At 71.9% G+C, this 91,114-nt stretch carries 90 protein-coding genes and 2 pseudogenes; 68 read left to right on the top strand and 24 right to left on the bottom strand.

Annotation, left to right across the window (positions count from 1 at the left end; all coding sequences use genetic code 11):
- Positions 1-211, top strand: a pseudogene (locus H576_RS0109535) (IS5/IS1182 family transposase); the annotation flags it as partial.
- On the opposite strand, the gene H576_RS0109530 reads toward H576_RS0109535, so the two are convergent.
- Complete coding sequence (locus H576_RS0109530) at positions 208-651, bottom strand: GNAT family N-acetyltransferase (RefSeq protein WP_029150755.1); 444 nt, start codon at positions 649-651, stop codon at positions 208-210. The pseudogene H576_RS0109535 and the gene H576_RS0109530 sit on opposite strands and share 4 nt — an antisense overlap.
- 23 nt (positions 652-674) lie before the next feature.
- Here H576_RS0109530 and truB point away from each other — a divergent pair, with 23 nt between their 5' ends.
- From truB to H576_RS0109510, 4 genes are read left to right on the top strand one after another with little or no spacing between them, the layout of a single operon-like run.
- Positions 675-1,556 carry a tRNA pseudouridine(55) synthase TruB gene (truB, locus tag H576_RS0109525; RefSeq protein WP_029150754.1) on the top strand — a complete coding sequence of 294 codons (882 nt, stop codon included), beginning with the start codon at positions 675-677 and terminating at the stop codon, positions 1,554-1,556.
- Positions 1,553-1,921 (top strand): hypothetical protein, encoded by a 369-nt coding sequence (locus H576_RS0109520; protein ID WP_029150753.1) that lies wholly within the window; start codon positions 1,553-1,555, stop codon positions 1,919-1,921. The genes truB and H576_RS0109520 overlap by 4 nt, the downstream gene beginning before the upstream one ends.
- 19 nt (positions 1,922-1,940) lie before the next feature.
- Positions 1,941-2,408, top strand: coding sequence for a hypothetical protein (locus H576_RS0109515; RefSeq protein ID WP_029150752.1), 468 nt, complete (start codon positions 1,941-1,943; stop codon positions 2,406-2,408).
- Positions 2,405-3,379: a bifunctional riboflavin kinase/FAD synthetase gene (locus H576_RS0109510; RefSeq protein WP_029150751.1), complete on the top strand. Its 975-nt coding sequence runs from the start codon at positions 2,405-2,407 to the stop codon at positions 3,377-3,379. The genes H576_RS0109515 and H576_RS0109510 overlap by 4 nt, the downstream gene beginning before the upstream one ends.
- Before the next feature lie 3 nt (positions 3,380-3,382).
- Here the strand turns inward: H576_RS0109510 and deoC are convergent, their stop codons facing one another.
- Positions 3,383-4,099 (bottom strand): deoxyribose-phosphate aldolase, encoded by a 717-nt coding sequence (gene deoC, locus H576_RS0109505; protein ID WP_029150750.1) that lies wholly within the window; start codon positions 4,097-4,099, stop codon positions 3,383-3,385.
- A 179-nt stretch (positions 4,100-4,278) separates the two neighbouring features.
- Between deoC and H576_RS0109500 the strand changes: the two genes are divergently transcribed.
- A complete protein-coding gene (locus H576_RS0109500) occupies positions 4,279-6,423 on the top strand; it encodes a DEAD/DEAH box helicase (protein WP_029150749.1) in 2,145 nt (714 codons plus the stop codon).
- A gap of 54 nt (positions 6,424-6,477) precedes the next feature.
- Positions 6,478-7,506 (top strand): ATP-dependent 6-phosphofructokinase, encoded by a 1,029-nt coding sequence (locus H576_RS0109495; RefSeq protein ID WP_029150748.1) that lies wholly within the window; start codon positions 6,478-6,480, stop codon positions 7,504-7,506.
- Positions 7,507-7,576: 70 nt separating this feature from the next.
- On the opposite strand, the gene H576_RS0109490 is transcribed toward H576_RS0109495, so the two are convergent.
- The gene (locus tag H576_RS0109490) at positions 7,577-9,700 is read right to left on the bottom strand and encodes a S9 family peptidase (protein WP_036320233.1); all 2,124 of its coding nucleotides are present in this window, start codon (positions 9,698-9,700) and stop codon (positions 7,577-7,579) included.
- 36 nt (positions 9,701-9,736) lie between these two features.
- Between H576_RS0109490 and H576_RS0109485 the strand changes: the two genes are divergently transcribed.
- On the top strand, positions 9,737-10,624 hold the full coding sequence (locus H576_RS0109485; RefSeq protein ID WP_029150746.1) for a phosphodiesterase: 888 nt from the start codon (positions 9,737-9,739) through the stop codon (positions 10,622-10,624).
- Here the strand turns inward: H576_RS0109485 and H576_RS15165 are convergent.
- From H576_RS15165 to H576_RS16740, 7 genes are read right to left on the bottom strand one after another with little or no spacing between them, the layout of a single operon-like run.
- A complete protein-coding gene (locus H576_RS15165; protein ID WP_051172541.1) occupies positions 10,603-11,550 on the bottom strand; it encodes a COG1361 family protein in 948 nt (315 codons plus the stop codon). The genes H576_RS0109485 and H576_RS15165 overlap by 22 nt on opposite strands.
- A 10-nt stretch (positions 11,551-11,560) precedes the next feature.
- Positions 11,561-12,712 (bottom strand): HtaA domain-containing protein, encoded by a 1,152-nt coding sequence (locus H576_RS0109475; RefSeq protein ID WP_029150745.1) that lies wholly within the window; start codon positions 12,710-12,712, stop codon positions 11,561-11,563.
- 42 nt (positions 12,713-12,754) lie between these two features.
- Positions 12,755-14,002: a hypothetical protein gene (locus H576_RS0109470; protein WP_029150744.1), complete on the bottom strand. Its 1,248-nt coding sequence runs from the start codon at positions 14,000-14,002 to the stop codon at positions 12,755-12,757.
- A complete protein-coding gene (locus tag H576_RS0109465; RefSeq protein ID WP_036320264.1) occupies positions 13,999-15,096 on the bottom strand; it encodes a hypothetical protein in 1,098 nt (365 codons plus the stop codon). The genes H576_RS0109470 and H576_RS0109465 overlap by 4 nt, the downstream gene beginning before the upstream one ends.
- On the bottom strand, positions 15,096-15,944 hold the full coding sequence (locus tag H576_RS15160) for a heme ABC transporter ATP-binding protein (RefSeq protein WP_084502636.1): 849 nt from the start codon (positions 15,942-15,944) through the stop codon (positions 15,096-15,098). The genes H576_RS0109465 and H576_RS15160 overlap by 1 nt, the downstream gene beginning before the upstream one ends.
- Positions 15,941-17,005, bottom strand: a complete 1,065-nt coding sequence (locus H576_RS0109455) for a FecCD family ABC transporter permease (RefSeq protein WP_029150742.1) — start codon at positions 17,003-17,005, stop codon at positions 15,941-15,943. Before H576_RS0109455 ends, H576_RS15160 begins: the two co-directional genes overlap by 4 nt.
- A complete protein-coding gene (locus H576_RS16740) occupies positions 17,002-18,102 on the bottom strand; it encodes a heme/hemin ABC transporter substrate-binding protein (RefSeq protein WP_029150741.1) in 1,101 nt (366 codons plus the stop codon). Before H576_RS16740 ends, H576_RS0109455 begins: the two co-directional genes overlap by 4 nt.
- 82 nt (positions 18,103-18,184) lie before the next feature.
- Here H576_RS16740 and H576_RS0109445 point away from each other — a divergent pair, with 82 nt between their 5' ends.
- From H576_RS0109445 to H576_RS0109435, 3 genes are read left to right on the top strand one after another with little or no spacing between them, the layout of a single operon-like run.
- The gene (locus tag H576_RS0109445; protein WP_029150740.1) at positions 18,185-18,496 is read left to right on the top strand and encodes a DUF2470 domain-containing protein; all 312 of its coding nucleotides are present in this window, start codon (positions 18,185-18,187) and stop codon (positions 18,494-18,496) included.
- 23 nt (positions 18,497-18,519) lie between these two features.
- Entirely contained in the window at positions 18,520-19,179 is a 660-nt protein-coding gene (locus H576_RS0109440; protein ID WP_029150739.1) for a biliverdin-producing heme oxygenase, read from the top strand.
- Between the two features lie 9 nt (positions 19,180-19,188).
- Positions 19,189-20,634, top strand: coding sequence for an aspartate ammonia-lyase (locus H576_RS0109435; protein ID WP_029150738.1), 1,446 nt, complete (start codon positions 19,189-19,191; stop codon positions 20,632-20,634).
- Positions 20,635-20,667: 33 nt separating this feature from the next.
- Here H576_RS0109435 and H576_RS15155 read toward each other — a convergent pair.
- Positions 20,668-21,536, bottom strand: a pseudogene (locus tag H576_RS15155) (fumarylacetoacetate hydrolase family protein).
- 124 nt (positions 21,537-21,660) lie between these two features.
- Between H576_RS15155 and H576_RS0109425 the strand changes: the two are divergent.
- Positions 21,661-22,032: an FKBP-type peptidyl-prolyl cis-trans isomerase gene (locus H576_RS0109425; protein ID WP_029150737.1), complete on the top strand. Its 372-nt coding sequence runs from the start codon at positions 21,661-21,663 to the stop codon at positions 22,030-22,032.
- Positions 22,033-22,060: 28 nt separating this feature from the next.
- On the opposite strand, the gene H576_RS0109420 is transcribed toward H576_RS0109425, so the two are convergent.
- Positions 22,061-23,335, bottom strand: coding sequence for an MFS transporter (locus H576_RS0109420; RefSeq protein ID WP_245559157.1), 1,275 nt, complete (start codon positions 23,333-23,335; stop codon positions 22,061-22,063).
- A gap of 112 nt (positions 23,336-23,447) precedes the next feature.
- Here H576_RS0109420 and rpsO point away from each other — a divergent pair, with 112 nt between their 5' ends.
- From rpsO to H576_RS0109405, 3 genes are all read left to right on the top strand, one after another.
- A complete protein-coding gene (rpsO, locus tag H576_RS0109415; protein WP_029150735.1) occupies positions 23,448-23,717 on the top strand; it encodes a 30S ribosomal protein S15 in 270 nt (89 codons plus the stop codon).
- Between the two features lie 129 nt (positions 23,718-23,846).
- Positions 23,847-25,052: a CE1758 family FMN-dependent luciferase-like monooxygenase gene (locus tag H576_RS0109410; RefSeq protein WP_156888197.1), complete on the top strand. Its 1,206-nt coding sequence runs from the start codon at positions 23,847-23,849 to the stop codon at positions 25,050-25,052.
- Positions 25,049-25,699, top strand: coding sequence for a CE1759 family FMN reductase (locus H576_RS0109405; RefSeq protein ID WP_029150733.1), 651 nt, complete (start codon positions 25,049-25,051; stop codon positions 25,697-25,699). Before H576_RS0109410 ends, H576_RS0109405 begins: the two co-directional genes overlap by 4 nt.
- Positions 25,700-25,726: 27 nt before the next feature.
- Here H576_RS0109405 and H576_RS16735 read toward each other — a convergent pair whose 3' ends face one another.
- The gene (locus H576_RS16735; protein ID WP_169564333.1) at positions 25,727-26,965 is read right to left on the bottom strand and encodes an enterochelin esterase domain-containing protein; all 1,239 of its coding nucleotides are present in this window, start codon (positions 26,963-26,965) and stop codon (positions 25,727-25,729) included.
- Between the two features lie 78 nt (positions 26,966-27,043).
- On the opposite strand from H576_RS16735, the gene fepB reads away from it, so the two are divergent.
- The 12 genes from fepB to H576_RS0109340 all read left to right on the top strand — a co-directional run bounded on the left by fepB (position 27,044) and on the right by H576_RS0109340 (position 40,709).
- A complete protein-coding gene (gene fepB, locus H576_RS15150; RefSeq protein ID WP_036320224.1) occupies positions 27,044-28,045 on the top strand; it encodes a Fe2+-enterobactin ABC transporter substrate-binding protein in 1,002 nt (333 codons plus the stop codon).
- Entirely contained in the window at positions 28,042-29,088 is a 1,047-nt protein-coding gene (locus H576_RS0109390) for a FecCD family ABC transporter permease (protein ID WP_211215796.1), read from the top strand. The genes fepB and H576_RS0109390 overlap by 4 nt, the downstream gene beginning before the upstream one ends.
- On the top strand, positions 29,085-30,137 hold the full coding sequence (locus H576_RS0109385; protein ID WP_029150730.1) for a FecCD family ABC transporter permease: 1,053 nt from the start codon (positions 29,085-29,087) through the stop codon (positions 30,135-30,137). The genes H576_RS0109390 and H576_RS0109385 overlap by 4 nt, the downstream gene beginning before the upstream one ends.
- Positions 30,134-30,949, top strand: coding sequence for an ABC transporter ATP-binding protein (locus H576_RS0109380; RefSeq protein WP_029150729.1), 816 nt, complete (start codon positions 30,134-30,136; stop codon positions 30,947-30,949). The genes H576_RS0109385 and H576_RS0109380 overlap by 4 nt, the downstream gene beginning before the upstream one ends.
- Entirely contained in the window at positions 30,942-32,054 is a 1,113-nt protein-coding gene (locus H576_RS15145) for an LLM class flavin-dependent oxidoreductase (RefSeq protein WP_051172538.1), read from the top strand. The genes H576_RS0109380 and H576_RS15145 overlap by 8 nt, the downstream gene beginning before the upstream one ends.
- Positions 32,055-32,284: 230 nt before the next feature.
- Complete coding sequence (locus H576_RS0109370) at positions 32,285-34,261, top strand: glycosyltransferase (RefSeq protein ID WP_029150728.1); 1,977 nt, start codon at positions 32,285-32,287, stop codon at positions 34,259-34,261.
- Between the two features lie 51 nt (positions 34,262-34,312).
- The gene (locus H576_RS15140) at positions 34,313-35,173 is read left to right on the top strand and encodes an SGNH/GDSL hydrolase family protein (protein WP_051172536.1); all 861 of its coding nucleotides are present in this window, start codon (positions 34,313-34,315) and stop codon (positions 35,171-35,173) included.
- Between the two features lie 155 nt (positions 35,174-35,328).
- Positions 35,329-37,590, top strand: a complete 2,262-nt coding sequence (locus H576_RS0109360; protein ID WP_029150727.1) for a polyribonucleotide nucleotidyltransferase — start codon at positions 35,329-35,331, stop codon at positions 37,588-37,590.
- A gap of 134 nt (positions 37,591-37,724) precedes the next feature.
- Entirely contained in the window at positions 37,725-38,738 is a 1,014-nt protein-coding gene (locus H576_RS0109355) for an aldo/keto reductase (protein ID WP_029150726.1), read from the top strand.
- Positions 38,739-38,823: 85 nt separating this feature from the next.
- The gene (locus H576_RS0109350) at positions 38,824-39,426 is read left to right on the top strand and encodes a histidine phosphatase family protein (RefSeq protein WP_029150725.1); all 603 of its coding nucleotides are present in this window, start codon (positions 38,824-38,826) and stop codon (positions 39,424-39,426) included.
- Positions 39,427-39,459: 33 nt separating this feature from the next.
- Positions 39,460-40,257 (top strand): 4-hydroxy-tetrahydrodipicolinate reductase, encoded by a 798-nt coding sequence (dapB, locus tag H576_RS0109345; protein ID WP_029150724.1) that lies wholly within the window; start codon positions 39,460-39,462, stop codon positions 40,255-40,257.
- On the top strand, positions 40,254-40,709 hold the full coding sequence (locus H576_RS0109340) for a tetratricopeptide repeat protein (RefSeq protein WP_029150723.1): 456 nt from the start codon (positions 40,254-40,256) through the stop codon (positions 40,707-40,709). Before dapB ends, H576_RS0109340 begins: the two co-directional genes overlap by 4 nt.
- Positions 40,710-40,714: 5 nt before the next feature.
- On the opposite strand, the gene H576_RS0109335 is transcribed toward H576_RS0109340, so the two are convergent.
- Positions 40,715-41,137, bottom strand: a complete 423-nt coding sequence (locus H576_RS0109335) for an OsmC family peroxiredoxin (RefSeq protein ID WP_029150722.1) — start codon at positions 41,135-41,137, stop codon at positions 40,715-40,717.
- Positions 41,138-41,225: 88 nt separating this feature from the next.
- On the opposite strand from H576_RS0109335, the gene H576_RS0109330 reads away from it, so the two are divergent.
- The 13 genes from H576_RS0109330 (at position 41,226) to miaA (ending at position 54,409) form a co-directional block, all read left to right on the top strand.
- Complete coding sequence (locus tag H576_RS0109330; protein ID WP_029150721.1) at positions 41,226-42,032, top strand: thymidylate synthase; 807 nt, start codon at positions 41,226-41,228, stop codon at positions 42,030-42,032.
- Between the two features lie 2 nt (positions 42,033-42,034).
- Positions 42,035-42,547, top strand: a complete 513-nt coding sequence (locus tag H576_RS0109325; RefSeq protein WP_029150720.1) for a dihydrofolate reductase — start codon at positions 42,035-42,037, stop codon at positions 42,545-42,547.
- Positions 42,548-42,557: 10 nt separating this feature from the next.
- Entirely contained in the window at positions 42,558-43,535 is a 978-nt protein-coding gene (gene dapA / locus H576_RS0109320) for a 4-hydroxy-tetrahydrodipicolinate synthase (RefSeq protein WP_029150719.1), read from the top strand.
- 33 nt (positions 43,536-43,568) lie between these two features.
- Positions 43,569-45,245 (top strand): ribonuclease J, encoded by a 1,677-nt coding sequence (locus tag H576_RS0109315; RefSeq protein ID WP_029150718.1) that lies wholly within the window; start codon positions 43,569-43,571, stop codon positions 45,243-45,245.
- Between the two features lie 73 nt (positions 45,246-45,318).
- On the top strand, positions 45,319-48,120 hold the full coding sequence (locus H576_RS0109310; RefSeq protein ID WP_029150717.1) for an FtsK/SpoIIIE family DNA translocase: 2,802 nt from the start codon (positions 45,319-45,321) through the stop codon (positions 48,118-48,120).
- A gap of 23 nt (positions 48,121-48,143) precedes the next feature.
- Entirely contained in the window at positions 48,144-48,722 is a 579-nt protein-coding gene (gene pgsA / locus H576_RS0109305; protein ID WP_029150716.1) for a CDP-diacylglycerol--glycerol-3-phosphate 3-phosphatidyltransferase, read from the top strand.
- Positions 48,719-49,231, top strand: a complete 513-nt coding sequence (locus tag H576_RS15135) for a CinA family protein (RefSeq protein ID WP_084502631.1) — start codon at positions 48,719-48,721, stop codon at positions 49,229-49,231. Before pgsA ends, H576_RS15135 begins: the two co-directional genes overlap by 4 nt.
- Positions 49,232-49,342: 111 nt before the next feature.
- A complete protein-coding gene (locus tag H576_RS0109295; RefSeq protein ID WP_029150715.1) occupies positions 49,343-49,654 on the top strand; it encodes a helix-turn-helix domain-containing protein in 312 nt (103 codons plus the stop codon).
- Positions 49,655-49,664: 10 nt separating this feature from the next.
- Positions 49,665-49,883 carry a DUF3046 domain-containing protein gene (locus H576_RS0109290; RefSeq protein ID WP_029150714.1) on the top strand — a complete coding sequence of 73 codons (219 nt, stop codon included), beginning with the start codon at positions 49,665-49,667 and terminating at the stop codon, positions 49,881-49,883.
- Between the two features lie 251 nt (positions 49,884-50,134).
- Positions 50,135-51,193: a recombinase RecA gene (gene recA, locus H576_RS0109285; protein ID WP_029150713.1), complete on the top strand. Its 1,059-nt coding sequence runs from the start codon at positions 50,135-50,137 to the stop codon at positions 51,191-51,193.
- 4 nt (positions 51,194-51,197) lie between these two features.
- Positions 51,198-51,896, top strand: a complete 699-nt coding sequence (locus tag H576_RS0109280; protein WP_029150712.1) for a regulatory protein RecX — start codon at positions 51,198-51,200, stop codon at positions 51,894-51,896.
- 51 nt (positions 51,897-51,947) lie between these two features.
- Entirely contained in the window at positions 51,948-53,501 is a 1,554-nt protein-coding gene (miaB, locus tag H576_RS0109275) for a tRNA (N6-isopentenyl adenosine(37)-C2)-methylthiotransferase MiaB (protein WP_029150711.1), read from the top strand.
- Complete coding sequence (gene miaA / locus H576_RS0109270; RefSeq protein ID WP_245559156.1) at positions 53,498-54,409, top strand: tRNA (adenosine(37)-N6)-dimethylallyltransferase MiaA; 912 nt, start codon at positions 53,498-53,500, stop codon at positions 54,407-54,409. The genes miaB and miaA overlap by 4 nt, the downstream gene beginning before the upstream one ends.
- Before the next feature lies 1 nt (position 54,410).
- Here miaA and H576_RS0109265 read toward each other — a convergent pair whose 3' ends face one another.
- From H576_RS0109265 to H576_RS0109250, 4 genes are read right to left on the bottom strand one after another with little or no spacing between them, the layout of a single operon-like run.
- On the bottom strand, positions 54,411-55,070 hold the full coding sequence (locus H576_RS0109265) for a response regulator (RefSeq protein ID WP_029150709.1): 660 nt from the start codon (positions 55,068-55,070) through the stop codon (positions 54,411-54,413).
- A complete protein-coding gene (locus H576_RS15130; RefSeq protein WP_084502629.1) occupies positions 55,067-56,338 on the bottom strand; it encodes a sensor histidine kinase in 1,272 nt (423 codons plus the stop codon). The genes H576_RS0109265 and H576_RS15130 overlap by 4 nt, the downstream gene beginning before the upstream one ends.
- A 10-nt stretch (positions 56,339-56,348) precedes the next feature.
- Positions 56,349-57,188, bottom strand: a complete 840-nt coding sequence (locus tag H576_RS0109255; protein ID WP_029150708.1) for an ABC-2 transporter permease — start codon at positions 57,186-57,188, stop codon at positions 56,349-56,351.
- 20 nt (positions 57,189-57,208) lie between these two features.
- Positions 57,209-58,123 carry an ABC transporter ATP-binding protein gene (locus tag H576_RS0109250; protein WP_029150707.1) on the bottom strand — a complete coding sequence of 305 codons (915 nt, stop codon included), beginning with the start codon at positions 58,121-58,123 and terminating at the stop codon, positions 57,209-57,211.
- A gap of 110 nt (positions 58,124-58,233) precedes the next feature.
- On the opposite strand from H576_RS0109250, the gene dapF reads away from it, so the two are divergent.
- Positions 58,234-59,112 (top strand): diaminopimelate epimerase, encoded by an 879-nt coding sequence (gene dapF / locus H576_RS0109245; protein WP_029150706.1) that lies wholly within the window; start codon positions 58,234-58,236, stop codon positions 59,110-59,112.
- 35 nt (positions 59,113-59,147) lie between these two features.
- Positions 59,148-60,026 (top strand): aminotransferase class IV, encoded by an 879-nt coding sequence (locus H576_RS0109240; protein ID WP_029150705.1) that lies wholly within the window; start codon positions 59,148-59,150, stop codon positions 60,024-60,026.
- A gap of 8 nt (positions 60,027-60,034) precedes the next feature.
- Here the strand turns inward: H576_RS0109240 and H576_RS0109235 are convergent, their stop codons facing one another.
- Positions 60,035-60,763 carry a LysE family transporter gene (locus H576_RS0109235; RefSeq protein ID WP_029150704.1) on the bottom strand — a complete coding sequence of 243 codons (729 nt, stop codon included), beginning with the start codon at positions 60,761-60,763 and terminating at the stop codon, positions 60,035-60,037.
- Between the two features lie 49 nt (positions 60,764-60,812).
- On the opposite strand from H576_RS0109235, the gene H576_RS0109230 reads away from it, so the two are divergent.
- The gene (locus H576_RS0109230) at positions 60,813-61,718 is read left to right on the top strand and encodes a LysR family transcriptional regulator ArgP (RefSeq protein WP_342664880.1); all 906 of its coding nucleotides are present in this window, start codon (positions 60,813-60,815) and stop codon (positions 61,716-61,718) included.
- A 1-nt stretch (position 61,719) separates the two neighbouring features.
- Here the strand turns inward: H576_RS0109230 and H576_RS16730 are convergent, their stop codons facing one another.
- Positions 61,720-62,358, bottom strand: coding sequence for a class I SAM-dependent methyltransferase (locus H576_RS16730; protein ID WP_029150702.1), 639 nt, complete (start codon positions 62,356-62,358; stop codon positions 61,720-61,722).
- 113 nt (positions 62,359-62,471) lie between these two features.
- Positions 62,472-62,681, bottom strand: a complete 210-nt coding sequence (locus H576_RS17155; protein WP_029150701.1) for a hypothetical protein — start codon at positions 62,679-62,681, stop codon at positions 62,472-62,474.
- Here H576_RS17155 and hflX point away from each other — a divergent pair.
- The gene (gene hflX / locus H576_RS15125) at positions 62,592-64,019 is read left to right on the top strand and encodes a GTPase HflX (protein WP_245559158.1); all 1,428 of its coding nucleotides are present in this window, start codon (positions 62,592-62,594) and stop codon (positions 64,017-64,019) included. The genes H576_RS17155 and hflX overlap by 90 nt on opposite strands.
- On the opposite strand, the gene H576_RS0109210 is transcribed toward hflX, so the two are convergent.
- Positions 64,001-65,959, bottom strand: a complete 1,959-nt coding sequence (locus H576_RS0109210; protein WP_029150700.1) for an alpha/beta hydrolase family protein — start codon at positions 65,957-65,959, stop codon at positions 64,001-64,003. The genes hflX and H576_RS0109210 overlap by 19 nt on opposite strands.
- Before the next feature lie 48 nt (positions 65,960-66,007).
- The gene (gene lexA, locus H576_RS0109205) at positions 66,008-66,691 is read right to left on the bottom strand and encodes a transcriptional repressor LexA (RefSeq protein WP_029150699.1); all 684 of its coding nucleotides are present in this window, start codon (positions 66,689-66,691) and stop codon (positions 66,008-66,010) included.
- Positions 66,692-66,899: 208 nt separating this feature from the next.
- Here lexA and H576_RS0109200 point away from each other — a divergent pair, with 208 nt between their 5' ends.
- The 6 genes from H576_RS0109200 to H576_RS0109175 all read left to right on the top strand — a co-directional run bounded on the left by H576_RS0109200 (position 66,900) and on the right by H576_RS0109175 (position 71,283).
- Complete coding sequence (locus H576_RS0109200; protein ID WP_029150698.1) at positions 66,900-67,256, top strand: LysM peptidoglycan-binding domain-containing protein; 357 nt, start codon at positions 66,900-66,902, stop codon at positions 67,254-67,256.
- Between the two features lie 29 nt (positions 67,257-67,285).
- Positions 67,286-68,383 carry a histidinol-phosphate transaminase gene (locus tag H576_RS0109195; RefSeq protein WP_211215795.1) on the top strand — a complete coding sequence of 366 codons (1,098 nt, stop codon included), beginning with the start codon at positions 67,286-67,288 and terminating at the stop codon, positions 68,381-68,383.
- Positions 68,384-68,391: 8 nt separating this feature from the next.
- Positions 68,392-69,000, top strand: coding sequence for an imidazoleglycerol-phosphate dehydratase HisB (gene hisB, locus H576_RS0109190; RefSeq protein WP_211215797.1), 609 nt, complete (start codon positions 68,392-68,394; stop codon positions 68,998-69,000).
- A complete protein-coding gene (hisH, locus tag H576_RS0109185; RefSeq protein WP_029150695.1) occupies positions 69,000-69,641 on the top strand; it encodes an imidazole glycerol phosphate synthase subunit HisH in 642 nt (213 codons plus the stop codon). Before hisB ends, hisH begins: the two co-directional genes overlap by 1 nt.
- A gap of 96 nt (positions 69,642-69,737) precedes the next feature.
- Positions 69,738-70,484: a bifunctional 1-(5-phosphoribosyl)-5-((5-phosphoribosylamino)methylideneamino)imidazole-4-carboxamide isomerase/phosphoribosylanthranilate isomerase PriA gene (gene priA / locus H576_RS0109180; RefSeq protein ID WP_029150694.1), complete on the top strand. Its 747-nt coding sequence runs from the start codon at positions 69,738-69,740 to the stop codon at positions 70,482-70,484.
- Positions 70,468-71,283 carry an SseB family protein gene (locus H576_RS0109175; RefSeq protein ID WP_029150693.1) on the top strand — a complete coding sequence of 272 codons (816 nt, stop codon included), beginning with the start codon at positions 70,468-70,470 and terminating at the stop codon, positions 71,281-71,283. Before priA ends, H576_RS0109175 begins: the two co-directional genes overlap by 17 nt.
- A 6-nt stretch (positions 71,284-71,289) precedes the next feature.
- Here H576_RS0109175 and H576_RS0109170 read toward each other — a convergent pair whose 3' ends face one another.
- Complete coding sequence (locus tag H576_RS0109170; RefSeq protein WP_029150692.1) at positions 71,290-71,712, bottom strand: DUF1844 domain-containing protein; 423 nt, start codon at positions 71,710-71,712, stop codon at positions 71,290-71,292.
- 244 nt (positions 71,713-71,956) lie between these two features.
- Here H576_RS0109170 and infC point away from each other — a divergent pair, with 244 nt between their 5' ends.
- The 18 genes from infC to tyrS all read left to right on the top strand — a co-directional run bounded on the left by infC (position 71,957) and on the right by tyrS (position 90,527).
- Complete coding sequence (gene infC, locus H576_RS0109165) at positions 71,957-72,616, top strand: translation initiation factor IF-3 (protein WP_084502623.1); 660 nt, start codon at positions 71,957-71,959, stop codon at positions 72,614-72,616.
- A gap of 87 nt (positions 72,617-72,703) precedes the next feature.
- Positions 72,704-72,898, top strand: a complete 195-nt coding sequence (rpmI, locus tag H576_RS0109160; protein WP_029150690.1) for a 50S ribosomal protein L35 — start codon at positions 72,704-72,706, stop codon at positions 72,896-72,898.
- Positions 72,899-72,929: 31 nt separating this feature from the next.
- A complete protein-coding gene (gene rplT, locus H576_RS0109155) occupies positions 72,930-73,313 on the top strand; it encodes a 50S ribosomal protein L20 (protein ID WP_029150689.1) in 384 nt (127 codons plus the stop codon).
- Between the two features lie 73 nt (positions 73,314-73,386).
- A complete protein-coding gene (locus H576_RS0109150) occupies positions 73,387-74,205 on the top strand; it encodes a TrmH family RNA methyltransferase (protein WP_029150688.1) in 819 nt (272 codons plus the stop codon).
- Between the two features lie 77 nt (positions 74,206-74,282).
- On the top strand, positions 74,283-75,023 hold the full coding sequence (locus H576_RS0109145) for an amino acid ABC transporter ATP-binding protein (protein ID WP_029150687.1): 741 nt from the start codon (positions 74,283-74,285) through the stop codon (positions 75,021-75,023).
- Positions 75,024-75,093: 70 nt separating this feature from the next.
- Entirely contained in the window at positions 75,094-76,008 is a 915-nt protein-coding gene (locus H576_RS0109140) for a glutamate ABC transporter substrate-binding protein (protein ID WP_029150686.1), read from the top strand.
- A gap of 68 nt (positions 76,009-76,076) precedes the next feature.
- Positions 76,077-76,724 (top strand): amino acid ABC transporter permease, encoded by a 648-nt coding sequence (locus tag H576_RS0109135; RefSeq protein WP_029150685.1) that lies wholly within the window; start codon positions 76,077-76,079, stop codon positions 76,722-76,724.
- A gap of 28 nt (positions 76,725-76,752) precedes the next feature.
- A complete protein-coding gene (locus tag H576_RS0109130) occupies positions 76,753-77,667 on the top strand; it encodes an amino acid ABC transporter permease (RefSeq protein ID WP_029150684.1) in 915 nt (304 codons plus the stop codon).
- Between the two features lie 11 nt (positions 77,668-77,678).
- Entirely contained in the window at positions 77,679-78,734 is a 1,056-nt protein-coding gene (pheS, locus tag H576_RS0109125; RefSeq protein ID WP_029150683.1) for a phenylalanine--tRNA ligase subunit alpha, read from the top strand.
- Positions 78,734-81,244 carry a phenylalanine--tRNA ligase subunit beta gene (gene pheT, locus H576_RS0109120; RefSeq protein ID WP_029150682.1) on the top strand — a complete coding sequence of 837 codons (2,511 nt, stop codon included), beginning with the start codon at positions 78,734-78,736 and terminating at the stop codon, positions 81,242-81,244. The genes pheS and pheT overlap by 1 nt, the downstream gene beginning before the upstream one ends.
- 213 nt (positions 81,245-81,457) lie before the next feature.
- Positions 81,458-82,501, top strand: a complete 1,044-nt coding sequence (argC, locus tag H576_RS0109115; protein ID WP_029150681.1) for an N-acetyl-gamma-glutamyl-phosphate reductase — start codon at positions 81,458-81,460, stop codon at positions 82,499-82,501.
- On the top strand, positions 82,498-83,655 hold the full coding sequence (argJ, locus tag H576_RS0109110; protein WP_029150680.1) for a bifunctional glutamate N-acetyltransferase/amino-acid acetyltransferase ArgJ: 1,158 nt from the start codon (positions 82,498-82,500) through the stop codon (positions 83,653-83,655). Before argC ends, argJ begins: the two co-directional genes overlap by 4 nt.
- On the top strand, positions 83,652-84,554 hold the full coding sequence (gene argB, locus H576_RS0109105; RefSeq protein WP_029150679.1) for an acetylglutamate kinase: 903 nt from the start codon (positions 83,652-83,654) through the stop codon (positions 84,552-84,554). Before argJ ends, argB begins: the two co-directional genes overlap by 4 nt.
- The gene (locus H576_RS0109100) at positions 84,551-85,756 is read left to right on the top strand and encodes an acetylornithine transaminase (protein ID WP_029150678.1); all 1,206 of its coding nucleotides are present in this window, start codon (positions 84,551-84,553) and stop codon (positions 85,754-85,756) included. The genes argB and H576_RS0109100 overlap by 4 nt, the downstream gene beginning before the upstream one ends.
- Entirely contained in the window at positions 85,753-86,691 is a 939-nt protein-coding gene (gene argF / locus H576_RS0109095; protein ID WP_029150677.1) for an ornithine carbamoyltransferase, read from the top strand. The genes H576_RS0109100 and argF overlap by 4 nt, the downstream gene beginning before the upstream one ends.
- Before the next feature lie 2 nt (positions 86,692-86,693).
- Entirely contained in the window at positions 86,694-87,764 is a 1,071-nt protein-coding gene (locus tag H576_RS0109090; protein WP_051172531.1) for a heparan-alpha-glucosaminide N-acetyltransferase domain-containing protein, read from the top strand.
- A gap of 10 nt (positions 87,765-87,774) precedes the next feature.
- The gene (argH, locus tag H576_RS0109085) at positions 87,775-89,223 is read left to right on the top strand and encodes an argininosuccinate lyase (protein ID WP_029150675.1); all 1,449 of its coding nucleotides are present in this window, start codon (positions 87,775-87,777) and stop codon (positions 89,221-89,223) included.
- An 11-nt stretch (positions 89,224-89,234) separates the two neighbouring features.
- Positions 89,235-90,527: a tyrosine--tRNA ligase gene (gene tyrS, locus H576_RS0109080; RefSeq protein WP_029150674.1), complete on the top strand. Its 1,293-nt coding sequence runs from the start codon at positions 89,235-89,237 to the stop codon at positions 90,525-90,527.
- Positions 90,528-91,114 lie beyond the last annotated feature (587 nt).

The raw sequence follows: 91,114 nt of genomic DNA, 5'->3' as shown, positions 1-91,114 counted from the left end.
CCGCAAACGGCGCGGCTCACGCGGCGGCCGCCCCGTCGGCCTCGATACCGCCGACTACAAGAACCGGAACGTCATCGAGCGCCGCTACTGCCACATCAAGCAATGGCGAGGACTCGCCACCCGCTACGACAAGCACGCGATCATCTACCGCGCCGCCGTGATCCTCAACGCCGTCATCGCCTGGACCAAACAATTGTCAGACACACCCTAGGCCGCGGCGCGGATCATCGGCACGTGGGGGATCCCGTCCTCCAGGAACTGCGGGCCGCTCGCGGCGAAGCCGAACGAGGCGTACCAGCCCTCGAGATGCGCCTGCGCGTCGAGCCGGATCGTGCGGCCGCCGGCCAGGTCGACGGCGCTGCGGATGAGGACGCCCGCGAGCCCGCGACCCCGTGCGCGGGCGGCCGTCGCGACGCGGCCGATCCGCGCGTCGTCGCCGTCGCGCAGGAACCGCGCGGTCGCCGCGACGCCCTCCTCGTCGGCGACCCAGAGCAACCGCGCCTCGGGCTCGACATCGCGCCCGTCGAGCTCGGGATACGCGCATTCCTGCTCGACGACGAACACGTCGACGCGCAGCCGCAGGATGTCGTAGAGCGTCGTCGGCGGCACGTCGGCGAGGGGTGCGACGCGAACCTCTGAGGGAGTGGCCATCGGCCCAGAATAGGCTTGAGCGCATGGTCGAACCCGGGATCCTGCTCGTCGACAAGCCTCAGGGCCTCACGAGCCACGACGTCGTCTCGCGCACCCGCAAGGCGCTCGGCACGCGCAAGGTCGGGCACGCGGGCACCCTCGACCCCATGGCGACGGGGCTCCTCGTCGTCGGCGTCGAGGCGGCGACGCGCCTTCTGACCTATGTCGTCGGCCTCGACAAGACCTACGAGGCCACGATCCGGCTCGGGCAGACGTCGACGACGGACGACGCCGACGGCGAGATCGACGGCGGCTCGAGCGCGGCCGGCGTCTCCGACGAGCGGATCGCGGAGGGCGTCGCCGCGCTCACGGGCCCGATCTCGCAGGTGCCGAGCTCGGTCTCGGCCATCAAGGTCGACGGGCGCCGCGCATACGACCGCGTTCGCGCGGGCGAGGAGGTCGAGCTCGCGGCGCGCGACGTCGTGATCTCGCGGTTCGAGATCGGGGAGACCCGCCGCGCGGGCGACCTCGTCGACCTCGACGTCGTCGTCGACTGCTCCTCGGGCACCTACATCCGGGCCCTCGCGCGCGACCTCGGCGCGGCCCTCGGCACGGGAGGCCACCTCACGCGCCTCCGCCGCACCCGCGTCGGCGGCTTCGCCGTCGACGGCGCCGCCGGCGTCGACGCCCTCGCGGAGGCCGCGCGCCTCACGCCGGCCGAGGCCGCGGGGCGCGTGCTCGGGCGCCTCGACGTCGACGCCGACTCTGCGCGCGACCTGCGCCACGGGAAGCGGATCCCTCTGCCGGACGGGGTCGACGCGCCGCGCGCCGCGGTGGGCCCTGACGGCGAGCTCGTCGGGATCGTCGAGCCGCGAGGCGAGCAGCTCAAGAGCGTCATGAACATGCCGACGGGAACGAAGCGATGATCCTCTGGTTCACGATCACCCAGATCGCCGTCGCCGCGGTCGTGGGCGTCGTCTGCGTCGTCCTCGGCCTCGTGGGGCGCCGCCCCGGCGACGTGTCGGTCATCGGCATGCTCCTCGTGCAGGCGCTGCTCATCGCCCAGATCGTGATCGCGATCGTCGCGCCCCTCGCCGGCAACGACCCGACGGGCAGCCTCCTCGAGTTCTGGACCTACCTCGTCACCGCGGCGCTCCTGCCGATCGCGGGCGTCGCGTGGGCGTTCATCGACCGCGGCAGGTGGAGCGTCGTCGTCATGGGCGTCCTCGCGCTCGCGGTCGCCGTCATGGTCTACCGCATGGACGTGATCTGGACGACCCCGATCGCCTGACGGATAAACTCGGAGCGCTATGTCTGACGCCCCCGCACCCACGCGCTCCCGCCGCATGACCGGCATCGGCACGGTCCTCGTCTTCGCATACGGCGTCATGGCGCTCGCGGCGACCGGGCGATCGTTCGTCTCGATCGCCGAGCACTTCTCGGCGGCCCCCGTGCCGTATCTCCTGAGCGCCCTCGCCGCGGTCGTGTACATCCTCGCGACGATCGCGCTCTTCTGCTCGAAGAGCGTCGTCTGGTACCGGATCGCCTGGGTGTCGGTGATCATCGAGCTCACGGGCGTGCTCGTCGTCGGAACGCTGAGCTGGGCCGTCCCCGAGCTGTTCCACGCCGACAACGCCGTGTGGTCCTGGTACGGCGGGGGAACGGGCGAGGACGGGCACTACGGCTACTTCTGGGTGCCGCTCGTCCTGCCGTTCCTCGGGATCTGGTGGCTCACGAAGCACGACCCGCGCGCCGCCCAGGCGGAGCAGCCCGCATGATCGTCTTCCGGTCGGCCGACGAGGTGCCGGAGGGCTTCGGCCCCTCGGTCGTCGCGATCGGCAAGTTCGACGGCGTCCACGCGGGGCACCGGGCGATCATCGAGCGCGCGCTCGTCGACGCCGCGACGGGCCACGCCCGCACGGTCGCCGTGACCTTCGACCGCAACCCGCTCGCCACGATCGCGCCCGAGCACTGCCCTCCGGTCGTCGTGGGCGTCGATCAGAAGCTCGATCTCCTCGCCGCGACGGGCGTCGACGCGACGCTCATGCTCGCCTTCGACGAGGCGCTCGCCGCCGTCCCCGCCGAGCAGTTCGTCGAGGACTACCTCGTGCGCGCCCTCGGCACGACGCGGGTCCTCGTGGGCGCCGACTTCCGGTTCGGCAACGGCGGCGCGGGCGACGTCGCGTTCCTCCGCGCGGCGGGGGAGAGGCACGGGTTCTCGGTCGAGGTCGTCGCCGACGTCGCGAGCGTCCCGTCGGGCGACGGCGAGGGGCGGCGCGTCTCGTCGACCTGGATCCGCGAGCTCCTCGCGGCGGGCGACGTCGACCGCGCAGCGAAGCTCCTCGGCCACCCGCACGCCATGCGCGGCGAGGTCGTCCACGGGCTGCGGCGCGGCCGCGAGCTGGGCTTCCCGACCGCGAACCTGTCGCGCGACGCGACGGGCTTCGTGCCGGCCGACGGCGTGTACGCCGGGTGGCTCGTGATCAGGCGGCGCGACGGCGAGCTCGGATCGGGGGCCCGCTATCCCGCGGCGATCTCCGTCGGCACGAACCCGACGTTCGACGACGTGCCCGAGCGCGTCGTCGAGGCGCACGTCATCGACCGCACGGGCCTCGATCTCTACGGGCAGACGGTCGACGTCGAGTTCGTGTCGCGGATCCGCGGCATGGTCGCCTTCGAGGGCGTCGAGAAGCTCACGGCCCAGATCGCGGCCGACGTCGACGCCGCCCGCGCCGCCCTCACCCCGTAGGGCTCAGTAGCTCGAGGAGTCCTCGGCGCCCGTCGTCGCCTCGCCGGCCTCGCGCGCGCGGAGCTCGCCGAGGATCGTCGCGCTCGCGCTCGTGCCGAGTCGGGTCGCCCCCGCCGCGATCATGGCGGCGGCCGCCTCGAGGCCGCGCACGCCGCCCGAGGCCTTCACCTGGGTCGTGGTCACGTTGGCCTTCATGAGCTCGACGTGGGGGACGGTCGCGCCGCCTCCCGCGAAGCCCGTCGACGTCTTGACGAACGTCGCTCCGCCCTGCTCCGTGAGCCGCGCGCCGCGCGCGATCTGCTCGTCGTCGAGGAGGCTCGTCTCGAGGATCACCTTCGTGACGGAGCCCTCGGCCGCCGCGACGACCCCGCGGATGTCGGCGAGGACGCGCTCGTCGTCGCCGCCGCGCAGGGCCCCGATGTTCACGACCATGTCGAACTCGACGGCGCCGTCGGCCTTCGCCTGGCGCAGCTCGGCGGCCTTCGCGGCCGTCGACGTGGTGCCGTGCGGGAAGCCGATGACGGTTCCGACGGCGACGCCGGTCCCCGCGAGGCGCTCGACCGCGTGGGCCACATCGCCCGGGCGCACGCACACGCTGAACACGCCCCACTCGGCGGCGACGTCGAGCTCGCGGTCGACGTCGTCCCACGTGAGTTCGGGCTTGAGGATCGCGTGGTCGATCGTGGATGCGACGTACTTCTCGGTGAGCTCAGCTGCCATGCCCCAATCGTACGTTCGAGCGGCCATCCGGATGGCGTAGACTGGCCCCGTCATCCGCGGTGCGACCCGCCGGTCCTCTCAGGCGTGAGCGATCATTCGCCTCGATTCCGTCCCGCGGTTCACGATCTTCACGGCCCGCCGTGCTCCGATGCCGGCGGCGGAACCCGCTCAGGAGGAGCATGCCGACCACGGCACCCGCGCGACAGCGCAAGAAGTCCTCGTCGTCCCGCCGCGACGACGAGGCGCCGATCATCCCGATCCTCGCCCGCAAGGTGCGCGAGGTCGAGGCGAAGGCGCAGAAGAACAAGCTGGGCCCGACCAACAGGGTCAAGTTCCAGGTCATCGCCTTCCTGGTGCGCGAGGAGCGCGCCCGCGTGAAGGTCGACGACCAGGTGACCGACAGCGCTCGCGCCGAGCTGCTCAAGCGGCTCGACGGCGTCGCGACGATCCTCGCGAAGACGGCCGCGCGCGACACGAGCCTCATCCAGCTGCTCGAGGTCGACCACGCGACGACGCCCGTCGCGAAGCGCATGCGCCGCGACTGGCTGCTCGAGGCCGGCGCCGAGCTGCCGCCCGAGGAACTCGTGATCGACGACGCGAAGCCGGTCGTCGCCGAGGCCGCGACGCCCGTCATGGTGTCCGAGCGTGCCGTGCGCCCCGAGCAGGTCGACTTCCGCATCGAGTCGAACCCGTTCCTCGCGCCCGACGCGACGCCCGCCCCGGCCGAGCCGGCCCCGCGTCGTCGCCTCGACAGCTGGGAGCTCATGGGCCCGCTCTACAAGGCCTTCGCGCAGGGCGCGGGCGGCGGATCCGCGGTCATGCCGCTTCCCGAGGTCCCCGAGTTCGACCGGGTCTCGCCCAAGGGCCTCGAGGTCATGCCGCACCAGTCCCGCTTCCTCGAGGCCGTGCGCGACGGCCACCGCGAGTTCCTCCTCGCCGACGAGCCCGGCCTCGGCAAGACCGCTCAGTCGGTCCTCGCGGCGTCGGTCGCCGAGGCGTACCCGCTTCTCGTCGTCGTCCCGAACGTCGTCAAGATGAACTGGGCGCGCGAGGTCGAGCGATGGACGCCGCAGCGCCGCGCGACCGTGATCATGGGCGACGGGGGCGACGTCGACGCCTTCGCCGACATCTTCATCGTCAACTACGAGATCCTCGACCGGCACGTGGGCTGGCTCGCCGAGATCGGCCTCAAGGGCATGGTCGTCGACGAGGCGCACTTCATCAAGAACCTCTCGTCGCAGCGCTCGCAGAACGTGCTGGCCCTCGCGGCCCGCGTGCGCGAGCGGTGCGCCGATCCGCTCATGCTCGCGCTGACGGGAACGCCGCTCATCAACGACGTCGAGGACTTCGACGCGATCTGGCGCTTCCTCGGATGGACCGACGGCACGAAGCCCGGTCCCGAGCTCATGGAGCGGCTCGACGCGACGGGCCTCACGCCCGCCGACAAGGGCTTCTACCCCGAGGCACGCCAGGCCGTCATCGACCTCGGCATCGTGCGCCGCCGCAAGAAGGACGTCGCGAAGGATCTGCCCGACAAGCTCATCGCCGACATGCCGGTGCAGCTCGACGACGAGTTCGGCCGCTCGATCGCGCGCGCCGAGCGGGAGCTCGCGCGACGCCTCACCGAGCGCTACCACCGGATCATCGCGGCGCGCGGCGACCGGGGCCTCGAGCCGGGCGAGATCGACGAGGACATCGTCGACCTCGTGGCCCGCGGCGAGCTCGACGAAGCGAACGCGCAGGGCGAGACCGGCGAGAACGTGTTCTCGATGGTCCGCCGCATCGGCCAGGGCAAGGCTCAGCTCGCGGCCGACTACGCGGCCCAGCTGCAGCGCTCGGTCGGCAAGGTCGTGTTCTTCGCGAAGCACATCGACGTCATGGACACCGCCGAGCGCGTGTTCGCGGACGAGGGCGTCAAGACCGTCGCGATCCGCGGCGACCAGACCGCGGCGGCCCGCCAGCAGGCGATCGACGCGTTCAACGAGGATCCCGAGGTCGGCATCATCGTCTGCTCGCTCACCGCGGCCGGCGTCGGCGTCAACCTGCAGGCGGCGTCGAACGTCGTCCTCGCCGAGCTGAGCTGGACCTCGGCCGAGCAGACGCAGGCGATCGACCGCGTGCACCGCATCGGCCAGGACGAGCCCGTGACGGCGTGGCGCATCATCGGCGCGCACACGATCGACACGAAGATCGCCGAGCTCATCGACGCCAAGGAGGGTCTCGCGTCGCGGGCGCTCGACGGCGAGCGGCTGAACGAGGACGACGCCGAGCCCGTGCAGCTCGCGGCGCTCAAGGCGCTGCTGCGCGAGGCGCTCGCGAACTGACCCGATCGACATGCTCCGGGACCCACGGGTCCCGCGACCCAATAGTCTCGGAGCATGAAGATCGGGATCCTCACCTCCGGCGGCGACTGCCCGGGCCTCAACGCCGTCATCCGCGGCGCCGTGCTCAAGGGACGCCGCAAGTACGACATCGACTTCGTGGGGATCCGCGACGGCTGGAAGGGGCTCGTCGACGCCGACTTCTTCCCGCTGACGACGGGCGACGTGAAGGGCCTCTCGAAGGTCGGCGGCACGATCCTCGGCACGAGCCGGACGAACCCGTACGAGGGCGACCGCGGCGGCGCCGAGAACATCAAGAAGACGCTGTGGGGTCACAAGGTCGACGGCGTCATCGCGATCGGCGGCGAGGGCACGCTCGCGGCGGCGCAGCGGCTGTGGAACGACGGGATCCCCGTCCTCGGGGTGCCGAAGACGATCGACAACGACCTGCGGGCGACCGACTACTCGTTCGGCTTCGACACCGCCGTCAACATCGCGACCGATGCGATGGACCGCCTCCGCACGACGGGCGACTCGCACCAGCGGTGCATGGTCGCCGAGGTCATGGGCCGCCACGTTGGCTGGATCGCCCTGCACTCCGGCATGGCCGCCGGCGCGCACATCATCTGCATCCCCGAGGTGCCGCTGACGCTCGACGACATCACGAAGCAGGTCCTCGCGGCGAACGACCGCGGGCGCGCGCCGCTCGTCGTCGTGGCCGAGGGCTTCAAGCTCGAGGGGCAGGACGAGGCGTACAGCGACCGCGGGCTCGACGCGTTCAACCGCCCGCGTCTCGGCGGCATCGGCGAGGTCCTCGCGCCGCTGATCGAGCACGCGACGGGCATCGAGACCCGCGCGACGGTGCTCGGCCACATCCAGCGCGGCGGGTCCCCGTCGAGCTTCGACCGCGTCCTCGCGACGCGCCTGGGGCTGCACGCCGCCGACATGGTCTACGAGGGCGCCTGGGGCAAGATGGTCGCGATGAAGGGCACCGAGATCGAGCGCGTCTCGTTCGAAGACGCCCTCGGCGAGCTCAACGAGGTCCCGGCCCACCGCTACGAGGAAGCCTCGGCGCTCTTCGGCTGACGAACTCTCCATTTCTCCGTGTTTTCCCCACGCCTCGCGTGGGGAAAACACGGAGAAATGGAGAACTGGGCTAGTCGAGGCCCAGGACGTCGAGCATCCAGGCGAGTTGGAAGGCGCGCTCGCGCCACGCGTTGTAGCGGCCCGAGACGCCTCCGTGGCCCGCGACCATCTCGGTCTTGAGCAGGGCGTCGGCGCCGGCCTCGCGCAGGCGCTGGACCCACTTCGCCGGCTCGACGTAGTAGACCCGCGTGTCGTTGAGCGACGTCATCGCGAGGATCCGCGGGTACGGGGCCCCGTCGCGCACGTTCTCGTACGGCGAGTACGACTTCATGTACCGGTAGAACGACGCGTCGTGGAGCGGATCGCCCCACTCCTCCCACTCGATGACCGTGAGGGGGAGGGACGGATCCAGGATCGTCGTGAGCGCGTCGACGAACGGCACGTCGGCGAGCACCCCCGCGAACCGCTCGGGCGCGAGGTTCGCGACGGCGCCCATGAGCAGGCCGCCCGCCGAGCCGCCCTCGGCGACGACGTGCTGCGCGTCGGTGTACCCCTCGTCCTCGAGGAACCGGGCGACGTCGACGAAGTCGGTGAAGCTGTTGCGCTTGTTCTCGAGCTTGCCGTCCTCGTACCAGTCGCGGCCCATCTCGCCGCCCCCGCGCACGTGGGCGACGGCGAAGACCACGCCGCGGTCGAGCATCGACAGCCGCGGGGTCGAGAAGCCCGGATCGATCGAGTGCTCGTACGCGCCGTATCCGTAGAGGTGCACGGGGCGGATCGCGCCTCCCGGCTCCCCGAACGACCGCTTCCACACGAGCGAGACGGGGATCGCGGTCCCGTCCTCCGCGGGGACCCACAGCCGCTTCTGGCCGTAGTCGGCGGGGTCGTACCCGCCGAGGATCGCCGCACGCTTGAGGAGCGTGAGCCTCTCGGACCCGACGTCGTAGCTGTACACCGATCCGGGGGTCGTGAAGGACCCGTAGCTCAGGCGCAGCGTCGGCGGCGCCCACTCGGGGTTCCCCGATGCGCCGGCCGAGTAGAGGGGCTCGTCGAACGCGATCTCGCGCAGCTCGTTCGTCCGGTAGTCGAGGATCGCGACGCGCGGGATCCCCCCTGACCGGTACTCGACGACGGCGAAGTCGCGGAAGCAGTCGACGTCCTCGAGGCGCGTGCCCGGGGTGTGGGGGAGGACGACCTCGGGCTCGGCGTCCGGATCGCCGAGGGGCATGCGGATCAGCTCGAAGTCGCGCGCGTCCTGGTTGTGCAGGACGTACAGCCAGTCGGCCCCGTCGATGATCGCGTGGTCGACGGAGTACTCGACCTTCTCGTCGCGCGAGAAGACGCCGATCGAGTCGACGCCCTCGTCGCCCGCGTAGAGCCGGTCGATGTCGGAGACCGCGATGAGGTCGACCTCGGTCGTCGTGTTGGAGCCCGACGCGATCTCGAGGAACCGGTCGCTGCGCGTGAAGCCGACGCCCATCCAGAACGCCTCGTCCTCCTCGTGCGCGATCTCGACGTCGCGCTCGCGGGACGCGTCGCCCACGCGGTGCAGCCACACGCGGTCGGGGCGCCACGCGTCGTCGACCGTCGAGTACACGATGTACGCGCCGTCGGGGGTGAACTGCGCCCCGGATCCGATCCCCTCGAGCACGTCGGGCAGCGCCTCGCCCGTCGCGATGTCGCGCACGCGCACGGTGTAGCGCTCGTCGCCCGTGACGTCGGCGCCGAAGAGGAGGCGCGTGCCGTCCTTCGTGACGCTGAACGCGCCGAGCGAGAAGAACTCCTGGCCCTCGGCTTCGACGTTGGCGTCGAGGAGGATCTGCTCGCCGGGCACGGGCGACTCGGCGTCGAGTTTCGGCGGCGTCCAGTCGTCGGGCCCCGCGAGCGGGGCGCGGCACTGCAGGCCGTACTGCTTGTCCTTCACGGAGCGCCCGTAGTACCACCAGTCGCCCTCGCGGACGGGCACCGAGAGGTCGGTCTCCCGGACGCGGCCGCGGATCTCCTCGAAGATCCGATCGCGCAGCGGCCCGAGGTGCGCGAGGCGCTCGTCGGCGTAGGCGTTCTCGGCCTCGAGGTGCGCCGTGACCTCGGGCGACTCCTTGTCGCGCAGCCACTCGTAGGGATCCTCGAACGAGTCTCCGTGGTGCGTGCGGACTGCGGGGGCCTTCTTCGCGACAGGTGCGTCTGAACTCACCCGCTCCACGCTACGCGCTCGCGCTAGCGTGGGCGCATGCAGATGGGTCAGCACGCGCCGGCGCGGCGGACGATCGTCCACATCAGCGACACGCACCTCCTCGCCGGCGGGCGCCCGCTCGGCGGCGCGTACGACACCGCCGCGAACCTCGGCCGCATGCTCGAGAGGGTCGAGCGGATCGAGGGCGCCGACGCGCTCGTCATCACGGGCGACCTCACCGACCTCGGGGAGCCGGACGCGTACCGCGAGCTGCGCGGCCTCGTCGACCCCGTCGCCCGGCGCATGGGCGTCCCCGTCGTGTGGGTCGCGGGCAACCATGACGAGCGCCCCGCGATGCGCCGGGATCTCCTGCGCGGCGAGGCGAGCGAGGATCCGATCCTCGCGGTGCACGACCTCGACGGGCTGCGCCTCATCGCGCTCGACTCGACCGTCCCCGGCTGGCACCACGGCGAGCTCGACGACGCGCAGCTCGCGTGGCTGCGCGCGGAGCTCGCGACGCCCGCCCCGCTCGGCACGATCCTCGCGCTGCACCACCCGCCCCTGCCGAGCCACGTGCCGATGTTCGACGTCCTCGAGCTGCGGAACCAGGCGGCGTTCGCGGAGGCGATCCGCGGGAGCGACGTCCGGGCGATCCTCGCCGGCCACCTGCACTACTCGATGAGCGGGGTGTTCGCGGGGATCCCGACCCACGTGGCGGCGGCGTCCTGCTACACGATGGACGTCGCCCGCCCGCCGCGCACGATCAACGGCATGGACGCGGGGCAGACGTTCCACCTCGTGCACGTGTACGACGACCAGGTCACGAGCACCGTCGTCCCCGTCGAGGCGGCGGATCCGGCGAGCTTCTTCTCGCCCGAGTGGTATGCGCGCCTCGAGGAGATGACCCCCGAGGCGCGGCTCGACTACTTCTCGCGCAAGCGCTGACGGCGCAGCACGAGGACCACGACGGCGGCCGCCGCGACGAGGACGAGCGCCAGGAGTGCGACGAGGCTCCACGAGATCGCGGCGCCCGACACCTCGGCGGTCACGGCGGCGAGCGGCTGGGCGCCGAGCCCGACGGCCGCGGGTGCGATCGTGACGGCGCCCGAGACCCAGCCGAGCGGCGCGATGCCGTCGATCGTGCGCGCGACGGTGATCGAGGATCCGGGCAGGAGCTCGCCCGCGTCCTGGGCGCCGAGCGTCGTCCGGCCCAGGCCCGCGACCCCGGCGAGCGAGACGGCGTCGGTGGCCGTCACGCGGGTGTTGCCCGTGTTCTCGAGCGTGTAGCGGACCGTCGCGGTCGCGCCGGCGAAGGGGTTCCAGCCGGCCGCGACGTCGACCGACGCCCCCGTGACCGAGACCGCGGGTTCGAGGTCGCCCGAGACGCGCAGGTGCACGCGGAGCCCGAGGCGGCGCTCGACCGCGAGCGTCCCGGAGTCGCCGGCCGCGGCGAGGGAGGTGACGACGCCCGCGGGGTGGTCGCCGGGCGCCGCGTCGTCCGGCACCGTGATCGTGAAGGGGATCTCGAGGCTCTGGCCGGGCGCGACGCGGATCTGCGACGCGTCGACCGCGATCCAGGATCCCGAGTCGGCGTTGTCCGCCGGGTCCGCGAGGAGGTCGAGGTTCCCGCTCTCGGTCGTGTACGCGTCCGCGGCGTACACCGCGAGGTCGAGCGCGTCGGCGCCCGTGTTCGCGACGATGATCGAGTCGGCGATCTCGTCGCCCGGGTCGACGTCGTAGGAGTAGTTGGCCCGCGCCTCCGCGCCGCCCGTCGCGACGCGCCACGCCGCGCCGTCGCCGGGTGAGGCGGCGGCGGGGAGCGGGGAGACGACGACGGCCGCGGCGAGCAGCGCGGAGGCGATGGCGTTCATGGTTCTTCCGTCAGCCGATGCTGGAGATGGTCACGGTCGCGCGGTAGTCGCCCGCGGGGGTCGACGTCGGGACCGACAGGGTGAGGTCGGCGCCGAGCTCGGCGCTCACCGCGGCGTTCGCCGTCGCGAGCACGTTGTCGGACGCCGTGCCGCTGAGGTCGGTCGACGCGGTTCCGACGACGATCGACTCGAGCGCGGCGTCGGTCGCGGTCACCTTCGGGGTCCACGCGAGGTGCGAGGCGTCGAACGAGCCGGCCGACGACGTGAAGTCGCTGACCGTGGCGCCGAGCGACCAGCCGTACGAGCCGGTGCCACCCGCGCGCGTGTCGGTGACCGTCACGGGGTTCAGCGTGCCCGTGGCGACGAACGATCCGTCGCCCTGGTCGGTCGCGGTGCCGAGCGTCGTGGGGACGGATCCCCAGGCCCAGCCGAAGCTGCCGGTCTCGGGCTCGGGGGTCGTGTCGTCGGTCTCGGGGACCGTGACGCTGATCTCGTCGTCGCCCGCGGGCTCGGGCTCCGGCTCGGGGGTCGCGGCGCCCTCGAGCGTCGCCGTCAGGGTGAAGTCGTCGAGCGCGGCGCCCGCCTCGTAGAGCGGCGCGGCGCTCACGCCCTCCTCCGTGAGGGTCACGCCCGTGCCCGACACGGTCACGGAGTCGCCGTCGACCGTGACGGCCGCGTCGGCGACGTCGGCGATCGGCACGTCGGCGTTGTCATACGTTCCGGGCGAGACGGATCCGAACGAGGTGCCCGCCCAGAGGTGGACGTCGGCCACGATCTGCGCCGTGCCGCCCTCGACGACGACCGCGATGTCCGAGAGCTGCACGTCGAAGAAGTGCGATTCGATCGCGAACTGGGCGCGGCCCGAGGTCTGGACCGTGAGGTCGTCGGATCCCGTCACGTGGCCCGAGGCCGTGGGGAACGAGAAGCCGGTGTCGGTCTTCGTCGCGCCCTCGGAGGCGACGAGATCGCCCGAGAACATCGAGACGTAGTTCCGGAACGACTGCTTGAAGCCCCACTCGAGCGAGCCGGAGGAGGCGACGACGTCGCCCTCGGCCGCCGAGGCGGGTGCTGCTGCGGCGACGCCGCCGAGGGCGAGCGCCGCGGTCGCGACGACGGCCAGGGCGGCCTTCTTCGCTGTGCGGTGTGTGCGCGTGGTGTTCACGTGCGTCCTTTCGTTGGGGTGGGGTGCTGCAGGGACGACCCGTTACGCCGAAGACCTCTTCGACCACGGGAAGACGGGGATCCCCGCGAGGCGCATCGCGGCGATCGCGGCGATGAGGGCCGCGAGGCCGCCCGCCAGGGCGGGGAGGGGGATCCGGTCGAGCCAGGCGACGGACTCGGGGATGAGGCCCTGCGCGTCGGACCGGACGACGGCGGGCACGACGGCCGCGGCCACGGGGGCCGACCCCGTGACGGTCGACGTCGCGGGGGCCGCCGTGATCGTCGTGAGGGCCGCTGAGGCGGGGGCGCTCGCGAGCGGAGGCAGCGCCGTCTGCGTCACGGCGGATCCGCCGGAGGGCGCCGGCGCCGAGCCCGGGGAGGGCGGGGTCGCGGTGCGCGCGTCGAAGTCGACGTAGAGCGTCGTCGCGGGCTTCGCCTGGTCGCGCTGCCCTCCCGTCGACATCCAGTACCCGGCCTGGCCGAGCCGCTCCTGGAACCCGAGGAAGCTCGCGGGGAAGGCGCCCCAGTACGCGGCGTTCTCGGCGGTCCGCGCCGACTGGCCCGAGATCGCGGCCTCGACGCCGAGGTACTCGGGGACGACCGCGAAGCCATCGGACGCCACGTCGGCCCCGCGGATCTCGGCGAGCACGACGTCGTCCTGCGCGATCGGCGCCCACCGCGACATGTCGTCGCGCGAGCTCGCGTAGCCGCTGAGCCGCGCCGTGAGGACCCCGTCACCCGACGCGTCGAGCGAGAGGTGCGGGTCGGTCGCCGACCAGTACGACATTCCGCCGTAGAACGCGACGGTGAAGGATCCCGACCAGTCGATCTCGACGCCGTCGGCCGTCGCCTCGCCTGCGCCGCCCGTGATGACGAGCTGCGACTCGGTCGAGCTCGCGAGCGACGACGCTGAGACGGCGGATCCCGACCGGTCGAGGCACTTCGCGTCCCAGGACGCCGCCGTCCAGGCACCCGAGGCGTCGGGCTTCTGGATCTCGACGTCGCCGGCGCTCGCCGCATAGAGCCCGTCGGCCTCCGTCCACTCGCGCGCCGACCCGGCGTCGCCCGCGAGGCCGGCGGAGAGGAAGTTGCACCCGCCCGCGAAGGCCCCGGACCCGGACTCGGCGCTGATTCCCCAGCGCAGGACCGCGTCGGTGATCTCGCCGTCGGCGGTCACCTCGCCGCCCCCGGGGATCGTGACGGTGATGTCGCCCTCGTCGGCGAGGGCGCCGCCGCCCGTGCCGATCGCGGCGAGGGCGAGGATCGCCCCGATCGCAGCCGCGCGCCTCACGCCGCGGCCGCCTTCCGCTTCGGGTGCCGGGATCGGCGGACGATCGCGACGATGACGTTGGCCGCGATGAGGAAGATCGCGAGGGTGATCGCGATGAGCATCGCGATCGTGAGCCAGGCGGGAGTCTCGTGGTCGGTCGCGACGGCGGCGGTCGCGACGGCGTTCGCCGCGACCGTGACCTCGGCATCGACGGATCCGCCGGTCGCGGCTCCCGCGACCGTGAGGAGGTGCGTTCCCGCCGCGAGGTCGGCGGGAAGGGGGAGGACGCCCGCGATCTCGCCCGCGGAGCCCGCCGTGAGCGGGCCGACGGCCGCGACGCCCCCGTCGAGGCTCGCGACGACCTGCTCGCCGGCGGCGAAGCCCCCCGCGGTGAACGACATCGCATCGCCCGCAGTGAGCGACGCCGACGACACCCCGACGCGCAGCTCGCCGACGGCGGCCGCCGCGGTCGCGGCGGGCTCCGGTGTCGCCGCGGAATCGTCCGATGCGGCAGGAGCCGCGGTCTCGCCGGCGGACGGCGCCGCGGCGGTCGTCCCCGACGTCACGAAGCTCAGCGGGGTGAAGGTCTCGTTCGTCGCGTTCGCGACGCCGTGCGCCCCGATCGTGATGACGCCGCACTGCACGGCGAGGCAGTCGACCGTCGTGGCGTTCCCGCCGCGATCGAGCGCCGTGAACTCCGGCCCGGGGACGACCATCTCGACTTGCCACGATCCGTCGTCCGACAGGACCGCCTGGGCCGCCGACTCGGTCTCGCCGCCGGGGAACGACACGAAGCGCTGATAGCCCGCGTTCGACTGCGACTCGCTGTCGGGGATGTAGAGGTAGTCGGATCCGACCGAGCCGCCCTCGCTGGGGCGCCAGCCCGACGGGTCGACCCAGCCCAGCAGGACGTAGACGCCGCCGAAGCCGCCCTGGACCGACTGGAAGCCGGATCCCCGCACGCTGATCGTCGTCGAGTGCTCGGCGTCGACGAGGCCCGCGCCGAGCGAGCTCGTGACCGTCACACCCGCGGCGGCGCTCGCCGCGGGGGCGGGTCCGAGGAGGACGGCGGCGAGCGCCATGGCCGCGATCGCGGCGGTTCGTCGGAGGCGCATCATCTGCTCCCTGCTGTCGTGTCGTCGAGCGTCGCGATCCCTGCCGCGGCGCTCCGGGCGATCCGCGCACCGCGTCCCGCGCGCGCGGGGACGACGAGCGGGGGCTCGCCGTCCGGCTGCGAGACGATGCGGATCGGGTGTCGGTAGACCTCGGTGAGGAGGTCGGGGTCGAGCGCGCGCTCGGGCGCGTCGACGGCTCGCACGGATCCTTCGTGCAGGACGGCGATGCGATCGGCGTGCGCGGCGGCGAGGCTCAGGTCGTGGATCACGACGAGGACGGCCCCTCCCGCGTCGGCGTGCGCCCGGGCGCGGGCGAGGACGCGCTCCTGGTGGCGGATGTCGAGCGCCGCCGTCGGCTCGTCGAGCACGAGGACCGGCGTCGTCTGGGCGAGCACGCGGGCGAACGCCGCGCGCGCCATCTCGCCGCCCGAGAGCTCGCTCGTGCGCCGCGCCGCGAACGCGGCCATCTCGGCGTCGTCGAGGGCCTCGGCGATCGCGTCGTCATCGTGCTCCTCGAGCGGGTCGCCCCGCCACGGGGCCCGCCCCATCTCGACGATCTCCGAGACCGCGAACGGGAACGAGACGGCGTTGTGCTGGAGGAGGACCGCGCGCGATCGCGCGAGCGAGATCGGCGATCGGCCGGCGATCGGTTCGCCGCGGAACCGCACCTCGCCGGCGTCGGGCGTGAGGTCGCCGATGAGGACGGAGAGCAGCGTCGACTTGCCCGCGCCGTTGGGCCCGACGAGCGCGAGGACCTCGCCGCGCTCGAGCGCGATGTCGACGCCGCCGAGGAGGGTGCGTCCGCCGCGCGACACCGTGACTCCGCGGGCCGTGAGCAGGGCGGTCATGCCCACCCTCCCGCCGAGCGGCGCTGCCGGCGCAGCAGGACGAAGAAGAACGGGCCGCCCACGAGCGCCGTGAGCATGCCGATGGGGAGCTCGGCGTAGGGGATGAGGGTGCGCGCGGCGAGATCGGCGCCCGTCAGCAGGACGGCGCCGCCGAGGGCGCTCGCCGGCAGGAGCGCGCGGTGTCCGGGGCCGAGGATCATCCGGAACACGTGCGGGACGACGAGGCCGACGAAGGCGATGATGCCGCTCGTCGCGACCCCGACCGCCGTGAGGAGGGCGACGAGGGCGATCGCGACGACGCGGAGGCGCTCGACGTCGACGCCGAGGTGGCGCGCCTGCCGCTCGCCGAGCGCCAGCAGGTCGAGCCTCCGGGAGAGGAGGAGGCAGGCGGCGACGCCCGCGAGGATGAACGAGGCCGTCACGGCGACGTCGTCCCAGCGGGATCCGTTGAAGGATCCCATCTGCCAGAACACGATCTGCTCGCGCTGCTGGGTGTCGCCGAGGAAGACGAGGAGCGACACGACGGCGCCGCCGAGGGCGTTGACCGCGACGCCCGTGAGGACGATCGTGACGACCTCCGTCTTCCCCCGCGAGCGCGCGCCGAGGTAGACGAAGAGGGTCGTGGCGATTCCCGTGACGAAGGCGAGGGCGAGGGCCGTGAGCCCGCCGAGGAACGTCAGGTCGAAGACGATCACGAGGCATGCCCCGATCGAGGCACCGCTCGAGACGCCGACGACGGCGGGCTCGGCGAGGGGGTTGCCGAAGACGCCCTGCATGACGGCGCCCGCGACCGCGAGCCCCGCGCCGACGAGCGCGGCGGTGATGATGCGGGGGAATCGCACGGCCCAGAGCGTCGCGTCGCCCTGCGGGTGCGCGGGCATGGGCGGCTGCGGCAGCGTCAGCGCGCCGAGGCCGGATCCGGCGACGGCGTCGTTCCACTTCGCGACGAGCGACCCGACGACCTCGAGGGGCGGGATCGCGAGCTGACCCGTCCCGGCCGACACGATGAGGAGGACGACGAGCGCGGCGGCGAGGATCGCGAAGGTCGCGGCCCGCCTCACGACCGGGCCTCGTCGGGCGCGTACACCGCCACGGCGAGCGCGTCGAGAGTCTCGGCCGTCGCGGGGCCGAAGCTCAGGATCTGCGTGTCGTCCATGTCGACGAAGCGGCGGTTCTCGCCCGCGGGGGTCTGCGCGAGGGCGGGGAGCTGCTCGAGGAGCCCCTCGACGCCGCCCGCCGACTCGAGGCCGCCCGTCATGAGGAGCACCAGGTCGGGGGCGGCCGAGATGAGGCCCTCGTCCGTGATCGGGCGCATGCCCTCCCAGCCGATCTCGGCCGCGACGTCGACGCCGCCGAGCGCCTCGACGAGCGACTGCGCGCCCGTTCCCTCGCCGAACATGTAGTAGACGCCCGCGTTGCCGCGCACGTAGAGGAACGCCATGCGCGGCCGGGCCGCCGCGTCTTCCGGGATCGCGGCGGCGATCTGCGCGATCTCGTCGTCGATCCTCTGCTGCGTGCGCTCGGCGAGCGCCGCCCCGCGCTCGCTCACGCCGAGCGCGTCGGCCGTCTGCTCGATGAGCGACCCGACGGTCTCGGTCGACCGCGTCGCGTCGAGGACGACGACGGGGATCCCCGCGTCGCGCATCTGCAGCATGACGTCCCACGGGCCGAGGCTCGTGTCGGTGAGGATCACGGTCGGGTCGAGCGCGAGGATCGCCTCGGCGCTGAGGTCGTGCCCGTCCTGCGTGACGAGGGGGAGTTCCGACGCCTCGGGGAACGAGGTCGACACGTCGCGCCCGACGACGCTGTCCCCGAGCCCCAGCTCGAACACGATGCGGCCGAGGGATCCGTAGAGGTCGAGAGCGAGGATCCGGTCGGTGCTCGACACCGTCACCTGAGTGCCCTGGTTGTCGACGACCGACACCGGGAGCGCCTGAGGCGCGTCGTCGACGGGGTCGATCGGCGACGCCGCGGCGACCGCCGTCGAGGGGCCCGTCAGAGCGAGCGGGTCAGCGGCGAGCTCGACGCTCGACAGGGCGGGGGTCGCGTCGGCGTCGGAGGAGGGCGCGGATCCGCTCGCCGTGCAGGCGGAGGCGGTCAGGACGGCGAGGGCGATCGCCGCGGCGGCGGCGATCCGGGCAGGGTGCAGGAAGGGCATCGGGCTCTCATCGGGGAAGGTAGGGTCGCCTCAGTAAGGTGAACCTTAATGAAGACCGTAGCAAAGGATAGGCTTACCTAATATGGCGAACCAGTATCCGTCCGAGATCGTCGACGCGATCCTCGGGCACATGAACGCCGACCATCGCGACGACAACTCCGTGATCGCGCGCGCCCACGTCGCGGCCGACGCGGCGTCGGCGCGCATGACGGGCTTCGACGGCGACGCCGGCGAGTGGTCGGTCGAGCTCGCGTCGGGCGAGACGGTGCCCGCCCGGATCCCGTGGCCGGGCGGCCCCATCGAGGACCGCGCGTCCGTCCGCCGTGAGATCGTGACCCTGTACGACGACGCTCTCGCCCAGCTGGGGCTCCCGCCCCGCAGTCAGACCCACTGACCCGGACCCGACAGGAACCCGACATGCCCGAGCTGATCCCCCTCTCCGCCGCGCTGCGCGAGCGCACCCGGTCCGCCCACTCCGAGAGCGAGGGCGCCGACTTCATGTCGCAGCTGCTCCGCGGCGAGCGCACGCGCGACGACTACGTCGCCCTCGTCGCTCAGCACTTCTTCATCTACTCGGCGCTCGAGGCCGCGACAGAGCGCATGCGGCGCGACCCCGTCGCCGCGCGCTTCATCAGCGACCGCCTGACGCGCCTCCCCGCGCTCGAAGCCGACCTCGCGTTCCTCATCGGCGCGGGCTGGCGCGAGGAGATCGAGCAGCTCCCCGCGACCGCGGCGTACGTCGCGCGGATCGAGCAGGTCGGATCCACGTGGGTCGGCGGCTTCGTCGCGCACCACTACACGCGCTACCTCGGCGACCTGTCGGGCGGGATCCACATCGGCCGCGTCGTGCAGCGGCGCTTCGGCTTCGAGACCAACGGGTCCGGCTTCTACGTGTTCGGCGACATCGCCGACCCCGCGGGGTTCAAGGACGCGTACCGCGCTCAGCTCGACGAGGCGCCGTGGGACGACGTCGAGCGGGAGCGCGTGATCGCCGAGGTCCTCGCCGCCTACGCGTTCAACACGCGGGTCTTCGAGGAGCTGGCGGGCCGCCGGGGAGAGCTGCGCGCCACGGCATAGCCTGGGGGCATGGCAACCGCGACGACGCGTACCGAAACCGATTCGCTCGGCCCCCGGGAGATCCCCGCCGATGCGTACTGGGGAGTGCACACCCTGCGCGCCCAGGAGAACTTCGACATCACGAAGCGACCGATCTCGGTGTATCCCGAGCTCGTGACGGCGCTCGCGATGGTCAAACAGGCGGCCGCGCGGGCGAACCGCGAGCTCGGCGTCCTGGAGCCCCGCAAGGCCGACCTCATCGACCGCGCCGCCCAACGCGTGATCGACGGCGAGTTCCACGACCAGTTCGTCGTGGGGGTGATCCAGGGCGGCGCCGGGACCTCGACGAACATGAACGCCAACGAGGTCATCACGAACATCGCCCTCGAGATGGCCGGCCGCGAGAAGGGCGACTACGCCTACCTGTCGCCCAACGACCACACGAACCGCTCGCAGTCGACGAACGACGTCTACCCGACGGCCGTCAAGATCGCGATCCTCCTCGCGCACGACTCGGCCCTCACCGAGCTCGACGCCCTCCGCACGTCGTTCTCCCGCAAGGCGACCGAGTTCCACGACATCCTCAAGGTCGGGCGCACGCAGCTGCAGGACGCCGTTCCGATGACGCTCGGACAGGAGTTCGGCGGCTTCGCCTCGAGCCTCGGCGCCGACTGGCAGCGCCAGCGCGACAACTCGGCGCTTCTGCTCGAGATCAACATGGGCGCGACGGCGATCGGCACGGGCATCACGGTCGAGCCCGGCTACGCCGAGACGGTCCGGGCACACCTCGTCGAGATCTCGGGGCTCCCGCTCGAGACGGCGCACGACCTCATCGAGGCGACGAGCGACACGGGCGCCTTCATGTCGTTCTCGGGCGCGATCAAGCGCACCGCGATCAAGCTCTCGAAGATCTGCAACGACCTGCGGCTGCTGTCATCAGGCCCGCAGGCGGGGCTCGGCGAGATCAACCTGCCGGCGCGCCAGGCGGGGTCGAGCATCATGCCGGGCAAGGTCAACCCCGTGATCCCCGAGGCCGTGAGCCAGGTCGCGTTCTCGATCGCGGGGGCCGACACGACCGTCACGATGGCGGTCGAGGCGGGGCAGCTGCAGCTCAACGCGTTCGAGCCCGTGATCGCGCACTCGCTGCTGCAGTCGCTCGTGTGGCTGCGCCAGTCGATGAAGATGCTCCGCATCCACTGCATCGACGGCATCACGGCGAACACGGCGCGGCTCGGGGCGATGGTCGGATCCTCGGTCGGCGTCATCACGGCGCTCACGCCGTTCATCGGCTACGCGTCGGCGGCGGCGCTCGCGAAGACGGCGCTGCTCACGAACCGCAACGTCGCCGATCTCGTCGTCGAGGCGGGGCTCATGAGTCGCGCCGAGGTCACGAAGCAGCTGCGCCCCGAGCGGCTGAGCGGGCTCGAGCCGATCACGACCGCGATCCCCGTCATCGCGCCGGAGGACCTGCCCTGATCGACGTGCGGCGCGCCGGTCGCGCGCCGCACGTCAGGCGACGGTGGCGCAGTGCGTCGTGAGCGCGCCGACGCCGTCGATCCCGACCGTGACGACCGAGCCGTCCGCGAGGAGCCGCTGGGGCGTGCGCGAGTACCCGGATCCGCCGGGCGACCCCGTCGAGATGAGCGTGCCCGGGAGCAGCGTGATGCCCTGCGAGAGGTGGGCGATGAGCTTCGCGACGGAGCGGATCATCTGTCCCGTCGACGCGTCCTGCAGCGTCTCGCCGTCGACGGTCGTCCAGATGTGCAGGTCCTGCGGGTCGGGGATCTCGTCGGCCGTCACGACGTAGGGCCCGACGGGGGTGAAGCCGTCGAGCGACTTGCAGCGCGACCACTGCGCCTCGGAGTACTGGATGTTGCGCGCCGAGATGTCGTTGACGACGGTGTACCCGAAGACGTGGTCGAGCGCGTCCTCCTCGCTGACGTTCAGCGCGGGCCGGCCGATGATCACGCCGAGCTCGGCCTCGTAGTCGACCGACTCGCTCTGCGCGCGCGACCACGTCGTGGTCCCGCCGTGCGCCGCGAGCGAGTTGGGCCACAGCGTGAAGACCGTGGGCGTGTCGTCGTGCTTGAGGTTGAGCTCGCCCGAGTGCGCCGCGTAGTTGAGGCCGACGGCCATGATCGACGGCGGCGTGAGGACGCCGGGCGCGAACTCGGCGCCGTCGAGCGGGGTGCGCCGGCCCGTGTGGGCCGCGGCCGCGCGCTCGAGATCCGCGAGCGCCGCGGGGCCCTGCGCGATGAGCGCCTCGAGGGTCCGCGGGCCCCCTCGACGATGTCGGCGACCGCCGCCGCCCCGTCGTCGGCGACCTGGACGAGCGTGGGTGAATCGGATCCGGGAAGGGTCACGTGGGCGAACCGCATGAAGCCAGCCTAGGGGTATTGACACGCGGCGCCGGGGGAGGGACGCTTCTTCCATAGACCAGCGCCCGAAGCGTACTCAGGCATCGCCGAGACCCGGGCGCTGGTTTCTGTTTGGATGGGTGTCATGACCGAAGAACGCACGAAGCCCGAGTTCGACGCCCCCGAGGGTCCCGCTCCCACCGAGCTCGAGATCCGCGACATCATCGTGGGCGACGGCGCCGAGGCCCAGCCCGGCGCGACCGTCACGATCCACTACGCCGGCGTCGAGTACGAGACCGGCGAGGAGTTCGACTCGTCCTGGAACCGCGGCGAGGCCGCGCAGTTCCCGCTCGGCATGCTCATCAAGGGGTGGCAGGTCGGGATCCCCGGCATGAAGACCGGCGGCCGCCGCCAGCTCACGATCCCGCCGGAGCTCGCCTACGGCCCCGCGGGTGCCGGGCACTTCCTCTCGGGCAAGACCCTCATCTTCATCATCGACCTCATCGACGCCGCGTAGCCCGCGCCGCCGTCCGGCCCACCCCGCGCTACGGCTCGGGGTGGGCCGAGTCGTATGCCCGGAAGCGCGGCGCGAGGCGCATGATCGCGGCGATGACGCCGACGATGATCATGCCGCCCGCGACGGGCGGGACCCAGTGCGCGAAGAGCGACGCGAGCGCCCCGTAGTAGAGCGCCCCGAGGCGCGGGCCGCCCGTCACGACGACGATGTTGATCCCCTGCAGCCGCCCCCGATACGCGTCGGGCACGGCCTGCTGGAGCATCGACGAGCGGAAGATCGAGCTGACGTTGTCGGCGCCGCCCATGACGACGAGGAACGCGCACGCCGCGACGGTGAGCGCCGTCGACGCGGGCCGGCCCGTCGCGATCAGCAGGATGACGCCGAACAGCGCCACTGCGACGCCGTAGACCTGGATCGCCCGCGCGATCCCGACGCCCTGGCGTGCGAACGCGACGATCCGGCCCGAGAACAGGCCCGCGACGATCGATCCGACGGCGACCGACGCCGTGAGGAAGCCCGACGTCACCTCGCCGCCGCCGAGGATGAGGACGCCGACCGCGGGGAAGATCGCCTGCGGGTTGCCGAAGGTCATCGCCGTCACGTCCATCACGAACTGCGTGCGGATGTTCGGCGCGCGCCGGAGGAAGGCGATCCCCTCGCGGACCGACTGCAGGCCGGGGGAGTGGCCCTCGCCGTCGGGGCGCAGCTTCGGCAGCGACCACAGCCCGAGGAAGAGCGCGAGCATCAGGACGACGTCGACCGTGTAGGTCAGCGGGTACCCGAGGAAGGCGACGAGGACGCCGCCGAGCGCGGGGCCCGCCATGATCATGAGGCCGAACGCGACGCCCTGCAGCGCGCTCGCCGCGGGGATCAGATCCGCCCCGACGAGCTTCGGCGTCATGGCCGACTTCGTCGCGCCCGCAACGGAGTTCGCCGCCGAGTTGATGATCGAGAGCGCGTAGAGCCACGCGGGGTCGACGTGCCCCGTCCACGCGACGACGGCGAGGAGGGCCGTCGAGGCCCACGTGATCGACGACGCCGTGAGCGCGACGGTGCGGCGGTCGAAGAAGTCGGCGAGCATGCCGCCGTAAAGGCCGGACACGATGAGAGGCGCGAGCCCCGCGACGGCGATCATCGCGACGGCCATGTCGCTCGCCGTCAGCGCGTACATGTGGAGCATGACGGCCATGACCGTCATCTGCGAGCCGAGCCCCGCGATCGTGTTGCCGATCCAGAGCCGCGCGAACGCCGGGTGCTCCGTGAGCGGACGGAGGTCCATGAGGAACGAGCGACGATTCGGCACGACCCGCAATCGTACGGTAAGCTTTTCCGGTTGCCGTTCGATCGGCCGCGGATACAGAGAGCCCCCGCATCAGGCGGTGGGCGCCGCGCAACAAGCTGAAAGGGGATCACCTATGGCACTGGAAGCAGACGTCAAGAAGGCGATCATCGAAGAGTACGCGACGCACCCCGGTGACACCGGATCCCCCGAGGTGCAGGTTGCGATGCTGTCGCGTCGCATCTCCGACCTGACGGAGCACCTCAAGGAGCACAAGCACGACCACCACTCGCGTCGTGGCCTGTTCCTGCTCGTCGGTCAGCGTCGCCGCCTGCTGGGATACCTCCAGCGCGTCGACATCGAGCGCTACCGTGCGCTCATCGCGCGCATCGGCCTGCGCCGATAAGCAGCAGCGCGACCAGCGTTCAATCGCCTTCTCGAGAGCCCGTCCCACGGTGTGGGGTGGGCTCTCTTGCGTTCCCATCCACGTGCATGTATATTCATGTGCATGGAAAGCGCCACGCCCTGGAAGGGCATGCAGTTCGGACTGTTCTCGGTCAGCGACATCACCCGCGACCCCGTCACGGGCGAGACGCCGAGCGAGGCGCAGCGCATCCGCGACGCCGTCGCGATCGCCCGGCACGCCGAGGAGGTCGGGCTCGACGTCTTCGCGATCGGCGAGCACCACAACCCGCCGTTCTTCTCGTCGTCGCCGACGACGACCCTCGCGTACATCGCCGCCGCGACCGAGCGGATCATCCTCTCGACGTCGACGACCCTCATCACGACCAACGACCCCGTGAGGATCGCCGAGGACTACGCGATGCTCCAGGTCCTCTCGGGGGGCCGCGTCGACCTCGTCATGGGCCGCGGCAACACGGGGCCCGTGTACCCGTGGTTCGGCAAGGACATCCGGCAGGGCCTTCCCCTCGCGATCGAGAACTACGCGCTGCTGCGCGAGCTCTGGGAGAAGGACGTCGTCGACTGGGAGGGCAAGTTCCGCACGCCCCTCAACGGCTTCACCTCGACGCCTCGCCCCCTCGACGACGTTCCCCCGTTCGTCTGGCACGGCTCGATCCGCACGCCCGAGATCGCCGAGCAGGCCGCTTACTACGGCGACGGGTTCTTCGCAAACAACATCTTCTGGCCGAAGGAGCACTACCAGCGCCTCATCGACCTGTACCGCCAACGCTACGCCCACTACGGCCACGGCGCCCCCGAGCAGGCGATCGTCGGGCTCGGCGGCCAGGCGTTCATGGCGAAGAAGTCGCAGGACGCGATCGACCAGTTCCGTCCGTACTTCGACGCGGCCCCCGTCTACGGCAACGGCCCGACGATGGAGGACTTCACCGAGATGACCCCGCTGACGGTCGGATCCCCCCAGCAGGTCATCGACCGCTACGCGTCGATGCGCGACACCTTCGGCGACTACCAGCGCCAGCTGTTCCTCATGGATCACGCGGGCCTGCCGCTCAAGATGGTCCTCGAGCAGATCGACTTCCTCGGGCTCGAGGTCGTGCCCGTCCTCCGCAGGGAGCTCGCGCAGAACCGGCCGGCGAACGTGCCAGACGCCCCGACGCACGCGCAGCGCGTCGCCGCGAAGTACGGCGACGGCCCCGTCCGCCAGCCGAAGCCGAACGCGAACCGCGGCGACAACGTCACGGGCGGATCCCCGTACCAGGACACCGACGAGGTCGCCGTGAAGAGCGCCTCGGCCTTCGGGCGGGCGGCCGACAGGTGACCGGCGCCAGGAAGATCGTCGTCGTCGCGGCCGGGCTGTCCGACCCGTCGACGTCGCGGCTCCTCGCCGACCGCCTGACGGAGTCGACGCTCCGCCAGCTCCGCGAGCACGGCGTCGAGGCGGAGGCTCGCACCTTCGAGCTTCGCGACGTGGCGCACGACATCACGAACAGCATGCTCACGGGCTTCGCCCCGAAGCCGCTCGCCGAGATGAACGACGCGGTCGCTGCCGCCGACGCGCTCATCGTCGTGACGCCCGTGTTCTCGACGAGCTACTCGGGCCTGTTCAAGAGCTGGGTCGACGTTCTCGACCGCGACGCGATCGTCGGGACGCCCGTGCTCCTCGCCGCGAACGCCGGCACGGCCCGCCACTCCCTCGCGATCGACTACGCGATGCGCCCGCTGTTCACCTACCTGCACGCCGAGCCCGTCTCGACCGCGGTGTTCGCGGCGAGCGCCGACTGGGGAGACCAGGCGGACGCCGTGGCGCCGCTCCAGAAGCGGGTCGACCGGGGCGCGGGCGAGCTCGCCGATCGCGTCGCGGGGACGTCCGCGAAGACGGTTGCCGACCCCTTCAGCCCCGACACCTACCTCGCGGGCGGCTCCTCCTTCGCAGACCTGCTGAAGGACCTCCCCGACAGGGGCTGATCTCCCCGGCCCCGGGGGATCCCCGCGTCAGCTCCGCCGCACGCCGTCGAGGATCGCGGGGAGCGCCGCCGCCCAGCAGGCGGCGTCGTGCCCTCCGTCGAACGCGTCGGCCGTGAGGGCGGCGGTGCGCGGGGCGAGCGCCAGGCGCAGGCGCTCGGTCGGGTCGAGCAGCACCCATTCGTCGAGCCCGACCGAGAGGTGCACCCGGTCGAACCGCGCGTCGGCGCGCTCGATCGCGTCGGTGAGCCATTCGGCGCTCGCCCCGCTCCGCGCGTTGGGCCACCAGAACGATCCCGACTGGCTGACCGACGCGCCGAACCGATCGGGGTGCAGCGCCTGCGCGTAGATCGCCGTGAGCCCCCCGAGCGAGCTGCCCGCGATCGTCGCCGGCCCGTCTGCCGTCTGCACGGGCGCCGCGTCGAGCATCGCGACGATCCCGTCGACGGTCTCCGGGCTGCAGGCGAGCTCGCGGTCGCGCGACGCCATGTCGCCGTGACCCAGCAGGAGGGCCGCCGTGTCGCGCCGGAGGCAGGCGCGCAGGAGGCCCTCGTCGTCGCGGAGGCGGTCGCCGTCGAGGAGGACGAGGGGGCGCCACCCGCCGTCGGGGGTCGGCGCGTCGGGGTGGACCCACGTGCCCGACTCCGACGGGCCGGCGGCGCGGAGCGGTTCCCCGTCGGCGGAGGGGCGAGGGGGCGCCTCGGGGCCCGACGCGACCGACGACCCCCGGAAACTCTCCCTCGCGAGGGGATCGGGGCGCGCCCCCGCGAGCAGGTCGTACCACGCGCCGACGCTCGCGTGGCGGTCGGGATCGGTCGCCGCGAGGGCGCGGGCGCGGCGCTCCGCGAGCGCGGGCGGGGCGACGCCCGACCCGTCGGCGACAGCCAGGGAGTAGGTCGCGCGCCACCCGGCGCCGAGCTCCAGGGTCAGCGCCCAGACGTCGGAGCCCGCGATCCGCTCGAACATCACGTCGCCCTGCGCCTCGTCGTCGGCGAGCTTGCCCGCGACGAGCGCCACGCGGGTCGCCTCGCCCCGCCACACCCACGTGAAAGCGCGGGTCGGGCCGGACCCCTCGACGAGCGGCGTTCCCACGCGGCGCGCGTGCTCCCAGAGCTCCCTGGCGCCGCGCGGATCGCCCGCGGCCCCGACGAGCGGCGAGCCCCCGCGCCGGACCCGCTCGGGGCGCGGCGTCTGCGGAGGGATGGTCAGGAGGTGCGGCGACGCCGCGGCCGGGCGTTGCCGGAGCGGCGAGGATTTGACGGGAGGCACAGAACCAAGGATAGGCTTACCTAGGTCTGAGGTGCGCGCCGGAAGCGCGCGCCCGTCTCCCGATCGAAGGATCCACCTATGCCCACCATCTCCCACACGCTGCGCCGCGGGCTCGTCGTCGTCGCCGTCGCGGCCGCCGCGAGCGCGTCCCTCGCCGCCTGCTCGTCGGACGCGACGGACGCGTCGGCCGAGACGCCCGCCGCCTCCGCTGGCGCGGGCGACTGGCCCCGTTCGTTCGAGAACGCGGACGGCACGACGACCGAGATCCCGGCGCAGCCCGAGTCGATCCTCTCGACGTCCGTCACGGTCACGGGCACGCTGCTCGCGATCGACGCACCCGTCACGTCGAGCGCCTCGGCGGGCAACGGCGAGTTCTTCGCGCAGTGGGCGGACGTCGCAGACGAGCGCGGCGTCGACAACATCTGGGCCGTGGGATCGCCCGACATCGAGGCGGCGATCGCGGCCGCGCCCGACCTCATCGTCGTGTCGTCGTCCGGCGCCGACTCCATGACCGACCAGGTCTCGGACCTCGAGGAGATCGCGCCCGTCATCATCGTCGACTACGGCGAGCAGACCTGGCAGGACCTCGCCGTCGAGCTCGGCGAGGCGACGGGTCTCGAGGACGCCGCGACGCAGGCGGCCGACGACTTCGACGCGCTCGTCGCCGAGACGGCGGGCGAGATCACCGTGCCGGAGGGCGAGGCGAACATCGTCTCCTACAACGGCGAGGGGCAGAACAACCCCATCGGCCTCTCGACCGGCCCGCAGGGCCAGCTGCTCGAGTCGCTCGGGTTCACGATCGAGGACCCGGACCCGGCCTGGAGCACCCAGGCGGGCGAGCGATCCGACTTCGTGTTCGCCGACTACGAGCACCTCACCGAGCTGACGGCCGACACGACCTTCGTGCTCAGCGCCGACGACGAGGCGGCGAAGAGCGGCTTCGCGGCCGACGCCGTTCTGGCGAACCTGCCCTCGGTCGCGAACGGCCAGGTGTACGGCCTCGGGCTCAACTCCTTCCGCATCGACCTCTACAGCGCGACCGAGATCGTCGAGCACATCGCCGACGACTTCGGCGCGTGACACAGGGAGACCCCACGGCGACCGCCCGCGTCCGCGCGGGCGGTCGCACCCGTCGGTACGCGGCGTGGCTCGTCGCATGCGCGTCGGCGATCGCGGTGTTCGCCTTCGTGAGCGTGTGCGTGGGCCCCGTGACGATCGACGTCTCCGAGACCTGGCGCTCGTTCACGGACTTCGACCCGCAGAACACCCACCACCTGCTGGCCCAGCTCCAGCGCGTGCCCCGCACGATCCTCGCGCTCCTCGTCGGCGTCTGCCTCGGCCTCGCGGGCGCCGTGATGCAGGCGCTGACGCGCAACCCCCTCGCGGAGCCGGGCCTCCTCGGGGTGAACAGCGGCGCCGCGTTCGCGATCACGCTGGGCATCGCCGTGCTCGGCGTCACCGACGTCGTGGGCTACATGTGGCTGGGGCTCGCGGGCGCCGCGGCCGCGGCCGTCGTCGTCTTCCTGCTGGGCGGCGCGCGCCGCGGGACGAACCCCGTGCGGCTCGTGCTCGCTGGCGCCGCGCTCACGGCCGTCCTCGGCGCGGCGTCGCAGCTCGTCCTCCTGAACTCGCCCGACGACGTCTACAACTCCTACCGCCAGTGGATGGTCGGCTCCCTCGCGGGGCGCGGCTACGAGGTTCTGGGTCCCGTCGCCGTCCTCGCGGCGGTCGGAGCCGTCCTGGCGCTCGCGCTCGGCCGGTCGCTCGACTCCGCGGTCCTCGGCGACGACTCGGCGCGCGCCCTCGGGGCGAACCCTGCCGTCGTGTGGACGGCGGCCGGCATCGCCGTCGTGCTCCTGGCGGGCGCGGCGACGGCCGCGGCGGGCCCGCTCGTCTTCCTCGGCCTCGCGGCGCCGCACCTCGCGCGGCTCATCGTCGGGGTCGGGCACAGGCGGCTGCTCCCGATGTCGGCCGTCCTCGGCGCGCTGCTCGCCGTCGCGGCCGACGCGCTCGGCCGGATCGTCGTCCCCGGCCACGAGATCGGGGTCGGCATCATGGTCGCGATCATCGGCGGCCCGTTCTTCGTGTGGATCGTGCGCGGCAGGAGGATCGCGGCGCTGTGACCGAGAAGCTCACCCCTCCCTCCGGTCGGCTCGTCCGGCTCGGCCCCGTCGCGATCGTCATCCGCCCCCGCGCGGCGATCGTCACGGCCGTCCTCGTTTTCGTCGCGCTCGCCGCGGGCTGCGTCGCGATGACCGTCGGCACCATCCGCCTCTCGCCCGCCGACGTGATCGCCGCCGCCTTCGGCCAGGGCGAGGAGACGAGCGCGCGGATCGTGCAGGCGATCCGCCTGCCCCGGGTCGTCACGGCCCTGTTCGCCGGCGCGGCCCTCGGCGTCTCGGGCGCCGTGTTCCAGTCGGTGTCTCGCAACGCCCTCGGCAGCCCCGAGATCATCGGGTTCACGACGGGCGCCGCGACGGGCGCCCTCGCGCAGATCATCCTGTTCGACGGGGACGGGGCGCAGATCGCGCTCGGCGCCGTCGCCGGGGGCCTCCTCACGGCGGTCGTCGTGTACGTCCTCTCCACGCGCGGAGGGGCGTCGGGCGGGTACCGACTGATCCTCGTGGGCATCGGCGTCGGCGCGGTGCTGCAGGCGGTCAACAGCCTGCTGCTCGTCGCGGGCGACCTCGACAGCGCCGTCGAGGCGAACCTGTGGCTCGCCGGATCGCTGAACATGCGCGACTGGGGGAACGCGCTGACGGTGCTCGTCGCCTGCGCCCTCCTGATCCCCGTCGTTGCGGCGCTCGCGCGGCGCACCGAGCTCATGGAGATGGGCGACGACGTCGCGCGGCAGCTGGGCGTGCGTACCGAGCGGACGCGCCTCGCGACGATCCTCGCCGCCGTCCTCCTCGTCGCCGCCGCCACCGCGGCGGCGGGCCCGATCTCCTTCGTCGCCCTCGCGGCCCCGCAGATCGTCTCGCGCCTCGTCGGCGGCTCGGGCCTGAACGTCGCCGGGAGCGCCGCGATGGGCGGCTGCCTCCTCGTCGTGGCCGACGCCGCGGCCCAGCTGCTGCCGGGGCAGCTGACGATCCCGATCGGCCGCATGACGGGCGTGATCGGCGGCGCCTACCTCATCTGGCTGCTCCTTCGGAAAGGCAGGGTGCGCGTATGAGCGACACCGCCGTCGCCCTCGCGGGCGAGAACCTGACGCTCGCCTACGAGTCCCGCACGATCTCGCGCGGCCTCGACGTCGCGATCCCCGCGGGGCGCGTCACCGTGATCGTCGGCCCCAACGGGTGCGGCAAGTCGACGCTCCTCCGCGCGCTGTCGCGCCTCCTGTCGCCGAAGGAGGGTCGCGTCCTGCTCGAGGGAGCGGACGTGCGCCGCCTCGGCGGCAAGCCGTTCGCGCGGCGCCTGGCGCTGCTCCCGCAGTCGTCGCAGGCGCCTTCCGGGATCACGGTCGCCGACCTCGTCGCGCGGGGCCGCTTCCCGCACCAGCGCATGCTGCGGCAGTGGTCGGCGGCCGACCGCGACGCGGTCGAGAGGGCCTACGCCGCGACGGGCGTCGGCGAGCTGGCCGACCGCACGGTGGACGAGCTCTCGGGCGGCCAGCGCCAGCGGGTGTGGATCGCGATGCTCCTCGCGCAGGACGCCCCCACGATGCTGCTCGATGAGCCGACGACCTTCCTCGACATCTCGCACCAGCTCGAGGTGCTCGAGCTCGTGCGGCGGCTGAACGCGGATGAGGGGCGCACGATGGTGCTCGTGCTGCACGACCTCAACCAGGCCGCGCGGTACGCGGATCACCTCGTCGTGATGCGCGACGGCGCCGTCGCAGCGACGGGCGCCCCGGACGAGGTCCTCACCGAGCAGCTGCTGGGCGACGTCTTCGGGCTCGACGCGCGCGTCGTGCCGGACCCGGTCTTCGGGACACCGCACGTCATCCCTGTGGCGAGCCGTTCGCGCGGGGTCGGCGGTGACTGAGCGCCGCCTCACGATCGGCCTGTCGCTCTCGCCCACGTGGCTGCGGGGCGACGCGTGGCGGCGCCAGGACAGCCGGGTCGGTGGCCTCGCCGACGGATCCGCCCTGATCGAGGCGGCCGTCATCGCGGATCGCGCCGGGATCGACGCGGTCTTCAAGCCGGACTCCCTCGCTCTCGACCCGGTGCCGCTCGCCGACTGGCCGGGGCAGACGGGGCCCGATCCGGCGATCCTGCTCGCCGCCGTCGCGCGCGAGACCCGCCGCATCGGACTGATCCCCACGTACTCCGCGACCTTCGCGCCGCCCTATCTCGTCGCGCGCGAGCTCCAGACGCTCGATCAGATCTCGGGCGGTCGGGCGGCGTGGAACGTCGTCACCTCGCTCGCGGGGGCGGAGAACCTCGCCGCCCCCGAGCGGACGCACGAGCAGCGCTACGCCGACGCCGCCGACGTGATCGACGTCGTGCGGGCGCTGCACGCGAGCTACCCGGCCGCGGCGGTTCGCGCCGACCCGAGCGGCGTCTTCGCCGACCCGTCCCTGCTCAGGACGCTCGAGCCGCGTGGGCGGTTCGCGGTGCGCGGGCCGCTCACGATCCCTGCCGCGATCGACGCGCCGATGCCGCTTCTCCACGCGGGCGGCTCGCACGCCTCGATCGAGCTGGCCGCGTCGCGCGCGGACGCGGTGTTCGCGATGACGGCGGCGCCTGGCCCCGGGATCACGATGCGCGCCGAGCTCGCCTCGCGGGCCGAGGCTCACGGCCGCCCCGCGCCCCGCGTGCTGCCCGGGCTGGTCCTGTGCCTCGCCGACGACGAGGCGGAGGCCGCCGCCCTGCGCCGCGCGGCGATGCGGGGCGGGGGAGGTGCGGGCCACTGGACCGTCGTCGGGACGCCGGAGAGCGCCGTCGACGAGATCGCCCGGCGCTGGGAGGCGGGCGCGATCGACGGCTTCATCGCGCTCCCCTTCGGATCCTGGCGCTCGATCGAGCTCCTCGCCGACGCGGTCGTGCCCCGGCTCGTCGACCTCGGCCTGTTCCTGCCGCACGACGGCGACGTGCGCGGCGCGTTCGGCATCGCGGCCGGATCCGGGGTTGCGTCCTCGCGCCAATAGGTTAGGCTTGCCTTACTTGCTCGTTCGGCGCAGTCGTCACGGTCGGCCGCGGGTGAGTACTGGTGTCACGAGGGACGGGCCCGCCGATTCGCAGCCGGCGGGCCCTTTTCGTCCCCGCGAGCGGAACGGATCCTTGCGCTCCGGTGAACCCTCGACCCGGGGGGTGAACATCCGGCGAACCCGGCGCGAAACCGCCGCGTGATCGGGATGTCCGGCGCGATCCTTGAGGCATGCGCGTCGCGATCGTCGCCGAATCCTTCCTCCCGCACATGAACGGGGTCACGAACTCCGTCCTGCACGTCGTGCGCAACCTCCACGCCCTGGGGCACGAGACGCTCGTCGTCGCGCCGAAGGCGCCGGGGCAGCCCTCGGACGTCGCCGCCGTCGACGTCCCGGCCGAGACGATGTGGCTCGCGTCGGTCCCGCTGCCGAGCTATCCCGACGTGCGCGTGGCGCTCGCGCCCGTCGCGCAGCTCCGGCGGATCCTCCAGTTCTTCCGGCCCGACGTCGTGCACCTCGCGTCGCCCGCCGTCCTCGGCTGGCAGGGCGTCGTCGCGGCCGACGGCCTCGGGATCCCGACCGTCGCGATCTATCAGACCGACATCGTCGCCTACATGGCGAAGTACGGCGTGCCGGGCATCGCGGCGGTCGCCGAGTCGCACGTCGCGCGGCTCCACCGCCGCGCGACGATGTCGCTCGTGCCTTCGAGCGCGGCCGAGCGGCAGCTTGACGGGCTGGGGGTCGACCGCATGTGGCGCTGGGGCCGCGGGGTCGACGCCGAGCGCTTCTCGCCCGCCCGCCGCGACGACGCGTGGCGGGAGCGCATCGCCCCCGGCGAGCGGATCATCGGCTACGTCGGCCGCCTCGCGCCCGAGAAGCAGGTCGAGGACCTGCGCGTGCTCCAGGATCTGCCGGACACCCGGCTCGTGATCGTGGGGGACGGCCCCGAGCGCGCGCGGCTTGAGCGCGAGCTTCTCGGCGCCGTGTTCCTCGGGTTCCAGGGCGGCGACGACCTCGGCCGCGCCGTCGCGAGCTTCGACGTCTTCGTCCACCCCGGCGAGGCCGAGACCTTCTGCCAGACGGTGCAGGAGGCGCTCGCGAGCGGCGTCCCCGTCGTCGCGACGGGGTCGGGCGGCCCCGTCGACCTCGTCCGCTCGTCGATCGACGGCTGGCTCTACACGCCCGGCGACCTCGGCGACCTGCGCAGCCGCGTCGCCGACCTCCTCGGCGACGACGCGAAGCGGCGCTCGTTCGGGGTCGCGGCGCGCGAGAGCGTGCGCGAGCGCACCTGGCGCGCCCTGACGGAGCAGCTCGTCGCGCACTACGGCGAGGCCGCGCGCCTGCGGCGCTTCGACGACAACATCGTCTCCCGCGGCGTGACGCGCGCGGTCGCGCCCGTCGCAACCGAGGCGCGCCCCCGGTGGCGGCGGTTCATCGCGCTCGGCGACTCGCTCACCGAGGGGCTCAGCGACTCGTCGCGCATGGCCGCGGGGGAGTACCGCGGCTGGGCCGACCGGCTCGCGACGATGCTCGCCGAGTCGCAGGGCGACGACTTCCGCTACGCGAACCTCGCGGTGCGGAGCCGCCGCGTGCGCGACCTCACATACGACCAGGTCCCGCAGGCGCTCTCGATGTACCCCGACCTCGTGGCGATCTTCATGGGATCGAACGACCTCGTCGGGCATCTCGCCGACCCCGAGCCGATCGCGGCCGAGCTCGAGCGCAACGTCCGCCGGCTCCGCTCCACGGGCGCCGACGTCCTGCTCGTGACGCCGTTCCTGCCGCACCGCCGGATCGTGCGCTTCCTCGCGCCGCGCTTCGCGCGCTTCGCCGACGAGATGCGGCGGATCGCGCGCGAGACGAGTTCGTACCTCGTCGACGTCGACGCGCTGCCGGAGCTGACGGCTCTCGAGATGTTCGCGGACGACAAGGTGCACCTGCACTCGCGCGGGCACCGCCTTCTGTCGTATCGCGCGGCCGAGGTTCTGGGCGTCCCCGACGCCGAGCGGCTCGGCGAGCTCGACGACGCACTGCACGCCGACGGCGACCCCGCCGAGGGGCCGTGGCTCACGACGCACGCGCTGCCGTGGATCTGGCGGCGCATGCACGGCCGCGCCGCGGGCGACGGCATGACGGCGAAGCACGACGACTACGTCGTCGTGCCCGGCAGACGCGGCGGGGCGCGCGCCGACGGCGTCGAGGCCTGAGCCCGGCGGGTCAGCGCGCCGGGCGCTCGGCGGTGGTGGGATGCTCGGATCATGCGCGCTCCCGTGAACCGCCCGCCGCGGTGGCGTCGCGTGGTCGCCCTCGGCGACTCGTACACCGAGGGCATGAGCGACACCGAGGGCATGCCCCCGGGCGAGTTCCTCGGCTGGGCCGACCGGCTCGCGACGATCCTCGCGGCCGCGTCGCCCGAGCGCGAGATCCGCTACGCGAACCTCGGCGTGCGCAGCAGGCGGGTGAGGGACCTGACGACCGAGCAGGTGCCGGCGGCCCTCGCGCTGGATCCCGACCTCGTCGTGATCTTCATGGGCGCGAACGACCTCGTGAAGCGCGGCGCGCGGCCGCGCGACCTCGTCGTCGAGTACGACGCGGACGTCGGGCGGCTGCGGGACGCCGGCATCGACGTGCTCATGATCGCCCCGTACCTGCCGCAGGAGGCGGGGGCGGGCTTCCTCGCGCGCCGCTTCGACGACTTCGCGGACGGACTCCGCGACGTCGCCCGCGGGCGGGGCGCCCTCCTCGTCGAGGTGCGGCGGTTCCCTGATCTCAGCAACCGCGACAACTTCGCCGACGACAGGGTGCACTATCGCTCGTCGGGCCACCGGCGCCTCGCGTTCCGCTGCGCCGAGCTCCTCGGGGTGCCGGACGCCGCGCACCTCGCGGGTCTCGACGACGACCTGCACGAGGATCCCATCACGCCGATGCTCCTGTGGTTCTTCCAGGACGCGATCCCGTGGGCCTGGCGCCGCGTGCGCGGGCGCACGGCCGGGCTCGACAAGCTCGCGAAGCACACGGGCTATGTGCGGGTCACGGCGGCGGGGCTCGAGCCGGGATCGGGGGAGCGGCCTCCCCGGGCCGGAGACGGAGACACTGCTAGGCTGGAGACCAACAACTGAAGAATTCGCGGAGCAGGCTCGCAGGAGCTGGTCTCTGGAAGCGACCTCCCGGCACGGCCGGTGGATCACTCCTGGTGGCCAGCACGTAACTCCTCGCTCCTGCTCCCTTCGTCTGTCCGCGCGCGGCGCGGGCACCACAGAAGGAGAGAGACCTCGTGGAAGGTCCTGAAATCACCGCTGCGGAGACCGTTCTCGACAACGGCCGCTTCGGCACCCGCAAGATCCGCTTCGAGACCGGCCGCCTCGCGCAGCAGTCGCAGGGCGCGGTCGCCGCGTACCTTGACGACGAGACGATGCTGCTCTCGGCCACCTCGGCCGGCAAGCACCCCCGGGAGGGCTTCGACTTCTTCCCGCTGACCGTCGACGTCGAGGAGCGCTCGTACGCCGCCGGCAAGATCCCCGGCTCGTTCTTCCGTCGCGAGGGACGCCCCTCGACCGACGCGATCCTCGTCTGCCGCCTCATCGACCGGCCGCTGCGCCCGTCGTTCGTCTCGGGCCTGCGCAACGAGGTCCAGATCGTCGTCACGGTGCTCTCGATCGCGCCGAACGAGTTCTACGACGCCCTCGCGATCAACGCCGCCTCTGCGTCGACGCAGATCTCGGGTCTGCCCTTCTCGGGCCCCATCGCCGGCGTGCGCCTCGCGCTCATCCCCGGCATGGGCCAGAACGAGGACCAGTGGGTCGCGTTCCCGAACGCCGAGCTCCTCAAGGAGGCGGTGTTCGACCTCATGGTCGCCGGCCGCGTCCTCGACAACGGCGACGTCGCGATCATGATGGTCGAGGCCGAGGCCACGGAGGGCTCGTGGGAGCTCATCCGCGCCGGCGCGACCAAGCCGAGCGAGGAGATCGTCGCGGGCGGCCTCGAGGCCGCGAAGCCCTTCATCAAGCAGCTCGTCGAGGCGCAGGCAGAGATGGCCGCGAACTCGACGAAGGCCCCGCTCGAGTTCCCGACGTTCCCGGCGTACGCGCCCGAGACCTTCGACGTCGTCCGCGCCGCCGCGTTCGAGAAGCTCGGCGAGATCTACAAGATCGCCGACAAGCTCGAGCGCCAGTCGGCCGACGACGCCCTGAAGGACGCCGTCAAGGCCGAGGTCGCCGCCAAGGTCGAGGCGGGCGAGCTGCCCGAGTCGGCGAACGGCGAGGTCTCCGGCGCCTATAAGTCGGTCACCAAGGAGGTCGTGCGCGGCCGCATCCTCACCGAGGGCGCGCGTATCGACGGCCGCGGCGTCGCCGACATCCGCCCGCTCGACGCCGAGGTCCAGGTCATCCCGCGCGTCCACGGCTCGGCGATCTTCCAGCGCGGCGAGACGCAGATCCTGGGCGTCACGACGCTCAACATGCTCAAGATGGAGCAGCAGATCGACTCGCTCTCGCCGCACACGTCGAAGCGCTACATCCACCACTACAACTTCCCGCCCTACTCGACGGGTGAGACGGGCCGCGTCGGCAGCCCCAAGCGCCGCGAGATCGGGCACGGCTTCCTGGCCGAGCGCGCCCTCGTGCCGGTCTTGCCGTCGCGCGAGGAGTTCCCCTACGCGATCCGCCAGGTCTCCGAGGCCCTCGGATCCAACGGCTCGACGTCGATGGGCTCGGTCTGCGCCTCGACGCTGTCGCTGCTCAACGCGGGCGTGCCGCTGCGCGCTCCCGTCGCGGGCATCGCGATGGGCCTCGTCTCCGAGCAGGTCGACGGCGAGACGCGCTACGCGGCTCTGACCGACATCCTCGGCGCCGAGGACGCGCTGGGCGACATGGACTTCAAGGTCGCGGGCACGAGCGAGTTCGTCACGGCGCTCCAGCTCGACACGAAGCTCGACGGCATCCCCTCGCAGGTGCTCGCCGGCGCGCTCACGCAGGCGCGTGAGGCCCGCCTCACTATCCTCGACGTCCTGAACCAGGCGATCGACGCCCCCGACGAGATGGCGCCCACGGCGCCGCGCGTCATCAGCGTCCAGATCCCCGTCGACAAGATCGGCGAGCTCATCGGCCCCAAGGGCAAGACGATCAACGCGATCCAGGACGAGACCGGCGCCACGATCTCGATCGAGGAGGACGGCACCGTCTACATCGGCGCGACCGACGGCCCCGCGGCCGACGCCGCGCGCGCCCAGGTCAACGCGATCGCGAACCCGACGAACCCCGAGGTGGGCGAGCAGTACCTCGGCACCGCCGTGAACCTCGCGAAGTTCGGCGTCTTCGTCTCGCTCCTCCCGGGCAAGGACGGCCTGCTGCACGTCACCGAGCTGCGCAAGCTCAACGGCGGAAAGCGCGTCGAGAACATCGAGGACGTCGTCTCGGTCGGCCAGAAGCTGCTCGTGCGCATCTCGAAGGTCGACGACCGCGGCAAGCTGTCGCTCGAGCTCGTGCAGGACGACGAGGAGAAGGCGGCCGAGCCCGCCGAGGCCCCTGCCGAGGCCTGATCCCGCATCCGCCCCGAGGGCCCGTCGCGTTCGCTGCGACGGGCCCTCGGCCGTTTCCGGAACGTTTATCGGATCGTGAGGATGTCGCGGGACGGTCACGGCCGCCCTCCCTGTTAGATGGGGACGGGGGAAGAATGGATATCGGATTCAGGGCGTCTCAGGGCGCAGAGCAGGATCGACGGCACGACGCGTCGCACGGCATCGTCGCGGAGGGCGGGGCGCACCCGTCGGCCCCGCTGCCCGAGGTCGGCCCGCCGATCGGTCGGGGCGTCCGCGTCGACCTCGGCCGGTCCGGGGCGCGGGTCTTCCCGCTCGTCCTCGGCACGTCGGCGTTCGGGACCGCGGTCGACGAGCGCACGGCGGTGTCGGTCCTCGACCGCTACGCCCAGGCCGGCGGCAACGCGCTCCACGTCTCCGACGACCTCGGTCGCGCGTCGGCCGAGGCGGTCGGATCCTGGATCCGCTCGCGCGGCGTCGCGCGCGACGTGTCGGTCATCGCGCGCATCGGCCAGTCGGGCGGCGCCGCGGGGCTCGACCCGCGCGGAGTGCTCTGCGCCGTCGACCGGCTGCTGCGCGATCTCGGCACCGAGCGCATCGACGTGCTCGTCCTCGACGCGGGGTCGGGGCATGCCGCGCACCTCGAGGACGTGCTCCAGGCGGGGGAGCGGCTCATCGCCCAGGGCTCGGTCGGCGTGCTCGGCGCCGCGGGCTTCGACGCGACCCAGCTGATCGACGCGCGCGTGCTCGCCTCGGGCGGGTACCCGCGGATCGAGGTCCTCGACGTCGCGTACGGGCTCGGCGACCGGCAGACCTTCGACGGCGAGCTGCGCATGGTCGCAGCTCCGCAGGGCATCGCCGTCCTCCCGACGCAGTCGGTCCCGTACGGCGTGCTGGGCCGCCCCGAGGCGCGCCGCCCGCGCCTGTTCGACCGGCGCACCCGTGCGATGCGGATCCTCGACGAGGTGGCGGCCGAGCTGGGTCTGCCGGCGTCGGCGGTCGCGTTCGCGTGGGTGCTCGCCCAGCCCGGCGTCTCCGCGGCGTCGGTCGAGGCCACCGCCCCGCACCAGATCGACGCGCTCGCGCGCGGCGTCGGCGTCGCCCTCACCCGGGCGCAGCTCGCGAAGCTCGACCGCGCTGTCGCGCGATAGGGTGGATGCGCAACGGCGCACCATCCCTCGCGAGATGCTCTGAGCGTCGTCGCGCCCGGAGACACGTACGACGAAGCGAGCCGCTGTGACGCACTACATCTATCTCGTTCGGCACGGAGAGCAGCAGGACGCCGAATACGGGCTCGACGACGGACCCCTCTCGCCTCGCGGCGTGCGCCAGGCCGAGCTCCTCGCCGACCGGCTCTCGGGCGTCCCCTTCGACGCCGTGTGGCACTCGCCGCTCGTCCGCGCGACGGAGACGGCGCGGATCCTCCAGAAGCGCATGCCCGCGATCGACCCGCAGCCCAACGCGCTCCTGTTCGACTGCGTCCCGACGGGCATGACCGAGGAGACCCCCGCGGCCTTCGAGCCGTTCTTCGGCGGCGTGACCGACGACGAGGTCGAGGCGGGCAAAGCGCAGATGGCCGACGCCGTCAACGAGTTCCTCGTCCGCAAGTCGGGCGACGTGCACGAGCTGCTCGTGACGCACAACTTCGTGATCTCGTGGTTCGTCCGCGAGGTCCTGGGCGCCGCCGAGTGGCGGTGGATGACGCTCAACCAGTTCAACTGCGGCCTCACGGTCCTGGCGCAGAAGCACGGGCGGCCCTGGACCGTCGTCAGCCACAACGACGGCGCGCACCTCCCCTTCGAGCTGCGCACGGGCCTCCCCGAAACGCCACTCGTCTGAGCCGCCGCCCGCACCATCCGTAGGATTGACCCCATGACACGAGTCGCGATCGCCGGCGGAACAGGCAAGCTCGGCGGGATCATCCGCGAGGTCGTCGAGGCGCAGCCCGGCTTCGAGGTGCACGCCGTGCTCTCGTCGTCGAGCGACCTCTCCGAGATCGAGGGCGCCGACCTCGTGGTCGACGCGACGACGCCCCAGATCTCGGGCGAGGTCGTGCGCGCCGCGATCGACCGCGGCATCAACGTCCTCGTGGGGTCGAGCGGCTGGTCGATCGACCGCATCGCGACGATCCGCCCGCTCGTCGAGCAGGCGGGCGCGGGCGTCGTGATCATCCCGAACTTCTCGCTCGGCTCGGTCATCGGCTCGGCGATCGCCGCCGCGGCCGCTCCCTTCTTCCCCTTCGCCGAGATCGTCGAGGCGCACCGCGACACCAAGGTCGACTCTCCGAGCGGCACGGCCGTGCGCACGGCAGAGCTCATCGCGGCGTCGCGCGAGACGCCCGTCGAGGCGCCGCACGTCGACCAGCGCGCGCGCGGCCAGCAGGTCTCGAGCGTCCCCGTGCACTCGCTGCGGCGCCCGGGTGTCATCGCCCAGCAGCAGACGATCCTGTCGGGCCCTGGCGAGTCGCTCGCGATCGTCCATGACACGGCCGACGCGGCCGCGGCCTACGCCCCGGGCATCCGCCTCGCGCTCGACGCCGCGGTCGACGCGGCCGGCGTCGTCGTGGGCCTCGAGAACTTCGTCGACATCGGGATCGGCTCTCCGCGCGCGCACGCGACGAAGTCCGTCTCCGACGGCGCGGCGTCGGGCCAGGTGGCGGCGACCGCGTGAGCACGCGCATCGGCGTCGCCGTCATGGCGGTCGTCTTCGCCCTCTACATCTGGCTGCTCGGCGGCCGCGGCGTCGCGCTCATCGGCGCGGGGATCGACACCGGCGAGACCGTCGCCGTCGTCATGGGCGCGGCGATCCTCGTGTTCCCGCTCATCGGGATCTGGGCGCTCGGGCGCGAGCTCTGGTTCGGATGGCGCGCCGACCGGCTCGCGAAGCGGCTCGAGGACGAGGGCGGCATGCCGTCGGACGAGGTCGGCCTCCGCGCGTCGGGTCGAGTCGTCCGCGAGGACGCCGACGCGGCTTTCGGCGCCTATCGCGACGCGGTCGAGGACCGGCCGGGCGACTGGCGCGCGTGGATGCGGCTCAGCGTCGCCTACGGGGCCGCGGGCGACGCGAAGCGCGCCCGCGCCGCGGTGCGTCAGGCGATCCGCCTGGAGCGCACCGCGGCCTGAGCGGGCTACGCGAGCGTCGCCTCGATCGTGATCTCGATGCCCGAGAGGGCCTGCGAGACGGGGCAGCCGGCCTTGGCCTCGGCGGCGATGCGCTGGAAGTCGTCCTCCGAGAGGCCCGGGACGGTCGCCTGCACGTTGAGGTGGCTGCCCGTGATCCCCGTGCCGGGGACGAAGGTCACGGACGCGGTCGTCGAGATCGACTCGGGCGCCGTGCCGTTCTCGGTCAGCGCGTTCGAGAACGCCATCGAGAAGCACGACGAGTGCGCGGCGGCGATGAGCTCCTCGGGCGTCGTCGTCGACGTCGACCCCTCGCTGCGCGCCTTCCAGTTGACGGGGAAGGTGCCGATCCCCGACGCCGCGGCGACGGTTCCCGAGCCCTCGAAGAGGGTCCCGGTCCAGGTGGTGGTGGCTTCGCTGGTGACAGGCATGATGAGCTCCGTTGCGGTGTCGATGGGCGGGGTTCCGGGCCCAGCCTAATCAGCCGCGATGGCGCTCGATAGCCGTAGTCTTGATCGCATGACAGGCGCGATCCCCACCCCCTACGAGGACCTGCTCCGGGAGGTCCTCGAGACGGGGACCCCGAAGTCCGACCGCACGGGGACGGGGACTCGCAGCCTCTTCGGGCGGCAGATCCGCTACGACCTGTCCGCGGGCTTCCCGCTCCTCACGACGAAGCGCGTGCACTTCCGCTCGCTCGCCCTCGAGCTGCTGTGGTTCCTGCGCGGCGACTCGAACGTGCGCTGGTTGCAGGAGCGCGGCGTCTCGATCTGGGACGAGTGGGCCGACGAGAACGGCGACCTCGGTCCCGTCTACGGCGTGCAGTGGCGCTCGTGGCCGACGCCGGACGGCGGGCAGATCGACCAGATCGCGAAGGTCGTCGAGCAGATCCGCAGCAACCCGGACTCGCGTCGCCACATCGTCACGGCCTGGAACCCCGCCGAGGTCGACGACATGGCGCTCCCGCCGTGCCACGCGCTCTTCCAGTTCTACGTCGCCGACGGCCGCCTCAGCTGCCAGCTGTACCAGCGCTCCGCCGACATGTTCCTCGGCGTCCCCTTCAACATCGCGAGCTACGCGCTGCTGACGATGATGATCGCGCAGCAGACGGGCCTCGAGCCCGGCGACTTCGTGTGGACGGGCGGCGACTGCCACATCTACGACAACCACGTCGAGCAGGTCGAACGGCAGCTCGCGCGCGACCCGTTCCCGTACCCGCGGATCGAGATCCGGAAGGCCGACAGCGTCTTCGACTACGACCTCGACGACTTCGAGGTCGTCGGGTACGAGCACCACCCCGGCATCGCGGCGCCGGTCGCGGTCTGATCATGCCGACGATCCGCTCGATCTGGGCCCAGGCGTCGACGCGCGCGCTCGGCGTCGACGGGGGCATGCTCTGGCATCTGCCCGAGGACATGGCGTACTTCAAGCGCGCGACGAGCGGCATGCCCGTCGTCATGGGGCGCCGCACCTGGGAGTCGTTCCCCGACCGGTTCCGTCCGCTGCCCGACCGGCCGAACATCGTCGTGACGCGCGACCCGGACTTCGACGCGCCCGGGGCCGAGACGGCCGCGACGCTCGAGCAGGCGATCGTCCGCGCGGGCGTGCACGACGACGAGATCTGGGTCATCGGGGGCGGGCAGATCTACCGACAGGCCATGGACCTCGCCGACGAGCTCTGGGTGACCGAGGTCGACCTCGCGGTCGAGGGCGACGCCTACGCCCCCGAGATCGACGACGCGTGGGAGGTGCGCCGATCGCTGCCCGAGGCCGCGGGGGAGTGGCTCACGAGCGCCGCCGGCACCCGCTATCGGTTCCTCGTGTACAGCCGCAGGCAGTAGCCTGAGGGGTATGACGACCGCGCCCAATCCCTTCGGCCAGGTTCTCGTCGCGCTCATCACGCCGATGACGCCCGACGGCGAAGTCGACTGGGACGCGACCGAGAAGCACATCGACGACGTCATCTCGTCGGGCGCCGACGGCGTCGTCGTCACGGGCACGACGGGCGAGACCTCGACGCTCACCGACGCCGAGAAGCTGCGCCTCGTCGAGGTCGGCAAGAGCGTCTCCGCGGGCCGCGCGAAGATCATCACGGGCGGCGGCTCGAACGAGACCGCGCACGCGATCGAGCTGTACCGCAAGAGCGAGAAGGCCGGCGCCGACGGCATCATGATCGTCACGCCGTACTACAACAAGCCGACGCAGGCGGGCATCCTCACCCACTTCCGGCTCGTCGCCGACTCGACCGACCTGCCGGTCATCCTCTACGACATCCCCGGTCGCACGGGCGTGCCCATCCGGTACGAGACGCTGCTGCGGCTCGCGAAGCACCCCAACATCCTCGCGGTGAAGGACGCCAAGGGCGACTTCAGCGAGGTCAGCCGCGTGCTGAACCAGACCGACCTCCTGTACTTCTCGGGCGACGACGCGAACGCGCTGCCCCATCTCTCCATCGGCGCCACGGGCCTCATCGGCGTCACGGCGAACATCGCCGCCGGCCCTTATCGCACCATCGTCGACGCGGTCAACCGCGGCGACCTCACCTCCGCCACCGAACAGCACAAGAAGCTCGAGCCCCTCGTGCGCGCCGTCATGACGCACGTGCCGGGAACCGTCAGCGCCAAGTACATCCTCCACGGCCTCGGCCGGATCTCGAGCCCCCGCGTGCGCCTGCCGCTCGTGGGTCCCGAGGAATGGGAGGCCGCCCTCATCGAAGACGAGCTCGCGCTCGTCTCGGGCGTCGACGGCGTCGACTTCTCGAACTTCCGCCCCGACCGCAACGCGGCCGCGGGCGGCGCGCTGCCGAAGGTGCCTGGCACCACTCGGTGACGACCACCCTGCGCACACGCGCGGAAAGGCACAATGTCCACTCCTGTCTTCGATCCGCCTGAACTCGAGCCCGGAACCCTCCGCGTCACGCCCCTCGGCGGGCTCGGCGAGGTCGGCCGCAACATGGCCATGTACGAGTTCGGCGGCAAGATCCTCATCGTCGACTGCGGCGTGCTCTTCCCCGAGGAGACCCAGCCCGGCGTCGACCTGATCCTCCCGGACATGGGCCCGCTGCGGGATCGCCTCAGCGACGTCGTCGGCCTCGTGCTGACGCACGGCCACGAGGACCACATCGGCGCCGTCCCCTACCTCCTCCGTCTGCGCGAGGACATCCCGATCTACGGCTCGAAGCTGACGCTCGCGCTCACGGCGGCCAAGCTCAAGGAGCACCGGATCACGCCGCGCTCGCACGTCGTGCGCGAGGGCGAGCGCGCGCAGGTCGGCCCGTTCGACCTCGAGTTCATCGCCGTGAACCACTCGATCCCCGACGCGCTCGCGGTCGCGATCCGCACCGAGGCGGGCCTCGTGCTCCACACGGGCGACTTCAAGATGGATCAGCTGCCGCTCGACGGCCGCCTGACCGACCTGCGCGCCTTCTCGCGCCTGGGGGAGGAGGGCGTCGACCTCTTCCTGCCCGACTCGACGAACGCCGAGGTCCCGGGCTTCACCCCCACGGAGGCCGAGATCGGCCCCGTCATCGACCAGGTCATGGCGAAGACCACGGGTCGCGTGATCGTCGCGAGCTTCTCGAGCCACGTGCACCGCGTGCAGCAGGTCGTCGAGGCCGCGCACAACAACGGCCGCCGCGTCGCGCTCCTCGGTCGATCGATGGTGCGCAACATGACGATCGCCGAGCAGCTCGGCTACCTCGACGTCCCCGAGGGGGCGCTCGTCGACTACAAGAAGTCCCACGACATCCCCGACGACCAGATCGTCTACATGTCGACGGGCTCCCAGGGCGAGCCCATGGCCGTCCTGAGCCGCATGGCGAACGGCGACCACGACATCCAACCCGGCGAGGGCGACACCGTGATCCTCGCGTCGAGCCTCATCCCCGGCAACGAGAACGGCGTGTACCGCGTCATCAACGGCCTCATCAAGCTGGGCGCGAACGTCGTCCACAAGGCCAACGCGAAGGTGCACGTGTCGGGCCACGCCGCGGCGGGCGAGCTGCTCTACTGCTACAACATCCTCAAGCCGAAGAACGTCTTCCCGGTGCACGGCGAGTGGCGCCACCTCACCGCGAGCGCCAACCTCGCGCAGAAGACGGGCATCCCCGAGCAGAACACGATCGTCGGCGAGAACGGCACGTCGATCGACCTCCGCGACGGAGAGGCCTGGGTGTCGGGCCAGTACGACATCGGGTTCGTCTACGTCGACGGCTCGACCGTCGGCGCGATCACCGACGCCGACCTCAAGGACCGCCGCACCCTCGGCGAGGAGGGCTTCGTCTCGGTCATCGTCGTCGTCGACAAGAAGACGGGCGAGATCGTCTCGGGCCCCGAGATCCACGCCCGCGGCATCGCCGAGGACGACCGCGTCTTCGACAAGATCAAGCCGAAGATCGTCAAGGCCCTCGAGGAGGCGGCCCAGAAGGGCGTGCGCGACAACCACGCGCTCTCGCAGGCCGTGCGCCGCACGATCGGCCGCTGGGTGGGCACGTCGCTGCGCCGCCGCCCGATGATCGTCCCGGTGGTCATCGAGGCCTGACGGGCCGCCCCGGAAACCCCCGACAGAGCGCGCCCTGCGGCCGTTTGTCGGGGGTTCGCCGTAGCGTTAGGGCATGGCTCCATCGTCCTCCGCGCCCCAGAAGTCCGCGCAGAAGGGTCGCGGGGCCTCCGCGAAGGGGGCCCCGCGCTCGTCCGCGCCCGCTCCGAAGTCGTCGATCGACGGCTTCGAGACACCCGCCCTGCCCGTGCGCGCCTGGAACGGTCTCGCGCGCGCCGTCGGCGGGCTGTTCCGCGCCTTCGGCACCGAGGATCTCGAGCGAGCCGATCGGCGCGACGGGTTCCCGCTGCTCCTCGTCCTCCTCGCGATCGCGGGCGCCGTCGTCGAGTGGTTCCTCATCGGCCAGCCCGTCGCGGTGAACCTCAGCGCGTACACGTTCGGCCTCGTCATCGGCCGCGTCGCGTTCGTCTTCCCCGTCCTCCTGATCCTGCTCGCGGGGTGGCTGTTCCGTCATCCGTCGTCGGTCTACAACAACGGGCGGGTCGGCATCGGCTTCGCGCTCCTGATCATCGCGGTCGCGGGCATGTGCCACGTCGCGCTCGGTCGGCCCTCGCCCTCCGAGGGCATGCCGGCGCTGAGCGCGGCTGGCGGCGTCCTGGGCTGGCTCGCGGGCCAGCCGCTCGCGATCGTCCTGACCGACGTCGGGGCCTACGTCGTCCTCGGGGTCGTCGTCGCGCTGAGCCTCATGATCCTCACGAAGACGCCGCCCAACCGCATCGGGCGCCGCCTCGGCGACCTCTACGCGTGGATGTTCGGAGAGGAGCGCCGTGCCGAGGCCGAAGAGGCCGCGGCCGAGGCGCCGACCGAGGTCATCGACGAGCGGCCCCGCCGCGGCCGCAAGGCGCGCGGCAAGAAGGACGAGCTGTTCGACGGCGCAGACGAGCTGCCCTGGTGGCGCCGCAACGCGACGGGGCGCGAAGAGGACCCCGACGCCGTGACCGAGCCGCAGCAGCTCACCGAGCTGCTCGGCGAGCAGCGCGACGGCGGCTACGCCCAGGCGATCATCACGGCTGACCCCGAACCGGTCCCCGAGCCCGCGGTCGACCCCGCGGCGGCCGCGACCGAGGTCCTCGACAGCCCCGCGCTGCGGAGCCTCCGCGACGAGGCGAACGCCGGCGGCGGCCTCGACCTCATGGGCGACGACGACGGCGCATCCGACGACGAGTTCGGCGGCATCTCGGGCTTCGGCACCGACGGCCCCGGCGCGCGCGGGCCGCAGCCGCCCGAGGCCCCCTACGTCCTGCCGTCGCCCGCCGCGCTCTCGGCTGGCCCGCCGTCGATCGTCAAGTCCGAGGCGAACGACCGCATGGTCGCGCAGATCGAGAGCGTCTTCGAGCAGTTCAAGGTCAACGCGGGCGTCACGGGCTTCTCGCGCGGACCGACCGTGACCCAGTACGAGGTCGAGCTCGGCCCCGGCGTCAAGGTCGAGAAGATCACGCAGCTCGCGAACAACATCGCCTACGCCGTCGCGTCGAACGACGTGCGGATCCTCGCGCCCATCCCGGGCAAGAGCGCGATCGGCATCGAGATTCCGAACGTCGACCGCGAGACCGTCGCGCTCGGCGACGTGCTGCGTTCTCCCGCGGCGCAGAAGTCGACACACCCCATGACGATGGGCGTCGGCAAGGACGTCTCGGGCGGCTTCGTCGTCGCGAATCTCGCGAAGATGCCGCACCTCCTCGTCGCCGGTTCGACGGGGTCGGGAAAGTCGAGCTTCGTCAACTCGATGATCACGAGCATCCTCATGCGCGCGAAGCCGAGCGAGGTGCGCATGGTGCTCGTCGACCCCAAGCGCGTCGAGCTCTCGGCCTACGCGGGCGTGCCGCACCTCATCACGCCCATCATCACGAACCCCAAGAAGGCGGCCGAGGCGCTGCAGTGGGTCGTGAAGGAGATGGACATGCGGTACGACGACCTCGCGTCGTTCGGGTACCGCCACGTCGACGACTTCAACCAGGCGCTGCTCGCGGGCGAGATCCAGCTCCCCCCGGGCAGCGAGCGCGTGCTCAAGCCGTACCCCTACCTCCTCGTGGTCGTCGACGAGCTCGCCGACCTCATGATGGTCGCCCCGCGCGACGTCGAGGACTCGATCGTCCGGATCACGCAGCTCGCGCGCGCGGCCGGCATCCACCTGGTCCTCGCGACGCAGCGCCCCTCGGTCAACGTCGTCACGGGCCTCATCAAGGCCAACGTGCCGTCGCGCCTCGCGTTCGCGGTCACGAGCGTCACCGACAGCCGCGTGATCCTCGACGAGGGCGGCGCCGACAAGCTCATCGGCCAGGGCGACGCGCTCTTCTCGCCCATGGGATCGTCCAAGCCGTTCCGCGTGCAGGGCGCGTGGGTCACCGAGGACGAGATCCACTCGGTCGTGCAGCACGTCACGGGGCAGGCGCGCCCCGAGTACCGCTCCGACGTCGCCGAGGCGATCGACGCCCCGAAGAAGGAGATCGACGAGGACATCGGAGATGACCTCGAGGTGCTCATCGCGGCGGCCGAGCTCATCGTGTCGAGCCAGTTCGGGTCGACGTCGATGCTGCAGCGCAAGCTGCGCGTCGGCTTCGCGAAGGCGGGGCGCCTCATGGACCTGCTCGAGTCGCGCGAGGTCGTCGGCCCGTCCGAGGGCTCGAAGGCCCGCGACGTCCTCGTCACCCCCGAGCAGCTGCCCGAGGTCGTGGCCAGGCTCAAGGGCCAGGAGCCCCCGGCCGCGCCCGTGACGGCACCGACCGCGGCGATGCCCGAGCAGGAGCAGGGCGACGCGCGCTACGACTCCGACCCGATCGAGGCGCAGTTCCAGAACCGCCCCGTGATCGACGAGGACGGCGACGAAGACGCGTGGCAGCTCACGGGCCGCGACTGACCGGGCACTGACAGACTGATCCCATGGCGATCCACCCGCAGCTGCCCAACGCGATCACGGTCGCGCGCATCCCGCTCGCGATCGTGTTCTTCGTGCTGCTGCTCGTCGGCGGCATGCACGGCGACGCGTCCCTCGCGATGCGCTGGGTCGCGGCGATCCTCTTCATCGTCGCGATCTCGACCGACTGGGTCGACGGCTATCTCGCGCGCCGCTTCGAGATCGTGAGCGACTTCGGCAAGCTCTGGGACCCGATCGCCGACAAGCTGCTGACGGGCCTCGCCTTCGTGGGCCTCGCGATCCTCGGCGAGATGGCCTGGTGGATGGTCGTCGTGATCCTCGTGCGCGAGTGGGGGATCACGATCCACCGGCTCGTCGTGCGCCGCCAGCACGACGTGTCGGCGGCGTGGATGGGCAAGATCAAGACGGCCTTCCAGGGAGTCGCGCTCGCGTGGGCGCTCCTGCCCCTCCACCTGCTGATCGGCGTCGGCCCGTGGGTGGTCGTCACGACGGTCCTCCTCTGGATCGTGGTCGTCCTCACGATCGCGAGCGGCATCGACTACGTCGCGGCGCAGCTGCGCGGATCCCGCGGGGCGCGGGCGTGACGGCCGCCGACCTCCTCACCGCTCTGCGGGCGAGGGGCTGGTCGGCGGGCACGGCCGAGTCGCTCACGGGAGGCCTCGTCGTCGCGGGTCTCGTCGCGGTCCCCGGGGCGTCGGCGAGCGTACGCGGGGGAGTCGTCGCCTACGACACGAGGGTCAAGCGCGAGCTCCTCGGCGTCGACGGCGGCCTTCTCGACGCGCACGGCCCCGTCCACCCCGAGGTCGCCTGCCAGATGGCCTACGGGGTGCGCACGGCCCTGGCCGTCGACGGATCGCCCTGCGACGTCGGCCTCGCGACGACGGGGATCGCGGGCCCGGCATCGCCCGACGGCCAGCCCGTCGGGACCGTGCACATCGCCGTCGCGACGCCCGAGAGGACGGTCACGCGGCATCTCCGCCTCGGCGGGGACCGCGACGAGATCCGTCGGGCGACGGTCGACGCCGTCATCGCCCTCGCCCTCGACGCGGTGCGCGGGAATATCGAAGCTGTGAACACGGTTTCACCCACGTAACCGTTGGATGCACGCGGCCGACCCGGCCGCTCCAGCACGTACGCTGGTAACCAGCGAACGACTCGGCTCGGCGCCGGGTCGTCGGCCATACGAAGCGAGGGAGGGGCCGCCATGATTCTCATCCGCCAGGAGATCGGCGATGTGCTTCGCGATTTCCGACAGCAGAAGGGCCAGACCCTCCGACAGGTCGCGGGCAAGGCGAGCGTCGCGCTCGGATACCTCAGCGAGGTCGAGCGCGGTCAGAAGGAGGTCTCGAGCGAGATCCTCGCGGCCGTCGCCGAGGCGCTCGAGATCCCGATGTGGGCGATCATGCGCCGCGTGAGCGACCGCATCGCGGTGCTCGAGGGCATCGAGAGCGCGATCCCCGACGTGGTGCCCGACGAGCTCGTCGCCTCCGTGGGGCCCGAGCTGTCGCTCCGGTGATCCGCACCGCATGAGGCGCAGCGAGTTCCATCGCGCCGTCGACCAGGAGTTCGGCGCGCGCGCCAACTGGGTCGTGGCCGACATCGTCCTGACCGCCTACGGCATCACGGCGGCCGAGGCGCTCGACGCCGGCGTCCCGCCGCGCGACATCTGGCTCGCGATCTGCGACGAGACCGAGCTGCCGCCGTCGGCCCGCTACCGGGTCGGAATCCAGGACGCCCGGGCCTGACGGGTTTCGAAATCACTGCGCCCCGTCGGCGCGTCTTCTTCGAAGATGCGTTCGGCGGGGCGTAGTCTCATCCACAACGTGGTTCCGGTCCGGTTCTCCACCGATCCGAGCGATCCGCTTCGTCTGTCGGGGGTCGTCCGTAGCGTGGAGATCGGCACAGGAGGCCACGCGCCCTGTCGAAGAATCCGCCCCTGAGAGGCGGGTCACGACAGCCTACGGGCGGCGGTGAACGAGCGATGAAGGAGAACACCATGGCAGTTGCAGATCGCGAGAAGGCCCTCGACACGGCACTCGCGCACATCGACCGGCAGTTCGGCAAGGGAACGGTCATGCGCCTCGGCAGCGAGGAGCGGGCCCCCGTCGAGGTCATCCCCACGGGCTCGATCGCCCTCGACGTCGCCCTCGGCATCGGCGGGCTCCCCCGTGGCCGCATCGTCGAGATCTACGGCCCCGAGTCCTCGGGAAAGACCACGCTCACGCTCCACGCGATCGCCAACGCGCAGGCCGCGGGCGGCATCGCCGCGTTCATCGACGCCGAGCACGCGCTCGACCCCGAGTACGCGCGCAAGCTGGGCGTCGACATCGACTCCCTCCTCGTCTCGCAGCCCGACACGGGCGAGCAGGCGCTCGAGATCGCCGACATGCTGATCCGCTCCGGCGCGATCGACCTCGTCGTCGTCGACTCCGTCGCGGCGCTCGTGCCCCGCGCCGAGATCGAGGGCGAGATGGGCGACTCGCACGTCGGCCTCCAGGCCCGGCTCATGTCGCAGGCGCTCCGCAAGATCACGGGCGGCCTCAGCCAGACCAAGACGACCGCGATCTTCATCAACCAGCTGCGCGAGAAGATCGGCGTGTTCTTCGGATCGCCCGAGACGACGGCGGGAGGCAAGGCGCTCAAGTTCTACGCGTCGGTGCGTCTCGACATCCGTCGCATCGAGACGATGAAGGACGGCGGCGACGCCGTGGGCAACCGCACGCGCGTCAAGGTCGTCAAGAACAAGATGGCCCCGCCCTTCAAGCAGGCCGAGTTCGACATCCTCTACGGCACGGGGATCTCGCGCGAGGGCTCGCTCATCGACTTCGGCGTCGACCACGGCATCGTCAAGAAGTCGGGGTCGTGGTACACCTACGACGGCGACCAGCTGGGCCAGGGCAAGGAGAACGCGCGTCGCTTCCTCAAGGAGAACGATGACGTGGCGATCGAGATCGAGAACAAGATCAAGATGAAGCTCGGCCTGCTCGAAGACTCGAACGCCCCGGTCGAGGCCGCGCCGACGGGCGGCGAGCTCGACGAGCGCCTCTCGGCTTGACGCGATGAGCGACGGCACAGACGGGGGCGAGCACCTCGCTCCCGTCGTGCCGCTCTTCGGCGGGCCGGTGCCCACGCACCCCGCACCGGCCCGCGACGAGTGGCACACGACGTGGAGCGACGACGCGCGCCGATCCGACGTCCTCGCGCCGGTCGCCGAACCGGTCGGCGCCGCGATCGCCGACGACGAGGAGATCCCCGGCGACGCCGAGGTGGCCGAGCGCGCCGAGGCGCGGCTCGCGAAGGCGCTCGCGACGCGCGACCTCTCGGCTCACGAGGCCCGCGAGCGGCTGCGCCGCGACGAGGTCGCGCCGCACCTCGTCGACGACATCGTCGACCGCCTCGAGCGCGTCGGCGCGATCGACGACGACCGGCTCGCCGAGCAGCTCGTCCACTCGGCGGTGACGCGCCGCAACCAGGGGCGTCGCGCGATCGCACAGGCCCTCGCGGCGCGGGGCGTCGCGCGTGAGGCGATCGACCGCGCGCTCGACGAGCTGCCCGACGACGACCGCGAACGGGCGATCGAGTTCGCGCGGCAGAAGGCGCCCGCGCTCGCGCGCTACGACGACGAGACGGCGCTGCGCCGACTCGTCGGTCAGCTCTCGCGTCGCGGCTTCGGCGGCTCGATGGCCTACGGCGTGGCTCGCGACGCGATCGCCGAGGCGAAGCGCGGGTCCCGCGGCGGCGGGGTCCGCTTCCGGTAAGGGCAGGCTCAGGCGATTTCTGCGGGTCCCGCTCGTAGAATCGGGGGCGTTATGACCACTGTCTCGAACCTTCCGACCGTCATCGAGCCGTCGCCCGTCGCCTTCGACGCGTCGGGCCGCGCACGCACCTACGTCGTGCGCACGTTCGGGTGCCAGATGAACGTGCACGACTCCGAGCGGCTCTCGGGCTCGCTCGAGAGCGCGGGCTACGTCCCGGCACCCGAGGGGGAGGACGCCGACCTCGTCGTTATCAACACCTGCGCGGTCCGCGAGAACGCGTCGGGCAAGCTGTATGGCACGCTCGGCCACCTCAAGTCGCAGAAGGACGGCCACGAGGGCATGCAGATCGCCGTCGGGGGCTGCCTCGCCCAGATGGACAAGCAGGCCGTCGTCGACAAGGCGCCCTGGGTCGACGTCGTCTTCGGAACCCACAACATGGGCTCGCTGCCGCAGCTGCTCGAGCGCTCGCGACACAACGAGCAGGCCGAGCTCGAGATCCTCGAGGCGCTCGAGGTCTTCCCCTCGACGCTGCCGACGAAGCGCGACTCTACGTACGCGGGCTGGGTGTCGATCTCGGTCGGGTGCAACAACACCTGCACCTTCTGCATCGTGCCGAGCCTGCGCGGCAAGGAGCGCGACCGGCGCCCCGGCGACATCCTGAGCGAGATCCGCGCGCTCGTCGCCGACGGCGCGACCGAGGTCACGCTCCTCGGGCAGAACGTGAACACCTACGGCGTCGAGTTCGGCGACCGCGAGGCCTTCGGCAAGCTCCTCCGCGCGTGCGGCGAGATCGAGGGCCTCGAGCGCGTGCGCTTCACGAGCCCGCACCCCGCCGCGTTCACCGACGACGTCATCGACGCGATGGCCGAGACCCCCAACGTCATGCCGCAGCTGCACATGCCCCTTCAGTCGGGCAGCGACAAGGTCCTCAAGGACATGCGGCGCTCGTACCGCTCGAAGAAGTTCCTCGGCATCCTCGACAAGGTGCGCGAGCGGATCCCGCACGCCGCCATCACGACCGACATCATCGTCGGCTTCCCGGGCGAGACCGAGGAGGACTTCGAGGACACCCTGCGCGTCGTCGAGGCCGCCCGCTTCTCGAGCGCCTTCACCTTCCAGTACTCGATCCGCGAGGGCACGCCCGCGGCGACGATGGAGGATCAGATCCCCAAGGAGGTCGTGCAGCGCCGCTACGACCGCCTCATCCGGCTGCAGCAGCGGATCACTCTCGAGGAGAACGAGAAGCAGGTCGGCCGCGCGCTCGAGGTCCTCGTCTCGACGGGCGAGGGCAAGAAGGACGCCGAGACGCACCGTCTCACGGGCCGGGCCGAAGACAACCGCCTCGTGCACTTCGAGGTGCCCGAGGGGTCGGAGATCCCGCGCCCGGGCGACGTCGTCACCGTGACGATCACGCGCGCAGCCCCCTCGCACCTGCTCGCCGACAGCGTCGACGGCGCGCCGCTCGCGATCCGCCGCACCCGCGCGGGCGACGCGTGGGACCGCCAGCAGAACGACCCGCACGCGTCGAACCCGCACACGGGCGGCGCCGTGAACATCGGCGGCTCGGTGTCGATCGGCATGCCCGGGCTGCGCGTGGGAGCGTGATCCGCGCGGTCCCGCTTCCCGACGGCGGCCCGCGGCTGTGGGCCGTCGTCGGCGCGACGGGCACGGGCAAGAGCGATCTCTCGCTCGACCTCGCGGGCCGTCTCGCGGCGCGCGGCGAGGCGGCCGAGGTCGTCAACGCCGACGCGATGCAGCTGTACCGGGGCATGGACATCGGCACCGCGAAGCTGCCCCTCGCCGAGCGGCGGGGCGTCGTGCACCACCTCTTCGACGTCCTCGACATCACCGAGGAGGCCGCGGTCGCGGCGTACCAGCGCGACGCCCGAGCCGCGATCGAGAGCATCCTCGCGCGCGGCCGCCACGCGATCCTCGTCGGCGGATCGGGCCTCTACGTCTCGAGCGTCGTCTACGACTTCCGCTTCCCGCCGCGCGACGACGCGATGCGCGCGGCCCTCGAGGAGCGCCTCGCCGCCGAGGGCGTCGGCGCGCTCTACGACGAGCTCCGCGCGGCGAGCCCCGAGACGGCCGAGCGCGTGGACCCGCGCAACGGGCGGCGCATCGTCCGCGCTCTCGAGGTGCTCGCACAGGGTGACGCCGGGCACGGCGCCGCCCTCCCGGAGGCGCCGCGGCTGTGGCGCGACGACGCGACGATCCTCGGCCTGCGCATGGACCGAGCGGCCCTCATCTCGCGCCTCGACGCGCGCGTCCACCGCATGTGGCGCGACGGCATGGTCGCCGAGACCGAGGCGCTGAAGGCCGCGGGGCTCGAGCGGGGGAAGACCGCGAGCCGCGCGATCGGGTACGCGCAGGCGCTCGCGCAGATCGCCGGCGCGATGACGGAGGCCGAGGCGATCGCCGAGGCGCAGGCCCTCACGCGCCGATACGCGCGTCGCCAGGTGGCCTGGTTCAAGCGCTACGCCGAGGCGCGCTGGTTCGACGTCGCGGTGTGAGTCACCGGGCGAGGCCCCACTCGTAGGCGAGGATCACGAGCTGCACGCGGTCGCGCGCCTCGAGCTTCATGAGCAGCCGGCCGACGTGGGTCTTGACCGTCGACAGCGACACGAAGAAGCGCTCGGCGAGCTCGTCGTTCGTGAGCCCGGCCCCGACGGCCTCGAGGAACTCCCGCTCGCGCGCCGTCAGCGACGCGAGCCGGGGATCCTCCGCGGCGTGCGGCACCCGGACGGGCGCGGACGCCCCCGAGAACTCCTCGATGAGCCGAGCCGTGATGCGCGGCGCGAGGGCCGCGTCGCCGGACGCGACGGCCCGGATCGCGCCGAGGAGCTCGGCGGGCCGCGCGTCCTTCAGGAGGAAGCCGCTCGCCCCCGCGCGCAGCGCCGCGAACGCGTACTCGTCGAGATCGAAGGTCGTCAGCACGAGCACCCGCGGCGAGCCCGCCGCCGCCGTGATCCGCGCCGTCGCCGCTATGCCGTCGGTCCCGGGCATGCGCACGTCCATGAGGAAGACATCGACGCCGCCGCGGGCCGCGATCCCGACGGCCTCGCCGCCGTCGGCCGCCTCGGCCACGACCTCGACGTCGTCCTGGGCGTCGAGCATCATGCGCAGGCCCATGCGGACGAGCTGCTGGTCGTCGGCGATCGCGACGCGGATCATCGGGAGGCTCCCTCGGGGTCGGTGTGCAGGGTGGCGTCGACGCGCCAGCGGCCGTCGGGGCGGGGAGCCGACGCGGCCGTCCCGCCGTGCAGGGCCGCGCGCTCGCGCATGCCGACGATGCCGCGCCCCGAGCCCTCGAGCGAGGGCATCGGGTCGTGCGTCAGGTCGTTGTCCACGACGATGCCGATCCGGTCGCCGTCGACGCGCGTCGTGACGGTCACGCGCGGGGATCCGGGGGCATGGCGCATGACGTTCGTGAGCGATTCCTGCACGATGCGGTAGGCCGTCAGGGCGACGCCGCCCGCCGCCGGGAGGGGCGCGCCGCTGTGGGCCCACGCGACGGGCATGCCCGCCTCGCGGAACTGGTCGACGAGCGAGCCGATGTCGTCGGATCCGGGGAGCGGCGCGAGCTCGGGGGCGTCCTCGGTGCTGCGGAGCACCCCGAGGAGCCGGCGCATCTCGGCGAGCGAGTCGCGCCCCGTGTCGGCGACGCGGCGCATCGCGTCGGGCGCGGCGTCGGAGCCCCGCTCGGCCTGCGCGGCTGCGCCCTCGGAGAGCGTGATCATGACCGTGAGGCTGTGCGAGACGATGTCGTGCATCTCGCGCGCGATGCGCGTGCGCTCCTCGCTGACCGCGAGGCGGGCGCGCTCGTCCTGCGCGCGGGCGAGGTCCTCGGCGCGCGCGATGAGGGCCCGTTCGTAGCGCCGGCGCCCGCCGATCCAGAGCCCGACGAGCGTCGGGATGATCGACGACCCGAGTGAGACGAGGGCCGTGTCGATCCACGGTCCGGTCGGCCAGGCGTAGCCCGCCCCGAGCGCCGCGGGCAGCGTGCTCGCGGCGGTGGCGACGACCGCGAGGGCGTATCCCAGCCACGCGACGCGAGACGAGCGGTGCGCCCCGAGCGCGTAGAGCGCGACCCAGCTCGCGATCCCGCCCATCGTCGACATCGGCGCGGGAAGGAGGAGCGCGGCGAGCGAGCAGACGAGCAGGAGGAAGGGGATCCGGCGGCGGAAGAAGGTCGCGACCCCCAGCACCGCGACGGTGAGGGCGGTGAGGGTGACGCCGAGCCACCCCGAGACGGCCGAGTCGTCCGACCCAGCGACGATGAGGGCTACGGGTGCGAACAGCCCCTGCGTCACCACGAGGACGATGACGTCGACGGCTCGGGGGTGCCGGTCGATCCAGCGGCGGAGGACGCCGGGAGGCCGGGGGAGGTCGAGCGCGACCGAGCCGGCACCCCGCGGGGGCACCGGCTCGGACTGCGACATGGGGTCCAACCTACGCGTCGCGGCGCGTGAGGACGGCCGCGCCGCCGGCGAGGGCGACGCCGGCCCACGCGACGGAGAGCACGAGGTCGGTGAGGTACTCCGAGGTGAACCCGGCGCCCGTGGCCGTCAGGTTCATGACGGTCGTGCCGAAGAGAGCGTCCGAGAGCTGCGCGGCCCACTCCCACGGCATCTGCATGAGGATGATCGGGAGGACGAAGAGGAAGACGAAGGTCAGGGTGACGGCCCAGGTCTCGGACCGCAGGAGCGCGGCGGCGCCGAGGGAGAACAGGCCGACGAGGGTCGTCGCGAGGGCGGCGCCGAGGATCGGGGCCGCGACCTCGAGCCCGAACGAGCCGAACTCGGCGGGGATGCCGAACGCGACGTACAGGCCTGCGACGATCGCGAAGGTGAGGAGGAAGGCGACGAGCGCGGCGACGAAGATCGCGGATCCGACGACGGCGACCTTGGCCGAGAGCATCGCGAGGCGGCGGGGCGAGGCCGCGAGCTGTGTGCGCAGCGAGCCCGTCGCGTGCTCCTTCGCGTAGGCGGCCGCGCCGACGACGACCGCCACGGCGACGGCGCAGATCAGGCCGTTGAGCCCCATCGCGGGCACCGTCGGGACGATGCCGGCTGCGGCGGAGGCGTCGATCCCGGCGTCGCGGAACTGGATGGCGTAGATGAGCGCGAACGCCGCGCCGGGGAGGATCGTGAGGGCGACCCCGATGATGAGGGCCGCGACGTTGCCGCGGACGCTCGAGAGCGAGATCCACTCGGCTCGCAGGAGCGACGGGAACGAGACCCGCGCCCCGGAGCGGGTCGGGGCCTCGGAGACGGTGAGGACGGAGGACATGGTCGTGTGCCTTTCGGATGTCAGACGGCGGCCGCGGCGCTGCGGTACTCGGTGGCGTCGCCCGTGAGGGCGAGGTAGGCCTCCTCGAGCGAGGCCCCGACGGGGGAGAGCTCGAAGAGGTCGAGGTTCTCGAGCGAGGCCGATCGGGCGATGCGCTCGGGCGGGAGTCCCGCGATCTCGAGCGAGCCGGGCGCGGACTGCGTGATCGTGACGCCGTCGGCGGCGAGGATCGACCGCAGGACCTCGGCGTCCGAGACCCGCACGCGGGTGACCTGGCGGTCGGCCCCGGCGAGGAAGGCGCCGAGGGGCGCGTCGGCGAGGACGCGGCCCCGGCCGAGGACGATGATGTGGTCGGCGGTCTGCGCCATCTCGCTCATGAGGTGGCTCGAGATGAACACCGTGCGCCCCTCGGCGGCGCGCGCCTTGGCGAAGCCGCGCACCCAGTGCACGCCCTCGGGGTCGAGGCCGTTGACGGGCTCGTCGAAGATGAGGACCTGGGGATCCCCGAGCATCGTCGCGGCGATGCCGAGGCGCTGGTGCATGCCGAGCGAGAAGCCGCCGACCCGCCGGCGCTGCACGTCGGTCAGGCCCGTGAGCTCGAGGACCTCGTCGACCCGGCGGCGCGGCAAGCCGTTCGTGGCGGCGAGGAGGCGCAGGTGGTCGCGGGCCGAGCGGCTCGGATGGACGGCCTTCGCGTCGAGGAGGGCGCCCGCCTGGTGCATCGGGTCGGCGTGCTCCGCGAACGGCCGGCCGTTGACCGTTGCGGCGCCGCTCGTCGGCCTGTCGAGGCCCATGATCATGCGCATGGTCGTCGACTTGCCGGCGCCGTTGGGGCCGAGGAAACCCGTGACCTTGCCGGGCTGGGCGGTGAACGAGACGTCGTCCACCGCGGTCTTCGCGCCGAAGCGCTTCGTCAGGTGCTCTGCTGTGATCATGCCTCCATTCCACCGGCGGGGGCCGTGTCGCGCGTCGGGCCGCGGGCTGATCCTCGGGTCGTACCGCGGTAGGACCCGGCCGGTGCGCGACGGTCCGTAGACTGGCTCGCATGCCCGAGATCACCTTCACCAAAGGCCACGGCACCGGCAACGACTTCGTGATCGTCGCCGACCCCGACGGGCAGTACGACCTCTCGCCCGAGCAGGTGGCGGCGCTCTGCGACCGGCGGTTCGGGATCGGCGGCGACGGCCTGCTGCGCGTCGTCCGCTCGCGCGCGATCGACGCGGGCGCCGCGGCGCTGGCGGAGGAGCCCGACGCCGAGTGGTTCATGGACTACCGCAACGCCGACGGCTCGATCGCCGAGATGTGCGGCAACGGCGTGCGCGTCTTCGCGCGCTACCTGCTCGACACCGAGCTCGCGACACTCGAGCCCGGGTCCACCCTCCCGATCGGCACGCGCGCGGGCGTCAAGGACGTCACCCGCAGCGAGACCGGCTTCCAGGCCGACCTCGGCCGCTGGACGGCGCCGGCCGCCGAGCCGCTCGTCCGCGCGAAGGGGCTGTCGGTTCCGCGCCCCGGCATGTCGATCGACCTCGGCAACCCGCACGTCGTCGTCGCGCTCGCGAGCGAGGAGGAGCTCGAGGGGCTCGACCTCACGGTCATCCCGATCCTCGATCCGGCGCCCGAGCACGGCGCGAACGTCGAGTTCGTCGTGCCGTCCGAGCCGCTCGTGAAGGACGGGGTGGGGCGGATCCGCATGCGCGTGTTCGAGCGCGGCGTCGGCGAGACGCTGTCGTGCGGCACGGGCACGGTGGCGGCCGCACTCGCCGTGCGCAGCTGGGCGGGCGAGAGCGCGCCGAACAGCTGGCGCGTCGAGGTGCCGGGGGGCACGCTCGGCGTCCGCATGTTCCCCACGGAGGAGGGCGAGCACGTCGCCCTGTCGGGTCCCGCGACCCTCGTCTTCTCGGGAACCGTCGCCCTCGCCTGACGCGTTCGCCTCGGCTCGCGCGCCATGATGGAGCCATGAGCGCCGTCACCTACCTCGTCCCGTTCCCCGCGGCAGGATCTCCGGAGGAGCGGATCGACCTCGTCCCGCTCGCGGTCGACGACCCCGCGATCTCCGTGATGGACGCGGCCGCCGAGCGCGGCGACGGCGCCTTCGAGGCCTGGGGCGTCGCGGACGGCGCCTCGCAGGAGCTCGACGCGCATCTCGCGCGCCTCGCGAAGAGCCTCGCGATGCTCGACCTGCCGGAGGCCGACCTGGGCCGGCTCGCCGAGACGGCGGGCCGGATCGCGCGCACCGCCGACCCCGCGAAGAACATGGTCCTCAAGCTCGTCGTCACGCGCGGCGGAATGGATCGCGCGACCCCGCACGCCTGGTTCGTCCTGTTCGAGGCCGCCGACTTCACGGAGGAGCGCACCGACGGCTTCGCGATCGTCACGGCCGATCGCGGCTTCGACAGCGGGTACGCCGAGCGCGAGCCGTGGTCGCTCATCGGCGCGAAGACGCTCTCCTACGCCCTCAACATGGCGGCGATCCGCGAGGCGAAGCGCCGCGGCGCGAAGGACATGCTGTTCGTCACGAGCGATGGGATCCTCCTCGAGGCGCCGCAGTCGACGCTGATCCTCCGCCGGGACGGGGTGCTCCGCACGCCGGATCCGCGGCTCGGGATCCTCCACGGCACGACGCAGCAGGCCGTCTTCCGCTGGGCGGAGGAGCACGGCATCGGCACCGAGTACGGCCGCTACACGCGCGACGACCTCCTCGGCGCCGACGCCGCCTGGTACGCGTCGAGCGTGCGACTCCTGACGCCGATCACGAGCGTCGACGGTCACGCGCTCCCGGTCGACACCGAGCAGACCGCGGCGATCAACGCCCACCTCCTCGCGCGCCGCGCGTAGCGCGCGGCTCAGGCAGCCGCGAGGGCGCTCGCGAGGGCGAGCATCACGACGGCGATGACGCCGTCGAGCACGCGCCACGAGCGGGGCGAACGCAGCCAGCGCGCCGCGTAGCGGGCGGCGAGCGTGAGGAACGCGAACCAGATCGCACTGCCGATGACGGCGCCGACGGCGAAGAGCGCCCGCGCGTCGCCGTAGTGGGTCGAGATCGACCCGAGCATGAGCACGGTGTCGAGATACGTGTGCGGGTTGAGCCAGGTGATCGCGAGGCACGTGAGGACGGCCGCGAGGAGGGCCGACCGCGTGCGGGTCGTGGCCTGGACCGTCGTGATCGCCCGCGTGCGCACGGCGGTCATCGTCCCGCCGCCCGAGGGGGAGTCCAGGTCCTCGGGCTGCGCGATCGGATCCTCCTCGACGCGGATCGACGACTCCTGCGGCCGCACGACGCGCCACGCGGCCATGAGGCCGTATCCGGCGAGGAAGACGACACCCGCCCAACGCGCCACGTCGAAGAGCCACGGCACGCGCTCGACGACGGCGCCGAAGCCCGCGACGCCGGCCGAGATCAGGATCACGTCGCTCGCGAGGCACACGAGCGCCAGGACGATCGCGTGGCGGCGCCCGTCTCCCGCATGGCGGATCCCCTCGCGCAGCAGGAAGATGTTCTGCGCGCCGGGGGCCACGATGAGCGAGAGCGAGAGGCCGATTCCGGCGAACAGAGCGGTGAGCACGTGCTCCATGGTCACGCGATCCGTGCGATCATCAAAAGCAGATGCGGATACCTGAAAGGTGGTGAAGCGCAGCTTCATGTGGATCGCACCCGACCTCGCCGAGACCGTCGCCGCGGTCGTCGACGAGGGCTCGTTCGACGGAGCCGCGCGGCGCCTCCGGATCTCCCCGTCGGCCGTCAGCCAGCGCCTGCGGACGCTCGAGTCGCAGCTCGGCCGCGTGCTCCTCGTGCGCTCGCGTCCGCCGCGCGCGACGCCGGCCGGGGCCGTCGTCGTGCGCCTCGCGCGGCAGTACGCCGCGATCGGCCACGACGCATCCGTCGGCCTGGGCCTCGAGTCCCGCGGCGGCATGCACGTCCCGATCGCCGTCAACTCCGACTCGCTCGCGACCTGGCTGCTCCCGGCGCTCGAGCGCGTCACGCGGGATCACACCGTCACCTTCGAGCTGCTCCGGGAGGACGAGGACCGCACGGCCGATCTCCTCGAGGAGGGGTCCGCACTCGCCGCGATCACGTCGCGCAGCGCGCCCATCGCGGGCTGCTCCGTGACCCCGCTCGGCGCGACGGCCTACATCGCGGTCGCGACGCCCGGGTACATCGCCCGGTGGCTGCCGGACGGGGTCTCGCGGGCCGCGCTCGCCGCGGCGCCGCTCATCGACTTCGACCGCACCGACGACATCCAGTCGGAGTGGCTGCGCGGGAACGCCGTCGATCCGCTCGACCCCCCGCGGCACTACGTGCCGGCGTCGGAGGACTACGCCGCGGCGGTGCGGCTCGGGATGGGATGGGGGATGCTGCCGCCGGCCCAGGCGGCGCCGTCGATCGAGGCGGGGGTCCTGCGCTCGCTCGGCAACCCGGATCTCGCCGAGCCGCTTTACTGGCAGCAGTGGAACCTCGAGTCGCCGGTGCTCACGGCGATCCGCTCCGAGATCGTCGGGGCGGCGCGGGCGGCGCTGCGGCCGATCTGAGTCAGGGGAGGTTGATCGGCGCCGTCGCCGGGTCGCCGTGGCGGCGCACCTTCAGGACGCGGAAGCCCTTTGACGTCGCGTGGCGGCGCGTCGAGAACGAGTCGGGGAGCGTCTGCTCGATCCACCGCTGGAGCGAATCGCTCCCGAGGTTCTTCTGCACGACGAGGTAGGCGTCGCTGTGCTCGTCGAGCCGGGGCAGCCAGGACTCGAGCAGGCCGTGCAACACGTCCTTGCCGACGCGGATCGGCGGATTCGACCGGATCGTGCGGAAGACGACGTCGTCGGGGATCTGGTCGGCGGTGACGGCGTGGACGTTCTCGAGCCCGAGCGCCTCGGCGTTGCGGCGCACGAGGTCGAGGGCGCGCTCGTTGACGTCGAGCGCCCACACGCGGGCGCGGGGCGCCTGCATCGCGAGGGTCAGCGAGATCGGGCCCCAGCCCGCGCCGATGTCGAGGAAGTCGCCCCCGGCGGGGGCCTCGGGAGAGTTCGACAAGAGCACGTCGGTGCCCTTGTCGAGCCGATCGGGGCTGAAGACCCCAGCCGCCGTCGTGACCTCGACGTCGCGGTCGAAGAGGGTCACGCGCAGGCGCCGGAGCTGCTCCGAGCTCGAGGGTGCCGCACTGAAATAGTGATCCCCCATGACGGGCGACTCTACCCCCTGCGCGCGCGCCCCGAAAAGCTTGATCTTCCGGCCCGGATCCGATAACGGCGCGGTAACCTGGATGTCTGGAAACAACCCCTGATGAGAGGCGATCACCGATCGACACCACCGACACGCGCGACCTCGCGGCCGCGCCCGACGAAGCCGAGCAGCGACACGACGATGCGACCGACCGCATCCTCCGATCCACGGACCAGCACGCGACGACGCGGCTGTTCGGGGCGGCGCAGGCTCTGCAGGACGAGGCGACGGCATACGGAGGCGACTCCGACGGCGACCAGTGGGACCGCGAGGAGCGCCACGCCCTGCGTCGTGTCTCGGGCCTCTCGACCGAGCTCGAGGACGTCACCGAGGTCGAGTACCGCCAGGTCCGCATGGAGAACGTCGTCCTCGTGGGCGTCTACTCCGCGGGCTCGCTCGACGATGCCGAGAACTCGCTGCGCGAGCTGTCGGCCCTCGCCGAGACGGCGGGATCCGTCGTGCTCGACGGTGTGCTCCAGCGCCGCCCGCACCCCGACCCCGCGACGTACGTCGGCCGCGGCAAGGCCGAGGAGCTGAAGGCCATCGTCGAGCAGGTCGGCGCCGACACCGTCATCGCCGACGTCGAGCTGGCCCCGAGCCAGCGGCGCGCGCTCGAGGACGTCATCAAGGTCAAGGTCATCGACCGCACCGCCGTGATCCTCGACATCTTCGCGCAGCACGCGAAGACGCGCGAGGGCAAGGCGCAGGTCGAGCTGGCGCAGCTCGAGTACCTGCTGCCGCGACTGCGCGGCTGGGGCGACTCGATGAGCCGCCAGGCCGGCGGACAGGTCGGCGCCGGCGGCGCGGGCATGGGCTCCCGCGGCCCCGGCGAGACGAAGATCGAGCTCGACCGCCGCCGCATCCGCAACCGCATGGCGCTCCTGCGCAAGCAGATCAAGGGCTTCGCCCCGGCGCGCGACGCGAAGCGCTCGGAGCGCAAGCGCAACGTCATCCCGGCGGTCGCGATCGCGGGGTACACGAACGCCGGCAAGTCGAGCCTCCTCAACCGGCTCACGCACGCGGGGGTGCTCGTCGAGAACGCCCTCTTCGCGACCCTCGACGCGACCGTGCGCCGCACCGAGACGGCCGACGGACGCGTGTTCACGCTCGCCGACACCGTCGGCTTCGTGCGCAGCCTCCCGACGCAGCTCGTCGAGGCGTTCCGCTCGACGCTCGAGGAGGTCGCGGGGTCCGACGTCATCGTCCACGTCGTCGACGGCAGCCACCCCGACCCCGCGGGCCAGCTCGCGACGGTCCACGACGTGCTGGCCGACGTCGGCGCGCGCGAGGTCCGCGAGATCGTCGTCTTCAACAAGATGGATCTCGTCCCCGAGTCCGAGCGGCTCGTGCTGCGCGGCCTCGCGCCCGACGCGGTCTTCGTCTCGTCCCGCACGGGCGAGGGCATCGACGAGCTGCGTCGCGTCGTCGAGGAGGCGCTGCCTCTGCCCGAGGTCGAGGTGCGCGCGCTCGTGCCCTACGACCGCGGAGACCTCATCTCGCGGATCCACGAGACGGGGCAGTTCCTCGAGCAGAACCACGAGGGATCGGGGACCCGCGTGCACGCCCGCGTGAGCGAGCGCCTCGCGGCCGAGCTCGCGCCCTACGCCGTCGCGGCCTGAGCGAGGCCCAGGGGGTCGATCCCCGGGGTCTCGAAGCCGAGGACCTGGCCGAGGAACGACAGCTCGGCCGCGAACGCGCGCTCGATCGTCTCGGCGCCGCGGAAGCCGTGGCTCTCGCCCGGGAACTCGATGTACGCGTGCGGCGCGCCGTTCGCGGCGACGGCGTCGCGCAGCGCGAGCGACTGCGACGGCGGCACGACCGGGTCGTCTGACCCCTGGAGGATGAGGAGCGGCGTCGTGAGGGCCTCGGGCCGCGACAGCGGCGAGCGGTCGATGTAGGTCTGCTCCGCTTCGGGGAGCGGCCCGACGAGGCTGTCGAAGTAGCGCGACTCGAAGTCGTGCGTCTCGGCGAGCAGCAGCCGCAGGTCGGCGACGCCGTAGCGGCTGATCCCGGCGGCGAAGACGTCGGTGTCGGCAAGCGCGCACAGCACGGTCCAGCCGCCCGCGGATCCACCGCGGATCGCGACGCGGTCGGGGTCGGCGAGCCCGACGTCGACGAGCCCGCGGACCGCCGCGGCCGTGTCCTCGACGTCGGCGATGCCCCACCTGTGGCGCAGCCGGTCGCGGTAGGCGCGGCCGTACCCCGACGACCCGCCGTAGTTGACGTCGAGCACGCCGATCCCGCGGCTCGTGTAGAAGCGGGTGCTCGCCGAGAGGTCGCCCGTCGAATGCCCCGTCGGGCCGCCGTGCACGAGCACGAGGACGGGCGGAAGCTCCGACTCGGGGGCCTCGTATCCGTCGCTCTCGGGCGCCGAGTAGAACGCGTGCACGGGGCCGTTCGGCCCGGGGAAGGTCATGGGGATCGCCGGCTGGGCGTCTCCCGGGATCCCGCCGCGCAGCGCCTCGAGCGAGCGCGAGTCGACGGACAGCTGCCAGAGGCCGCCCGACACCGTCGCCCCGGCACCGGTCAGGAGCAGTCGATCGGCGCGCGCGTCGTGCAGCAGCACGTCGCCCGTGAGCGGGGTCTCGAGCTCGGTGACCGCGCCGCCCGGGTCGATGACGACGAGGCGCGAGCGGCCGTTCGTCACGACCGCGACGACGCGGCCGTCGTCGAGCGGCGCGTACCAGCGCGTGCCGAGGTTCCACAGCGGGCCGCCCGTGTCGCCGTCGACGGCGTAGAGCGGCGCGGGATCCGCGTGCCCGAGCCCCGCGCCGAACCGGGTCCGGAACAGGTTCCAGCGCGCGGGACCGCCCGGCGCGATCGGCGGGTCCTGCACGAAGAGGAGCTCGTCGTCGCCCGTCCACTCGGGCTCGAGCGCCGAGACGTTCGACGCGAACGTCTCGGCGCGGCCTCCCGCTATGGTGGTCCACTCCGTGACGCGGAGCGCGTCGTCGAGGACACCGACGCGCAGCTCGGCGGCGTCCCAGGGCATGTCGGGGTGGTCCCAGGCGATCCAGGCGAGGCGCCCGCCCCGCGGCGCGGGCGACGCGACGAAGTCGCTGCCGGAGACGACGCGGACGATGCGGTCGGGGTCGGTCCCGGAACCGTCGACGGGGATCGCGACGATGTCGCGCACCGGCGTCTCGTGCGGCGCGTCGTGCGTCTCGCGCACGGCCCAGAGCACGCCCTCCGCCCATACGAGGTCGCCGAAGACGAAGCGATGGTCGTCGGGCGTCAGCGGCACGGGAGCGGCGCCGGGCGCGGCGAGGCGGACCCGCTGGTCGCGCTGCTCGACGAACACGAAGCGCTCGTCCCCGAGCGACTCCCATGCGCCGCCGCCGTACTCGTGGACGCGCGAGCGCGCGCTCCACGGCGCGGGGAGCACGGGGTCCGAATCGCCCGAGCGGAGGATCGCGGTGCGCCCGCGCTCCGCGGGGACCGACTCGGCCCACCAGACCTCGTCGCCCACGTATCGCGCTCGTCCGAGCCGGAGGGATCCGCCCGGCATGTCGGCCGGCGAGATCGGAGACGGCCACGATCCGTAGAGGAGCTGCTCCATGGCGCCCACGCTATTGCACCGCGCGGGGGAGCGCGCCGGGGCGCCCCGTCAGACTGCGCGCAGGACCGCGACGACCTTGCCGAGGATCACGGACTCGTCGCCGGGGATCGGCTCGAAGGCCGAGTTCCGCGGGAGGAGCCAGACGTGCCCGTCGCGCTGACGGAAGGTCTTGACCGTCGCCTCGCCGTCGAGCATCGCCGCGACGATCTCGCCGTTCTCGGCGGTGTTCTGCGCACGGATCACGACCCAGTCCTGGTCGCAGATCGCGGCGTCGATCATGGAATCGCCCGAGACGCGGAGCATGAAGAGCTCGCCGCCGCCGACGAGCTGGCGTGGGAGGGGGAAGATCTCCTCGACCTGCTGCTCGGCCGTGATCGGCACGCCCGCCGCGATCCGCCCGACGAGGGGGATCATCGCGGCGTCGCCGACGGGCGTCTGCGCGTCGGCGGGGTTCTCGGTCGAGGTGCCGGGGAGGTCGATGAGGACCTCCATGGCGCGGGTCTTGCCGGGATCGCGGCGGAGGTAGCCGCTGAGCTCGAGCTGGCCGAGCTGGTGCGTGACGCTCGAGAGCGACTTGAGGCCGACGGCGTCGCCGATCTCGCGCATGCTCGGCGGGTAGCCGTTGGTCTGGATCGAGCGCTGGATGACCTCGAGGATCGCCAGCTGCTTCTCGCTGAGGTTCTTGCGGCGGCGCGTACGGGTGGCTGTCTGCGGCTTGTCGGCGGCGCTCATCCGCTTCTCCTTCAGGCTCGAGTTCGGATGTCGGAGGTTCCGTGTGGACTCTCCGTATCGAGGACGACGCTACCCGAGGGAATGCGATCTTCGACAGATTTGTTCGAGTGTGTCGCACCCGATTCTCCGGAGAAGTTCGAAGAAGAGGTTGACAGCTTCGAAAGATCGAAGATAGATTCGGAACATCGATACGAGAGAAGGTTGCACCATGAGCACCATCGCACTCGCCGCACCTGCCCCGCAGCGCACCCGCCTGCGGCTCACCGTCCGCGGCCGCCGCGTCCTCGCGGGCCTGGCCGCGCTCCCGCTCGCCGCGGGGGCCTTCGTCGCGATCCTCGGCGGGGGCAGCGCGCTCGGCTCCGGCGAGCAGGGCGCGGGGGCGGGCTCGTTCGAGACCGTCACGGCCCAGGCCGGCGACTCGCTCTGGTCGATCGCCGAGCGCGTCGCGCCCGAGGCCGACCCGCGCGACGTCGTCGACTCGATCACCTCGCTCAACCAGCTGGGCGGCTCGGGCATCGAGGCCGGTCAGAGCATCGCCATCCCGACCGCGTACTCGGCCGGCTGATCGGCGGCGGGGCGCGGGTCGGCTCTAGCATGGGGAGGGTGACCGTTTCTCTTGACGACCTCCCGTTGCGCGACGACCTGCGCGGACAGAAGCCTTATGGCGCCCCGCAGGCCCCGCTCCCCATCGCCCTCAACGTCAACGAGAACACCCATCCGGTGCCCGACGACGTCGCGGCCGACATCGTCGACTCCGTCGCCAAGGCCGTCACGGGCCTGAACCGGTACCCCGACCGCGAGTTCAGCGAGCTGCGCGAGGCGCTCGCCGACTATCTGGGACACGGCCTCGACGCCGACCAGATCTGGGCGGCCAACGGATCCAACGAGGTCCTCCAGCACATCCTGCAGGCGTTCGCCGGCCCCGGCCGCACCGCGATGGGCTTCGCGCCGACCTACTCGATGTACTCGCTGCTCACGCGCGGCGTGGGATCCGAGTGGATCGCGGCCACGCGCGGATCGCGCTTCGAGATCACGGCCGACGACGCGGCCCGCCAGGTGCGCGAGGCCGACCCCGACGTGGTCTTCCTCTGCGCGCCCAACAACCCGACGGGCACGCCGCTTGCGCTCGAGGTCGTCGAAGCCGTCTACGAGGCGTCCCACGGCATCGTGATCGTCGACGAGGCGTATCACGAGTTCGCGCCGGCCGACACTCCATCGGCGCTCTCGCTGCTCCCGGGGCGCGAGCGGCTCGTCGTGTCGCGCACCATGAGCAAGGCGTTCGCGTTCGCGGGCGCCCGCGTGGGGTACCTCGCCGCCGACCCGGCGTTCGTCGACGCCCTGCGGCTCGTGCGCCTGCCGTACCACCTCAGCGCGATCACCCAGGCGGCCGCGACCGCCGCGCTGCGCCACAGCGCCGAGATGCTGCGCACCGTCTCCGACATCGTCGAGCAGCGCGACCGCATCTCGGGCACGCTCGACGCCCTGGGATACGACCCGTACCCGTCGGGCAGCAACTTCGTCCTGTTCGGCGGCGTCGACGACCCCCACGACACGTGGAAGCGCCTGTACGACCGCGGCGTCCTCGTGCGCGACATCGGGATCCCCGGCCACCTGCGCGTCTCGGCCGGCACGGCCGAGGAGACGACCGCATTCCTCGACGCCCTCGCGGCGATCCGCTCCGAACGCTCCTGAGAGGTCAGATCATGACGACCCCCCGCACCGCCTCCCGCACCCGGTCGACGAGCGAGTCGACGATCGAGCTGTCGCTCGACCTCGACGGCACGGGACAGAGCTCGATCGACACCTCCGTGCCGTTCTTCGACCACATGCTGACCGCCTTCGCGAAGCACTCGCTGACGGACCTCACGGTGAAGGCCACGGGCGACACCCACATCGACGTCCACCACACGGTCGAGGACACCGCGATCGTCCTGGGCGAGGCGATCCGCGAGGCGCTCGGCGACAAGGCGGGCATCTCGCGCTACGGCGACGCCCTCGTGCCCCTCGACGAGGCGCTCGCGCAGGCGGTCGTCGACATCTCGGGCCGCCCGTTCCTCGTGCACGAGGGCGAGCCGGCCGGCTTCGAGATGCACCTCATCGGCGGCCACTTCACCGGCTCGATGGTGCGCCACACGCTCGAGGCGATCGCGTTCCACGCGGGGCTGACGATGCACGTCCGCGTCGTGAGCGGCCGCGACCCGCACCACATCGCCGAGGCCGAGTACAAGGCGCTCGCGCGCGCGTTCCGTCAGGCGAAGGCGCTCGACCCGCTCGTGAAGGGCGTCCCGTCGACGAAGGGGTCCCTCTGATGGCCGACGGCCCCCTCGTCGCCGTCCTCGACTACGGGTCGGGCAACGTCCACTCGGCCGTCAAGGCGCTCGCCGAGGCCGGAGCCGACGTCCGGCTGACCCGCGACCGCGGACTGGTCATGGACGCGGCCGGCCTCGTCGTCCCCGGCGTCGGAGCGTTCAGCGCCGTCATGGAGCAGCTGAACGCGATCCGCGGCGGCGAGCTCGTGGGGCGCCGCCTCGCGGGCGGGCTCCCCGTGCTCGGGATCTGCGTCGGCATGCAGGTGATGTACGAGCGCGGGATCGAGCGCGGCGCCGAGGCCGAGGGCCTCGGCGAGTGGCCGGGCGAGGTCACGAAGCTCGACGCGCCGGTCGTCCCGCACATGGGGTGGAGCACCGTCGAGGCCGCGGAGGGGTCGCGGCTCTTCGCGGGGCTCGAGGATGAGCGCTTCTACTTCGTGCACTCGTACGCCGCGCAGGCGTGGCACATCGACCCGCATCCGCGGATCGCGCCGCCGGCGGTCACCTGGGCTCAGCACGGGTCGCGGTTCATCGCGGCGGTGGAGAACGGTCCGCTGTCGGCGACCCAGTTCCACCCCGAGAAGTCCGGCCCCGCGGGCATCGCGCTGCTCCGCAACTGGATCGGCACCCTGCCCGCTTGAGAAACACCGAGTCGCAGGATTGGATCCATCTGGGCGCGGGGCCTATCGTTGACCCTTGTGCGTGATGCGGGAAGGTCCCGTGCGCCGCGAGGAGAGATGAACGATTTCGCGTCCACACCCGGACTTGTGCTTCTTCCCGCAGTCGATGTCGCCGGGGGCAAGGCCGTTCGCCTGACCCAGGGCGCGGCTGGATCCGAGCAGAGCTTCGGCGACCCGATCGAGGCCGCCGAGCAGTGGCGCGACTCGGGCGCCGAGTGGCTCCACCTCGTCGATCTCGACGCGGCCTTCGGGCGCGGCAGCAACGTCGCGATCCTGCGCAAGGTCATCAAGCACATGAAAGGCGTCAAGGTCGAGCTCTCGGGCGGCATCCGCGACGACGCCTCGCTCGAGGCGGCGCTCGCCTCCGGCTGCGAGCGCGTCAACCTCGGCACCGCGGCCCTCGAGAACCCCGACTGGACCGAGGCCGTCATCGCGCGCTACGGCGAGTCGATCGCGGTGGGCCTCGACGTGCGCGGCACGACTCTCGCGGCGCGCGGCTGGACCGAGGACGGCGGCGACCTCTGGGAGGTCCTCGAGCGCCTCGAGAAGGCGGGCTGCGCGCGCTACGTCGTCACCGACGTCACGAAGGACGGTACGCTGCGCGGGCCGAACCTCGACCTGCTCCGCGAGATGACCGAGCACACCGACAGGCCCATCGTGGCGTCGGGCGGCGTCTCGAACCTCGACGACATCGCCGCGCTCCGCGAGCTCGTGCCGCTCGGCGTCGAGGGTGCGATCGTCGGCAAGGCGCTCTACACGGGGGCGTTCACGCTCGCCGAGGCCCTGGATGTCGCGACCGTCTGACGACGGCGATCGGGCGCTGCCCGACCACCTCGCGCACCTGGCGAACACGGCCGACTCCGCCGGCCAGGCGTGGGAGGGCCGCACCTTCCGGCCGAATCCCGCGGCGGGCGACGACGGAACCGCCGACCCGGTGCTCCTCGCGGCCCTCGAGGCGTTCCGTGCGGGGGAGGGAACCGAGGAGGCCGTGATCGACGGCCTGCGCCAGGCGCGGGTCCTCGTCCCGCTCGTCGCGGAGAAGGGCGAGGACGGGGTCGGGCCCACGGGGCTCCATGTCGACAAGACCCAGGAGCTGTCGATCGTCACGGTCGCGTCGCCCGACGGGCGCAGGGTCCTCCCGGCGTTCACGAGCGTCGACACGATGCGGGCCTGGAACCCGTCGGCGCGCCCGATCCCCGTCGCGGGTCCGCGCGCGGCGCTCGCGGCGGCGGGGGAGGACACCGACCTCGTCGTGCTCGATCCGACGAGCGACACCGAGTTCGTCGTCCGCCGCCCCGCTGTGTGGGCGATCGCGCAGGATCAGCCGTGGACGGCGCCGTGGCGCAGCCCCGAGGTGGCGCGCGCGTTCCACGAGTCGATCGGCTCCGAGCTCGCGGTCCACGATCTGCGGGTCGAGGCGGGCGATCCGACGGGGCGTCTGCGCGGCCCCGAGGTCACGGTCGTGCTCGCGCTCATGCGGGGGCTCGACCGCGACGAGCTCGACGCGATCACGCAGCGACTCGCGCGCCGATGGGCCGCCGACGACCGCATCGCGGTCCTCGTCGACTCGATGCAGGTGCGCCTGGCGGCCTCGCCCGACTGACGCGGGTCAGATCACCGAGCCCGTGTGCTTCTCGCCCGGGCCCTTGCCCGGGGCGTCGGGGATCGTCGAGATCTCGCGGAAGCGCAGCTGCAGCGAGCGCAGGCCGTCGCGGATCGGTCGCGCGTGCGAGTCGCTGATCTCCGGGGCCGCGGCCGTCACGAGGCCCGCGAGGGCGTTGATGAGCTTGCGCGCCTCGTCCAGGTCGACGAGGCGCTCGGCCCCCGGTTCCTCGCCGAGGCCGAGCTTCACGGCGGCGGCGCTCATGAGGTGGATGCAGGCGGTCGAGACGACCTCGACGGCGGGGACGTCGGCGATGTCGCGCGCCGCTCCCGCGGCCTCCGCCGCGGCCTCCTTCTCGTCCCATTCGGCCACACGGGAGGCGTCGAACGAGTGGGCGTGGGCGGCGCTGCCGGCCGGGCTGGTGCTCATGTGGTTCTCTCTGCTAGACTGCTCCGGGCTCCGAATGTGAATTCGGACGAAAGAGGATCTCCATCCCACCCGCGCTTGCCGTTCCAGGCTACCGGGTTCTGCCGACACTCCGTCCGCCGCGAGGCGGGCTGGGGCACTCCTCGCAGGGGCGCCCACCGGGTGTGACTGTGTGCGAGCGATTCGTCGCGCGTCCATGGGCGGATGCTGATCTCTCTCCCGCCCGCGACGCGACCCTCGCACCGCGGTGGCTCGACACCACACACTCAAGGAGTTCCGCATCAGCGATCCCCGCATCAACGAGCGCATTCGCGTTCCCGAGGTCCGTCTCATCGGCCCGGGTGGCGAACAGATCGGCGTCGTCCGCAGCGAGGTGGCGCTCCGCCTCGCACAGGAGGCCGACCTCGACCTCGTCGAGGTGGCCCCCGATTCGCGTCCGCCCGTGGCCAAGATCATGGACTACGGCAAGTTCAAGTACGAGACTGCGCAGAAGGACAAGCAGGCTCGTCGGAACCAGGCGAACACGGTCCTCAAGGAAGTCCGCTTCCGCCTGAAGATCGAAGACCACGACTACGACACCAAGCGCAAGCGTGCGGAGGGCTTCCTCCAGGCCGGCGACAAGGTCAAAGCCATGATCCTGTTCCGCGGCCGCGAGCAGCAGCGCCCCGAGATGGGCGTCCGGCTGCTCATGAAGTTCGCCGAGGAGATCTCCGAGTACGGCACGGTCGAGTCGCGGCCCAAGGTCGACGGACGCAACATGGTCATGATCATCGCGCCCGTCAAGAACAAGTCCGACGTGAAGGCCGAGCAGAACGCCCAGCGTGCGGCGAACAAGCAGGCGGCGCGCGAGGCCAGGAACGCCCAGCGCGACGGCCAGGACGCCCCCGCCGCAGAGGAATCCGAGTAACTCGGATCTCCCACAGCTTCCCGCCCGCAGGGTGGGCAGAACCACATGTCGCCCGCAGGGCGAACACCACACGGAAAGTCACGGAATATGCCGAAGCAGAAGACCCACTCGGGTGCCAAGAAGCGCTTCAAGATCACCGGCAGCGGCAAGCTGAAGAAGCAGCAGGCCGGCATGCGCCACAACCTCGAGCACAAGTCGAGCCGTCGCACCCGTCGCCTGAACCAGGATCAGGTCATCTCGGGCAACGACGTCAAGACCGTCAAGAAGCTCCTCGGTCGCTGAACAGCGCGATAGTTCGTAAGGAAGAAAACTCATGGCACGTGTCAAGCGCGCAGTAAACGCACAGAAGAAGCGCCGGGTCATCCTCGAGCGCGCGTCGGGCTACCGCGGACAGCGTTCGCGTCTGTACCGCAAGGCCAAGGAGCAGGTCACCCACTCGCTCGTCTACGCCTACCGCGACCGCCGCAAGCGCAAGGGCGACTTCCGTCGTCTGTGGATCCAGCGCATCAACGCCGGCGCCCGCGCGAACGGTCTCACCTACAACCGCTTCATCCAGGGCCTGAACCTGGCCGGCGTGGGCGTCGACCGCCGCATGCTCGCCGAGCTCGCGGTCAACGAGCCCGCGACGTTCCAGACGCTCGTCGAGGTCGCGAAGGGCGCTCTGCCCGGCGACGTCAACGCGCCGAAGGCCGCGTAAGCAGCTGTCTCAGAAGAGGGGCACCCCACGGGGTGCCCCTCTTCTCGCATGTTCGGATCCGTAGACTCGTCACGTGCTTGAGAACCCCCGCGCCGCCCGAGTCCGCACGATCCGCAAGCTGTCGCAGCGCTCGGAGCGCCGCGACACCGGGCGGTTCCTCCTCGAGGGGCCGCAGGCGGTGCGCGAGGCGCTGACCTTCCGCCCGGACCTCGTCGAGCAGCTCTACGTGACGCCCACGGGCCTCGAGAAGCATGGCGACATCCGCGCGCTGATCGACGACGCGCAGGCCGAGAACCCGGATCTCGAGTGGGAGTACGCCGACGAGGCCGTCATCGACGCGATGAGCGACACCGTCACCCCGCAGGGCTTCGTCGCGGTCGCGCGCCAGAACCCCACGGCGCTCAAGGAGATCTTCGCCGACGGCGCCGAGCCGCGCCTCGTCGTGATCTGCGAGGAGGTCCGCGACCCCGGCAACCTCGGCACGATCCTCCGGGCGGCCGACGCCGTGGGGGCGGACGCCGTGATCCTGACGGGGCGCACCGTCGACGCCTTCAACCCGAAGGTGGTCCGCTCCACGACGGGCTCGCTCTTCCACGTCCCGTTCGCGCTCGACGCCGACCTCGCCGACGTCGTGGGCCGCGCCCGCGGGGCCGGCATGCGGGTCGTCGCGGCCGACGTCAAGGGCGACGACCTGCTCGCGGAGCGGGCCCTCCTGACGGAGCCGACGGCATGGGTGTTCGGCAACGAGGCGCGCGGCCTCACCGACGAGGCGCTCGCGCTCTGCGACCGCGCGCTGCGGCTCCCGATCTACGGTCAGGCCGAGTCGCTCAACCTCGCGACGGCCGCCAGCGTGTGCCTCTACGAGTCGGCCTTCGCGCAGCGCGCCGTCTGACCGGCGGCTGTATGACAAGCGTGTAACACCGGCGGGGGAGCTGGCCGAAAGCTGAACGAGACGCGTACGGTGGCTCCATGGCTGAGCCCCTCGTCGTCATCTCGGACGTCCAGAAGCACTACGGCGACTTCCACGCACTCAAGAGCATCGACCTCACCGTCGACCGCGGCGAGGTCGTCGTCGTCATCGGCCCGTCGGGCTCCGGCAAGTCGACGCTGTGTCGCACGATCAACCGCCTCGAGACGATCACGAGCGGGTCGATCACGATCGACGGCAAGGAGCTTCCCAAGGAGGGGAAGGCGCTCGCGCAGCTCCGGGCCGAGGTCGGCATGGTCTTCCAGTCGTTCAACCTCTTCAGCCACCTGACGATCCTCGACAACGTCACTCTCGGCCCCATCAAGGTCCTCGGCCGCAAGAAGGCCGACGCCGAGAAGGAGGCGCGCGAGCTCCTCGACCGCGTCGGCGTCGGACACCAGGCCGACAAGCTCCCGGCCCAGCTTTCGGGCGGTCAGCAGCAGCGCGTCGCGATCGCCCGCTCGCTCGCGATGCACCCCAAGGTCATGCTCTTCGACGAGCCGACGAGCGCGCTCGACCCCGAGATGATCAACGAGGTCCTCGACGTCATGGTCGGCCTCGCGAAGGAGGGCATGACGATGATCGTCGTGACCCACGAGATGGGCTTCGCCCGCAAGGCCGCCGACAGGGTCGTCTTTATGGCGGACGGCGAGATCGTCGAACAGGCCGCGCCCGCCGAGTTCTTCTCGAACCCGAAGTCGGATCGCGCCAAGGACTTCCTCTCGAAGCTCATCACGGCCTGACACAACGCTCCCTCACCGGCGCCGAACCCAACAGCACACCGGCGCCATCGACAACACCAGGAGGAACCCCATGCGAAAGCTCCGCACGATCGCCGCGGCGGGAATCGCGGCAACCGCGCTCTTCGCCCTGACCGCCTGCAACAGCGGATCGCCGACCGACACCGGTTCGTCGAGCGGCTCGGAGGGCGACGCCACGGCAGAGGCCCCCACGTTCGACCTCGGATCGCCCGACCTCGCCGACAGCCCCACCTTCGAGGCCGCGACGGCGCGGGGATCGATCAACATCGGCGTCAAGAGCGACCAGCCGGGCCTCGGGTACGTCGACCCCGTGTCGGGCGACCGCACGGGCTTCGACATCGACATCGCCCGCTGGATGGCCGCGTCGCTCGGCTTCTCGGACGACCAGATCACCTACGAGGAGATCGAGTCGGCCAACCGCGAGCAGGCGCTCGTCAACGGCGACATCGACCTCTACGTCGGCACCTACTCGATGACCGAGGACCGCGCCAAGCAGATCAACTTCGCGGGACCGTACTTCATCACGGGCCAGGGCCTGCTGGTCGCGGCCGACAACGACACGATCACGTCCGACGCCGACCTGACGAGCGACGTCACGGTCTGCTCGGCGACGGGCTCGACCCCGATCCAGAACATCCGCGACAACTACGACGCGAAGACCGTGGAGTTCGGCTCCTACTCCGAGTGCGTGCAGGCCCTGACCCAGGGTTCGGTCGACGCCGTGACGACCGACGAGGCGATCCTCATCGGCTACGCGGCCGCGCAGCCCGACGAGCTCAAGGTCGTCGGCGAGCCCTTCACTGAGGAGCGCTACGGCATCGGCCTGCCGAACGACGACCAGGCGCTCCAGGACTACCTGAACAGCGTCCTCGACGACGGCGGCGACACCTGGCAGGCGATCTTCGACTACGACCTCGGCGCCGCGGGCGTCGACGCGACGCAGCCGCAGACCGAGCCCATCGAGTAAGACGCACCATCGCTCGGGGCGGCGGGAACGCCGCCCCGAGCCTCCATCTGACGCGGAAGGATCGCCACGTGGGGATCATCACCGACAACCTCGACCTGTGGGGCGAGGCGCTGTGGGGAACCATCCTGCTGTTCCTGGCCGGCGGCGCCATCGCGCTCGTCGTCGGGTTCGTGGTGGGCGCCATGCGCGTCTCTCCCGTGCCGATCGCCCGCGGCGTCGGCTGGGCGTACGTCAACATCGTGCGCAACACCCCGCTGACGCTGATCTTCTTCTTCTTCGCCTTCGGGCTCCCGCTCCTGCTGCCCGGAGACCCGGACTTCCTCGTCCTCGCGATCTGGGCGCTCGGCCTCTACACGGCCACGTACATCGCCGAGGTCATCCGGTCCGGCATCAACGTGGTCCCGGTGGGGCAGGCCGAGGCGGCTCGCGCGCTGGGCCTCACCTTCGGCCAGGTCATGACGCAGGTGGTCCTGCCGCAGGCGGGGCGCTCGATGGTGCCTCCCCTCATGAGCGTGCTCATCGCCCTGCTCAAGAACACGACGGTCGCCGCCGGCTTCTCCGTCGTCAATCTCGGCTCGCTCCGCGCGTACATGTCCGAGCGCGGTGAGAACGCCCTCGGCGTGCTGCTCTGGGTCGCCGCCCTCTTCGTCGCGCTCGTTCTGCTGCTCTCGTGGCTGCAGAACTACCTCGAGCGCCGTCTGCGGATCGCGCGATGATCGCCCGTCACCACTCGGAGGAGATCCGATGAGCTCCGTTCTCTACGACGTACCCGGGCCCCGCGCCGTCGCGCGCAACCGCGTGCTCGGCATCGTGACGGTCGTCGTCATCGTCGCGCTCCTCGCGTTCGTGATCTGGCGCTTCGCCGAGGCGGGTCAGTTCACGGCCCGCAAGTGGGAGCTGCTCAGCTACACCGCCGTCTGGGCGCAGATCGGCGAGGGCCTCCTCGCGACGCTCCGTGCGTTCGCGCTCGCGGCCGTCGGATCGCTCGTCCTCGGATTCGCCCTCGCGATCGGGCGCCTGTCCGACCACGCCTGGGTGCGCCTGCCGGTCGCGTGGATCACCGAGATCCTCCGCGCGATCCCGGTCCTCGTGGCGATGATGCTGCTCTACTACGGGCTGCCCGTCCTCGGCATGCGGGTCTCGCCGTACTGGGCCGTCGTCATCGGGCTCGTCATCTACAACGGCTCGGTCATCGCCGAGGCGATCCGCGCGGGCGTCGCGTCGCTGCCCCGCGGCCAGAGCGAGGCCGGCTACGCGGTCGGCCTGCGCAAGAGCGGCGTCATGCGCCTCGTCCTGCTGCCGCAGGCGATCCGCGCCATGATGCCCGTGATCATCGCGCAGCTCGTCGTGACGCTGAAGGACACGGCGCTCGGCTTCATCATCACCTACCCCGAGCTGCTCTACATCGCCCGCCAGCTGGGCCGCAACATCCTCTACGAGGCCCCGATCATCCCGTTCACCCTCGTGACGGGCGCGATCTACATCCTGATCTGCATGGCGCTGTCCTACGTCGCGTACCGCGTCGAGCGCGGCCTCAAGCGCTCGCCCAAGGTCCAGACCGCGAACGCGGCGATGGCGCCGGGCCGCGTGCACGAGGAGGGGACCGATACGCAGATCCTCGCGCAGCAGGTCGACGTGGACGGGTCCGACCGCAAGTAGACTCGGGACTCGTGTCTGACGTACCCGAGATCTCACCCGAGGCGGTGGATGCCGCGGTCGCCGACGCGCTCGCCGCGGTCGCCGCGGCCTCCGATACCGCGGCGCTGAAGCAGGCCCGCTCCGCCCATCAGGGCGAGGGCAGCCCGCTCGCGACGTTCAACGCGCAGATGCGCAGCGTGGCGAAGGAGCGCAAGGCCGAGTTCGGCAAGCTCATCGGCCAGGCGCGCGGGCGCGTGAACCAGGCGTTCGCGGCGCGCGAGGCCGAGCTGCAGGAGGCCGAGGTCGCCGCGCAGCTCGAGGCAGAGCGCGTCGACATCACCGCCGTCGCGAGCCGCACCCGCCAGGGCGCCCGTCACCCGATGGGGCTCATGCAGGAGACCATCACCGACATCTTCGTCGGCCTCGGGTGGGAGATCGAGGAGGGGCCCGAGCTCGAGCACGAGTGGTTCAACTTCGACTCGCTCAACCTCGACGAGGACCACCCCGCGCGCCAGATGCAGGACACGTTCTTCGTGGATCCGATCGAGCGGCACCTCGTGCTGCGCACGCAGACGAGTCCCGTGCAGATGCGCACGATGCTCGAGCGGCGAGGCACGCTCGACGAGCGACCGATCTACATGCTCTCGCCCGGCCGCGTCGCCCGCACCGACGAGTTCGACGCGACGCACCTTCCGGTCTTCACGCAGGCCGAGGGGCTCGTGATCGACAAGGGCATCACGATGGCGCACCTCAAGGGCACGCTCGATCACCTCGCGCGCCAGCTCTTCGGCGCCGAGGCGAAGACGCGCCTGCGCACCAACCACTTCCCGTTCACCGAGCCGTCGGCCGAGTTCGACCTGTGGCACCCGACGTTCACGGGCGGTGCGCGGTGGATCGAGTGGGGCGGCTGCGGCATGGTGAACCCCAACGTGCTGCGCGCCGCGGGCATCGACCCCGAGGTGTACTCGGGCTTCGCCTTCGGCCTCGGCATCGAGCGGGCGCTCATGTTCCGCTCCGACGTACAGGACATGCGCGACATGGCAGAGGGCGATGTGCGCTTCAGCGAGCAGTTCGGGATGGTGGTCTGATGCGCGTCCCGCTTTCGTGGCTGCGTGAGTACGCGGCGCTTCCGGAGGGTGCGACGCCCGACGACGTGTTCGCGTCGCTCGTGTCGGTCGGCTTCGAGGAGGAGGAGGTATTCGCGTTCGACGTGACGGGCCCCGTCGTCGTCGGCCAGGTCCTCTCCTTCGAGGTCGAGCCGCAGAAGAACGGCAAGAACATCCGCTGGTGCCAGGTCGACGTCGGCGAGGCGAACGGCGGCGTGCGCGGGATCATCTGCGGCGCGCAGAACTTCGTCCCCGGCGACAAGGTCGTCGTGACGCTGCCGGGCGCCGTGCTGCCCGGCCCGTTCCCGATCGCGGCGCGCAAGACGTACGGCCACACCTCCGACGGCATGATCGCGGCGGCGGGCGAGCTGGGGCTCACCGACGACGCCGACGGAATCATCCGCCTCGTGGAGTGGGGCCTCGGCGACGTCGAGGTCGGCACCGACGCGATCGGCCTCCTGGGGCTCGATGACGTCGCGGTCGACGTCAACGTCACCCCCGACCGCGGCTACGCGCTCTCGATGCGCGGCCTCGCCCGCGAGTACGCTCTCGCGACGGGCGTCGCCTTCACGGATCCCGCCGACCGTCCCGCCTCGGAGACCGAGCCCGGCACGGGCTTCGAGCTCACGGTGGCCGACGACGCACCGATCCGCGGCAGGCAGGGCGTGAAGCAGTTCGTCGTCCGCACCGTGAACGGCGTGGATCCCTCGGCGCCCACGCCGACGTGGATGCGCTCGCGCCTGCAGCTCGCGGGCATGCGCTCGCTGGGCCTGCTCGTCGACATCACGAACTACGTCATGCTCGAGCTCGGAAACCCGATCCACGGGTACGACGCCGACAGGCTCACGGGAGGCATCGCTGTGCGCCGCGCGGCTGCGGGCGAGAAGCTCACGACGCTCGACGGCGTCGAGCGCGCGCTCTCCCCGGAGGACCTGCTCATCACCGACGGCTCGGGCCCCATCGGACTGGCCGGCGTCATGGGCGGCGCGACGACCGAGCTCGGGCCCGAGACGACGAACGTCGTCGTCGAGGCGGCCTGCTTCGAGCAGGTGTCGATCGCGCGCACGGCCCGCCGCCACCGGCTGCCGAGCGAGGCGTCCAAGCGCTTCGAGCGCGGCGTGGATCCGCTCATCGCCCGCCAGGCGGCGCAGCGCGTCGTCGACCTCATGGTGTCGCTCGCGGGCGGCACGGCGGGGGAGCGGGGCGCCGAGCTCGGGGCCGTCTACGAGCCCGAGATGATCGCGCTCCCCGCGGGCTTCGCCGCGGGCCTCGTGGGCGTCGACTACGCCCCCGAGCGCGTGCGCGAGATCCTCGAGCTGATCGGCTGCGCCGTGACACCCACCGCCGACGGCTTCGACGTCGAGGCGCCCTCGTGGCGCCCCGATATCGAGGACAAGTGGTCGCTCACGGAGGAGATCGCGCGCGTCGACGGCCTCGAGAAGGTCCCGTCGATCCTCCCGGCCCCGCCGGCCGGATCCCGCGGCTACACCCGCGAGCAGCATGCGCGCCGCCAGGTCGCGGACGCGCTCGCCGCCTCGGGCCTCGTCGAGGTGCAGGCGTTCCCGTTCGTGAACGAGGAGGAGAACACCCTCCACGCGACCGCGTCGGGGGAGAAGGTCCCCGCGATCCGCCTGCAGAACGCCCTCGACCAGACGGTGCCGTTCCTGCGCCGCTCGCTGATCCCGGGCCTCGTGCGCACGGCGCACCGCAACCTCGCGCGCGGCGCGACGAACCTCTCGCTCTTCGAGATCGGGAACGTGTTCCTCCCGGAGCCGGGCGTCGCGTACGGCACGGACTTCAACCTGCCGCGGGCCGTCCACCCGACGCCCGAGCAGCTCGAGGCGCTCTACGCGTCGATCCCGCCGCAGCCGCGCCACGTCGCGCTGCTGTTCGCGGGCGACGTCGTCGAGAAGCAGCCGGGCCGTGCGGCTGAGGCCGCCGGGCTCGGGGTCGCGCTCGACGCCGTGCGCGTGATCGCCGAGGGTGCGGGCGTCGCGATCGACGTCGCGCAGGGCGAGCGCGCCGCGCTGCACCCGGGCCGCACGGGCGTGCTTTCCGTCGCGGGCGAGACCGTGGGCTACGTCGGCGAGCTGCGCCCCGACGTCGCGAAGGACGCCGACCTCGTCGGGCGCGTGACGGTCGCCGAGCTCGACCTCGACCGCGTCATCGCCCTCGCAGGTACGCGCGTCACGGCGTCGTCGCTCTCGACGTATCCCGCCGCGACGCAGGACGTCTCGCTCGTCGTCGACGCCGCGCTTCCCGCCGCCGACCTGCGCGCGGCGCTCGAGGAGGGCGCGGGCGATCTGCTCGAGCACGTCCGGCTCGTCGACGACTACCGCGGAACCGGCATCGGAGACGGGAGGAAGTCGCTGACGTTCGCTCTGCGCTTCCGCGCGCCCGACCGCACGCTGACGGCCGCCGAGGCGACCGAGGCCAAGACGGCGGGCGTCGCCGTCGCCGAGGCGCGCTTCGGCGCGCACATCCGCGACTGATCGCGGAGCCGCTCGAGGGGCGGGGGTCTTCGGATCCCCGCCCCTCTGCTACGCTCGCCCCATGACTTCGCGCGCGATCCCCACGGCTCTCTCCGCCGTGTCGCGCCGACGCGCTCGCCGAATCTCGGCGGGTCGCTGCAGCCTGCGTGCGTGATGGCACGTGAGCGGCCCGCCGTCAGGGAAGCCCGCTCACGAGTCAATAAGGTAGAAGTCATGACGTATTCGGTCGCCGTCTCCGGCGCCTCCGGTTATGCGGGCGGCGAGATCCTCCGCCTCCTCGCGAACCACCCCGATGTCGAGATCACGACGGTCACGGCGCACGCGAATGCGGGCGATCCGCTCGTGCGCCACCAGCCGCACCTGCGCTCGCTGCGCCACCTCGAGCTGCAGCCGACGACGCCCGAGCTGCTGTCGGGCCACGACATCGTGTTCCTCGCGCTCCCGCACGGCCAGTCGGGCCAGTACACCGACGCGCTCGAGGACGTCTCGCTCGTCGTCGACGCGGGCGCCGACCACCGCCTCACGAGCGAGGCGGCGTGGTCGCAGTTCTACGGGGGCGACTTCCACGAGCCGTGGACGTACGGAGTCCCCGAGCTCCTCGTCTCCGGCGGCAAGCAGCGCGCGAACCTCGTGGGCGCGACGCGGATCGCGGCCCCCGGCTGCAACGCGTCGACGGTCTCGCTGAGCCTCGCTCCCGGCGTGGCCGCGGGCGTCATCGACCCGAGCGACGTCGTGAGCGTGCTCGCCGTCGGCCCGTCGGGCGCGGGCAAGAGCCTCAAGCCGCACCTTCTCGGGTCCGAGATCCTCGGCTCGGCGAACCCGTACGCCGTCGGCGGCACGCACCGGCACATCCCCGAGATCCAGCAGGCGCTCCGGGGCGCGGGGGCCGCGGATCCGCGCATCAGCTTCACCCCCGTCATCGTCCCGATGGCCCGCGGGATCCTCGCGACCTCGACGGCGCCGATCGCGGGCGACGCGACCGATGCCGAGATCCGAGCCGCGTGGGAGACCGCGTACGGCGACGAGACCTTCGTCCAGCTCCTTCCCGCGGGCGAGGTCCCGCGCACGGCCGACGTCATCGGCGCGAACACGGCCCTCATGGGCCTCGCGATCGATCGGGCCGCGAACCGCGTCGTCGTCGTGACGGCGGTCGACAACCTGGCCAAGGGCACAGCGGGTGCGGCCATCCAATCCATGAACATCGCGCTGGGTCTCGCCGAGACCACGGCCCTCACCGTGAACGGAGTGGCGCCGTGAGCGTGACCGCACCCCGGGGATTCGAGGCGGCGGGAGTCGCCGCCGGTCTCAAGAGCACTGGCAGGAACGATGTGGCGGTCGTCGTGAACCGCGGCCCGCTCAAGACGGGCGCCGCGGTCTTCACGTCGAACCGTGCGAAGGCCAACCCGATCCTCTGGTCGCAGCAGGTCATCGGCGACGGGCGGGTCGAGGCGATCGTCCTCAACTCGGGCGGTGCCAACTGCTTCACGGGATCCTTCGGGTTCCAGACCTCGCACCAGACGGCCGAGAAGGCGGGGGAGCTCCTCGGCGTCTCGGCGGGCGACGTGCTCGTCGCGTCGACGGGCCTCATCGGGACGGGCGACGAGGTCTTCCGCGCGAAGGTCCTCGCGGGCACCGAGGCCGCGATCGGCGCGCTGTCGGACGACGGCGGCGAGAGCGCCGCGCAGGCGATCATGACGACCGACACCGTCCACAAGGTCGCGGTGCGACAGGGCGACGGCTGGACGATCGGCGGCATGGCGAAGGGCGCGGGCATGCTCGCCCCCGGTCTCGCGACGATGCTCGTCGTCATCACGACCGACGCCGAGCTGACCCCCGAGCAGGCCGACGCCGCGCTCCGCGGCGCGACGCGGATGAGCTTCGACCGCCTCGACTCCGACGGCGCGATGTCGACGAACGACCACGTGACGCTGCTCGCGTCGGGCGCGTCGGGAGTCGCGCCCGACCTCGATGCGTTCGGGGCCGCGCTGACGGCGCTCTGCCTCGACCTGGCCGAGCAGCTCATGAACGACGCCGAGGGTGCGAGCCACGACATCCGCATCGAGGTGCGCCACGCGGCGAGCGAGGACGAGGCCGTCGAGGTCGCCCGCTCCGTCGCGCGCAACAACCTCTTCAAGACCGCGATCTTCGGCAACGACCCCAACTGGGGTCGCGTGCTCGCGGCGATCGGCACGACGAGCGCGCGCTTCGACCCGTACGGCGTCGACGTGTGGATGAACGGCGTGCGGGTGTGCAGCGAGGGCGGACCCGACGCTCCGCGCGACGACGTCGACCTGACGCCGCGCGCGACGCACGTCCTGATCGACCTGTTCGCGGGCGACGCCGAGGCGACCGTCATGACGAACGACCTGACCCACGCCTACGTGCACGAGAACAGCGCGTACAGCTCATGAGCCCGATCGATCTCCAGCAGACGAGCGCCGAAGAGGCCGAGTTCAAGGCCTCGACGCTAATCGAGTCGCTCCCGTGGCTCAAGCAGTACCGCGATCAGATCGTCGTCGTGAAGTACGGCGGCAACGCGATGATCTCGGAGGAGCTCCAGGACGCCTTCGCCGAGGACATCGCCTACCTCCGCTACGTCGGCATCAAGCCCGTCGTCGTGCACGGAGGCGGCCCGCAGATCTCGAACATGCTCGATCGCCTCGCGATCCCGAGCGAGTTCAAGGGCGGCTACCGCGTCACCTCGACGGAGGCGATCAGCGTCGTCCGCATGGTCCTCACGGGACAGATCAACCCGCAGCTCGTCTCGAAGATCAACTCGCACGGCCCCTTCGCCGTCGGGATCTCGGGCGAGGACGCCGCCCTGTTCGGCGGGCGCCGCCGCGGCGTCCTGATCGACGGCGTCGAGGAGAGCCTCGGCAGGGTGGGCGACGTCGAGCGCGTCGACCCGACTCCCGTCCTCGATCACCTGAGGGCCGACCGGATCCCCGTGGTCGCGGGTGTCGCCCCCGACCTCGACCGCCCGGGCCAGACGCTCAACATCAACGCCGACGCCGCGGCCTCGGCGCTCGCACGCGCCCTCGGGGCGAAGAAGCTCGTCATCCTCACCGATGTGCCGGGCCTCTACGCCGACTGGCCCAACCGCGACTCGCTCGTCTCGCACCTGACGGCGGCCGAGCTGCGCGACATCATGCCCCGCCTCGAGTCGGGCATGATCCCCAAGATGCAGGCGTGCCTCGACGCGGTCGACGGCGGCGTGCAGAAGGCGTCGATCATCGACGGCCGTGTGCCGCACTCGGTGCTCGTCGAGCTCTTCACGAGCAACGGAATCGGAACGGAGGTCGTGGCATGACGAACGATTGGAAGGGCGCGGCAGGCCGCGACCTGATGAGCCTCGGCGGGCGCCTCGCCGATCTCGTGCGCGGCGAGGGATCGCACGTGTGGGATGACGAGGGCACGCGCTATCTCGACTTCCTCGGCGGCATCGCGGTGAACTCGCTGGGCCACGCGCACCCCGCGTTCGTCGACGCCGTCACGCGGCAGGCCGGCGTGCTCTCGCACGTGTCGAACTACTTCGCCTCTCCGCAGCAGCTCGAGCTCGCGGCGCGCCTCAAGCGCCTCGCCGGCACGGGCGACGAGGGCCGCGTCTTCCTCGCGAACTCGGGCACCGAGGCGAACGAGACGGCGCTCAAGCTCGCGCGCCTCCACGGCGGCAAGACGGGCGCGACGCGGATCCTCTGCCTCGAGGGCGCCTTCCACGGCCGCTCGATGGGTGCGCTCTCGCTCACGCCCAAGGCCGCGTACCAGGATCCCTTCGGCCCGCTCCTGCCCGGGATCGCCACGGTCCCGCGCACGATCGACGGACTCGAGGCCGCGTTCGCCGAGGGCGACGTCGCGGCGATCTTTATCGAGCCGATCCAGGGCGAGGCCGGCGTCGTCGAGCTGCCGGACGGCTTCCTCGCCCGGGCGCGCGAGCTCACGTCGCATCACGGATCCCTCCTGATCCTCGACGAGGTGCAGACCGGCTCGGGCCGCACGGGGGAGTGGTTCGCCTTCCAGCGCGAGGGCGTCGTGCCCGACGCCGTGACCTTCGCGAAGGGCGTGGCCGGCGGCTTCCCCCTCGGCGGCCTCATCACGTTCGGCGCGGCGAGCGAGCTCTTCTACCCGGGCACGCACAACTCGACGTTCGGCGGCAACCCCCTCGCGAGCGCGGTGGGAAACGCCGTCCTCGGCCACATCGAAGAGGCGCACCTCCTCGACAACGTGACGGCGCGCGGCGCGCAGCTGCGCGACGGCGTCGCGAACATGCCGCTCGTCACGGGCACGCGGGGCGCGGGTCTCCTCGTCGGGATCACGCTCGCGGCCCCCGTCGCGTCGCAGGTCGCCGCGGAGGCGCTGTCGCGCGGCCTCATCGTCAACGCTCCGACGGCCGACGTCATCCGCGTCGCGCCTGCCTACACGATCGGCGACCCCGAGGTCGCCGAGTTCCTGAAGCTGTTCGGCGAGGCCCTCGCGGCCGTCGCCGAGAACGAGAAGAACGAGATCCCCGCATGACCACCAGGCACTTCCTGCGCGACGACAGCATCACCCCGGCGGAGCAGTCCGAGATCCTCGACCTCGCGGCCGAGCTGAAGGCCGACCGCTGGTCCGAGAAGCCGCTCAGCGGCCCCGAGACCGTCGCGGTGATCTTCGACAAGTCGTCGACGCGCACCCGGGTGTCGTTCGCCGTCGGCATCGCCGACCTCGGCGGGTCGCCCCTCATCATCACGACCGCGAGCAGCCAGCTCGGCGGCAAGGAGACCCCGGCCGACACGGCGCGGGTGCTCGAGCGCCAGGTCGCGGCGATCGTGTGGCGCACGTACGCGCAGAGCGGGCTCGAGGAGATGGCGGCGGGCACGACGGTCCCCGTCGTCAACGCGCTGAGCGACGACTTCCACCCGTGCCAGCTGCTCGCCGACCTGCTGACGATCCGCGAGCACAAGGGCACGACGCAGGGGCTCACGCTGACGTTCTACGGCGACGGCACGAGCAACATGGGCCACTCGTACGTCCTGGCCGGCGTCATGGCGGGAATGCACGTGCGCGTCGCGAGCCCCGAGGACTACGCCCCCCGCGCCGACGTCGTGGCCGACGCCGATCGGATCGCCCAGCAGACGGGCGGTTCCGTGACCCTCTTCACCGACGTGAACGAGGCGGCGGCGGGCGCCGACGTCATGATCACCGACACCTGGGTGTCGATGGGCAAGGAGGAGGAGAAGCTCGCGCGGCTCCGCGACCTCGGCGACTACAAGGTCACCTCCGAGCTCATGGCGCTCGCCGCCGACGACGCGATCTTCATGCACTGCCTCCCCGCCGATCGCGGCTACGAGGTCGACGCCGAGGTCATCGACGGTGAGCAGAGCGTGATCTGGGACGAGGCCGAGAACCGACTGCACGCGCAGAAGGCCCTCCTCGTCTGGCTCCTGCGCCAGCAGCGGCAGGCAGCCTGATCGTGAGCACCCTGCGTCGAGCGGTCATCGACGCACCCGGCCGCGAGCCCGGCGTCGATCTGGCGCGCGGGCTCGCGGTCTTCGGCATGTTCGCCGCCCACCTCCTCGACACGGGCGACGGGTTCGTGTGGGGCGACCCGTCGACGTGGGTCGCGGCCGTCGACGGGAACTCGTCGATCCTCTTCGCGACGCTCGCGGGGCTGTCCCTCGCGCTCGTGTCGGGCGGCGCCGAGCCCCATCGCGGCGCGCGGCTCGGGCTCACGTGCCGCGAGATCCTCGTGCGCGCAGCGTGCATCTGGGCCATCGGCGTCGTCCTCGCGCTCACGCCCGCGCCGGTGTACGTGATCCTCCCGGCGTACGGGATCCTGTTCGTCGCGTCGCTCGCCGTCATCCGCCTGCGCGCCCTGCCCCTCGTGGGCGTCGCGGTCGCATCCGCGGTCGTGGGGCCGTTCGTCGTCGCGGCGATCGGATCGGGTTCGGCGCCGAACCCCGAGGGCGCGACGATCTCGATGCTGACCGGCTGGCACTATCCGTTCGTGCTCTGGATCGCGTTCCTCGCGGCGGGCATGGCGATCGGCCGCGCAGGCCTCGGCGTGCGCATGGCGCTCGTCGCGCTGCTCGTCGGCGCGGGCGTCTCGATCCTCGGCTTCGCGCTCGGCGACCCCGAGTCGGAGATCCTCTCGACGCTGCCGCACTCGAGCGGCATGGGCGAGGCCTTCGGATCCGGCGGGCTCGCGATCGCGATCATCGGCGCGTGCGTCCTCCTCTGCCGCACGCCCGCGACGTGGCTCGTGTGGCCGATCCGCGCCGTCGGCTCGATGCCGCTCACGGCCTACGTCGCGCAGCTCGTCGCGTGGGACGTCTGGTTCGCCGTCGCGTCTGCGCGTGACGCGTCGGTGACGCCGCTCGCGGGGTTCCGCGAGCTCGAGCCGTTCTGGCCGATGTCGATCGCGGTGCTGGTCGGGTGCACGGCGTGGACCCTGCTGCTCGGGCGCGGGCCGCTCGAGCGCATGGTCGGCGCGATCGCCCGCACGCTCTCGGCTCCCGCGGTGGCACCGCGGCCGCGACAGTAGGCTTGTGCGGGTGAGCAGCACTCCCGAGCCCGAGACCCCCGCACACGGCACGAACGACGGCGCCCTCTGGGGCGCGCGATTCGCGACGGGCCCCAGCCCCGCTCTCGAACGGCTGAGCCGTTCGACGCACTTCGACTGGAAGCTCGCGCTCTACGACATCCGCGGCTCGCACGCGCACGCCACGGCCCTCGAATCGGCGGGATACCTCTCCGCCGAGGACGCGGCGACGATGCACGCGGGCCTCGACCGCCTCGCCGAGAAGGTGGCATCAGGCGAGCTCCAGCCCCGGCCCGAGGACGAGGACGTCCACGGCGCGCTCGAACAGGCCCTGATCGCCGAGATCGGCGCCGAGGTCGGAGGTCGCCTGCGCGCGGGCCGCAGCCGCAACGACCAGATCGCGACCTTCGTGCGCATGTACCTCATCGACCACGCCGAGGTCATCGCGCACGACGTGCTCCAGCTCGTCGACGCGCTCGTCGCCCAGGCGGAGGCGCACCCGGGCGCGATCCTCCCCGGCCGCACGCACCTTCAGCACGCGCAGCCCGTCCTCCTCGCGCACCATCTGCAGGCGCACGCCTGGCCCCTCGTTCGCGACCTCGAGCGGCTCCGCGACTGGCGCGAGCGCGCCGGCGTGTCGCCGTACGGCGGGGGAGCGCTCGCCGGCTCGACCCTTGGGCTCGATCCCGCGCTCGTCGCGCGCGAGCTCGGCCTCGACCGCCCGGCCGAGAACTCGCTCGACGGCACCTCGGCGCGCGACGTCGTCGCCGAGTTCGCGTTCGTCGCGGCCCAGATCGGGATCGACGTCTCCCGCTTCGCCGAGGAGATCATCGCCTGGAACACCCGCGAGTTCGGCTTCGTCACGCTCGACGACGGCTACTCGACGGGCTCGAGCATCATGCCGCAGAAGAAGAACCCCGACATCGCCGAGCTCGCGCGCGGCAAGTCGGGCCGCCTCATCGGCAACCTCTCGGGGCTGCTCGCGACGCTCAAGGCTCTCCCTCTCGCGTACAACCGCGACCTGCAGGAGGACAAGGAGCCGGTCTTCGACTCCGTCGAGACGCTCGAGGTCCTCCTCCCGGCCTTCACCGGCATGGTCGCGACGCTGACCTTCCACACCGAGCGCATGGCGGAGCTCGCGCCCGAGGGCTTCTCGCTCGCGACCGACGTCGCCGAGTGGCTCGTGAAGCAGGGCGTGCCCTTCCGCGATGCGCACGAGATCTCCGGATCGCTCGTGCGCGCGTGCGAGCAGCGGGGCATCGGGCTCGAGGGCGCCGACGACGCGCTCCTCGCGCAGGTCTCGGAGCACCTCACGCCGGGCGTCCGCGAGGTCCTCACGATCGAGGGATCCGTCGCCTCCCGCCGCGGCACGGGCGGCACCGCGCCCGAGCGCGTCGCCGAGCAGCGCGCCGAGCTCGTCGAGCGCTCGCAGGCCGCGTTCCGCGCGCTCGCCCGAAAGTAGGATCGGATCCCATGAGCATCACGGTGGCCTCGCAGCGGATCGATCCGGCCTTCGACAACGTGTGGGACGAGCTCGTCTGGCGCGGGCTCGTGCACGTGTCGACCGATGAGGGCGAGCTGCGCGCGGCCCTCGGCGGCGAACCGATCACCTACTACTGCGGCTTCGACCCCACGGCGCCGAGCCTCCACCTGGGCAACCTCGTGCAGCTCCTGACGATGCGCCGGCTGCAGCTCGCGGGCCACCGGCCGCTCGCTCTCGTGGGCGGGGCGACGGGGCTCATCGGCGACCCGAAGCAGACCGCGGAGCGCGTGCTCAACGACGAGGCGACGGTCGCCGACTGGGTGACGAAGCTCCGGGCGCAGGTCGAGCGCTTCCTCTCCTTCGACGGGGAGAACGCGGCGACGGTCGTGAACAACCTCGACTGGACCGCGTCCATGAGCGCGATCGAGTTCCTGCGCGACATGGGCAAGCACTTCCGCGTCGGCACGATGATCAAGAAGGACACCGTCGCCACGCGGCTGAACTCCGAGGTGGGCATCAGCTACACCGAGTTCAGCTACCAGATCCTCCAGGGCATGGACTACCTCCAGCTCTTCCGCCGGTACGGCTGCACGCTCGAGACGGGTGGCAGCGACCAGTGGGGCAACCTCACGAGCGGCACCGATCTGGTGCGCCGCGTCGAGGGAGCCTCTGTGCACGCCTTCGGAACGCCCCTCATCACCGATGAGAACGGCAAGAAGTTCGGCAAGAGCGAGGGCAACGCCATCTGGCTGGACCCCGAGATGTGCAGCCCGTACGCGATGTACCAGTTCTGGCTCAACGTCGATGACGCGATCGTCGTCACGCTGCTCAAGACCTTCACCTTCCTCACCCGCCACGAGATCGAGGAGTACGAGCGCCTCGTCGCCGACGAGCCGTTCCGGCGCGCGGCGCAGAAGCGTCTCGCCATCGAGGTGACGACGACGGTGCACGGGGCCGGCGCCACCGAGCAGGCGATCGCCGCCTCGGATGCGCTCTTCGGCAAGGGCGACCTCGCGTCGCTCGACGCCGCGACGCTCGCCTCGGCGCTGCGCGAACTCCCGAACGCCGAGGTCGCAGCCGGCACGACCGTGATCAACGCCCTCGTCTCGACGGGTCTCGTCACGTCGACGTCCGAGGCGCGCCGCGCGATCGCGCAGGGCGGCGTCTCGCTCGACGGCGAGAAGGTCACGGCCGACGACGCGGTGGTCTCGGGCGGACTGCCCGGGGGAGCGTCGGTGCTCAGGCGCGGGAAGAAGGCGCTCGCGGGGCTGTTCGTCGCGTGAGGCCCGGGGCCGCGACACGCCCGAGCTGAACTCGGGTTGGCGTCGGGCCCCACCCCGCGTAATGTATTCCCTTGTCGCCGCCAAGCGGTGAGGTTGAGCCGGAAGGCTCCCCCATCCCAGACAGGCGACAACAGGATGACTGGTTCGGTTGTTCGTGAGGGTTTCCTCGGATTGTCGGTTTCACGGCGTTCAGGTTTCGCTCAGGAATGGCTCGTAAGGTTGTCTCTTGTGCCTCTCGGTCGGTGATTGAGTTCAGGTGCGACTGTTTCGTGAAGTTCTTCGAAAGTCACGGCGTGTCGGATTTGACTTGCTGATCGGGTGGGATAAGATAGAGCAGTTGCCCCGGAGGGCCGGCTTGGAAGAGTCGGGGCCGGGTGCGTCTGATCCTTGAGAACTCAACAGCGTGCACTTGTCAAATGCCAATTATTTGATTGTCCCTAGTCTTTGGACTAGAGCAATTCCTTTTTGGATCATTTGATGTCAGATGACATCACATTGGTCAGTTTCAAACTCGCTGCTCACGCGTTTTCCCGTGTGGGTATGCATTTTTTCTTTTTGGAGAGTTTGATCCTGGCTCAGGATGAACG

Source organism: Microbacterium indicum DSM 19969 (genome assembly GCF_000422385.1).
GTDB classification, from domain to species: Bacteria; Actinomycetota; Actinomycetes; order Actinomycetales; family Microbacteriaceae; genus Microbacterium; species Microbacterium indicum.
This window is presented reverse-complemented; position numbering and strand designations above follow the sequence as displayed.

Bases quoted from the DNA above. Each gene is read 5' to 3' on its own strand.
- H576_RS0109355 (WP_029150726.1), top strand. From the start codon at position 37,725: ATGGATATCGGATTCAGGGCGTCTCAGGGCGCAGAGCAGGATCGACGG.
- H576_RS0109440 (WP_029150739.1), top strand. From the start codon at position 18,520: ATGCCCGAGCTGATCCCCCTCTCCGCCGCGCTGCGCGAGCGCACCCGG.
- H576_RS16740 (WP_029150741.1), bottom strand. From the start codon at position 18,102: ATGCCCTTCCTGCACCCTGCCCGGATCGCCGCCGCCGCGGCGATCGCC.
- H576_RS0109335 (WP_029150722.1), bottom strand. From the start codon at position 41,137: ATGCCTGTCACCAGCGAAGCCACCACCACCTGGACCGGGACCCTCTTC.
- H576_RS0109100 (WP_029150678.1), top strand. From the start codon at position 84,551: ATGACGAACGATTGGAAGGGCGCGGCAGGCCGCGACCTGATGAGCCTC.
- H576_RS0109295 (WP_029150715.1), top strand. From the start codon at position 49,343: ATGATTCTCATCCGCCAGGAGATCGGCGATGTGCTTCGCGATTTCCGA.
- H576_RS0109425 (WP_029150737.1), top strand. From the start codon at position 21,661: ATGACCGAAGAACGCACGAAGCCCGAGTTCGACGCCCCCGAGGGTCCC.
- priA (WP_029150694.1), top strand. From the start codon at position 69,738: ATGAACGATTTCGCGTCCACACCCGGACTTGTGCTTCTTCCCGCAGTC.
- H576_RS0109530 (WP_029150755.1), bottom strand. From the start codon at position 651: ATGGCCACTCCCTCAGAGGTTCGCGTCGCACCCCTCGCCGACGTGCCG.
- recA (WP_029150713.1), top strand. From the start codon at position 50,135: ATGGCAGTTGCAGATCGCGAGAAGGCCCTCGACACGGCACTCGCGCAC.
- H576_RS0109515 (WP_029150752.1), top strand. From the start codon at position 1,941: ATGTCTGACGCCCCCGCACCCACGCGCTCCCGCCGCATGACCGGCATC.
- H576_RS0109370 (WP_029150728.1), top strand. From the start codon at position 32,285: ATGCGCGTCGCGATCGTCGCCGAATCCTTCCTCCCGCACATGAACGGG.
- miaB (WP_029150711.1), top strand. From the start codon at position 51,948: ATGACCACTGTCTCGAACCTTCCGACCGTCATCGAGCCGTCGCCCGTC.
- H576_RS0109235 (WP_029150704.1), bottom strand. From the start codon at position 60,763: ATGGAGCACGTGCTCACCGCTCTGTTCGCCGGAATCGGCCTCTCGCTC.
- H576_RS0109265 (WP_029150709.1), bottom strand. From the start codon at position 55,070: ATGATCCGCGTCGCGATCGCCGACGACCAGCAGCTCGTCCGCATGGGC.
- rpmI (WP_029150690.1), top strand. From the start codon at position 72,704: ATGCCGAAGCAGAAGACCCACTCGGGTGCCAAGAAGCGCTTCAAGATC.
- H576_RS0109465 (WP_036320264.1), bottom strand. From the start codon at position 15,096: ATGCGCCTCCGACGAACCGCCGCGATCGCGGCCATGGCGCTCGCCGCC.
- tyrS (WP_029150674.1), top strand. From the start codon at position 89,235: ATGAGCATCACGGTGGCCTCGCAGCGGATCGATCCGGCCTTCGACAAC.
- H576_RS0109520 (WP_029150753.1), top strand. From the start codon at position 1,553: ATGATCCTCTGGTTCACGATCACCCAGATCGCCGTCGCCGCGGTCGTG.
- H576_RS0109195 (WP_211215795.1), top strand. From the start codon at position 67,286: ATGGGGAGGGTGACCGTTTCTCTTGACGACCTCCCGTTGCGCGACGAC.
- dapB (WP_029150724.1), top strand. From the start codon at position 39,460: ATGACACGAGTCGCGATCGCCGGCGGAACAGGCAAGCTCGGCGGGATC.
- H576_RS15140 (WP_051172536.1), top strand. From the start codon at position 34,313: ATGCGCGCTCCCGTGAACCGCCCGCCGCGGTGGCGTCGCGTGGTCGCC.
- argF (WP_029150677.1), top strand. From the start codon at position 85,753: ATGACCACCAGGCACTTCCTGCGCGACGACAGCATCACCCCGGCGGAG.
- H576_RS15160 (WP_084502636.1), bottom strand. From the start codon at position 15,944: ATGACCGCCCTGCTCACGGCCCGCGGAGTCACGGTGTCGCGCGGCGGA.
- H576_RS0109250 (WP_029150707.1), bottom strand. From the start codon at position 58,123: ATGATCACAGCAGAGCACCTGACGAAGCGCTTCGGCGCGAAGACCGCG.
- dapA (WP_029150719.1), top strand. From the start codon at position 42,558: ATGACGACCGCGCCCAATCCCTTCGGCCAGGTTCTCGTCGCGCTCATC.
- H576_RS0109130 (WP_029150684.1), top strand. From the start codon at position 76,753: ATGAGCTCCGTTCTCTACGACGTACCCGGGCCCCGCGCCGTCGCGCGC.
- argB (WP_029150679.1), top strand. From the start codon at position 83,652: ATGAGCCCGATCGATCTCCAGCAGACGAGCGCCGAAGAGGCCGAGTTC.
- H576_RS0109290 (WP_029150714.1), top strand. From the start codon at position 49,665: ATGAGGCGCAGCGAGTTCCATCGCGCCGTCGACCAGGAGTTCGGCGCG.
- lexA (WP_029150699.1), bottom strand. From the start codon at position 66,691: ATGAGCGCCGCCGACAAGCCGCAGACAGCCACCCGTACGCGCCGCCGC.
- H576_RS0109330 (WP_029150721.1), top strand. From the start codon at position 41,226: ATGACAGGCGCGATCCCCACCCCCTACGAGGACCTGCTCCGGGAGGTC.
- rpsO (WP_029150735.1), top strand. From the start codon at position 23,448: ATGGCACTGGAAGCAGACGTCAAGAAGGCGATCATCGAAGAGTACGCG.
- pheT (WP_029150682.1), top strand. From the start codon at position 78,734: ATGCGCGTCCCGCTTTCGTGGCTGCGTGAGTACGCGGCGCTTCCGGAG.
- pgsA (WP_029150716.1), top strand. From the start codon at position 48,144: ATGGCGATCCACCCGCAGCTGCCCAACGCGATCACGGTCGCGCGCATC.
- H576_RS0109380 (WP_029150729.1), top strand. From the start codon at position 30,134: ATGAGCGACACCGCCGTCGCCCTCGCGGGCGAGAACCTGACGCTCGCC.
- H576_RS15130 (WP_084502629.1), bottom strand. From the start codon at position 56,338: ATGTCGCAGTCCGAGCCGGTGCCCCCGCGGGGTGCCGGCTCGGTCGCG.
- dapF (WP_029150706.1), top strand. From the start codon at position 58,234: ATGCCCGAGATCACCTTCACCAAAGGCCACGGCACCGGCAACGACTTC.
- H576_RS15165 (WP_051172541.1), bottom strand. From the start codon at position 11,550: ATGAACGCCATCGCCTCCGCGCTGCTCGCCGCGGCCGTCGTCGTCTCC.
- H576_RS0109485 (WP_029150746.1), top strand. From the start codon at position 9,737: ATGCAGATGGGTCAGCACGCGCCGGCGCGGCGGACGATCGTCCACATC.
- rplT (WP_029150689.1), top strand. From the start codon at position 72,930: ATGGCACGTGTCAAGCGCGCAGTAAACGCACAGAAGAAGCGCCGGGTC.
- H576_RS0109175 (WP_029150693.1), top strand. From the start codon at position 70,468: ATGTCGCGACCGTCTGACGACGGCGATCGGGCGCTGCCCGACCACCTC.
- H576_RS0109210 (WP_029150700.1), bottom strand. From the start codon at position 65,959: ATGGAGCAGCTCCTCTACGGATCGTGGCCGTCTCCGATCTCGCCGGCC.
- H576_RS0109435 (WP_029150738.1), top strand. From the start codon at position 19,189: ATGGCAACCGCGACGACGCGTACCGAAACCGATTCGCTCGGCCCCCGG.
- H576_RS0109510 (WP_029150751.1), top strand. From the start codon at position 2,405: ATGATCGTCTTCCGGTCGGCCGACGAGGTGCCGGAGGGCTTCGGCCCC.
- deoC (WP_029150750.1), bottom strand. From the start codon at position 4,099: ATGGCAGCTGAGCTCACCGAGAAGTACGTCGCATCCACGATCGACCAC.
- H576_RS0109170 (WP_029150692.1), bottom strand. From the start codon at position 71,712: ATGAGCACCAGCCCGGCCGGCAGCGCCGCCCACGCCCACTCGTTCGAC.
- H576_RS0109410 (WP_156888197.1), top strand. From the start codon at position 23,847: ATGCAGTTCGGACTGTTCTCGGTCAGCGACATCACCCGCGACCCCGTC.
- argC (WP_029150681.1), top strand. From the start codon at position 81,458: ATGACGTATTCGGTCGCCGTCTCCGGCGCCTCCGGTTATGCGGGCGGC.
- H576_RS0109140 (WP_029150686.1), top strand. From the start codon at position 75,094: ATGCGAAAGCTCCGCACGATCGCCGCGGCGGGAATCGCGGCAACCGCG.
- truB (WP_029150754.1), top strand. From the start codon at position 675: ATGGTCGAACCCGGGATCCTGCTCGTCGACAAGCCTCAGGGCCTCACG.
- H576_RS0109280 (WP_029150712.1), top strand. From the start codon at position 51,198: ATGAGCGACGGCACAGACGGGGGCGAGCACCTCGCTCCCGTCGTGCCG.
- fepB (WP_036320224.1), top strand. From the start codon at position 27,044: ATGCCCACCATCTCCCACACGCTGCGCCGCGGGCTCGTCGTCGTCGCC.
- H576_RS0109145 (WP_029150687.1), top strand. From the start codon at position 74,283: ATGGCTGAGCCCCTCGTCGTCATCTCGGACGTCCAGAAGCACTACGGC.
- H576_RS0109500 (WP_029150749.1), top strand. From the start codon at position 4,279: ATGCCGACCACGGCACCCGCGCGACAGCGCAAGAAGTCCTCGTCGTCC.
- H576_RS0109495 (WP_029150748.1), top strand. From the start codon at position 6,478: ATGAAGATCGGGATCCTCACCTCCGGCGGCGACTGCCCGGGCCTCAAC.
- H576_RS0109325 (WP_029150720.1), top strand. From the start codon at position 42,035: ATGCCGACGATCCGCTCGATCTGGGCCCAGGCGTCGACGCGCGCGCTC.
- H576_RS0109310 (WP_029150717.1), top strand. From the start codon at position 45,319: ATGGCTCCATCGTCCTCCGCGCCCCAGAAGTCCGCGCAGAAGGGTCGC.
- H576_RS0109445 (WP_029150740.1), top strand. From the start codon at position 18,185: ATGGCGAACCAGTATCCGTCCGAGATCGTCGACGCGATCCTCGGGCAC.
- hisH (WP_029150695.1), top strand. From the start codon at position 69,000: ATGGCCGACGGCCCCCTCGTCGCCGTCCTCGACTACGGGTCGGGCAAC.
- H576_RS16730 (WP_029150702.1), bottom strand. From the start codon at position 62,358: ATGGGGGATCACTATTTCAGTGCGGCACCCTCGAGCTCGGAGCAGCTC.
- H576_RS0109255 (WP_029150708.1), bottom strand. From the start codon at position 57,188: ATGTCCTCCGTCCTCACCGTCTCCGAGGCCCCGACCCGCTCCGGGGCG.
- H576_RS0109240 (WP_029150705.1), top strand. From the start codon at position 59,148: ATGAGCGCCGTCACCTACCTCGTCCCGTTCCCCGCGGCAGGATCTCCG.
- H576_RS0109200 (WP_029150698.1), top strand. From the start codon at position 66,900: ATGAGCACCATCGCACTCGCCGCACCTGCCCCGCAGCGCACCCGCCTG.
- H576_RS0109315 (WP_029150718.1), top strand. From the start codon at position 43,569: ATGTCCACTCCTGTCTTCGATCCGCCTGAACTCGAGCCCGGAACCCTC.